This window comes from Sulfitobacter sp. 1A15299 (assembly GCF_043556915.1).
In the GTDB taxonomy this organism is placed as follows: Bacteria; Pseudomonadota; Alphaproteobacteria; order Rhodobacterales; family Rhodobacteraceae; genus Sulfitobacter.
The window spans coordinates 1-112041 of the sequence record NZ_JBIFFJ010000004.1 but is presented as its reverse complement, the minus strand read 5'-3'; the positions used below and the strand labels follow the sequence as shown (position 1 = coordinate 112041).

The following is a 112041-nucleotide window of genomic DNA, read 5'->3' as shown; positions in this document are numbered from 1 at the left end:
TCTCGCCGACCGGCTTTCGATCAACGTGGAGCTTCCCACCGACAGCGCGGTGCAGCAATATGCGCCCGAGAAGAAGCCCGAGCAGATCCGCCGCGCCATGGCGAACGTGCGCATGACCAAGGAGGCGAGCAAAGAGAAATCCTTCTCCGGCAAGCGCCCGCCGCGTTTCGCCCCCGCCGGCCAGTCGACGCAGATGATCATCGGCGCGGACGGGTCGAACGACGCCACCGTGTTGGGGCAATCGACGCGGCTTTATTCCAGCTACAAGCTGAAGCGGGTCTATTACTCCGCCTTCTCGCCGATTCCCGACAGTTCCGCGAAACTGCCGCTGATCCGCCCGCCCCTGCAACGCGAACACCGGCTGTATCAGGCCGATTGGTTGCTGCGGTTCTACGACTTCCAACTCGACGAGATCACCTCGGTCACCCGCGACGGCAACCTCGATCTTGAGGTCGACCCGAAACTCGCCTGGGCGCTGGTGCACCGCGAGCATTTCCCGCTCGACGTCAACCGCGCCAGCCGCGAGATGCTGCTGCGGGTGCCCGGCTTCGGAGTGAAGACCGTCAACCGCATCCTCGCCGCGCGGCGGCATCGCAGCTTGCGCTACGAGGACCTGACCCGCATGGGCGCTTCGATGAAAAAGGCCCGCGCTTTCGTCACCGCCGGGGGCTGGTCGCCGGGGGGGCTCACCGACAGCGCCGACCTGCGCGCGCGTTTCGCGCCGCCGCCCGAGCAATTGACCCTGTTCTGATGCACCGCGTTTCCCTGCCCCCCATCGGCACCGCCAGGGCATGGCGCGAGGCGGCACGCGGCTTTCTCGCCGCCGGTGTTCCGCCCGAGCAGATCCTCTGGGGCGATCATGCCGCTGCCCCCGACCTTTTCGGCGGGGAAGCCGCGCCCACTGCCACGGGCCGCACCGCCGTGCCGCGCAGTTTCGTGTCGATGGCCGAGACGGCGGTCTGGCACAGCGATCCGGAACGCTTCGCGCGGCTTTACGCCTTCCTCTGGCGCGTGAAGGACGCGCCGCATCTGATGTCGGACCGCGGCGATGCCGACCTCGCCGTGTTGCGCGGGATGGAGAAGAACGTCCGCCGCTGCCAGCACAAGATGAAAGCCTTCGTCCGCTTCCGCGAGATCGGCGATCCGAACGCCCCGCGCCGCAGCTTCGCCGCCTGGTTCGAGCCCACGCATCACACGGTGGAGCCGACGGCGGATTTCTTCGTGCGGCGGTTCTCGGACATGGACTGGCGCATCCTGACGCCCGACGTCTCGGCCATCTTCGAGGGCGGCAAGCTCAGCTTTCAAGAGGGTCACGCCAAGCCCGACCTGCCCGAGGACGCGGGCGAGCAACTGTGGATCACCTACTTCCAGAATATCTTCAACCCCGCGCGCCTGATGGTGAAGGCGATGCAGTCGGAGATGCCCAAGAAATACTGGAAGAACATGCCCGAGGCGGCCTTCATCCCCCAGATGATCGCCGAGGCCCCGGCCCGCGCCCGCGCCATGGCCGAGGCAGCGCCGACACTGCCGCCGGTGCGGATGGACCGCGTGCAGGCGCAGCTTTCGGCCTTCAATTCCGCGTGGGAAGGCCCGATGGAAGAATTGCCCGCCGCGATCCGCGCCTGCACCCGCTGCCCGCTGCATTGCCACGCTACCCAAGCCGTGCCGGGCGAAGGGCCGCGAGATGCCGATCTGATGGTGGTGGGCGAACAGCCGGGCGATCAGGAGGATCTGGCGGGCCGCCCCTTCGTCGGGCCGGCAGGCCAGATGTTCGACCGCATCGCCGGGGAAGCGGGGCTGGATCGCGAGGCCGCCTTCGTCACCAATGCGGTCAAACACTTCAAGTTCACCGCCCGCGGCAAGCGCCGCATCCACCAGCGCCCCGAGACGCCGGAGATCGACCAGTGTCGCTGGTGGATGAACGCCGAGGTGACGCAGGTGCAGCCGAAGCTGATCCTCGCCATGGGCGCCACGGCGGCGCAGAGCCTGACCGGCAAGGGCACGGGCATCCTGAAACGGCGCGGCACGATCGAGGCGGGGCCCGAGGGCATCCCGGTGCTGATCACCCTGCACCCCTCCTACCTGCTGCGCGTCCCCAATCCCCGCGTGCGCGAGGAGGCCGAGGCGCAGTTCCGCTCGGACCTCGCAATGGCCGCGCGGATGATGGCAGAGGCGGCTTAATCCTCGGGGTCGATGACCTGCAGGGCACCGTCGGGCAGCGGGCGTTGCAGTTTTGGGAGGTCGGCGGTCTCGGCGCCGAGCCACGCCTGCACCTCGTCGGGCGTGGTCAGGATCACCGGCATGGCCTTGGGGTGCACGGCCGCGACCTCGGCATTGGGCTCGGTGGTCAGAAAGCCATAGAGGTTGTCGGTGGTCTCCCCATCCTTGAGCTTGCGGACGGAGGTCCACTGCGTCCAGACCCCGGCGAAGAAGGCCAGCGGGCGGTCCTCGCCAAGTGCGAACCAGATCGGGCGAGAACGTTCGCCGGGGCGGTTCAGCGGCTCGGAAAAGGCGGTGAAGGGCACGACGCAGCGGTGCTCCGACACCAGCCAGCGCCGCCAATGCGGTGAGGCGATGTTGCGGATGTTGGTCACACCGCGGTCGGTCTTCTTGCCCTTGAGCGCAAAGGCGGGCGACGGCATCCCCCACCGCATCATCTGCAGCACCGGGCCGACCTCGCCATGGCGCACCACCGGGGCGGGATAGTCGGGGTAGATGCCGGGCATCGGGGCGAGGTTTCCGGTCTGGTCCTCAATCCCGTCGAACCAGCCGCGGATCGCGTCCTGCCCCTTGGTGAGGGAGTAAAGATTGCACATTTTCGCCTCCTGTCGCCGCCTTGGGCCCAGTAGATGCGATTTTTCCGCGCCCCGGCAAGGGCTTCGCGGCGCGGCTCAAATCTTTGACAGAACCGCAGTTCGTCGTTTATGAATAGAACAAAATGTGAACATATGGAGTCGTGCATGACAACCGATTCTACATATGGGCAGGTCCTTACCCTGCCGCGACGGCGGCCGTCGACACCCCCCGAGCCGGGGGTTCTGGCCGCATATGCGCCGCTCACGGATGTCTTTCCCGCCCCCTTCGCCACGGCCCCGGCCAGCGCCTTCGTGCTGTCGCTGCTGCCGCGCGGCAAGGGGCCGGTGCTCTGGGTGCAGGACTTCCTGTCGCGGCGCGAGAACGGCGCGCCCTATACCCCGAGCCTCGCGGCTTTCGGGCTGGAGCAGCCGGTGCTTCTGGTCAGTGCCAGCCATCCGCGCGACGTGCTCTGGACGATGGAGGAAGGCGCGGCCTGCGCCGGTCTTTCCGCCGTGGTGGGCGAGGTGCATGGCGGGCCGGAGGTGCTGGATTTCACCGCCACCAAACGGCTCTCGCTGCGGGCCGAGGCTTCGGGCGTGCCGCTCTACCTCATCCGCAGCGGCGATCCCGGCGGGCTGAGCGCCGCTCGGATGCGCTGGCGCATCGCCGCGCTGCCCGCGCAGGCGCATCCGCACGACCCGCAGGCGCCGGGCGCGGCCCGCTGGGATCTGGAGCTGTTTCGCGCGCGCGGCCATGCGCCAGGCCGATGGGTGGCCGATTATGAGCCCGAGAAACGCCACAGCCCCCGCGCCGCGGATCGTCTCCGTCTGGTTCCCCGAGCTGACGATGGAGCGCTGGCGCCGGGTGATCAGCCAATACCGCAGCGTTCCGGGGGATGAGGTGCCGGTGGTCCTGTCGCGCGACGGGACGCACGGTCCGGTGGTCCATGGGCTGAGCGCCGCCGCCCGCGCCCGCGGCATCGAGACGGGCGCACGGGTGGTCGACGTGCAGGCGATCCACCCCGACCTGCATGTCGAGCCCGCCGATCTGGAGGGCGATATTGCCCTGATCAAGCGGCTGGTGCATTGGGCGCGGCGCTGGTGCCCTTGGACCGCGCGGGACGTGGATCATGGCCTGCTCTTGGACGTGACCGGCTGCACGCATCTGTTTGGCGGCGAGGCGGCGATGCTGCGCGACATCCGCAGCCGTTTCGCGTTGCAGGGGCTGACCGCACGCTGCGCCATGGCCCCCACCCCGGGGGCGGCGCAGGCATTGGCGCGTTTCGGCTTGGGCGCGCAGATCTGCGAGGCCGAGGACGTGGGCACCGCCCTCGCCCCCCTGCCCGTCGCCGCCCTGCGGCTGGATGCGCAGACCGCGCGGCTCCTGGACCGGCTCGGCCTCAAGACCATCGGCGCGCTGAGCGATCTGCCCCGCGCCGCGCTGATGCGCCGCTTCGCCAGCCTGAAGCCCGAGCGCAACCCGCTGATCCTGCTCGACAAGGCGCTCGGCAAGGCCGCCGATCCGCTCAACGCCCCGCCCGATCACCGCCATTTCATGGCCCGCAGCCGCCTGCCCGAACCGGTGCTCGACCCCGCCCCGCATCTGCCCGCGCTGGTCGAGGATCTCTGCGCACAACTGGCCCGGGCCGAACTCGGCGCGCGGCGGCTGCGGCTGACCGTCTACCGCATCGACGGCGATTGGCGCGGCCTCGACACTGCCACCGCCCGCGCCAGCCGCGACGCCGCGCATTTGCGCCGGCTCTTCGAAGGCAAGCTCGAAACCATCGACAGCGGCTTTGGCTTTGACCTGCTGACGCTGGAGGCACTGGCGAGCGAACCGCTGCCGCTGATGCAGGACCACCTCGACGGCAAGCGCGACCCCTCGGCCGACGTGGCTGGGCTGCTCGACCGTCTGGTGGCGAAACTGGGCAGCGACAAGGTCAACTGGCCGCAGTGGCGCGAGACCCACAAGCCCGAGGCGGTGGAGGAACGCGCCCCGGCCCTGCAGGCCACCCCCGCCACCGCGCCGGTGCTGCTGCGCGAGCGCCCGCTGCGCCTCTTGACCCCGCCCGAGGAGGTGCGCGTGATCTACGCCGTGCCCGAAGGCCCGCCCTCGCAATTCAACTGGCGCCGCGTCACCTACAAGACCACCCGCCACGCCGGGCCCGAACGCATCGCGCCGGAATGGTGGCGCGACCGCCCCGGCACCCGGCTGCGCGATTACTACAAGGTGGAGGTCGAAGGCGGCCAACGCTTCTGGCTCTACCGCGAGGGGGTGATCCATGACGGCCGGGGCGCCGAGCCGCGCTGGTTCCTGCACGGGATGTTCGCCTGATGCCGCAGCAGGAGGGACATAAGCGCCGCACCCTGGGCGAGGACGGTTTTGCCGCCCCGCCGCGGGCAGCGTATGTGGAGTTCGGGCTGGCCAGTTGCTTTTCCTTCCTGCGCGCCGCCTCGGACGCCGTCGATCTGGTCGAGACCGCGCATCACCACGGCTACGACAGTCTCGGCATCGCGGATCACAACACGCTGGCGGGCGTGGTGCGCCTGCATGTGGAGGCCGAGAAAGCCCATATCCGCCCCCTGATCGGCGCGCGTCTGGTGCTGCTCTGCGGGACCGAGATCCTCGCCTACCCGCAGGACCGCGCCGCCTATGCGCGGCTCTCGACGCTGCTCTCGGCGGGCAAGATGCAATCGGTCGATGGCGAATGGCAGCAGAAGGGCGAGACCCATCTGACGCTGGAGATGCTGGCGCAACATGCCGAAGGGCTGCACCTGATCGTCATGCCGCCCGAGAACCTCGATCTCTTCGCCGCCGGCCTGCCGCGGCTGCAAAAAGCGCTGCCGGAGATGCGCCATATCGGCGCGAGTTTCCTCTACCGGGGCGACGACCGGGCACGGATCAACCGGCTGGATGCGCTGGCCCGCACCCATGGGCTGAAGCTTCTCGCCACCAATGACGTGCTTTACCACGCCCGCCACCGCCGCCCGCTGCAGGACGTGATGGTGGCGATCCGCGAGGGCGTGATCGTACCCAAGGCGGGCTACCTGCTAGCCGCCAATGCCGAACGCCACCTGAAATCCCCCGAGGCGATGATGCGCCTTTTCGCCGACTGGCCCCATGCCATCGCGGAGACCCGCCGCCTTGCCGACCGGATCGACTTCCGCCTCACCGATCTGGCCTATGAATACCCCCATGAAATCGTCCCCGAGGGGAGCAGCCCGATGGAGGAACTCGCCCGCCTCACCTGGGAAGGCGCTGCCCGGCGCTACCCCGAAGGCCTGCCCGAGACGGTGAAAAAGACCATCGAGAAGGAATTCGCCCTGATCGAGACCAAGAAGATCGCGCGTTATTTCCTGACCATCCATGACATCGTCCGCTTCGCCCGCGAGGAGGCGCAGCCGCCGATCCTCTGTCAGGGGCGCGGCTCGGCGGCCAATTCCGCGGTCTGCTTCTGCCTCGGCATCACCTCGGTCGACCCGGCGGTGCACAACCTGCTGTTCGAGCGGTTCCTGTCGGAGGAACGCGACGAGCCGCCCGATATCGACGTCGATTTCGAGCATGAGCGGCGCGAGGAGGTCATCCAGTACATGTACGGCAAATACGGCCGCCACCGCGCCGGGCTTTGCGCCACGGTGATCCACTACCGCCCGCGCTCGGCCATCCGCGAGGTCGGCAAGGCGATGGGGCTCTCGGAAGACGTGACCTCGAAGCTCGCCGGCACCGTCTGGGGCAGTTTCGAGGGTGAGATGGACGACGCCCGCGTGCGCGAGGCCGGGCTGGACCTGTCAGACCCCTATCTGCGCATGGTGCTGAAACTGGCCAGCCAGATGATCGGCATGCCGCGGCACCTTTCACAGCACGTCGGCGGCTTCATCCTGACCGAACGCCCCCTGACCGAGATCGTGCCCATCGGCAACGGCGCCATGCCCGAGCGCAGTTTCATCGAATGGGACAAGGACGACATCGACGCGCTGCAGATCTTCAAGGTCGATATCCTCGCCCTCGGGATGCTCACCTGTATCGCCAAATGTTTTGATCTGATCGAGGCGCATTACGACCGCCCGCTGGAACTGGCCACGGTGCCAGTGGAGGATCACGAGGACGACGCCACCGGGCGGCCCACCTATGACATGCTCTGCCGGGGCGACAGCCTCGGGGTGTTTCAGGTCGAAAGCCGCGCGCAGATGGCGATGCTGCCGAAACTGCGGCCACGGGTCTTCTACGATCTGGTGATCGAGGTCGCCATCGTCCGCCCCGGCCCCATTCAGGGCGACATGGTCCACCCCTATCTGCGCCGCCGTCAGGGGCTCGAAAGCGTCGTCTACCCCGCCCCCGGCCCGGCCTATCCGCAGGACGAGTTGTTCAGCATCCTCAGCCGGACCTTGGGCGTGCCGATCTTTCAGGAACAGGCGATGAAGATCTCCATCGACGCAGCACGGTTTTCGCCCGCCGAGGCCAACGAGCTGCGCAAGGCCATGGCCACCTTCCGCTCGCGCGGGACGATCGAGAAGCTGCAGGACAAGATGGTGGGCCGCATGACCAAGCGCGGCTACGATCCGGTTTTCGCGCAGCGTTGTTTCGACCAGATCAAGGGCTTCGGGGAATACGGCTTCCCCGAAAGCCATGCCGCGAGTTTTGCCAAGCTGGTCTATGTCTCATCCTGGATGAAATGCCACTACCCGGCGGCCTTTGCCTGCGCGCTGCTGAACTCCCAGCCAATGGGGTTCTACGCCCCCGCGCAGATCGTGCGCGACGCCCGTGAGCACCGGGTCGAGGTGCGCGATGTGGACGTGAACCTCTCGGACTGGAACTGCACGCTGGAGCCTTGTGACGACGGTTTCGCCCTGCGCCTTGGCCTGCGCATGGTGGACGGGCTGCAGGAGAAGGCGGGCGCGCGGATCATGGACCGGCGCGAGACGCCTTTTGCGGATGTCGAAGACCTCAAGACCCGCGCGGGGCTGGATGCCAAGGCGATCCGACAACTCGCCGCCGCCGACACGATGCGCAGCATGGGGATCGACCGGCGTCAGGCGCTTTGGCAGGCGCAGGGGCTGCGCGATGCGCCCGCCCTGCCGATCTTCGACCATGTTGAGGCTTCGGCCCGCGGCCCGGAGCCGGAGGTGCATCTGCCGGTGATGCCGAAGGCGGAACAGGTGGTGGCCGACTACCAGACGCTGCGCCTGTCGCTGAAGGCGCATCCGATGTCCTTCTACCGCGCCAGCCTTGCCGCGCAGGGGTTCGCCTCCGCCCGCGATCTTTCGCGCATGGGCCACGGGCGGCGGGTGAAACTCGCCGGGCTGGTGCTGGTGCGCCAGAAACCCGGCAGCGCCAAGGGGGTCTGTTTCATCACGCTGGAGGATGAGTTTGGCGTCGCCAACCTCGTGATCTGGCCCAATATGTTCAAGCTCTACCGCCCCACGATCATGTCGGCGCGGCTTCTGGTCGTGGAAGGGCGCGTGCAGACCGACGGGCGGGTGATCCACGTAGTGGCCGACCGGCTCGAGGACCGCTCGGACCGGCTAGCCGCGCTCTCGGACGCGCCCATGCCCGGCATCACGACGCGGGGCGATCACCCGACCCATCCGCTGCCCGGTCAGGTGGCCATGCATGGCCATCCGCGCGATGCCAAAGTGATCCCCAGATCGCGCGATTTTCATTGACGAATCTTCATGCGTTGCATGAGGTACGATGTACAACTACATGATATAAAACGTGAACTAATAAATAACCGATCCCCTGTTGACCCTATGAACGCCCCTCGCTAGCCTGCCGGAAATCCGTTGGGGTGCCGCAAGGCTGAGAGGTGAAAACCGACCCATCGAACCTGATCCGGGTCGTACCGGCGTAGGGAACGGAAGCAAGCATCAGCCCCATCCGGGCGGTCGTTTACCCCGTATCTCCATGCCCTTGGCCCATCTCACGAATGGGGGGCCGAATGGCGTTTCAAGCACTGACGATTGCGGGCTCCGACAGCGGCGGCGGGGCGGGGATTCAAGCCGATCTCAAGACCTTTAGCGCGCTCGGCGTCTATGGGGCAAGCGTGCTCACTGCCGTGACCGCGCAGAACACCCGCGCCGTCACCGGGGTCGCGATGATCGCCCCTGCGATGATCCGCGCACAGATGACGGCGGTCTTTGACGATCTGGCCATCGGCGCGGTCAAGATCGGCATGTTGGGCGACCCGGCGACGATCTTCGCCGTGGTCGAGGGGCTGGCCGACTGCGCCGCGCCTGTTGTGCTTGACCCGGTGATGGTGGCGAAATCCGGCGATGCGCTGCTCTCTGCCGAAGCGGTCAAAACCCTGCGCGACCGGATGCTGCCCCGCGCCCATGTGCTGACGCCGAACCTGCCCGAGGCCGCACGGCTGCTCGACACAGAAGAAGCCTCCGACGAGGCCACCATGCTCGCACAGGGGCGCGCGCTGCTGTCGTTCGGCCCCCGCGCGGTGCTGATGAAGGGCGGCCATGGCAAGGGCTGCACCTGTGTCGATCTGCTGATTTCCGAGGCCGAGACCCTGCGCCTTTCCGCGCCGCGCCAGCAAACCACGAACACCCATGGCACCGGCTGCACGCTCTCTGCCGCCATTGCCGCCGGGCTGGCGCGAGGCCTGTCTCTGCCGCAGGCGGTGGAGGCCGCCCATCGCTATCTGCAACGCGCCATTGCCGCCGCGGACGCCCTCAACATCGGCCATGGCCACGGGCCGGTGCATCATTTTCACGGCGTTTGGTCCCATGAGTGACGTCACCATCATCGGCGCGGGCGTGGCCGGGCTTTGGGCCGCACGGGCCTGTCTGGCGCAGGGGCTCCGGCCAAGGCTCGTTGACCGCAAAGGCACGCCCGGGCCGCATGGCTGCTCGTGGTGGGCGGGCGGCATGCTCGCGCCCCTTTGCGAAGGCGCGCTGAGCGAGCCTGCGGTAGTGACCCACGGGCGGCGTGCCGCGGCGCTATGGGGGGAGGTCACGGAGGTCACCCATAGGGGCACGCTGGTCCTCGCCCCCGAGCGGGACCGCGCGGAACTGCAACGCTTTGCCGCCCGCACCGAAGGCCACAGCGCCTGCGATGCCGAGGCCGTTGCAGAATGCGAGCCGGACCTCGCCGGGCGTCACCGGCGCGGGTTGTTCTTTGCCGAGGAGGCGCATCTGAACCCGCGCCAAGCGCTGTATGATCTATCTCAAACCCTTATCGCCCAAGGGGTAAAGGTCGAGACCACGGCCCTCGCCCCGAGGCAAATCGCAGGCCCGGTGATCGACTGCCGCGGCATGGTGGCCCGCGACGCTCTGCCCGGACTGCGTGCGGTGCGCGGTGAGATGATCCTGCTCCGCGCTCCTGATGTCACCCTCACCCGCCCGATCCGCCTGCTGCACCCGCGCCACCCGCTTTACGTCGTGCCGCGCGGTGATGGGATCTACATGCTGGGCGCGACCCAGATCGAAAGCGCCAGCCGCAGCGGCATGACCGCCCGCTCGGCGCTGGAACTGCTCTCAGCCGCCTATGCGCTCGACCCGCGATTTGCCGAAGGCGAGATCATCGAGATGGGCGCCGACCTGCGCCCCGCCTTTGCCGACAATCTGCCCGGCATCGTGCAACGCGGCGCGGTGCTGCATCTGAACGGGCTGTTCCGGCACGGCTTTCTCATGGCACCCGCCTTGGCCGAACAGGCGGCGGGCTTTCTGGCAACAGCGACAACGGGGGATTTATTCCGTGAAGATTGAAGTGAACGGCGCGCCGCGTGAGGTCACCGCCGCGCCGCTTGACGCGGCATTGGCAGAGCTTGGCTGGGGCGAGGCGAAGGTCGCCACCGCGCTCAACGGCAGTTTCGTCCCCGCAGGCGCGCGGGGTGAGACCATGCTCCGCGACGGTGACCGGCTCGAAGTGCTCAGCGCCATGCAGGGGGGCTGAGAGATGCGCGATTTCTACGGCACCACCCTGCCCCTACCGCTGATGCTGGGCACCGCGCGCTACCCCTCGCCCGCGGTGATGGAGGCCGCATTTCGTCAAAGCGCCGCGCCGGTCGCCACGGTTTCCCTGCGCCGCGAACAGGGCGCGGGACAGGCGTTTTGGGAGATGGTGCGCGGCTTAGGCGTGCATCTGCTGCCCAATACCGCCGGCTGCCATTCGGCGCGCGAGGCGATCACCACAGCGCAGATGGCACGGGAGTATTTCGGCACCAATTGGATCAAGCTGGAGGTCATCGGCGATGCCGACACCCTGCAACCTGACCCCTTCGGGCTGGTCGAGGCTGCCGAGGCGCTCTGCGCCGACGGCTTCGAGGTCTTCCCCTATACTACCGAGGATCAGGTGCTGGCCGCGCGGCTGGTCGATGCGGGCTGCCGGGTGCTGATGCCTTGGGGCGCGCCGATCGGCTCGGGGCTGGGGCTGAACAACCTGCACGGGCTGCGCAGCCTGCGGGCGGCATTTCCCGATGTGGCCATGGTGATCGACGCGGGCCTCGGCCTGCCCAGCCATGCCGCGCAGGCGTTGGAAATGGGGTTTGATGCGGTACTTTTGAACACCGCCGTGGCCGAGGCCCGCGATCCCGCCGCCATGGCCGAAGCCTTTGCGCTGGCCTGCCGCGCGGGCGCGCTTGCCGCCGCCTCCGGCCCCATGGGCCAGCGTGACATGGCCGTGCCCTCCACCCCCGTCATCGGAAAGGCTTGGCTATGAGCTTGCCGCGTTTCTACCCCGTCTTCGACAGTGCCGCATGGGTCGCGCGGGCCGTGCCCTTGGGCGTGAAGCTGGTGCAACTGCGCATCAAGGACGCGCCGGAAGACCGGTTGCGGGCCGAGATCACAACCGCGCTCGACCTCTGCCGCCGGCACGGCGCGCTGCTGGTGGTGAATGACCACTGGCAACTGGCGATTGAACTGGGGGCCGATTGGCTGCATCTGGGGCAAGAGGATTTGGACAGTGCCGACCTCCCCGCGATCCGCGCCGCCGGGCTGAAACTGGGTCTGTCGACCCATGACCACGCCGAGCTTGACCGCGCGCTGGCCCTCGCCCCCGATTATATCGCCCTCGGCCCCGTCTATCCGACCATCCTGAAAAAGATGAAATGGAGCGAACAGGGCCTCGACCGTTTGACGGAATGGAAGGCGAGGATCGGGGATATCCCGCTTTGCGCCATCGGCGGCATGTCAGTCGCCCGCGCGCCGGGGGCCTTTGCCGCCGGGGCCGATACGGTGGCGGCGGTCACGGATATCACGCTGAACGCAGACCCCGAGGCGCGGATGCGCGAATGGCTCGAGGTGACCGCATGAGCCGCTACGCCCGCCAGACCGTTCTGCCGCAGGTCGGTGCCGCGGGGCAAGCGCGGCTCACGGCGGCGCATGTGCTGGTCGTCGGGGCCGGTGCGCTGGCGGTGCCTGTGCTGCAATATCTCGTCGGGGCCGGTGTCGGACGGATCACATTGCTCGACGGCGATCAGGTGGCCTTGAGCAATCTGCACCGCCAACCGCTCTACCGGATGGACGATATCGGCAGGCCCAAGGTCCGTGCCGCCGCCGAGGCGATGGCGGCGCTGAACCCCGAGGTAACGTTAGACCCGCAAGCCGAATGGCTCACCCCCGCCAATGCGCCCGCGCTGCTGGCGGACTGCGATATCGCGCTCGACTGCGCCGACACTTTCGCCGCCAGCCTGACCCTGTCGGACGAAGCCTGCGCACAGGGCAAACCGCTGATTTCAGCCTCGGCCCTTGGGCTGTCGGGCTATGTCGGTGGTTTCTGCGGGGGTGCCCCCTCGCTCCGCGCTGTTTTCCCCGACCTGCCGCAGACGGCAGCCACCTGTGACACGGCGGGTGTTTTGGGGCCCGTGGTCGGAATGATCGGCGCGGCACAGGCGCAGATGGCGCTCTCGGTCCTGCTGGGTCTCACGCCCTCCCCGCTGGGGCAACTCTTGATCTGGGACGCCGCGCAATGGCGCATGTCGGGCTTTCGGTTCGATACCGCGCCCGAGCCCGCGCGCGCCGCGGGTTTCATCGCCGAATGCCATATCACCCCGCGTGATATGGTCATCGACCTGCGCGCCGAGGCGCCCGTGCCCTTCTCACCCCAAGCGCGCCATGTCCCGCCCGAGGCGCTGCCGAACCTGCCACTGCCGCCCGACACCCCCCGCATCGTGCTCGCCTGCCGCACCGGCCTGCGCGCGCATCACGCCGCCAACACCCTCCGCCCCCGCTGGCCGGGCAAGATCGCCCTGCTGGCCCTGCCCGGCGCCTGACCCTTTCCCCGCACAAACGATAAACTGGAGACCCTTCGTGAAAAACATCCTCGCCCCCCTTGCTCTGACGCTGATCGCGGCCCCCGCCTTGGCCCAAGACAAGATGACCGTCATGCTCGACTGGTTCGTGAACCCCGATCACGGGCCAATCATTCTGGCCCAGGAAAAGGGCTATTTCACCGATGCGGGGCTGGAGGTCGAACTGGTCTCCCCCGCCGACCCGAATGAGCCGCCGCGCATGGTGGCGGCGGGCCGGGTCGATCTGGCGGTCTCCTACCAGCCGGAACTGCATCTCGCCCAGCGCGAGGGCTTGGACCTGCGCCGCGTGGGCACGCTGATTGAGACACCGCTTACCTGCCTCGTCGTCCGCGCCGGTGGGCCGGTGCAAAAGATGGCGGACCTGAAAGGCCGAAAGGTGGGTTTCGCCGTGGCGGGCGTGCAAGAGATGCTGCTGGATGCGATGCTGAACCACAATGGCGTGGACCCTGCCGAGGTCGAGCAAATCAATATTGGCTGGTCGATCTCCCCCGCTCTGATGTCGGGGCAAGTCGACGGGGTGATCGGCGCTTTCCGCAATTTCGAGCTGAACCAGATGGCGATCGAAGGCCATGAGGGCCGCTGCTTTTACCCCGAAGCCGAGGGTGTGCCCGCCTATGACGAGTTGATCTACGTCGCCCATGCCGAAGAGATGGACCGCGACATGATCGCCCGCTTCCTGCGCGCCACCGAACGCGCCGCCGCCGATATCGTGAATGACCCGGCGGCCAGCGGAGAGGTCTTCTTTGCCTCCGACGCCGAGCTGCGCAACGAGTTGAACACCCGCGCATGGGAAGACACATGGCCCCGTTTCGCCACCCGCCCCGCCGCAGTGGACCACGGGCGCTACGACCGGTTCGAGACCTTCATGCAGGAAAGCGGCGTTGTGGAAACCGTGATCCCCGCCGCCGATCTGGTGGTCGACGTTACAGCACAAGCGAAACCATGACGGCACCCGATTATGGCGAAGCCTTTGCCGCTTGGCGCGCTAGTGCCGGAGAAACATGGCGGGCCTATACCCGCCATGACTTTGTCGAACAGCTGGGCGGCGGCAGCCTGCCACAGGCCAGCTATCTGCATTACCTGCGGCAAGACTATGTCTTTCTGATCCACTTCGCCCGCGCTTGGGCGCTTGCCGCCGCCAAGGCGGAAACGCTGGATGAAATGGCCGCCGCGAGTGCCACGGTCCATGCGCTGGTGCATGTGGAGATGCCCCTCCATGTAGAGACCTGTGCAGGCCAAGGCATCGACCGCGCCACGCTTGAGGCCACGGCAGAGGCTACCGGCAACCTTGCTTATACGCGCTATGTTCTGGAAGCGGGCTATTCCGGGGATTTCCTTGACCTGATGGCCGCCCTCGCCCCCTGCGTTCTGGGCTATGGTGAGATCGGCTTGGCCCTGCGGGGCAATGACGGCCCCTATGCCGATTGGTGCGCCGTCTATGGCGGTGAAGAGTACCAAGCGCTGTGCCGCGATGTCGGCGCGCTGATCGACGGCGCGCTGGCGCGACGTCTGGGCGCGGATTGGCACATCCTGCCCCGAGCCAAGACCTTGCAAGAGCGTTTCAACACGGCCACGACGCTTGAAGTTGGCTTTTGGGACATGGCGCTGTCGCCCGCGGCAGCATGACCGCCCCTGCGGTGCATTTATTAGGCGCGCTTCACGGCGCTGCTGGCCCTTTGATCGACCATTTCGATTTCACCCTCAAGGCCGGGCAATGGAACGTCTTGCTCGGCCCTTCGGGTGTTGGGAAAACCTCGCTGTTGCGTCTGCTTGCGGGTTTGCCCACCGCCGCCCGGCTGGAGGGCCGTATTGCTGCCGATGACAATCACCCCCTCGCCCCCCGTGTCGCGATGATGGCGCAGGACGATCAACTGCTGCCTTGGGCAAATGCGGTTGAGAATGTCACCATCCCCGCCCGGCTGCGCGGAGAACGGGCGGACCCTACCCGCGCCGCAGCACTTTTGGCCGAGGTCGGGCTGCGCGCGGAGCTGCGCCGCAAACCTGCCGCGCTTTCCGCCGGTCAGCGCCAGCGCGTCACCCTCGCGCGCACGCTTTACGAAGACCGCCCCGTGGTCCTGCTGGACGAACCTTTCTCGGCCCTCGATGTCCTGACCCGCCTTAAAATGCAGGATTTGGCGGCACGACTGCTTTGCGGGCGAACCGTCGTGCTGATCACCCATGACCCGGCTGAGGCCCTGAGGCTCGCCGATCACGCTTGGATCGTGAGCCGCGATGGGGTGACCCCCTGCCCCCTGCCCAAAACGCCGCCACCGCGCCGGATCGACGCCCCCGAGACACTTGCCGCCCAAGCTGACCTGCTGCGCCACATGGGGCTGGATATGGGGCTGGCCTCCCCCGCGCAGGTCGCCTGATGGTATTGACGCTGCATAAATTAGGGCGCGGCATGGTCTGTTTCGCGCTCGCGCTCGCGATTTGGCAGCTTGTCGTCACCCTCAGCGGCGTGCCGCGTTTCATCCTGCCGGGGCCATGGCTTGTCTTGCAAGCCCTGGCCGGGAATGCCGCGCTGCTATGGCAGAATGCGCTATGGTCGGCGGGCAATCTGGCGCTGGGCTTGAGTTTGGGCATTTTTCTCGGCATCGAGACGGCGCTGTTTCTGACCCTCTCGCGCCGCGCGCGCTGGCTGCTGCGCCCCATGCTGGTGGTGGCTCAGGCTGTGCCTGTCTTCGCCCTCGCCCCGGTCATTACCCTCTGGCTCGGCTACGGGATGCCCTCCAAGATCGCAACCATCGCGCTGGTCACATATTTTCCCATCGCCTCGGCCCTTTTTGACCGGCTGATGGCGCTGCCCACAGGGCTGCGCGATCTGGCGCATCTGTCGGGCGCCAACCGTTGGCGCGAAACCCTGCTGCTGCGCCTGCCCCACGCCCTCCCGGGCCTGATCTCGGGCCTGCGTCTGGCGGTGGTCTACGGGCCCCTCGCCGTGCTGATCGGCGAATGGGTCGGCTCTTCCCGCGGGCTGGGGCACCTGATGCTGATGGCCAACGGCCGCGGCCAAACCGCCCTGATGTTTGCGGCCCTGATCGTCTTGGCGGCGCTGTCGCTGCTGCTTTGGTCCGCGGTCGAAGCGCTCGCCCGCTGGACGGCACGGCGGTATTAGGCCCCTTGGAACCCCAGAACCGCGTGGTGCCCCTATGTGCCACAACTTGAGCGATTGTCTATCACCTTGCAGGAGGTGCACTGCAAACAGCCCGATAAAGCTTTCGACTGCTTAAAGCAGACCTATAGCACCATGTCGAAAGAGCGCTCGTTCCCCCCACCGATCAGACAGCATTCGATGACTGACGGTACAGGCTCGGAGACGTGCCATAAGACTTGCGAAACTCACGGTGAAAATGCGTAGAGTCGGAAAACCCTGCATCGGCGGCAATCTCTGCGATCCGGTCCTTGGTATGCGTCAAACGCCAACGCGCATAGCTAAGCCGCATCGAACGGAAATACCGAGACGGGGATTGCCCCATCGCCTGATTGAACCGCCGATCAAGTTGGCGGGCACTGATCCCCACCTCGGCGGCCAGCAGATCCATCGACGGGGGCATATTGATTTTCTGCTCCATCAATGCAGCACAGCGCCGTACCACCTCATCTTTCACATGATGGGTGCTCTTCGAAAAATGTGCTTGGGGGAAGGTTCCCGCCCGCTGGCCTTGCATCATCACAGCACGGTCCGGTGCCCCAGTGGAGCCTGCGCAGGTGATCCGCGCCTCAGCGTCCAAGAACATCCGGGCACCGCCAAAGTTATCGGCTATGCCAAATGGTTGATCGATGAAACCGACCCCGTCGGCCGCGGGTTCACCATTACCTAAAAGCAACGCCGGGATAGTTGGCCGCCGCGACCTAGGTGGCGGCCATCCATCTGATAGCCGCCGGATGATACATGCCCGTCTGGGATGCTCCGGTCAGTTCAACGACAACTGCGCAACACATTCGGCCCCGCGGCAACGTATCTCTCCCCCTTCTTCGATGCAGAGTTTTCTGATCGCGATATTGCTGCGCAAGAAGTTCACATCCACCGTCTCAATATTGCGCGCGCGCGCTTCGGCCAGACCGCGATGGAATAGCCTTCGACCATAGCCGCGCCCTTGATAGGCGTCCTCAACCGAAAGCCCGATCTCCGCATGGGTGCTGTCGATGCAATGAAGCTCCAATATTGCACGCAGAGCATCATCGCATTCGACTCCGAGGGTCAGGTCGGGGCTTGAGCCCCGAACCACGCGCAGCAATGCATCATCGTTGAGCCGGCCCATGAACCTCAGCTCTCGCGAGGCGGGGCTAAGCCTTTGGTAATGTTCGCAGAGGGTCTGCTTTAAATGCGGAAAGGGAACGGAACGAGGTTCTGGAACGGCGGTGTGCATGATGTCTCCAATCTCAACTCCAAGATGGGAAGCCGCCTCGCCCGGAGAAGATATGGAAAAGGGCAGGAGAAATGCGCTGTTCGCATAGGTTGCCGGAACGCCTGCGTATCCAGCCTGTGGCCCGCGCCGCGCGAATAGCGGGCTGCCGCGCTCGTCATTCTGTTGCCCTTCGGGCAGTTCCGAAAAACCGCAGGCGAGGCGCGCTTCAATTCCGCGATGGGCGTTGCTGGATAGGGAGTGGGCGGCAAATGCCGACATGGGCGCACAAACCCATAAAGGCCGCAGCGCGTCGCCCTCGCGGGACCGCCCTGATATTTGCAGTCGTTTTGATCCAGCGCAAAGACCACGCCACCCCGCCTCTAAACCGGTGCCATGGAACAGATACAGATGCTCGAGGCTCTCGGCCTCTTCGACGCGCGCGTGCCGCGCTATACCTCTTATCCCACCGCGGCGGCCTTCACCCCCGCCGTGGGTGCCGCGCTTCAGCTGTCAGCGCTTAGCGCCTTGGACCCCGGCGCGCCGGTCTCGGTCTATGTCCATGTCCCCTTTTGCGAGCGCTTGTGCTATTTCTGCGCCTGCCACACGCAGGGCACCAAGACGCTCAGCCCCGTCGAGCGCTATATCGAAGCCCTTGAGGCCGAGCTTGAGCTTCTACGCGCCGCGCTGCCGGCGGGCATGCGGATGGGGCGGATGCATTGGGGTGGCGGGACACCGACCATCCTGCCGCCCGCCCTCATCGACCGCCTGAACCGCGCCCTCCATCGGCTCTTCACCCCGACCGAGGATTTCGAGTTCTCTGTCGAGATTGACCCCACCCAGATCGACCCAGCCAAGATTGCGGCCCTTCGCGCCGCGGGTCTGACACGGGCCTCTATCGGCATTCAGGATTTCGACCCTGAGGTGCAGCAGGCCATCGGGCGCCTCCAGTCCTTCGAGGTCACGCGCCGCTGTGTCGACCAGTTGCGCGCCGCGGGGGTCACCTCGCTCAATACTGACTTGGTTTACGGTCTGCCGCATCAGACCATGGCGCGGCTGGAGGATACCATCGAAAACACCCTGTCCCTTGCCCCGGATCGCGTGGCGCTTTTCGGCTATGCGCATGTGCCGTGGGTCGCGAAACGGCAGAAGCTCATCCGCGAGGCGACACTGCCCGACGCGGTCGCACGTTATCATTTTGCCGAAGAGGCCGCGGCACGCTTCGCCGCCGCGGGCATGGAGGCAATCGGCATCGATCATTTCGCCACGCCGCAGGATGGGCTGACCCATGCAAGGGAAAACCGCCGTCTGCGCCGGAATTTCCAGGGCTACACGGATGACAATTGCCAAACCCTGATCGGCCTCGGCGCCTCGTCTATCTCGCGCTTTCCGGGGGGTTACGTTCAGAACGCCCCCGCGACGGCAGCCTACACCGCGCGCATCGCGGCTGGCGACTTGCCCGGCACGCGCGGCTACGCCTTGAACGACGCGGACCGCCTGACCGCGCGGGCGATCGAGTGTCTGATGTGCGACTTTGCCCTCGACCTGAACGCATTGGCAGAAACCTTCGGCGCGCGGGCCTTCGATCTCGCGCCCGAGTTGAAAGCCATCGCGACCCGCTACATGCCCTTCGTGCGCTTGTCCGAAACGCGCCTTGAGATCCTGCCGGAAGGGCGCGCCCTGACCCGCATGATCGCATCCATGCTGGACCGAGAGGTGCCGGAGGGCATGCGCTATTCGCAAGCTTCCTGAGCTTTGACCGGCTCGCCCAAGGCCCGGAGCGGTTCGGGCTCTGCCCAGTTAACGGCAGGCCGAAGGGCGCGCGTCCAACTCGCTGTGGCAGACCGCCGTGACCGATCGGAACAATGCGCGTGCGGGCCGGTTTCTTCCTAGTAATGAAGTGGGGAAAGAAAATGTCTTCATCGAAATCGAAGGACGAAATCTGGGACGAGTGGCGCGATCTGGTGAACATGGCACCGGCGGAACTGGAGGACTGGTTGGAGACCGAGGACTCCAAGTCCGTGGGCGACAGCGGAACCGGTGAAAGCACCGGGCACAAATCCGGCCGCCGGATCGTCAAGATCAAACGCACCAACAAGGACGACCTGACCGACGATCAGTGGGATCACATGGCAACCGTCGTCGGCTATATCAAACGGCACCTCTCCCAAGGCGGGCCGAAGGATGGTGTTGAAGACTCGAAATGGCGCTATTCGCTGATGAATTGGGGCCATGATCCTTTGAAGGGCGATAGCTGACGAACTGCGCCTTGCCCGAGTGATCTGCGAAGAAGCGCAGGCGGCGGCGCCTCTTCGCGGTTTGAGCGTCGATATCTCCGCCCCCCTTATGGCCTGTGATGCGCGCATCGCAGAACTTGCTGCGGGGGTGCAGCAAACCGCCGACCTCTGCCCTCGTCACATACCTTCGCCCCCGCGAGACCAAAGCGGACCGCCGTGTTGGTTCACGAGCCCTCCCGACAGCGAAACCTCATTCTCGACAATGCCGTAGTGTGCTGCCAGAAAGTCACCTAAAGGCAGCCCGGCATATGTTTCGCCGGGAGAACGTTGGCCTTGCGCTTGGAGGAGGAAAAACCATGAATGCGTTGAGACAGACTATTTGCGCGGCATTGGCCCTGGGGCTTGTGGGGGGTGCCGCGAGCGCCGAAACCAGAGTGACCTATAAGTCGGCCAAATCGGGCTCGTCCTACTATCAAATGGGCGTGGAGCTTGCCGAAGCCATGAAAGCGGGCAGCGGCGGCGACATCTCGGTTACCGTGGAAGAGAGCCAAGGGTCGGTTCAGAACGTCATGGAAGTCCGCGCGCGTGGGGCCGACTATGTCTTTACCACCCCGCCCTCCCTCGTTGGTCTGGCCCAGAACGGCAAAGCCATGTTTGAAGGCAAGACCGCACCTGCTTTCGATGAGATTCGCGCGCTTTTCCCGATCCCGTCGCTGACCATGCATTTCGTGATGTCTCAGGACAGCGGCGCCACTGCGCTTGCCGACCTGGAAGGCAAAAGCATCCTGCTGGGCAAAGGGTCTTTCGGCGCGACCGAAGGCGCGAAGTATCTGGATATGTTCGGACTGGCGGACAGTGTCGAGATTGCGGATGCGGAATTGAGCAACGCCGTGGCCGCTTTGAAAAACGGGCAGATTGACGGGTTTGTCACAGCGGGTTCCTTCCCGGCGCCAAATGTCGTCGAAGCCGCCGCTTCCACCCCCGTTACCGTGATCCCGTTGTCGGATGCGCAGATCACCCAATCCAAACGGACCCGCATTGTCATTCCGGCAGGCACCTATGCGGGGCAAGAGCAAGATGTCACCACAACGTCCCTGCCCGTGGTCGCCTTCACGACAACCAAGATGGACGATGAGACGGCCTATCAACTGACGAAAACCTATTGGGAAAACAAAGCCAAGATGGCCGATACTTCGCCGTGGTGGGGCAATGTCACGCCCGAGTTGATGGCCAATATCACCACTGAACTGCACCCCGGCGCGCTGCGCTATTACGAAGAAGCCGGGATCGCGACAGAGACCTCGCAATAACAGGACGCGCGGCGCGGGTTTTCCGCGCCGCGCTTGCCCAGCCAAAGCCGGACCTCCATAGATGACAAACCTCCCCGAAAGCCGATTGGCGGCGAGTTTCTGGATCGCGCTGGCCGTCGCGCTGGTCGCATATCACTTGGCGCTGGTGTTTTCGGGCTTGGTGCCGAACCTCATCAGCAGGCCGCTGCATATGGCCTTTATCCTGCCCTTCGCCTTGGTCTTTGACGCGCAGACGCCGCTGCGGCGGATCACCGGAAGCATATTGGCGGCATTGGGCATCGCCGCAGCGCTTTGGGTGGCAATCAACAGCGATGCGCTTGGCGATCAATACGGGTTCATCGAGAGCAACTTCCAGCTCGCCATGGCGGTGACCCTGCTTTTGGTGGTGCTTGAAACGGCGCGGCGCGTGATCGGCTGGCCCTTGCCACTGGTCGCCGCTCTGGCCCTGCTCTATGGGCTGTTCGGGCAGCACATTCCCGGCGAGTTCGGGCATTCCGGCACGCCAATAGAAAGCTATTTCGGAACACTGACCATCGCTGAGGGCGGCATCTGGGGAACGCTCACCGGTGTCTCGGTCTCTGTCGTGGCGATCTTTGTCATCTTCGGCGCAGTTCTGAACGCCGGTGAAGCGGGGCAAGGCTTCATGAATGTCGCCGCCGCCGCCGCGGGGCGGCTGAAAGGCGGCGCGGCGAAAGTGTCTGTTTTGTCGTCGGCGCTCTTTGGGTCGATCTCTGGCTCAGCCTCCGCCAATGTCGCGTCCACCGGCGCGATCACCCTGCCTGCGATGACCAAACTCGGCTATCCCAAACGCCTCGCCGCCGCGGTCGAGGCCGTGGCCTCCTCAGGGGGGCAAATCATGCCGCCCCTGATGGGCGCAGGCGCTTTCGTGATGGTCGAACTGACCGGCGTACCCTACACCGGCATCATGGCTGCCGCCGCGCTTCCTGCGCTGCTTTACTTCGTGGCGGTCTGGGTTGGCATCAACGCCTACGCGCAGCGCTTCTCCCTCAAAGGTATCGCAGAGGCGGATCGTCCTGCCTTGCGCGACGTCGTGGTCACATCGCTCTTCTTCCTCGTCCCTTTTTCGGTTCTGCTTTGGGGGATGTTCGTCGCGCAGTTCACGCCGGAATATGCGGCGGCTATGGCGATCCTTGCCGCGGCGTTGCTCTTGTTCTTCAACGCGCAGCTCACTTTCGAGCCGCGCCAGATCGCCACGCGACTGGCAAGCGCAGTTCTCAATGCCGCGCGGCAGGTTGCCCTGATCGCCTCTATCATCCTTTGCGCCTCAATCATCATCGGCGTGCTGTCGATCACCGGTCTCGGCGTGAAGATCACCTCTCTCATTTTGGCGGGGTCCGGGGGGCTTCTTTGGCCGTCCCTGCTGCTCACGGCGCTTGCCTGCCTCATCTTGGGCATGGAAGTACCCACCACGGCGGCCTATGTGATCTGCGTCTCCGTCGCCGGGCCTGCGCTCATCGAACTGGGTCTGTCGCCGCTCCAAGCGCATCTCTTCGTCTTTTGGTTCGCGCTTCTGTCGACAATCACGCCCCCGGTCTGCGGCGCTGTTTTTATCGCCGCGGGAATGATTGGTGAGAATTGGCTGAAGGTCGCTCTGACAGCGATGGCGCTCGGCATTGGGCTCTACATCATCCCGCTCGGTATGGTCGCAAACCCGGATATGCTGAGCCTTTCGGACGCCCCACTGGCAGCTCTATTCGCGGCGGGTCGTGTCGCATTGGGGCTGACTCTGCTTTCATCCGGTTTGATCGGAGCACGACGGCCCTTGCCGACGCTCGCGCTCTGCGCAGGTGGGCTGGCTGTGGTGTTTTCTGGTCTGTGGGTTTGATCACGCGGCGTTAGAAACGGGCGATTAGTCATTTTGATAGTTTGCAGCACACCCGCAAACCAACTCGCGTTCGATTGGAGGCATGACCCGCGGCTGAGCTTTTATCCAGCCGCGCCCTGAGCGCGGTAAGTGTTTACGCAAATTGGCGCAGGTTGAGGAATGGCCAAACACGCGGCGCTTTCATCTCGCCCGGCAAGGCGAGCGATTGCGGAGGTCAGGGTTCGCCGTAATCAGCCGGGGTCAGGTAGCTCGATGCCGAACGCAGGCGTTTATGTTTGGTCTCATCAAGCAATTCACTTCACATCCCTCCGTCGATACTCCGTAGGCATTTGATCGAAGACAGCTTTTTTCGCAAAATTCAAACAAGGCGTCACGCAGGTCATCTGAAGCGTCGACATCTGGCAGGAACTGCAGGCCGGCATGAAGGGCTTTACTAAAAACCTAATGTGGAATGCCGATAACGGCTACGTCGAGCGCGGCCGGATGATTTAGCAGCGTATTATGAATTCAGTCCGGACAAGCGTTCACTCCACCCAAAATTACCATGAAAGGCTCGCGACCCGTCAGGTAAAAAGAAAGATAAGAGTACCGATACGGGGCTAAATTTTTCTACAAACACGACAACAAGGTCGCTGCCCCCGTTCCAATCAAATCCAATAGGGATGAATTGGCGGAGGAGGTGGGATTCGAACCCACGGTACGCTCTCACGCACGCCGGTTTTCAAGACCGGTGCATTCGACCACTCTGCCACTCCTCCGCAGCACGCTCCTCCTAGAGCGCCGGGATCGATTCGGCAAACGCACATTTCGCGGCCAGCCCCCGCGCCCCCTTTGGGGAAATTCGCCGATCTGCCCTGCGCGGTCTTTTCAAGCGCCGCCCGGTCGGGTTACTCTGCGCCAAAGCCCCTTTCAGAGGGGCGAAGGGCGTGCCGATCCAACGGCGCGACATTCTCGCGGGACATGGGTCGCGGCGCGCGACGACAGCAGGCAAGGACATCAAGGGCATGAGCAGGGACAATCAACCGTTGCGCATCAAGAAAAGCCGCGCGGCGGGCTTGGGCGTGGGCATTCTGGCAGTTGGGTTGCTGGCCGGTTGCGAGGGCGGTGATTTCAAACTCCCCTTCGGCGCAAACGAAGGCGCCAGCGCGCCGCGCAGCACCTCGACCAAACTGGTGGAGCGCGATGTCGAAGCGCCCGAGGTATTCTCGGCCACGGATGAGGGTCTTTGGGACGGGCGCCCCTCGCTCGGCGGGGTCTGGGTGGCGCATCCGGATGTGACCGAGCCCGAGCGCGTGATCGTGCGCAATGAGGCGAACGGGAAATTCGTTATCGGTGCCCTGTTCCGGCGTGAGCGTGAATTGCCCGGACCCAAACTGCAAATCTCGTCGGATGCCGCCGCCGCGCTTGGCATTCTGGCGGGTGCTCCGGCGCCGCTGAACGTGACCGCCCTGCGCCGCGAAGAAAGCGCCGCCCCGGAAGAGAGCTTTGAGGCCGAAAACAGTGGCAACGCTGCGGCCACTCTCGCCAGCCCCGCCCCCGTGACGGCCACGGCACTGGCGCCAGCTGCAACGGCCAGCACCGCAGCCCCTGCCCCGGCGAGTGCAAAACCGGCGGCCAAACCGCCCGCCCCTGCGGCCCCGAAACCGGCGCGCCCGGCGGCTGGTGCGAAACTGTCCAAACCCTATGTGCAACTGGGCATCTTCAGCGTGGAGGCCAATGCCACCCGCACCGCCAAACAGATGCGCGGCGCGGGCATGGTGCCCACCGTCAAGCAAAGCGCGATCAACAACAAACCCTTCTGGCGCGTGGTGATCGGCCCCGCCACCAGCAAATCCGAACTCGACGCCCTTCTCAAGAAGGTCAAGGCCGAGGGCTTTACCGACGCCTACGCCGTGTCGAACTGACAAACCGGAGGAAATGCTTCCTATGATCCGCCTTTTTGCCGCCGCCGTGGCGCTGGTGCTGACGCTTCAGCCTGCCGCCGCTTTCGATAGCCGCGCCACCGCCGCCTATGTGTTGGACCAGACCACCGGCACCGTGCTGCTGGCCAAGAACGCGGATGAGCCGCTGCCGCCCGCCTCCATGTCCAAGCTGATGACGCTCTACATGGCTTTCGAGGCCGTGGAACGTGGCAAGCAGAACGGCGGGCTCGATCTGGTCGAGAAACTGCCCGTCTCGGAACACGCCATGTCCTACGGCGGCTCGACCATGTTCCTTGACACCACCGATCGCGTGTCGGTCGAAGATCTTATTCGCGGCATCATCGTGCTGTCGGGCAATGACGCCAGCGCCGTGATTGCCGAAGCGCTGAGCCCCGACGGCACGGAATACGGCTTTGCCCGGCTGATGACACAACGCGCGCAGCAGATGGGGATGACCAACTCCACCTTCGCCAATTCCAACGGCTGGCCACAGGCGGGACATCTGATGTCGGTGCGCGATCTGGGGCTGCTGGCCAATCGGATTATCACCGACTATCCGCAGTTCTACCCGCTTTTCGCCGAGCGCGAGTTCGCCTTTGATGGCCGCGCGCCGCAGAACAAGACCAACCGCAACCCGCTTTTGGGGCTTGGCATCGGCGCGGATGGCCTGAAAACTGGCCACACCAATGAGGCGGGCTATGGGTTGGTCGGCTCGGCCAAACAGGGCGACCGCCGGGTGATCTTTGTGCTCTCGGGTCTCGACAGTGCCGCCGCCCGCGCGCAGGAGGCTGAATCGGTGGTCAACTGGGCCTTCCGTCAGTTCACGCAGCGCGATCTGGGCAACGCGGGCACCCGCATCGCCGAAGCCCCTGTGGCCCTTGGCACGACCCAATCGGTCGGGCTTGAGCTGAAAGACGATCTGTCGATGCTGGTGCCCGTCACCGGCGGCGATGAGATCGAGGCCGAGGTGATCTACACCGGCCCGTTCCAAGCGCCGATCAGCAAGGGGGACGAGTTGGGCGAATTGGTGGTCGACCGGGGCGATTTGCCCGCGATGCGCGTGCCGCTGGTGGCCTCCAACTCCATCGCGCCGGGCGGGTTCATGGTCAAGATGACCGCCGCCGCCTTGCATCTGATGAACCGCCTCAACGCCGGGCCGCAGGCGGCGCCCAGCGTGGAAGCGGAAGCTTCGTGACCAGCGCAGAGAAGGCCCGCGCGCCGGGCCTCTTCATCACGTTCGAAGGCATTGACGGATCCGGCAAATCCACCCAAGCGCGGCGTCTGGCGGAGCATCTGACGGCACAGGGCCATGACGTGGTACTGACCCGCGAGCCGGGCGGCAGCCCGGGGGCCGAGGAAATCCGCGCGCTTGTTTTGCAGGGCGATCCCGACCGCTGGTCGGCGCAGACGGAAATCCTGCTTTTCACTGCCGCCCGCCGCGATCATCTGGAACGCACCATTCGCCCCGCGCTCGCTGCCGGAAAGGTCGTGATCTGCGACCGGTTCGCCGACAGCACGCGGATGTATCAGGGCCTGTCGCGCGGCGACCTGCGGCAGATGGTCGACGACCTGCACGCGCTGATGATCGGGGTAGAGCCTGACCTGACCCTCTTGATCGACATGGACCCCGCCCATGGCCTTGAGCGCGCCCTCTCGCGCCAGACGGCGGAGGAACGGTTCGAGGATTTCGGCGTGGAACTTCAAGCCAAGATGCGCGCGGGTTTTTTGAGCCTCGCCGAGGAATTTTGCGACCGCTTCCATGTGATCGACGGGGGCCGCGACATCGACAGCGTGGCCCGCGACGTGACCGCGACCGTCGCCGTGCGTTTGGGCTGACCCACGCGCCCTGACCGCTTCCCTCTGCGGCGAAACATGCTAGACCGAGGCCATGACAGACGACGCCCCCCAGCCAGACCGTGTGGAAGGTGCCCGCCACCCGCGCGACACGCCGAAACTGATCGGCCAAAGCGCCGCCGAGACTGCCTTTCTCGACGCTTTCAACAGCGGCAAATTGCACCACGCGTGGATGCTGACCGGCCCGCGCGGCGTGGGCAAGGCGACGCTGGCTTGGCGCATCGCGCGGTTCCTTTTGGCAACCCCCGACCCGGATGGCGGCATGTTCGACCTGCCCCCGGCCGACACGCTTGAGATCGACCCCGAGCACCCGGTCGCCCGCCGCGTGGCCGCCGGGGCCGAGGCGGGGCTGAAATCCGTCACCCGCACGCTGAACCCCGACACCAAGAAAGTGCGCAAGCAGATCGTCGTCGATGACATCCGCGCGCTGAACGGCTTCTTCCAGATGTCCGCCGCCGATGGGGGCCGCCGCGTTGTCATCATCGACGACGCGGATGAGATGAACCCCAACGCTGCCAACGCGCTGCTGAAGATGCTGGAGGAACCCCCGGAGCGCGCCGTCCTGCTGCTGCTCAGCCACCAACCCTCCAGCCTTTTGCCCACCATCCGCTCGCGCTGCCGCACCCTACGGCTCGGCACGCTCGACGCGGATCAGATGGCCGAGGCGCTGGCCGGCTCGGGTGTGGAGGTTGAAGACGATCCTGCCGCACTGGCCGAGCTTTCCGGCGGGTCGGTCGGCGGGGCGCTGCGCCTGTCGCTGATGGGCGGGGTGAAAACCTATGCCGATCTCGTCGGGCTGATCTCTTCGCTGCCGCAACTCGACCGGGGCCGCGCCATCAAACTGGCCGAAGCCGCAGCACAGCGCGGGGGGGAGGCGAAACTCGACCTGCTCTTTACCCTCTTGGACCTGCTGCTGGTTCGTCTGGCACGTACCGGAGCCACAGGTGCGCCGCCCGCGCAGCCCGCCTGCGCCGATGAGATCGCGGTGCTGCAACGCCTCTCGCCCAGCCCCGCACAGGGGCGCGCATGGGCCGATGCGGCGCAGCAGATATCCGACCGCGCCCGTCACGGGCTGGCGGTGAACCTTGACCCTGCCGCGCTGGTCCTAGATACCCTGCGGCAGATAGGCCAGACGGCGCCAAGATAGCCGAAAGGACAGCATGACCGACACGCCCCAGATCACCGACAGCCATTGCCACCTCGACTTCGAGAGCCTGCAAGAAGACCTGCCCGGCGTCATCGCCCGCGCGGCGGAGGCTGGCGTCACCCGCATGGTCACCATCTGCACCCGGCTAAAGAACGAGCCCAGCGTGCGGGCCATTGCCGAGGCGCATGCGCCGGTGTTCTACGCCGCGGGCACCCATCCGATGTCCGCCGCGGAAGAACCGATGGCTTCGGTCGACGACCTTCTGACCCTCGCTCAGCATCCTAAGATGGTCGGCATCGGTGAGACCGGCCTCGACTACCACTACACCGCCGAGAGTGCCGAGGTGCAAAAGACCTCCCTGCGCATCCATATCGCGGCGGCGCGGGAAAGTGGCTTGCCGCTGATCATCCATGCCCGCGATGCGGATGACGACATGGCCCGCATCCTGCGCGAGGAACATGCGAATGGCGCTTATAGCTGCGTCATGCATTGCTTCTCCTCCTCCGCTGAACTGGCCCGTGCCGCGCTCGATCTGGGGTTCTACCTGTCGATGTCCGGCATCACCGCCTTCCCCAAATCCCAGGCGCTGCGCGATATTTTCGCCGCCGCCCCGCTCGACCGAATTGTGGTGGAAACCGACGCGCCCTATCTCGCCCCGCCGCCGCATCGCGGCAAACCGAATGAGCCTGCCTTCACCGCCCATACCGCCCGCCGCGCGGCAGAGACCTTTGGCCTCGACTACGCCGATTTCGCGGCCTGCACGCAGGAGAATTTTGAACGTCTCTTCGCGAAAGCCGCCGCTTGGGAGCCTGCGCGCTGATGGCCGACCTGCGGGTGACCATATTGGGCTGCGGCTCTTCCGGCGGGGTTCCGCGGATCGGCGGCCACTGGGGCTCTTGCGACCCGAATGAACCCAAGAACACCCGCCGCCGCTGCTCGATCCTTGTGGAGCGGGTGACGGAGGCAGGCACCACCACCGTCTTGATCGACACCTCCCCCGACATGCGCAGCCAACTGTTGGACGCAGGCATCGGGCGGCTCGATGCGGTGATCTATACCCATTCCCACGCGGATCACGTTCACGGGCTGGACGATTTGCGCATGGTGGTGATGAACATGCGCGCGCGGCTGCCGGTCTGGGCCGATGCACCCACGCGGGACGCGCTGATCGAACGGTTTGGCTATGCTTTCGTGCAGCCCGAATGGTCCAGCTACCCGCCCATCCTCGACATGCATGAGATCACCGGCGAGGTCAGCATCGACGGCCCGGGCGGCAGGCTGAAGTTCGCGCCCTTCACCGTCACCCATGGCAATATCGACGCGCTTGGTTTCCGCTTTGACGATATCGTCTATCTGCCCGATGTCTCGGCCATCCCCGAGGCCTGCTGGCCGATGATGGACAACCTGCGCTGCTGGATCGTCGACGCCCTGCGGCGGGAGCCGCATCCGACCCATAGCCATCTGGCGCAGACGCTTGGCTGGATCGACCGGGTGGCGCCGCAGACGGCGGTCCTGACCAATATGCACAACGACCTCGATTATCACACCGTCGCCGCAGAGACGCCGGATCACATTCAACCGGCCTATGACGGGCTGACCCTTCATTTCCCCCTTCCCCATTCAGACTAGGCAGCGCCGGGCGCGGGCCTAAGGGTCGGCGCCCCCGCCGCACCCCCATAAGGCCCCTATCAAGTGCAAACTCTCTTAGACGTCATTCTGCCGGTCTTTCTGGTCATCGGCTTTGGTTATGTTGCGGTCTGGCGCGGGCTCTTCCCCGTGTCTGGCATCGACGGGGTGATGAAATTCACCCAGAATTTCGCCATCCCCTGTCTGCTGTTCCAAGCCATCGCCCGCATTGACTTATCAAGCAGCTATGACCCTCGCCTTTTGGGCAGTTTCTATGGCGGCGCGGCGCTTTGTTTTGCGCTAGGCATTCTTGGCGCACGGCTCTTGTTCCGCCGCGAATGGGAAGACAGCGTGGCGATCGGCTTCTGCTGCCTGTTCTCGAACTCGATCCTTCTGGGCCTGCCAATCACCGAACGCGCCTACGGGCCCGAGGCGCTGGCCGGGAACTATGCGATCCTGTCGTTCCACGCGCCCTTTTGCTACGGCTTGGGCATCACGGTGATGGAATTCGTGCGCAACCGCGGGCAATCGGGCCTTTCGCTGCTGCGCAACGTGAGCCGGGCGATGTTTCGCAACGCGCTGGTTCTGGCGATCCTCGGCGGCTTTGCCGTCAACCTCAGCGGCCTGCCGATCCCCGGTGTGGTGGATGACGCGCTGTCGCTCATCGTCCGCGCCGCCCTGCCCGCCGCGCTCTTTGCGCTAGGCGGCGTGCTGCTGCAATATAAGCCCGAAGGCGACATGAAGGCGATCCTGATGGTCTGCGCCATCGCCCTTCTGGTGCACCCCGCGCTGGTCTGGAGCTTTGGGACCATGCTGTCGCTGCCGCAGGCCGGTTTCCGGTCCGGCGTGCTGACCGCGGCCATGGCACCGGGGTTCAACGCCTATATTTTCGCCAATATGTACGGCCGCGCGCGCCGTGTGGCGGCCAGTTCGGTGCTGATCGCGACGGGCAGTTCGATCCTGACGGTATGGCTTTGGCTCACGGTGCTGGGCTGAAGCGGTCCGTGGGCGAAAAGCCTGCGTTATCAGAGATTTACAAGGGAAAGTGGTGCGGGTGAAGGGACTCGAACCCCCACGCCAAAGGCGCCAGAACCTAAATCTGGTGCGTCTACCAATTCCGCCACACCCGCACTGCACCGACCGGTGCCCGCGCTGATTAGCAAACCCGCGCGGCAGATGCGAGAGCAAAAAAGCACAAGACATTAACCGGATGTTTGCATATGGTTGGTGATACCTGAGGCAGGTACAATAGAAAGAGACGCCCATGAAACCGAATACGGTCGGGTGCGTAGGCGGCAATGATCGCCATGGGGGGCAGTTTTCCCCATTCGCTGCGCTGGACACCGGTCTTGTGCAGGGCGCCCTTATTTTGACGCTGGATGGTGAAATTCCGGTCGAGTATCTCTCGGTCGGGGATCGGGTCATTACGCGTGACAGTGGCTTTGCGAAAATCCTTCATATTCAACGCACAACCCGCAGCGTGCGGCGCATCGCGCTGGCGGCGGGTTCACTGGGCCACACGCGGCCCGAGCGCGACGTTGCGCTCGCCGGGGATCAGATGGTGCTGGTGCGCGATTGGCGCGCGCGGGCGCTTTTCAATTCCGAACGCGCCTTGGTCGCGGCGCGGGCCTTGGTCGACGATGAATTCATCACCGATCTGGGAGAGGAAGAGACAACCCTGATCCAGATATTCTGCGACGGCCCGCATGTGATCTATGCCGATGGGCTGGAGCTTGGCACCGCCGATGCCGCCCGCGCCCGCGGCGCGGTGTTGCACGCGGCCTAAACCTCCAAGTCCCTCAGTACCTGTGGCAACAGGTCGGGCAGGTCTTCGGCAATCAGCCCCGGCCCATGCAGCAGTGCTGCCTCGGCATGTATCCATGCCGCGGTGGCGGCCGCTTCGACAGGCGCGATCCCCCGCGCGAGAAGCCCGGTGATAAGCCCTGCCAAGACATCGCCCGCCCCAGCGGTGGCCAGCCAAGGGGTCGCGCGGTCTTGGGTCGCGCTATGGCGCCGCAGATCCCCCTCGGGCGTGGCGATGATCGTTTTCGGGCCTTTCAACAGGATCACGCAGCCGAACCGTGCGGCGGCCTCTCGCGCGGCCTGCGCCTTGGCCCCCTCCTCATCGGCCTTTGCCGCCTCGGCCAAATCCGGGGCCAGCCGCGCGAACTCCCCCATATGCGGGGTCAAAACGCAGCCGTCGTGCAGGGCGTCGCGTAGGTCGGCATCTTGCGACAGCAGGGTGATCGCATCGGCGTCCAAGACGACAGGCGACGCGGCGAGGGCGGCTCTGACAAGCCCTGCCGCGCACGCGCCAAGGCCCAGAGCGGGCCCGAGGCAGAGCGCATTGATCCGGCTGTCTTCAAGCGCTTCGGACAAGGCCGCGCCATCCGGTATCCGTTGCAGCATGACCGCCGTGAGCTGCATCGCCGCTTCGAGCTGCGCGGCGGGCGGCACGCCCAAGGTCACGGCCCCTGCCCCGATCCGCAGCGCCCCGCGCGCCGCCATACGCGCGGCACCGGTCTGACCCGGCCCGCCGGATAGGACGAGCGCATGGCCGTGGTCATACTTATGCCCCGGCTCTTTGCGCAGCACATCGAGGTTCAGGCTCTCGCGGGTGATCTCGGAAATACGCATGCAAAGGGATTTAGCAACTGCCGCCCAAAGGTACAGCCCGGAGGCGATTCACGAATGCTCATTTATTAGGCGCATTGCGCAAATTCTCAGCGCCTCTTGGCAAATGCATCCGCCGCGCCATGTTACCCCCTGCCCGGCGCTGGACGTTACGCGGGCGGGATGCTCTGTCAAAACCAGAGCATAAATGCGCGGGAATTGTCAGGGGATTACCATGAAAAAGATCGAAGCCATCATCAAGCCGTTCAAACTCGACGAAGTCAAAGAAGCCCTTCAAGATGTGGGCGTTCAAGGCCTCAGCGTGATTGAAGTGAAAGGCTTCGGCCGCCAGAAAGGCCATACCGAGCTCTATCGCGGTGCGGAATATGTGGTAGATTTCCTTCCCAAAGTGAAGGTTGAAGTGGTATTGGATGACGATCAGGTCGATGCCGCTATCGAGGCCATCGTCGACGCCGCCAAGACGGAGAAAATCGGTGACGGCAAAATCTTCGTTTCCCCTGTTGAACAAACAATTCGCATCCGTACCGGTGAATCCGGTTCAGACGCGCTTTGACAACGGCCCTCGGGCCTAGACTACGAATAGACCATAAAGGACCTACACGATGGATACCCAGGAATTCCTGAGCAAAATCAAAGATGAAGGCATCGAATATGTCGACATCCGCTTTACCGACACCCGCGGCGCCTTGCAGCACGTTACCATCGTGAGCGATCTGGTCGACGAAGACTTCCTTGAAGAAGGCTTCATGTTCGACGGCTCCTCCATCGCAGGTTGGAAAAGCATCGAAGCCTCCGACATGAAGCTGATGCCCGATGTCAGCACCGCCTATGTCGACCCCTTCTATGCCGAAACCACGATCTGCCTGCATTGCTCCATCGTCGAGCCCGACACCGGCGAAAGCTATGAGCGTGACCCCCGCGGCACCGCTGAAAAGGCCGAGGCCTATCTGCGGTCTTCGGGCATCGGCGACAACGCCTACTTTGGCCCTGAGGCCGAGTTCTTCCTCTTCGACAACGTCAAGTTCTCGAACGAAGTCAACAAGGTATCCTACGAAGTTGACGCATCCGACGGCTCGTGGAACACCGACACCGACTATGAAATGGGCAATATGGGCCACCGCCCGGGCCTCAAAGGCGGCTACTTCCCGGTGAACCCCGTGGACGAAGCGCAAGACCTGCGCGCCGAGATGCTTTCGACCATGAAGCGCCTTGGCATGAAGGTCGACAAGCACCACCATGAGGTTGCCTCCTGCCAGCACGAGCTGGGCCTGATCTTCGGTGAGCTGACCAAACAGGCGGATGAAATCCAGAAATACAAATACGTGATCCACAACGTGGCCCACGCCTATGGCAAATCGGCGACCTTCATGCCCAAGCCGATCTTTGGCGACAACGGCTCTGGCATGCACGTCAACATGTCGATCTGGAAAGACGGCAAGCCGTTGTTTGCGGGCGATAAATACGCCGATCTTAGCCAAGAAGCGCTGTGGTTCATCGGCGGCATTCTGGCCCACGCCAAATCGCTCAACGCATTCACCAACCCGACGACCAACAGCTACAAGCGTCTGATCCCGGGTTTCGAAGCGCCGGTTCTGCGCGCCTACTCTGCGCGTAACCGTTCGGGCTGCGTGCGTATCCCATGGACCGAAAGCCCCAAGGCCAAGCGCGTCGAGGCCCGTTTCCCCGATCCGGCGGCGAACCCCTATCTGGCGTTCTCGGCGCTTCTGATGGCCGGGCTTGACGGCATCAAGAACAAGATCGACCCGGGCGAGGCGATGGACAAGAACCTCTATGACCTGCCCGCGGAAGAGCTGGCGGACATCCCGACAGTGGCCGGTTCGCTGCGCGAAGCGCTCGACGAGCTGTCCAAGGACATGGACTACCTGCTGGCCGGTGACGTGTTCACCCGCGATCAGATCGAAGGCTACATCGGGCTGAAGATGGAAGAGGTTCTGAAATTCGAACAGACCCCACACCCGATCGAATTCGGCATGTACTACAGCTGCTGATCGGCCATCCGCCCCGCGGGGCGTGAGAGGAAATCGAAAGGGCGCGGCGCATTCCGCGCCCTTTTGCATGGCACCCCCCGGAACGGAGCCAGACTTGCCGCGTTTGCTTGGCAGAGCAGCAAGTAAGGGGTGCGCATGATGGCCAATGATTCAACGGCGTTGACAGATGTTGTTGATGAATTGAAAGACGCCTCCGAAGGGAAAGACACCGTCGACGTTGGCCAGTTGATCGACGCGCTCGACCAGCGCGGCTATGGTCCCGCCCTTGCCGTTTTGCCGTTGATAGAGCTTACCCCCCTTGGCGGCATTCCCGGCTTTCCAACCGCGCTGGCCCTTTTGGTGGGGACCATCGCGCTGCGGATGCTGCTGGGGTATGAGCATTTCTGGGCGCCGGGCTGGCTGCGCAAACGCAGCATGGATTCCGACAAGGTACTGAAGTCTGTCGAATGGCTGCGGCCCGTCTCGCAATGGATCGACGACAAACTCCAAGCTCGGCTCTCGCGTATCGCAGGCCCCGCCGGTCAGAAGGTTGCCTGCGTCGTCATCCTTGCCCTGTGCTTTGCCGTTCCCCCGCTTGAAGTGGTGCCCTTCGCCACCTCCGCGCCGATGATCGTGATATCCATCTTCGGGCTGGCGCTGCTCTATCGTGACGGGCTGCTGATGCTGCTTGGCTTTATCGGCGCCGGGATCGCGGCTTTTGCCGGGGTGTCTTATTTTCTGGGCAGCTGACCGCCCCGCGCCGCACCATTGCCATAAAAGAGCCACAGCGCTTAAGCAATCTTTACCATGACCCTGCGAAGGAAGCGGATAGATGGCGATGTCCACGACGACCTTTAACGAGCGGCTGCACCGCATCGAACAGCGCGCCAAACAGGCGCGCGGCAAGCAGCGCCGTGCCAAGCGCAGCCGGAAAGGGCTGATGTTTCTGGTAACCGTCGGCCTGCTGTTCGGCGGGGCAAGCTTTGCCCAAGACAGCGCCCCGCAGGTCAATCTCTGGGCCGGTACCGCCTTGGAATATATCCGCGCCCTTCTGCCGCGCTAAGGGACAAAGATTTTCCCTTTCCGTCGCCAAGTGAGTTGAACCGTTGCCCATATGGGCTAACCTTTGCTCGGCACACAGACGCAGAGGGTCAATCTCATGTTCAAAACACTTTTCACCACCACCGCGGCCATCTGCACCTTCATGGCCGCGCCCACTCTGGCCGCCCAATGCGGCAACACGGCCAATGGCTTTGACGCGTGGAAAGGTGCCTTCGCCCAAGAGGCCCGCGCCGCAGGCGTCGGCCAGCGCGGTTTGGATGCCTTGGCAAGCGCACGCTACGCCAATGGCACCATCGCCGCCGACCGGAACCAAAAGTCCTTCAAATACTCCCTGTCTAAATTCATGCAGGTGCGCGGCGCGGATACGATCGTGGCCCAAGGCCGCAAGCGCAAAGCGCGCAATGCCGGGCTTTATAACGCGCTTGAGCAGCGCTACGGCGTGCCTGCGGGTGTTTTGCTGGCGATCCACGGGATGGAGACAGGCTTTGGCGGGTTCATGGGCAATAGCGGTGTCGTCTCGGCCATCACCACGCTGGCCTATGACTGCCGCCGCTCAGACTTTTTCGTGCCCCATGCCATCGGCGCGTTGAAACTGGTCGACCGCGGCGCCATCACCTCGAACACCCAAGGGGCCAAACATGGGGAGTTGGGCCATACGCAATTCCTGCCGGGCAATGCGCTGACATATGGCGTAGATGGCAACGGTGACGGCCGGGTGGACTTCTATAACGAAGTCGACGCGCTGGCCTCGACCGCCAATTTCCTGCGCCAGAAAGGCTGGCAGCCGGGGGCGGGCTATCAAGAGGGTCAGCCGAACTTCCGCGTCATTCAGGCGTGGAACGCGGCGGGCGTATACCAAAAGGCAATCGCCATCATGGCGAGCCGCATCGACGGCTAAGACCACACTTAAACTTTGTTAAGCGGCGGCGCGTCCCAATCGGGGCGCGCCGCTTGCTTTTGTGCAAGGGGAACGCCTTTGCGCCCCATTTTACCCCCGCAAGCCAAGGGGTTCCCAGCAATCTTTTACCCCGCCCGGGGAACCGCGCGCGGCGTCAGTCGTTGGACCGTAGATAAGCAAATTGCTGCACACGAATGGAGGGACCCATGCACGGAATTTTCTACCTCATCGGCCTGATCGTGGTCGTTCTCGCGATCCTGAATCTCGTATTTTAAAGGAGGTCACCATGCCCGACAACAACACCACACAGTCTCAAAGCGCCGCCGCCAAAGAGCAGGCTGCCGCTGCGAAAGACAAGGCCGCCGCTGCCGCAAGCAGCGCTGCTGACACCGCCAAGGCACACGCCCGCGACGTGGCTGATACCGTCTCTGCCGAAGCGACAAACTACGCCTACCAGGCGCGCGACACCGCCGCTGACGAGGTGAAAGGCGTGGCCTCCGCACTGCGCACCGCAGCCGATGAGCTGCGCAGCGGCTCCCCGCAGGAACGCAGCTTTAGCCAGTTGGCCGACGGTCTTGCCGATGTCTCTGACACCATGCGCGACAAAGACTTGGGCGAAATGATGAGCGATCTGAACGGTTTCGCCAAGCGTAACCCGCTGGTCTTTCTCGGTGGCGCGGCCCTGTTGGGCTTCGTGGCGACCCGTTTCGCCAAAGCCTCCAGCGATCGGCCACAGGGCGGCTATGCCGGCTCAGGCGTCGAATATGACGATGACGACCGCATTGATCGCCCGATGCCAGGCACGCCGCCCACGGGCGCTGCCAGCACCGTGCCGGGCCGCACCGCCGCTCAGCCGACACAGCCTGCCGCGCCCAACGTCGTAACAGGAGAGAAAGCATGACCACCGAAAGCAATAAATCCGCCGGGAGCCTGCTGACCGAAGCACTCTCCCACGTCAGTTCGCTGATGCGCAAAGAAGTCGATCTGGCCCGCGCTGAAGTGAACGAAAACTTGAAACATGCGGGCGTGGCCATTGGCCTGATCGTCGGCGCCGTGGTTGTGGCCCTGACCGCTCTCAACGTACTGAGCGCCGCTCTGGTTGCTGCCCTGACCGAAGCTGGCATTGCCGCCGGTTGGTCTGCCGTGATCGTCGGCGTTCTGCTGGCCATCGTCGCCTATGTGATGGTCCAGAAAGGCACCAACGATCTGAAGCTTAACAGCCTTGCGCCGACCCGCACCGTTAAAAACGTCAAGCGTGACGCAGAGACCATGAAGGAGGTCTACGATGACAAATGACTCCAGAAACCCCGAAGAAATTGAACGCGAAATCGAACGGGAACGCGCCGGTCTGGCCAATACGCTGGACGATTTGCAAGACCGCTTTTCGGTCGAAGGCATCGCGCGCCAGTTTTCCAATCAGTTCCGCGAACATGGCGGCGACTGGGGGCGCTCCATCTCTGACGCGGCCAAGCGCAACCCGGTTGCGCTGGCGCTGACCGGCGCGGGTCTTGCGTGGATGATGTTCGGCAGCGGCAGCAGCCGCGATCGCCGGGGCTACGAAGGGCTGGACCGCGACCGCGCACATCCCGTGCCGGTGCCGGTCACCGATACTGAAAACCGCCCCGCCCTGCGCGACGCCCGCCGTTCCTCGGCCCCGGCGAGCGCCTATGCGTCCAGCTATGGCTCCGAACGTGGCGCGGGCGACAATGTGCCTGCATGGGCCCGTGATGTGCATCATGACGACGATGACGGTCGCGGCCTTGGTGACCGTGCCCGTTCGGCCGCAAGCAGCGTAAAAGGGGCCGCAGGCTCCGCCGCAAGCGGCGTGTCCGGGGCCGCAGGCTCTGCCGCCGGAAGCGTCAAGGGCGCTGCAAGCTCGGCTGCCGGTCGTGCCCGCTCTGCCGGGTCGTCGGTCGCCAGTGGTGCCCGCTATGCCCGGGACCGCGCGTCCTATGGCACACGCTCTGCCGTCGACAGCATCCGCAGCACCGCCAGCGGCGCCGTCCATAGCGTGCGTGACAGCGCCAATGCCGCCAACGAGCGTGCCCATGCGCTGCGGGACCGTCTGTCGGAAGGCACCGAGAACATGACCGCCGAAGCGCGTGAACGTATCGTGATGGCCCGTGCTCGTGCTGTGGACGCGTGGAATGCCGGTGGCCGCTATGCCCGCCAGGGCGGTGAGCGTGCGGCGGATATGTTCGAAGAGCATCCGATGGTCGCCGGTGCGCTGGCCCTCGCCGTGGGTGCCGCGATCGGTGCCGCCCTGCCCCGCAGCCGCACCGAAGACGCCTATCTGGGCGAGCATAGCGACGCGCTTTTTAACGAGGCCGAGCGTATCTACGCGGAAGAGCGTGACAAGCTCAGCAAGGTTGCTAAGGCAGCGACGGACGAAGCGAGCAAGGTCTTAAAAGAGACCAAGGCCAATGCCGACGCCGCCGCCGACGAAGAGACCGCCGCCGATGCCGCCGTCAAGAAAGCCAAGGAAAGCGGTCAGCGCGTGGCCGATGCCGCCAAGAACGAAGCCGACAAGCAAAAGCTCGGTGACGTGAAGAGCTAAGCCAAGCCTAGGCCCGCTCCCGACCTCGGGGGCGGGCATATTTTACGCCTCAAGTTAAAATTCGAAGGACCAGATATGGCGCGCGGACGGAAAGCGGAAACGCCGATGGAAATACCGGCCCCCGGATGGAAAGATATCCTATTGCGGGTCAAGGATGAGATCGCCGCCGATCACGTGTCGCTTGTCGCCGCCGGTGTCGCTTTTTACGCGCTGCTGGCGATTTTCCCCGCTGTGACCGCCCTGATGGCCCTCGCCGGGCTGGTGATGGAGCCCGCGCAGGTTACCGCGCAACTTGAATCCCTCACGAACCTCATTCCCGAAGAAGCCGCCACGATCATCCTTGACCAAGCGGTCGCCGTGACCGGGTCGGAAGAGACGGGTCTCGGCTGGGCCTTCCTGATTGGTCTGGCACTCGCGCTCTACTCCGCCTCAAAGGGTGTGGGCAGTCTGATGGAGGGGCTGAACGTCGCCTATGACGAAGATGAGACACGCGGTTTCATTCCCAAACTCATCTGGACGCTGGGCCTCACCCTCATGTTGATTGGGGTGCTGCTTTTGGGTCTTTCGGCCACACTGGCCGTCCCTGCCGTGGTCGCCTTCTTCGCCCTGCCGGATTGGTTTGAGACGCTGCTCACCTATGGCAGTTGGGTGCTGCTCGCAGCACTCACCACGCTCGCGCTGGCGGTGCTCTACCGTTATGGCCCCGCCCGCGACGATGCGGAATGGAAATGGCTCACCCCCGGCTCCATCATCGCCTGTATTCTGTGGATCGTAGCCTCCGTCGGCTTCTCGATCTACGTCAGCAATTTCGGCAGCTACAACGAAAGTTTCGGCAGCATGGCCGGGGCGATCATCTTGCTCATGTGGCTGTGGATCTCGGCGTTCATCGTGCTTTTGGGGGCTGAGTTCAACTCCGAGATGGAGGCCCAGACCCGCAAGGACAGCACCACCGGTCCGGACGAGCCGATGGGCCAACGCGACGCGGTCAAAGCCGACAGGCTAGGCCGCGCGAAGGGCAAGTAGGAGAGGTCTCATGGCACCGCGCGCACTTTGGAAAGGTCAACTTCGCCTCTCGCTGGTGTCGATCCCGGTCGAGATATTCTCGGCCACCAAGACCAGTTCCAAAGTCTCCTTCCGGCAAATTCACAAACCCTCGGGCAAGCGGGTGCGCTATGAGAAATCCGTGCCCGGCATCGGTCCGGTCAAGGCTGAGGATATCGTCAAAGGCTATGAGGTCGGCAGCGACGAATATATCCTGCTCGACCCCGATGAGGTGGATGAGATCAAGCTGGAGACGAAAAAAACCTTCGAGTTGGTGCAATTCGTCGATGCCTGCGAAATCTCTCCGCTCTATTTCGACAAACCCTATTACATCACCGCCTCCGACGATCTGGCCCAAGACGCCTACCGCGTGGTGCGCGACGCGCTGCGGCAGGCAGGCAAGGTCGGTCTGGGGCAGGTCACCATGCGGGGCAAGGAATATCTGGCCTGCATCAAACCCTGCGGCGACGGGCTGTTGATGGAGACGCTGCACTATGCCGATGAGCTGCGCGAGGCGGATGAGATTTTCACCGATATCGAGGACGACAAGACCGACAAGGAACTGCTGGAGGTTGCGACCTCGCTGATCGACAAGAAAACCGCGCCCTTCGACGCCTCCGCCTATACCGACAAATACGCCGAAGCGATGCAAAAGCTGTTGGATGCGAAGGTGAAGAACAAAAAGACCCCGCGCGTGCAGACCGGGGATGACAGCGCCGCCGAGGGCGAGAATGTGATCGACCTTATGGGCGCGCTGAAAGAGAGCCTGAAAGAAGCGGGGGGTAGGAAATCCAGCGCCAAGAAAAAGGCGCCGCGTAAGAAGGCCTCGTGATGGCCAAATCCCCCGACAGGCTGGCCAGCTACAACGCCAAACGCGATTTCGAGGCGACAGCCGAGCCGCGCGGCCAGATCGGCAGCGGCGCGGGGCAGAGTTTTGTCGTTCAGAAACACGATGCCACCCGCCTGCACTATGATTTCCGCCTTGAATGGGAAGGGGTGCTGCTGAGTTGGGCCGTGACCAAAGGCCCCTCCCCCGACCCGTCGGAAAAACGCCTTGCCGTGCGGACCGAGGACCACCCGCTCGACTACGGCGGGTTCGAGGGGACGATCCCCAAGGGGCAATATGGCGGCGGTACGGTGATGCTCTGGGACCGGGGCACATGGATGCCGCAAGTCGATGTGGCCAAGGGGCTGAAAGACGGCAAACTCAAGTTCACGCTGCAGGGCCAGCACATGCAGGGCGGTTGGACGCTGGTGCGGATGCGGCGCCGGGAAAAGCGAGAGAACTGGCTGCTGATCAAGGAACGTGACGACTATGCCCGCGATCTGCCCGATGGGCTGACCAAAGGCACCGCCCGGTCGATCACCACGGGCCGCACAATGGCCGAGATCGCCAAGGACGCCCCCGCCAAAAAGGTCGCCGACCCGCGCCCCAAACGCAAAGGCAAGAACCCCGCTTTCGTCAAACCCCAGCTTGCCACCCTCGTCGCCGACGCGCCCGAGGGGGACGGCTGGATGCATGAGACGAAGTTCGACGGCTACCGCTGTCTGGTGTCCCTCGGCAAGGACGGCACGCGGCTATTTACCCGCTCAGGCAAGGATTGGACCGTTAAGTTCGGCGCGCTTGCGGCCGCCTTCGATCCGCTGCCCTGCGACCGGGCGCTGTTGGACGGAGAGGTCATGGCGGCCAAGATCAACGGCTCGGCCTTCTCCTCGTTGCAAAAGGCGCTGAAAGAGGGGCATCCGCTGGTCTTTTACGCCTTCGATCTGCTGTCGCTCGACGGGGAGGATTTTCGCGCCGCGCCGCAGATGGACCGCCGCGCCCGTCTGGCGCAGTTGCTATCCGGCGTGCCCGCAGGCGGGCCGCTGCGGCTGAGCGAGCATGTCGTCGGCCATGGCCCCGAAGTCTTCGACCGCGCCTGCAAAGCCGGGGCCGAGGGGATCATCTCCAAACGCATCGACGCGCCCTATACTGGCAGGCGCAGCAAAAGCTGGCTCAAGGTCAAATGCACCCGGCGGCAGGAATTCGTCATCATTGGCTATTCCCCCTCCGACAAAAAGGGCCGCGCCTTTGCCTCGCTCCTGCTGGGCAGCCATGAGGGCGGCGAATTGCGCTACAAGGGCCGCGTCGGCACGGGGTTTTCCGAGGCGGTGATGGCCGACCTCGCCCGCGCCATGACCGCCCGCAAGACCCCGCCCGCAGCCGATGTGCCTGCGGAGGTGGCGCGCGATGCCAAATGGATCCGCGCCGATCTGGTGGCCGAGGTCGATTTTGCCGAATTTACCGCCGATGGCGTGATCCGCCACGGCAGTTTTCTGGGCCTGCGCGAGGATAAGAACGCGAGCAACGTGACCATGGAGGAACCGCAGGAGGAGCCGGAAATGGGCGACGGCAGCAAGATCGGCGGCGTGCAGATCAGCAACGCCGACCGCAGAGTCTTCCCCGATGCGGGTTGCACCAAAGGCGATGTGGCGCGGCATTACGAACGTGTTGGCGAGCGAATGATCGACCTCATGGGCCACCGCCCGCTGTCGCTCTTCCGCTGCCCCTCGGGGATCGACGGGCAATGTTTCTTTCAGAAGCACGACAGCGGCGGGATGCCCGACGCGCTGTCACGCGTCTCGATCGAGGAAAGCGATGGCGAGGCGGCGGATTACCTCTATGCCACGCGCCCCGACAGCCTGATCGCGGCGGCGCAGATGGGCAGTCTGGAATATCACACCTGGGGCGCGCGGGTAGATCGGTTGGACCGCCCCGACCGGCTGGTTTTCGACCTCGACCCTGATGAAGGGCTGGACTGGGCCGATGTCCGCGCGGCGGCCTTTGAGCTGCGCGATGCGCTGGCGGCCCTCGGCCTGCGATCGGGGGTGATCGTCACCGGCGGCAAGGGCGTGCATGTCTGGCTGGCCCTGCGCCGGACGCGCGGTTGGGAAACGGTCAAACTTTTCGCCAAGACCTTTGCCCATGTCATGGCCGCGCAAGACCCTGACCGCTATATCGCGACCATGTCCAAGGCCAAGCGCAAGGGCCGGATTTTCATCGACTGGCTGCGCAATGAACGCGGCGCCACGGCCATCGCGCCCTATTCCCTGCGCGCGCGTCCCGCTGCGCCGGTCGCCGTGCCGGTGACATGGGAGGAGTTGGAAACGCTCGACAGCGCGAATGGCTTTCACATGGGCGATATGGCCGCGCGGCTAGATCAGCCCTGCCCGGCGCTGGCGGTGCAGGAGGATCTGCAATCGCTGACCGATGGGGTGATCGACAAGTTGCAGGAATGGTCTGAAAGGTGATGCAAGATTGGCCGCGAGGGTGCGCGGCCAATCCGGTTTCCCTGCACCTACTGCCCGAGCGCCTGGCCCAGATCGGCGCCAAGGTCTTCGACATCCTCGATCCCGACCGACAAACGCAGCAGCCCCTCGGGGATCCCGGTATGCGGCTCGATCGTGTGGCGATGCTCGACCAGGCTTTCCACCCCCCCGAGCGAGGTCGCGCGGTGGAACAGCTGCATCCGCCCCGCCGCTTTCAACGCCGCCTCGGCTCCGCCTTTGACGACAAAGGACAACAGCCCGCCATAGCCGCCGCGCATCTGTAGCGCGGCCAGCGCATGGCCGGGATGGTCCGGCAGGCCGGGGTACATCACCTGTTCCACCTGCGGATGATCCGACAGGAACTCGGCCAAGGTCATGGCATTGCGAGACATTTCGCGCATTCTGAGCGGCAGGGTGCGCATCCCACGCGCCAGCAGCCACGCCTCCATCGGGCCAATGACCGCGCCCGCCTCGTTGCGGTCATCGCGGATCATCTGCCAGCGCGGCGTCCCGGCGTCTTTGGTGGCGAGCGATCCGGCCAGAACGTCGGAATGGCCGTTGATCCCCTTGGTCGCCGAATGCATCACGATATCCGCGCCAAGCTCCAACGGCTGGCTCAGCACCGGTGTGGCCGCGGTGCTGTCGACCACCAGCGTCGCGCCCACTTCATGCGCGGCGGCGGCGGCCCCGGCGATATCGGTGATCCGCAGCCATGGGTTCGACGGCGTCTCGATCAGGCACAGATCGGGCTTTTCGGCGCGGCACAGGGCGGCGAAGGCATCCAGATCGCTTGCGTCCACCTCATGCAGCGCGATCTGCCGCCGGGCGCAGAAATCGCGGATCCATTTCGTCGTGCCCCAGTAAATCTGGCTTTGCACCACCACGCTCGCCCCATTGGGAACGGTGCGAAAGACCGCCGCGATGGCCGCCATGCCCGAGGGGAAGATCAGCGTCTCGTCGGCCCCTTCCAGCGCATTCAGCAGACGCTCCGCCACGCGGGTATTTTCGTTATGCGAGCGCAGATAGACGTTGTCGGGATTGACCAGATCGTAATTCTCATCCCGCAGATAGGTGGTGGCGAATTGCACCGGCGGCACCACCCCGCCCGACGCAGGATCGACGGCGCCCGCGGCTTGAGCCGCGATGGTGGCAGGGTGCAGGTTCGGTTTGGGGGGCTGGGCCAAGATATGTCTCCGACAGGGGTTTTGCACAAGTCGTATACAAAGCAACAAGCCCGGGCAAATGCGATCACGCGCAGTGCTTTCGCGTCACGCTTGGGTGAGCGCGCGGCCCCGGCCCTTGATCCGACCGCTACAGATGTCACCTTTAGCCCAAGCAAACTGGAGAGCCTCATGGCCATCGAACGCATCACCTTTCCCGGCTCGGGCGGCACGGAACTCTCCGCCCGGTTGGACATGCCGGAGGGGCCGCATCTGGCGACCGCGCTTTTCGCGCATTGTTTCACCTGCGGCAAAGACAGCCCCGCCGCGCGGCGCATCGCCGGCCGTCTGGCGGCGATGGGGATTGCGGTGCTGCGCTTTGACTTCACCGGACTGGGCCACTCGAAAGGCGCTTTCGAGGAGACGTCGTTCTCGTCCAACGTCGATGATCTGCTCGCCGCTTGCCGCTATCTGTCGGGCCGTGACATGGCCCCCGCGCTTTTGATCGGCCATTCACTGGGCGGCGCGGCGGTTCTGAAAGCCGCTGCACAACTGCCTCATGTCAGCGCCGTCGCCACGCTCGGCGCGCCGTTCGATCCCGCCCATGTGACCCATAACTTCGCCGAAAGCCTGCCCGAGATTTCGGCCAATGGCAGTGCCGAGGTCAATCTCGGCGGACGGCCCTTTACCATTAGCCAGGGGTTTATCGACGATGTGCAGGGCGCCACGCTGGCCCCCGATATCGCCGGGCTGAAAGCCGCCCTGTTGGTGATGCACGCGCCGCGCGATGAGATCGTCAGCATCGACAACGCCGGACAGATTTTCATGGCCGCGAAACACCCCAAAAGCTTTGTCACCCTTGACGATGCCGACCACCTGATCACCCGCCCGCGCGACGCCGAATATGCGGCAGAAATCATCGCCACATGGGCGGATCGCTACATGGCGCTGAAATCCCCCGCCCCGCCCCCCGGCGCGCCCGAAGGCATCGTTCGCGTGACCGAAGCGGATGCCGATGGGTTCTTACAAGACGTGACCGCAGGCCCGCATCACCACGCGCTGGCGGATGAGCCGCGGGCCTATGGCGGCACCAACCGCGGCATGTCGCCCTATGGGTTTCTCTCCGCCGGATTGGGCGCTTGCACCTCGATGACCATCCGCATGTATGCCCGGCGCAAAGGCTGGCCGCTCGACGGCGTGAGCGTGGATGTCTGCCACGACAAGGTGCACGCGCAGGACGCAGGCACCGGGGCGGCGGAGAAGATCGACACATGGCGGCGGCGTATCCGACTAGAGGGGGATTTGACCGAAGAGCAGCGCCAACGGCTCTTGCAGATTGCGGATAAATGCCCCGTGCATCGGACGTTGGAGCGGAGTTCGACGGTGGTGACGGAGCTTCTGTAACGACGGTGACTCTAACACCCTGGCCCGGAATCACGCCGCAGACGCCGGGCCATCGCCTGACCGCCCGCCATATTAAAGGCGTGCCGGTATATCTGGCGCACCTTTGATGCGACCGGGCAGGCGCTGGCCCTCCCCCCTCAGACTTGTTCTTACCCCCAAGTCAGTCTATGCCGCCCTTGACCCATCCCCTGTCCTAAAAAGGTGCGCGCATGATCCCCCGCTATTCCCGTCCCGATATGGTTGCCGTCTGGTCGCCGGAAACGAAATTCCGCATCTGGTTCGAGATCGAGGCCCATGCCTGCGACGCCATGGCCGATCTGGGCACCATCCCGCGCGAGAATGCCGAAGCCGTCTGGAAAGCCAAGGACGTCGAATTTGACGTGGCTCGCATCGACGAGATCGAAGCCGTGACCAAACATGACGTCATCGCCTTCCTCACGCATCTGGCCGAACATGTCGGCAGCGATGAGGCGCGGTTCGTGCATCAGGGGATGACCTCCTCCGACGTGCTCGACACCTGTTTCAACGTGCAACTGACCCGTGCCGCCGACCTGCTGCTCGACGGTATGGACAAGCTGCTTGCCGCGCTGAAGAAACGCGCGCTTGAGCATAAAGACACCGTGCGCGTGGGCCGCAGCCACGGCATCCACGCAGAACCCACCACCATGGGCCTCACCTTTGCCCGTTTCTATGCCGAGATGGACCGCAACCGCGCCCGTCTCGTCGCCGCGCGTGAGGAGATTGCCACCGGCGCGATCTCGGGCGCGGTCGGCACTTTCGCCAATATCGACCCGCGCGTCGAAGAGCATGTCTGTGAGAAACTGGGCCTCAACCCCGAGCCGATTTCGACCCAAGTCATCCCGCGCGACCGTCATGCGATGTTCTTTGCCACGCTCGGCGTCATCGCCAGCAGCATCGAAAACGTCGCCATCGAGATTCGCCACATGCAGCGGACCGAGGTGCTGGAAGGGGCGGAATTCTTCTCCATGGGGCAAAAAGGCTCCTCGGCCATGCCGCATAAGAAGAACCCGGTGCTGACCGAGAACCTGACCGGTCTGGCCCGGCTCGTGCGCATGTCGGTAATCCCGGCGATGGAGAACGTGGCGCTTTGGCATGAGCGCGACATCTCGCATTCCTCCGTCGAGCGCGGCATCGGCCCCGATGCCACCGTGACGCTGGACTTCGCCCTGCACCGTCTGGCGGGCGTCGTCGACAAGATGCTGATCTTCCCCGATAACATGCTGGAAAACATGAACAAATTTCCCGGCCTCGTGATGAGCCAGCGGGTGCTTCTGGCCCTGACCCAAGCGGGCGTCAGCCGCGAAGACGCCTATTCCATGGTGCAGCGCAACGCGCTGAAGGTCTGGGAAGAACGGCTCGATTTCCGCGAATTGCTGCTGGCCGATGAAGAGGTCGTCGCGGCGCTCGGCGAAGAGGGCATCAACGAGAAATTCGACATGGGCTACCACACCAAACATGTCGACACGATCTTCAAGCGCGTCTTCGGCGCGTAAGGCGTTCATCCTATTGCTTTGAGATTGGCGCGGGTGGGTGTACCCTGTCCGCGCCTGTCAAAGGAGCAAACGACATGAAACTCGCACTGACACTCGGCGCCCTCATGGCGCTCACGGCCCCCTCCCTCGCCCTCGCCTCGGGCTGTGTTCATGACAAACAGGTCATGACCTGCGCGGAGGGTATGAAACTCGACATCAAGAGCGGCACCTGCGTACCGGACGCCACCGCCTGAGATTGCCACCGGCGACCAAGTACAATGCACGCGCTGCCCGGGCCTCTGACGGCTGACCCCGGCCTATGGCGCTCGGCACGGCTTGTTGCGCGCGTCGGCGCAGGCTATGTCAGGACAAGTTTAACAGCCTGTCAGAGCCCATGTCGGACCCAGCCCCCCAAGCCAAAAAACCCTATCCCTTCGGTCGCCGGGCCCGGCATTACCTAAGCAACCTGCTGATCGTCGGCATCATCCGCACCGCTTTGGCCCTGCCCTATAAGACGCGGGTCGGCTTTGTCGGCGGATTGGTGCAGCATGTTCTGGCCCCGCTCGCGGGCTACCGCCGCCGTGCGCTGGACAATCTTGAGCATGTCTGGCCCGAGATGCCGCTTGCCCGGCATGAGGAGATTGCCACGCGCTGCCTCAACAATCTCGGGCGGTCTTTTATCGAGAATTACTCCGCCGAGGACTTTCCCAAACGCATGGCCGAGGTGGCCCCACAGGGGCCGGGCATGGCGGCGCTGGCAGAGGCCAACCGCACGGGCCAGCCGGTGATCCTCGTGACCGGGCATTACGGCAATTACGAAGCGGCGCGGGCCTCCCTCGTGGCGCGGGGCTATGACATCGGCGGGCTCTACCGCGAGATGAAAAACCCTTATTTCAACGCGCATTACGTCAAAACGCTCGAAGCTTTCGGCGGGCCGGTGTTCCCCCAAGGGCGGCGCGGCACGGCGGGCTTCGTGCGGCATCTGAAACAGGGCGGTCGGCTGGTGCTGCTGTTCGACCAACATGTCATCCGCGCGCCGATCCTCGATTTCATCGGCAAGCCTGCCCGCACCGCCATCTCGGCGGCGGAACTGGCACTGCGCTATGATGCGCTGCTGATCCCCTTTTACGGCATTCGACAGGACGATGGCGTCAGCTTTGACGTGGTGCTCGAAGCGCCGGTGCCGCATAGCGATCCGATGACCATGACGCAGGCGCTGAACGACAGTCTGACCGCGCAGGTCACCAAGACGCCGGAACAGTGGTTCTGGGTGCACCGCCGCTGGCGGCCCTACGAAACCTGACGGCGCGCCTTACTTGGCTCGCGCGGCGGCGAGGATCGCCCCCGGCCCGCCCTGCGCTTTGCGCTGAACGATGACCACGACGGGCAGATCGCCCTCAGCATCGGCACGCAGTGACAGCGGCGCCGCCCCGTCCCACTCCGTCAAGACCTGCCAGCCCTGCACCACGTTGCTGTGCTCCATGACATGGCCCGCGTTTTCCCCCCGGGTGACCTTGGTCCGCTCCATCGGGGAATAGCGCAGCATGTGGACCTGCATCGGCCCCACGCCTCCGGCCAAAGGGTCTGCCGTGATCTCAACCGCTGCACCGGACCGCGCGACCGTCAGCGCCACCTGCGGCGCGGCCTCTGCATGACGTTCGACCGCGTCCATCAGTTTCATCGGTTTCGCGCCGACGATATCGGTCTGCCCCTGCACGATCAGCTCGGGCGTATAGACGCTGCGCCGCCCGCCGACAGCCGCATAGCCGCGCTGCCGCTCGGCATGGGCCGGATCGCCGAAAGGATCCTCCCAGCCGATGTAATCCCAGTAATCCACATGCAGCGCGAGCGCGATGATATCCTCCCGTTCGGCCAATTCGGCGAGCATCGCATCGGCATCGGGACAAGAGGAACAGCCCTGAGAGGTAAAGAGTTCGACCACCACAGGCTGCTCCTGCTGAGCCTGCAAAGGCGCGGCCAGCAGCGAAAATGCGGCAAGGACGGGAAAAATCAGGGGCTTCATAAAATTCCAGACGGATCAATATCGCGGTGATGGCTTTGGTCTAACGGCTGGGCGCGTGAAATACCAATCAACCTTTGTTGAAACGGCCGTTAGCGCCCACAGCCTGAAATGCGCATGATGCCCCCTTTAAAGTCGGTACACAATGGTATACAAAATCGCGCGAAACCGCTTGATAACAGTTGAACCGCCGCGCCCGTAGTGGCATTGAGACGGAAATCTAGCCACCCATCAGACCCCGAAGGGAGCCCGCCATGACAATCCAAGTCGGTCACGACAGTGCCAAGACACGGAAAACCCTCTCCGTTGGCAGCCAGAACGTCGCCTATTACTCCATCCCCGCCGCCGAAGCGGCTGGTCTGGGCGATTTCTCCAAACTGCCAGCGGCGCTGAAAGTCGTTCTGGAAAACATGCTGCGTTTTGAAGACGGCAAGACCGTCACCCAAGACGACATCAAGGCTTTCGCCGAATGGGCGACCAAGGGCGGCAAGAACCCGCGTGAGATCGCTTACCGCCCGGCCCGCGTGCTGATGCAGGACTTCACCGGCGTGCCGGCGGTGGTCGACCTTGCCGCGATGCGCGACGGTCTGGTGGCGCTTGGTGGCGACGCGGACAAAATCAACCCGCTCAATCCCGTCGACCTCGTGATCGACCACTCGGTCATGATCGACGAGTTTGGCAACCCGCGCGCCTTCCAGATGAACGTGGACCGCGAGTATGAGCGCAATATCGAGCGTTACACCTTCCTCAAGTGGGGTCAGAAGGCGTTCAACAACTTCCGCGTTGTGCCCCCCGGCACCGGCATCTGCCACCAGGTGAACCTTGAGTATCTGTCGCAGACCGTCTGGACCGACAAGGACCAGAACGGCGAGGAAGTGGCCTACCCCGACACGCTGGTCGGCACCGACAGCCACACAACCATGGTCAACGGCGCCGCCGTTCTGGGCTGGGGCGTCGGCGGGATCGAGGCCGAGGCCGCGATGCTGGGCCAGCCGATCTCCATGCTGATCCCCGAGGTCGTGGGCTTTGAGCTGACGGGCCGCATGATGGAAGGCACCACAGGCACCGACCTCGTGCTGAAAGTGGTCGAGATGCTGCGCGAAAAAGGCGTGGTCGGCAAATTCGTGGAATTCTACGGTGACGGCCTTGACCACCTGCCGCTGGCGGACCGTGCGACAATCGCCAACATGGCGCCCGAATACGGTGCCACCTGTGGCTTCTTCCCGATCGACGACGAGACCCTGCGCTATCTGACCAACACCGGCCGCGACAAGGATCGCGTGGCGCTAGTCAAAGCCTATGCGCAGGAAAACGGCATGTGGCGCGATGCGGATTACGCACCGGTTTACACCGACACCCTGTCCCTCGACATGGGCACCATCGTGCCCGCGATCTCGGGCCCCAAGCGTCCGCAGGACTACATCGCACTCGACAAGGCGCACACGGCATTCGCCGAATACGTCAAGGGCATCCGCGAAGGCAAAGACACCTCCGCGAACTCTGAAATCCGTTGGGAAGGCGAAGGCGGCCAGCCCGAGCCGCAGGACATTCCCGGCGACGAGGGCCACCACAACCGTGGCTATGTGATGACCGACGACGGCCATTACCAGCTGCATGACGGCTCCATCGTGATCGCCTCGATCACCTCCTGCACCAACACGTCGAACCCCTATGTGATGATCGGCGCGGGCCTTGTGGCGCGCAAGGCGCGTGAGCTGGGTCTGACCCGCAAGCCTTGGGTCAAGACATCGCTGGCGCCGGGTTCGCAGGTCGTGTCGCATTACCTTGAGGCCGCGGGCCTGCAAGACGATCTCGACGCCATCGGCTTCAACCTCGTCGGTTACGGCTGCACTACCTGCATCGGCAACTCCGGCCCGCTGGAAGCGCCGATCAGCAAGGCGATCAACGACTATGACCTGATCGGCACCTCGGTGCTCTCGGGCAACCGTAACTTCGAGGGCCGCATCAGCCCCGACGTGCGCGCCAACTACCTCGCCTCCCCGCCGCTGGTGGTGGCCTATGCGCTGGTGGGTGACATGAACCACGACCTGACCAACAGCCCGCTGGGTCAGGACAAGAACGGCAATGACGTCTACCTGAAAGACATTTGGCCCTCGACGCAGGAAGTCGCCGAACTGGTCGAACAGACCGTGACGCGCGAAGCCTTCCAAGAGAAATACGCCGATGTCTTCAAAGGCGACGAAAAGTGGCAGGCGGTCGAGACCACCGACAGCAAGACCTACGATTGGCCGCCGCAGTCGACCTACGTGCAAAATCCGCCCTACTTCCAAGGCATGTCGCCTGAGCCGGGCACGATTTCGAACATCGAAGGCGCGAAAGTGCTGGCCGTGCTGGGTGACATGATCACCACCGACCACATCTCGCCCGCCGGGTCGTTCAAGGAAACCACGCCTGCGGGCCAGTATCTGACCGAACGTCAGGTGCCGGTGCGGGAGTTCAACTCCTATGGTTCGCGTCGCGGTAACCACGAAGTCATGATGCGCGGCACCTTCGCCAACATCCGCATCAAGAACGAGATGCTGGATGGCGTCGAAGGTGGCTACACCAAGGGCCCCGATGGCGCGCAGACCTCGATCTTCGATGCCGCCATGGCGCATCAGGAGAACGGCACCCCGCTGGTGATCTTCGGCGGCGAGCAGTACGGCGCGGGCTCCTCGCGCGACTGGGCCGCGAAGGGCACCGCCCTTCTGGGTGTGAAGGCCGTGATCGCCGAAAGCTTTGAGCGTATCCACCGCTCCAACCTCGTTGGCATGGGCGTCATCCCCTTCGAGTTCACCGGCGGCGACACCCGCAAATCGCTGGGACTCACCGGGGATGAGACCGTCTCAATCGAAGGGCTGGACACAATCAAGCCGTTGCAGGAAGTGCCCTGCAAGATCACCATGGCGGATGGCAGCACCAAGGAAATCACCCTCAAGTGCCGCATCGATACCGCGATCGAGATCGAATACATTGAGCACGGCGGCGTGCTGCACTACGTGCTGCGCAATCTGGCGAAATCGGCCTAAACGCCCATCGCCACAGCCAAACAATTCCAAGGAGCGGCCCCCGTGGGCCGCTCCTTTTCTTTGCCCCAACGCCCTAGGCGGGAACCTGCCGCCTCATCACGGGTTGCCTTCGTAAGACGATTGTTTTCGAGGAAGGCACAGCAATGTTAGCAAGTTACGCACTAGGCGCTTTGGGCGCGGTGATCCTTGTTATCGTGCTGCTGGATTTTCTCTATACCGCGATTGGCGCGGCCCCTGTGGCCCCCCTGTCGGAGCGGGTGGCACGGGCGGCTTTTTTCCTTTTCACCAAACTCATGCCAAAGGGAAATGCCCGGCACCGGCTTTCCGGCCCGGTGGTGATGACAGCCATCGCGGTGACTTGGATCGTGCTCGTCTCCCTCGGCTGGACTTTGGTGTTTCAGCTGAGCCGCGATGCCGTGGTCATGTCGGATAGCACAGAGCCTGCGGGTTTTGTCCGCGACTCCGCCTTTGTGGGTCATCTGCTTTCGACCCTCGGCGGCGGGCCGCTGCAGACGCAAAGCCCCTTCTGGATGGTGATGTCCGTGCTCGTCGGGGTCAATGGGATGGTGATCCTCACGCTCTCGGTCAGCTTCGTGCTGTCGACCACCACCACCGTTGCGCAAGCGCGGGGGCTTTTGAGCAAGGCGTCGATGTTCGCGGCGGACAGCGATGAGATGAACACGGTCATCATGCCCGCCCTCGCCGATCTGGTGTCGAACCTCAATGCGATGCAATTCGCGCTCTACTACAGCGCCGAACACCCCGCCCGCCGGGTGCCCGCAGGGATGGTGGAACTGGCCGAGCGGGTGGCCCCCTACCCCGAACAAATGCGCCGCCTGCGCATCGCGCTCGAGCCGCTGCCCGGTTTCACCGCGCCCGAGGGCCGCTTGGACCAGCTGACCAATGCCCAGTTTATCGACCGCCTGCGCGAATGGGCGCGGCCCTATTCGCTCTGACCCCGGGGAACAGAAGACCCAAGCATTCCGTTAATCCCGAAGCACCTCGAGAAAGGAGATACCATGAGCCCGAAAATCACCGTTCTGTTCTACTCCACCTATGGGACAAACCACGCCATCGCAGAGCAAGCCGCCCGCGCCGCCGAAGAGGCAGGCGCCGAGGTGCGCCTGCGTCGCTGCGCCGAGACCGCCCCGCAGGCCGTCGTCGATGGGCAAGACGCGTGGCGCGCGCAGTTGGACAAGATGCAGGACATCCCCGAGGCCAAACCCGAGGACATGGAATGGGCGGATGGCTATTTCATCTCTGCCCCCACCCGCTTTGGCGTCGCCGCCAGCCAGTTCCGCGCCTTCATCGACACGTTGGGGCCGCTCTGGCAGTCGGGGGCGCTTGCCAATAAGGCGATCACGGCGACCACCTCGGCGCAGAACCCGCACGGCGGGCAGGAGACGACGCTTCAGTCGATCTATGTCACTGCGATGCACTGGGGGGCAATCATCGTGCCGCCGGGCTATGCCGAAGGCATCAAATTCGAAGATGGCGGTAACCCCTACGGATACTCCTGCGAACCCGGCCCGCTAAGCGACACGGGCAAGAAATCCGTCACATATCAGGCGAAACGTCTGGTCGAATACGCCGCCAAGATCAGCGGGTGATCGCATCCCGCAGAGCCGGGAGGAACCGCTGTTCGTAATCACTGCCGACCAGCGGCCCGGCAAAACGGAACAATACCGTGCCGTCCCCGTCGACGATGAAAGTCTCTGGCGGGGCGGTCACGCCCCAATCAATCGCCACCCGGCCCTGCGGGTCGAAACCGACCCCGGCAAAGGGGCTTTCTTCATCTCTCAGATAGGCGGTCGCGTTCTTCTCGGTATCCTTGAAATTGACCCCGATGATGTTCATCCCCTCGGCCTGCATCTCAAGCAGTTTGGGGTGTTCCGCGCGGCAGGGCGGGCACCAACTGGCCCAGAAGTTCACCAAGCTCACTTGCCCTGCGCGCAGCATGTCGTCCGTGGCCTGCGGATAGCCGGGCAGCGTGGCCTCGGGCATGGCAGGCGCCTGTTGCCCCACCAGCGTCGAGGGCAGCCCCTCGGGATCGTCGCGGTACATGCCAACGGCGGCCAGTGCGACGAAAGCGGCAAAGATCACCGGCGGCGCGATCATCATGGGCGAGAGTTTAGCCACGGCGTCCGGCCTCCTGCTCTGTCTCTTCCAAGGCCCGGCGCGCTGTGCGGCCACGCCAGAGGGTCAAGCCGATCAGCGCTGCCAGTAGCAGCAGAGACACGGCATAGGCCGAGAGCACCTCGCCCGCGTATTTTCCAAGCTCCGGCATCACGCTCCCCTGTTCATCCGCGCCCTGAGCGCCGCCGTGCGGCGCAGGCGAATTTCGGTGCCCGTGCGATAGACCACCAGCGCCAGAAACAGCAGGCCGAAGCCCAGCATGGCCAGAACCAGCGGATAAAAGAAGACATCCGCCACACTGCGGTTGCCTGTCGCGACGGGGATCGAGGTGCCTTGATGCAACCCTTGGTTCCAGAACTGCACCGCATAGCGCGACAGGACCGCAAAGACCGAGCCGACAAGGCAAAGAACCGAGGTCAGATCGGCGGCGGTGTCGGGGTCTTCGACCGCCTGCCACAGCGCGATGTAGCCGAGGTAGAAAAGGAACAGGATTAGGAAGGACGTGAGCCGCGGATCCCAGGCCCACCATGTGCCCCACATCGGTTGGCCCCAGATCGCCCCCGTCACCAGTGCGATCAGCGTCATCACCAGCCCCACGGGGGCCGCGGCCTTGGCCGCCAATGCGCTGACGTGGTGACGGCGGATCAACCAGATGAGCGAGGCCACCAGCATCATGAACCACGCATTGATCGCCATCAGGGCGGCGGGCACATGCAGGTAGATGATCTTGACCGTGCTGCCCTGCCGCGCGTCATCAGGCGTGCCGAAAAAGCCCCAGAGCAAGCCCACGCTCACAAACGCCGCTGCCAGCACCCAAAGCGCAGGCTGCACGCGCTGCGAAAGCGCAAGAAATTTGACCGGGTTTGCGTATTGCCAAAGGGACATGCCGACTACCTATCGCGCGGTTGGGTGGTGCTCAATGCACGATTTTTCGGGGTCATCGCAACCCCATCCGTAGCACGGCGGCTGCGGCAAATGGCATCAAGGCCACCACGGCCAGCGTCAGCCCCGCCAGCATCAAAAGCGGCGTCGTGACCTCCAAGCCCGCCGCCCCGCGCCGGGCGACCTCGGCCCCGAAAATCAGCGTTGGAATATAGAGCGGCAGCACCAGCAGCGACAGAAGCAGCCCACCGCGTTTGATCCCCACCGTCAGCGCCGCGCCGAACATGCCAATCACCGAGAGCGCAGGCGTGCCGAGCGCCAGCGAGACGAGCAGCCACAGATGCCCCGGCGCGGCGAGTTGCAGCATCACCCCCAAAAAGGGTGCCGCCAGCACCAGCGGCAGCCCCGTGGTCAACCAATGCGCCAAAGCCTTGACCGCCAGCGCCCCTTCCAGCGGCAGCGGGGCGGTCAGCAGCAGCTCCAACGAGCCGTCTTCGAGGTCGAGCGCCAGCAGACGGTCGAGCGACAGAAGACAGGCCAAGAGCGCCCCGAGCCAAAGCACACCGGGCGCAATCGCACGCAGCAGCGTGGCCTCCGGCCCGACGCTGAAGGGCACCAACATTGTCACGATCAGGAAGAACGCCAAGCCAAGGCCAAAGCCCCCGCCTGCCCGCAGCGCCAAGCGCAGGTCTCGTAGCAACAACGCCTTCATAGAAAGGCCGCATCGCTGGCGCCGAGATCGGCATCGGGGGCCGCGCGATAGGCGCCGATGTCGAGCATCCGCGCTTCAACCCCCAGATCGATATGCGTGGCCATGAGGGCCGATCCACCGCTCGCCAAATGCCCGCGCAGGACAGCGCCGAACAGCGCCACCGCATCCGCGTCAAGCGAGACGGTCGGCTCATCCAAGACCCAGATCGGCCGCCCCGTCACCAAGAGCCGCGCCAAACCCAAACGGCGCTTTTGCCCGGCGGAAAGGGTCGCCGCCAAACGGTCCGCCAAAGGGTGCAGCGCATAGCCGTCAAGGGCGGCGGAAATGTCAGTGTTGCCAAAGACCTGCGCCCAAAAGCTCAGGTTCTCGCGTACGGTCAGCATGGATTTCAGCCCATCCGCATGGGCGGCATAGGCGACCCGGTCCTCCGCCCCCTCGATCTGTCCCGCGAGGGGCGCTTGCAGCCCCGCGATACAGCGCAGCAGCGTCGTCTTCCCGGCCCCGTTCGGCCCGCGCAGCACCAAGGCCTCCCCCGCCGCCAATCCGAAGGACAGGCCCGAGAGCACCGGCACCCCGCCGCGTGCGACGCTGAGGTTGCTGACTTGCACTGGCCGCGCCGCTCCGCCCTTAGACCGGCAAGAGGGCCAGCGCGATGCGCCGCCCCTCACTCAGCAGAATGTTGTAGGTGCGGCAAGCGGCGGGAGAGGACATGACCTCGACCCCCAGCCCGGCCTCTTCCAAGGTCTCGCGCAGGTCATCGGGGATATGCGCCACCTCCGCCCCGGTGCCGAGAAAGACGACATCCACCTTTCCCGCCAGCGCCAGCACTGGCGCGGGATCGGCCAGACCGCCCCAGCCGGTGATGCCTTCAGGCCCGATCACCTGCGCGCCCTCGACGACCTCGCCGGCGATGCGAAAAAAGCCGGGGCCGTAGCCGTCGATCGGTTTGGCGTCGGTATAGGTGATCTCGTTCAATCGCATGTCGCGTCCCTCACAGGCTCAGATATTCCACAACGGCAGGCCGAGGATAGCCGATGCGGCGATGACGATATAGGCCACCGCGCGAAAAAGCCGCTCTCGCTTTGGGTCAAATAGCCGCGCCCCGATGATATTGGCGATGACATTCGGCACCCCGGCCAAGAGGCCCAGCCACAACACCGGCCAGACCACCTGCCCCGTGGCCGCCAGCATGGCAAAAAGCATCAGGTCGAGCCCCAGAAGATAGAGCAGGAAATTCGCCCGGATCACCGCAGCGGGCTTCCGGCTCGCCATATAGAGCAGGATCACCGGCGGCCCGGCAATGCCCGCGAAACCGGTCATAAAGCCCCCCAGAGCGCCGGTGGCCGTCACCAGCTTCGCGCCCAGTGGCCCATGATAGCGCCAGCCCGCGAGGAGCAGCACCAGAAGTCCCAGCACCACCCCCGAGACGATCCAGCCGAACCCTTCGGGTGAGACCAACGACAGCCCCCAGAGCCCGAGCGGCATCCCGATCAGCACGCCGAAGAGCAGCCGCCCCACTTCGCGGGGTGTGCCCTCGCGCAGGGCATCGGGGAGATTTGGCAGGGGGCCGATCACCTCGGCCGCGGTGAGAAAGAGTATCGCTTCGACCGGAGACAGGACAGAGGCCGCGACAGGCATGATGATCAGGGCAGAGCCGAACCCGGCAAAGCCGCGCACCAGCCCCGCCACGATCACGGCCAGCGCAAGCCACGCCACCCCGGGGGTGGCCATGGCCTGCGCCAGCAGGTCAGGCATCAATATTGGCGAATTGCGTGCCCGCGCCCGCGTCGGGCTTGGACCAATCGCGCTTGACGCCAAGGTAGAGCACCACGTTCTTGGCCACATAGACCGAAGAATAGGTGCCCACGATCACGCCCCATGTGATGGCAAAGACGAAGGCCCGGATCACGTCGCCGCCCAAGATCAGCAGGGCGATGAGCGCCAGCAAGGTGGTGCCCGAGGTCATCAGCGTACGGCTCAGCGTCTCGTTCACGCTGAGGTTCATGACATCGCGCAGGGGCCGCTTTTTGTATTTGCGCAGGTTCTCCCGCAGGCGGTCAAAGATCACAACGGTGTCGTTGATCGAATAGCCGATGATGGTCAGGATCGCGGCCACGACCGGCAGGTCGAAACGGATTTGGAGGAGCGAGAACAACCCGATGGTCAGCACAACGTCGTGGAACAGCGCCACCACCGCACCGACCGAGAACTGCCATTCGAAGCGCAGCCAGATGTAGATCAGAATCGCCGCCAGCGCCCCGCCCACGGCAAGGAAAGCGGTCTGGATCAGCTCGCCCGAGACTTTGGGGCCCACGGATTCGACGGAGGTGAACTTGATATCGGGGGCGACGCCTTGCAGTGCCGCTTCGATGGTCTCGATCGTGTCGGAGGTCGCCGCCTGCTGCCCTTCTTGAGCCTGCACGCGGATCATCGCCACATGGCGGTCGGCACCGAAACCGGGGTCAAAAACCTCGGAGATGGTCACGTCGCCCAGCTCCAGCGGGGCCAGCGCATCGCGGTAGGCGCCCACATCGACGGCTTGGGTGCTTTCGGTCCGCAGGGTGGTGCCGCCGCGGAAGTCGATGCCGAAGTTCAGCCCCATCACGCCCCAGGCGATCAGGGACAGCACCATCAGCACCACCGAGGCACCGAAGGTGATCTTGGCATAGCCGAAGAAATCGAAGTTCGTATTGTCGGGTACCAGCTTCAGTCGCATGTCAAACCTCGATTGTCTTGGGACGGCGGCGTTCAAACCAGATCACCACCAGCAAGCGGGTGACGAAATAGGCGGTGAAGACCGATGTGACGATGCCCAGCCCCAGCGTCACGGCAAAGCCGCGCACCGGACCAGAGCCGAGAGCGAAGAGGATGACCGCCACGATGAAAGTGGTGATATTGGCATCCAGAATGGCGCTGAGCGCACGTTCATACCCCAGCGAGATCGCTCGCGCGGCCCCCTTGGCATTGCGCTGCTCTTCGCGGATACGCTCGAAAATCAGCACGTTGGCGTCGACCGCCATGCCGACGGTCAGCACGATCCCGGCGATGCCCGGCAGCGTCAGCGTGGCTCCGATCAGGCTCAATAGGCCAAAAATCAGCCCGACGTTGATGATCAGCGCGAGATTGGCGAAGAAGCCGAAAAGCCCGTAGGACGCCCACATGAAGAACAGCACGGCGACGAAGGCGACCACGGTCGCGATCTTGCCCGCGTCGATGCTGTCTTGGCCCAGTTCCGGCCCGATGGTGCGCTCTTCGACAAAGCTAAGCCCCGCAGGCAGGGCGCCGGCGCGCAGCAGAACAGCAAGGTTGGTGCTTTCCTCGACCGTGAAGCGCCCGGTGATGATGCCCGACCCGCCGGGAATATGGCTCTGGATCGTGGGGGCGCTGATGACTTCGTTGTCAAGCACGATGGCAAAGGGCGCGCCGATGTTCTCGGCGGTGTAATCGCCGAACTTGCGCGCACCGGAAGTGTCAAAGCGGAAAGACACGGCAGGCGCGCCGTTCTGGTCAAAGCTTGGCTGCGCGTCGACCAATTGCTCACCGGTGACGACGGGGGCGGTCTCAATCGTGTAGAAGACGCCTTCTTCGTCGGCGGCGGGCAGGATCGCGTTGCCGATGCCGGGGTTGTCGTTCTCGCTCGAGCCGCGATTGACGACCGGGTTGAAGGTCAGCTGCGCCGTGGTGCCGATGATGGCTTTCAACTCAGCCGCCGAGCCGATGCCCGGCACCTGAATCAGGATGCGGTCCGCGCCCTGACGCTGGATCGTCGGCTCACGGGTGCCGACTTCGTCGATGCGGCGCCGCACGATTTCGAGGCTCTGCTGCATGGTGCGTTCGTCGGTCGCCTGTTTCTCGGCATCCGACAGGGTTATGGTGATGACACCATCGGCCCCGCTTACATTGATGTCGCTGCCGCCTGCGCCGGTCACGGTGGTGACGGGCCGGGCCAGATCACGGGTGATCTGCAGCGCCTCGGCCATTTTCGATGGATCGTTCAGACGGACCCGCAACTCCCCCGCTGGCGCTTCTTGGCGGCGCACCGGGGTGAGGCTGCGCAGAGCGTCGCGGACCTCGGGCCATTGGGCTTCCATGCGCGAGGCATAGACATCGGCCAGTTGCACTTCGGCCAGCAGATGCGCACCGCCGCGCAGGTCAAGGCCAAGGTTCACCAGCCCCGAGGGCATCCATTCGGGCCAAAGCGCGCGCTGCGCTTCCAGTTCGGGCGTGCTGCCCTGAACCTCGATGGCCGCGACGGCGTCATTGTGCTTTTCGACAGGAGCGTAAAAGGCATTGGGAAGCGCCAGCCAAAGCCCTGCCAGACAGGTCAGGACAATGACAATCCGCTTCCACAGATCAATCTGTAGCATAGTTCCGCCTTTGGGTTGCGGCCTCGGGGTAGGGTTTATTTCGCCGGTTCGGTCTTGGAGACCACGGTGGCGATGGTGGCCTGCACCACGCGAATTTTCACGCCTTCGGCGATCTCCACCTCAAGCTCGCCATCGTCTTTGACCTTGGAGACCTTGCCGATGATGCCGCCTTGGGTCACGACCTGATCGCCCCGACGCAGACCGGCCACCATGGCCTGATGTTCCTTCGCCTTCTTCTGCTGCGGGCGGATGAGCAGAAAATACATGATCGCGAAGATCAGGATCAGCGGCACGAATTGCTGGATGCCTTCCATGGGGGTCGTCCTTTTCGATGGGTATTGGGCCGCAAAACGGGCCTTGAGAATTTGGCCAGAACCTATGCGCGGTGGCAGCGGGGTGCAAGGTGGAAAGCCGATGCCGCCTGCCCGCCCGCGCGGGGCCAATCGCCGCATGGTTGCGGCCCCTACCCCCGCACCGCACATTAAGGCATAAGGCAGCAAAACCGACTCACCCGATCTTGAGGACAAACCCATGCACGACATCCGCGCCATCCGCGACAATCCCGAAGGTTTCGACGCCGCCCTTGCCCGCCGGGGTGAGGCTCCGATGTCGCAGGCGGTGCTGTCCCTCGATGCCGCGCGCCGCGCCAAGATCGCCGCCGCCGAGACTGCCAAGGCCGAACAGAACAAGGCCAGCAAGGAAGTCGGCGCCGCCAAGGCCAAGGGCGACGAGGCCGAATTCGAGCGTCTGCGCGCGCTGGTCAGCGACAAGAAGGCCGAAGTCGCCGCGATGAACGCCGAGGCGCAGGAGTTGGACGCGAAGCTGACCGACATGCTCGCCCGCATCCCCAACAACCCCGCCGATGACGTGCCGCAAGGCGATGATGAGAACGATAATGTCGAGGTGAAAAGCTGGGGCGAGAAGCCTGCCTTTGATTTCAAGCCGGTCGAGCATTACGAGATCGCGGGCGTCAAACCCGGCATGGACTTCGAGACCGCCGCCAAAACCTCGGGCGCGCGTTTTGTCATGCTGAAAGGTGCCGTGGCGCGGGTGCACCGCGCGCTGGCGCAGTTCATGATCGACACCCATGTCGACGAAAACGGCCTGACGGAGGTGAACTCGCCGGTGCTGGTGCGCGACGAGGCGATGTATGGCACCGACAAACTGCCGAAATTCGGCGAGGACAGCTATCAAACCACGGATGGCTGGTGGCTGGTGCCGACCTCCGAAGTGCCGCTGACCTATTCGGTGGGTGGCGACACGCTGGAGCAAAGCGCCCTGCCGATCCGTCTCACCGCACATACGCTCTGCTTCCGGTCCGAGGCCGGCAGCGCTGGCCGCGACACCGCCGGAATGCTGCGCCAGCACCAGTTCGAGAAGGTCGAGATGGTCTCGATCACCCACCCGGATGAGAGCGACGCCGAGCAGCAGCGCATGGTGGGCTGCGCCGAGGGCATCCTCGAGAAGCTGGGCGTGCCCTACCGCACGGTGATCCTCTGCACCGGCGACATGGGGTTTGGCGCGCGGCGCACCTATGACATCGAGGCTTGGGTGCCGGGGCAGGATTGCTACCGCGAGATCTCTTCGGTCTCGACCACCGGCGATTTTCAGGCGCGGCGCATGAACGCGCGGTTCAAGCCCGAAGGCGGTGGCAAGCCGCAGTTCGTGCATACGCTGAATGGCTCGGGTCTGGCCGTGGGGCGCTGCCTGATCGCAGTGCTGGAAAATGGCCAGCAGGCGGATGGATCGGTGAAACTGCCCGAGGCGCTTGCGCCCTATCTGGGGGGCAAGACGACCCTCACGGCGGAAGGTGTGCTCGCCTAAGGGTGAGCCGCCGCTAGGCCCGATCCGCGCCGAAGGGGTCGGGCCATCGCCTGCCGCCCCGTCACGCCGGAGGGCGGGTCAGATTATCTTGGGCGCACCTTTTGTGCGACCGGGTAGGCGATTTGGTGAGCCGTTGCGCAACTCGGAGAAGTGGCACGCGAGCTGGTCTATAACGTGGCATGGATCAGCGGCTCAATCGCCACCCCACGCACAGGCGCTGGCCCTTGGTTGCCGTGGCGCGCGGGCGCTCTAGGATTAGCTGTACCGCAACAGCTAATCCCGCGAGGCCGCCCTTGCCCAGATCCTCCCGTACCCTGATCGCCGCGCTTGCCCTGCTGCTCAGCATCGCCTTCGCGATCTCGCCCTTTTTAGTGCCCAGCTTCTCGGGCTTTGATCCGAACCAATTCCCCATTCCGCAGGACAACCCGCCCGCGCAGCCGGCGGGCTATGCCTTTTCCATCTGGGGGGTGATTTACCTGTGGCTGATCGCGGGGCTTGGCTATGGCCTGCTGCGCGCGCCGCGGGACGGGCAGTGGCACGATATGCGCGTGCCGCTCTGCCTGTCGCTCGCCGTGGGGACCACATGGCTCGCCGTGGCCACCATGAGCCCGGTCTGGGCCGCGATACTGATCTGGATCATGCTGGTCACCGCCCTCGTCGCCCTGTTCCTCGCCCCGGTCGAAGACCCGCTTTGGGCCGCCGCCCCGGTGGGGCTCTACGCGGGCTGGCTATCTGCCGCTTCCTGCGTGTCGCTGGCGCTGCTGGCGGCGGGATACGGCTATTTGGAAAAGCAGACGGCGGCGGTTGTTTTTGTCGGTTTGGCGATCGTGATCGGCGCCATCGTGCAGACCGCTCTGGGGCGGACACCGACCTATGGCATCGCGGTGATCTGGGGGCTGGTGGGCGTGGTGGTAGCCAATTGGGGCGAGACGCCCTTGGTGGCCTATCTGGCGCTTGGGGGCAGCATCGTCGTGGCGCTGCCCACCCTCAGGGCGTTTCGGCGCGGCTGACCGCGCTCAGTCCTTGCGGCGACCGTCAGTGTGCTTGCGCAGCTTCGACGGCGCCGCTTTCTTGCGGTTCTTATAGGGGTTGGCGTCGGACTGGCCGCGCATCCACAGCCGGATCGGCGTGCCGGGCATGTCGAAATCCAACCGCAACCCGTTGACCAGATAGCGCGTGTAGCTGTCCGGCACCTTGTCGGGGTGGCTGCACATCACCACGAACCCCGGCGGACGGGTCTTGGCTTGGGTCATGTAGCGCAGCTTGATGCGCTTGCCCTGAGGCGCGGGGGGCGGATGCGCCTCCATCATGCCCGAGAGCCAGCGGTTGAGCTGCGCGGTGGTGACCCGGCGGTTCCAGACCTCATAGGCGCGCATGATCGCGGCCTGCAGCCGGTCGAGGCCGCGGCCCGTCTTGGCCGACACGGTGATCAACGGCGCACCGCGCAATTGCGGCAAGAGCCGCTCGAAGCTTTCCTTGAGATCGCGCAGTTTCTCCTGCCGGTTCTCTTCGATGTCCCACTTGTTGACGGCGACGACCACGGCACGGCCCTCACGCTCGGCCAGATCGGCGATGCGCAGGTCTTGCTGCTCGAAGGGGATTTCGGCGTCGAGCAAAAGCACTACGACCTCGGCGAACTTCACCGCGCGCAGACCGTCGCTGACACTGAGTTTCTCTAGCTTTTCCTGAACCTTGGCCTTCTTGCGCATCCCGGCGGTGTCGAAAATGCGCATCGGCACCGGCTCACCATTCGGCCCGGCCCATTCGGTGGTCAGAGAGATCGCATCACGGGTGATCCCGGCCTCTGGCCCGGTCAGCAGACGGTCCTCGCCCAAAATTTGGTTGATCAGCGTCGACTTGCCCGCGTTGGGGCGGCCCACCACGGCGACCTGCAGCGGCTTGGCGCGGGTCGGCATCGGCAGGGATTCGGCTTCGAGATCGGCGTCATCCTCGGGCAGATCCACATCCGTCTCGGGCGCGTCTTGGGTGGCACGTTCGGCATATTCATCGGCCAGCGGCATCAGCGCGGTGTAAAGATCGGTCAGCCCCTCGCCATGTTCGGCGGACATGCGAATGGGCTCGCCCAGACCCAGCGAATAGGCCTCGATCATCCCGGCGTCGGCGGCTTTGCCCTCGCCCTTGTTGCCTGCCAGAATCACATGGGCGGATTTCTTGCGCAGGATCTCGGCAAAGACCATGTCGGAGGGGGTCACGCCGACGCGGGCGTCGATCATGAAGAGACAGACATCGGCCATGTCCACCGCGCGTTCGGTCAGGCGGCGCATCCGGCCTTGCAGGCTGTCATCGGTGACCTCTTCCAGCCCCGCGGTGTCGATCACGGTAAAGCGCAGGTCGGCCAGTTTGGCCGCGCCTTCGCGCAGGTCGCGGGTCACGCCGGGCTGGTCATCGACCAGCGCGAGGCGTTTGCCGACAAGGCGGTTGAACAGCGTGGATTTCCCGACATTGGGACGGCCCACGATGGCAAGGGTAAAGGACATAATTCAGGCTCCGGGCCCCGGTTGGGCCAGTTCAGACACGCGCCTTAGCCTATTTGCGGCCTAACGGAAAGCGTGCAATTGCCCCTTGGTGGAGACGACATAAAGCGTGCCGCCCGCCACGACCGGGGCGGTGGTTGCCCCGCCGGGGATTTGGGTCGTGCCGGTCAGCCCTCCGCTCACAGGGTCAAAGCTACGCAGCACCCCGTCGTTGGAGGCCACGATCACGCGCCCCCCGGCGATGATCGGGCCATAATGGGCCACCACTTCAGATTGCTTCTTGGGCTTGTCCTTGACGAAATTCGGCAGCGGCGTGCCCCAGATGCGGCGGCCTGTGCTGGCGTCGAGCCGGACCAGTTCGTTCAGATCCGTGACCGCAAAGACAGAATCGCCTGCAGGCCAGACCGGGCCAATGGCCCCGTCGCGCGCGACCCACTTACGGTCGCCGCTGTTGACGTCGAGTGCCGCCAGTCGGCCCGAGTGATTGCCCACATAGACGGTCCCGTTCGAGACCACAGGCGCGCTTGTCACATCACCCACAAAGCTCAGCGCGCGGCCCGGACGTTTGCCCAGAACGGAGGTCGACCACCGCTCAAGCCCGCCTTGGCGGAACAGCCCCTGGACCTCGCCCGAGCCGAAGGCGAAGATCGCCAGATCGCTGGTGACGGCGGGCGCAGGCGCGCCCAGCACGTTGCTGAGGCTGGTGACAGCGCCGGTCTGCCACTGGATGCGGCCATTGGTTTTGTCGAGCGCCCAGCCGGTATCGTCGCCCGCCGTGAGATAGACCAGATCGCCCGAGACGGTCGGTGTGCCCGAACCGGTGGCGTCAAGGTCTTGGGTCCAGCGCAGGCCGCCGGTCGTCACGTCAAGCGCGGCCAGAACCCCAAAGCCCACCGAGACATAGAGCGTTTCCCCATCCACGGCGAGGCCGCCACCGGTGGCTTGGCCTTCGCGGTCGGACGCGGGGGTGAGGTCACGGGTCCAGAGCGTTTGGCCCGAGGTCGAGGTCGCGGTGACCTGCGCCCCGGCATCGAGCGTGAAGACACGCCCGCTCGCCACCACCGGATCGGCGGTAATACGTTGTTTGCGGCTGTCGCCCGCGCCGATCTTGGCGCTCCACACCGGCTGCAAAGCCGTGCGCAGCGCGGGATGGCTGATGCGGGTCGCGGCGGTGCCGATGCTATGGGTCCAATTGGCGTTGTTCACCGTGCCGCCCAGAGCGATGGCGCGGCTGGTGTTCGCGGGTACGGGGCCGGTGGCGGCGTCAAAGGCAGGGTCTTGCACGCCGGGGTTTTGCAGCACCGCGCGCACGTCTTCGCGTTTGCCGGGCAGATAGGTCTGCTCATCCGCGCAGGCCGCGAGCAGCAGCGCGGCACCGATGGCCCCCGCCACGCCCAGACCCCGCAGACCCGCTTGCCCGGGTTCGGTTTCGCGATGCTTCGTCATGGACCTGCTCACTTTCTGTCTTTCCTCAACCTTCACGCCCCCGCCGTTTTTGGCAGATGGATATGTGTCAGTCACCCGTTGCTTCGGGGATCTCCAGCGCGGCCTCTGCGGCGGCGCCCTCATCACCCGGTTCTTCACCCAAGGCCACAATCACCTGAAGGGCGCGTTGTTGCAAGTCCGGGGTGGTTTCCGCATCGGAAAGAATGGCTTGGTAACGCGCCACGGCCTTGTCGGTCTCACCCTCTTGGATGTCGATCAGGGCCAGTTGCTCTTCTGCCAACAGGCGCAGCGGGGCACCGGGCTGAGCCAGCGCTTCGAGCGCCTGACGCCGCTCGGCCACGGGCACCGATTGGCCCTGAAGGGTCACGATCTTGAACTGCGCCAATGCCCGGTAGATCGGCGCGAGGTCACCGTCGAGCGCCACGGCATCAAGCTGCTCCACGGCGGCATCCGTCTCACCCGCTTCGGCCAGCGCGTCGGCACGCATGAAGTTCAGCACGGCGCGGGCACCGGGGCCATCAGCCTCGATCGGGGCGAGCGCTTCGGCGCGGTCGTTGCTGGCATCCGCTTCGAGCGCGGCAAGCATCGCATCCCCCAGAGCTTCGGCCTCGGCCCGCTCCTGTGCTTTGCTGTATTCGTTCCATGCCGCCCCGCCGACGATGGCCACCACGGCCAGCACGGCGATCCAACCATAGCGGCGCAGGTAGCCGTATAGCCGGTCGCGGCGGACCTCTTCGTTCACTTCGTCAATAAAACTGTCGGTATCGCTCATCGCGCCCTGCCCCCGGCCTGATTTTGCCCCTCTTACCGCGCGTGGCCAGCCAAGCCAAGACCCAGCGAACCGCAGCGCCTTTTCGCCGAGTGCTTGGCCCGGGGGCGCGTCACGCTAGGTCAGGAACAGAATGCAGCGAAAGGAGACGGATGATGAAAGCGATTGCACTGGCGGCAGGTGTCGTGATGGCGGCCATGCCCGCTTTGGCGCAGGATTTGGTGGCCAAAGTCTCACCCCATGACGTGCCCACGACGATGGACCGGCTGGAAAGCGCGGTTGAGGCAGCGGGGGCCGAGGTCTTTGCCCGGGTCGATCACGCCGCCGGGGCCGAAAAGGCCGAGATGGAATTGCGCCCGACGCAGCTTTTGATCTTTGGCAACCCAAAGCTCGGCACCCCCGCGATGCAGGATGCCCAGACCGCCGGGCTGGACCTGCCGATGCGGGTGCTGGTCTACGCCGATGGCGAGGGTGCGGTGCATGTGACCTATGCCGCGCCTGAAACGCTGGTCACCGCCCACGGCCTGCCCGAAGAAGCGGAATATCTCACCAAGATGACCGAAGCGCTGGACAATCTCACCGCCAAGGCGATCGGGGAGGAGTAACGCCCCCTCCTCGCCCGGCCTTCTAGGGTTTGGGCGGGGTGTTCTGCGCCTTGATCAGGTTTTCCAGATCGGTCAGCCGCGACATGACCTCATCGCGGTAGGTGTTGGTCTGCTCGTTGCTTTCCTCATGATGCGCGTCTTGCATCGAGTTCACGATCAGACCGACCAAAAGGTTCACCACCGCGAAGGTGGTGACCATGATGAAGGGCACGAAGAACATCCACGCATAGGGATAGACCTCCATCACCGGGCGCACGATGCCCATGGACCACGACTCGAGCGTCATGATCTGGAACAGCGAATAGCCCGAACGGCCAAGCGTGCCGAACCATTGCGGGAAATCCGCGCCAAAGAGTTTGGTGGCCATGACGGAGGCGATGTAAAATATCACCCCCATCAGCAAGAAGACCGAGCCCATACCGGGAAGCGCGTTGACCAGCCCCTCGACCACGCGGCGCAGCGAGGGGGCGACGGAGACCACGCGCAGCAGGCGCAGGATACGCAGGGCGCGCAGCACGCTGAGCCCTTGGGTCGCCGGAATCAGCGAGATGGCGACGATGACGAAGTCAAAGATGCTCCAGCCGCGTTTGAAGAATTCCATCCCCCGACCGTAGAGTTTTATCGCGATCTCAATGACAAAGATGCCAAGGCAGATCTTGTCGAGCAGCAGGATCAGCGGCCCCGCCTGCGCCATCACCTCATCCGAGGTTTCCAGCCCCAGGATCACGGCGTTGAACAGAATCACGCCCAGAATGAAGTTCTGAAACGATGCGCGGTCAGCCAGTCGCGCCGCGCGGGCGCGCAGCGACTGGGGCGAGGGAGGGGAGAGATCGGTCATGGCGGTAGATATCGTGTGCCGCCTGGCACAACGCAAGAGCAGATCAGCACCGTTTGCACCATCGGCGGCAATGCCCCGCCAGCCTGCCGAAACAGAAGGCGGGGCCAGCTTCTCCGTCTACTCTTCTTCCGCCTGCTGGCGCTGCCAAAGCTGGGCATAGCGCCCCCCTTGGGCGAGCAGCATCTCATGGCTGCCCTGTTCGATGATCTCGCCCTTTTCCAAAACGACGATGCGGTCGGCCTCGGCGATGGTGGAAAGGCGGTGGGCGATGGTCAGCACCGTGCGCCCTTGGCCCGCGCGGCGCAGGGCGTCTTGGATCTCATGCTCCGTTTCGCTGTCGAGCGCGCTTGTCGCCTCATCCAACAGCAGGATCGGCGGGTCTTTCAGCAGGGTCCGCGCGATGCCGACGCGCTGTTTCTCGCCGCCTGAAAGCTTCAGCCCCCGCTCGCCGACAGTAGTCTCATAGCCCTGCGGCAGCGCCATGATGAAATCGTGGATCTGTGCTGCGCGGGCGGCGTCTTCGACCTCTGCCTGGGTGGCCCCATCGCGGCCATAGGCGATGTTGTAGCCAATGGTGTCGTTAAACAGCACCGTGTCCTGTGGCACCACGCCGATGGCCATATGCAGCGAATGCTGGGTCACGTCGCGCAGGTCTTGCCCGTCGATTTTCAGCGCCCCGCCCGCGACATCATAGAAGCGGAACAACAGCCGCCCGATGGTGGATTTGCCCGAGCCGGTCGAGCCGACGATCGCCACCGTCTCTCCGGGGCGGGCCTCAAGCGAGATGCCTTTGAGGATTTCGCGGTCGGTGTCATAGGCGAAACGCACGTTCTCCAGCGTCACATGGCCGCCCGTCACCTTGAGATCCGGTGCGTTTGGCTTGTCGTCAATCTCAGCCGGTTGTTCGAGCAGGCCGAACATCTGGCCCATGTCCACCAGCGCTTGACGAATCTCACGGTAAACGGTGCCAAGAAAGTTCAGCGGCACGGTCAGTTGGATCATGTAGGAGTTTACCATGACGAAGTCGCCGACGCTCAGCTCGCCGCTTTGCACGCCCATTGCCGCCATGACCATGACCCCCACGAGACCCGCGGTGATGATCAAGGCTTGGCCGAAGTTCAGGAAGGCGAGCGAATAGTTCGTCTTGATCGCCGCGTTCTCATAATCGGCCATCGCGGCGTCATAACGCGCCGCCTCGCGCCCCTCTGCGCCGAAGTATTTCACCGTTTCATAGTTCAGCAGGCTGTCGATCGCCTTTTGGTTCGCGTCGGTGTCGCTGTCGTTCATCTGCCGCCGCAGGCGCACGCGCCATTCGGTGACGGCAAAGGTGAACCAGACATAGAGCGCGATGGTCACCGCCACGACCGCCAGATACCAAATGTCGAAGAGCACGGCGAGGATCACGCCCACGAGGATCAGCTCAAGGATCAGCGGCCCGATCGAGAAGAGCAGGAAGCGCAGCAGAAAGTCGACGCCCTTGACCCCCCGCTCGATGATCCGGCTAAGGCCCCCGGTCTTGCGGGTGATGTGATAGCGCATCGACAGTTTGTGAATGTGCTGGAAGGTCTCAAGCGCCAGCATCCGCAGGGCGCGCTGCCCGACGCGGGCGAAGACCGCGTCGCGCACCTGTTGAAAGCCCACCCCCATCAGCCGCGCCATGCCGTAAGCCACGGTCAGACCAATCGCGCCAAGCGCCAGCATCGGCGCCCCCTCGCCCGCCAGCGCATCCACCGCGTCGCGGTAGAAGAACGGCGTGGCGACGATGATCAGCTTCGACACCAGCAGCGCCAGCATGGCCAGAACCACCCGGCGTTTCACCCATGGCATATCCTTGGGCCAGAGGTAGGGCGCGACTTTGCGCAGCACGAGAAAGCCCGACTGCCGCTCGGCGGCGTCGATCATCTCGGCCTCTGTGGGGATGCGTTCGGGCTTGGGCGTCTTGCGGTCGCGCCGCCGCGCGGCACTCGATTGGTCTGTATCGGCTGGCATGGGAATTCCTGAAGTGATTACAGGCTACATAGGCCCCATGGCCGTGGGTTGCCAGTACCGGGCGGCGCACAGCCGCTCTGCGCACGGCGAATGCCGCCCCGCTTTTGGCCGTTCAAATCACTCCGATGCTGGGTCTTCGGGCAGGTCGAAGACCTGTCCGGGGTAGATCAGATCGGGGTCGCGGATATTGGCGCTATTGGCCTCGAAAACCTTCACATAGAGCAGAGGATCGCCATAACGCGTGCGCGAGATCGCCCAGAGCGTATCGCCTTTTTGCACTGTCACCGCACTGAGCGGTCCGGTCAGCCCCTCGGTGGCGGCGGCCAGCACCTCGGGGGATTCGCGCTTGAAGGGGGTTTCTACCCGGCTGGTCACATCGCCGCCGCGGGAAAGCTCATCCACGCGCAGGGTATAGACGCCCTCGTCGATATTGGGCAGATCGCCCCGCCATCGGCCCTCTTGATCGACCGGCAGGCTGATCACGGCGTTGTTGTTCAGATAGACCCGCACCTCGCGGGTGTCCGGCTGGGCCCGGCCCGCCAGTTGCACATCGCCCTGATCGGAGTAGCCGATGGTGTCGAGCGCCACATTGGTCATCACCTGCGGCGGCGCGGTGTCGAGCCGTTCGACCCCTTCGGCGGTGGATTTCAACACCGGAGCGGGCGCGGGCGGCATTGTCGGGGCGGCTTCGGTGTCGGGCACCTCCGCAAGCGCGGGGGTGGTGGTCTCAGGCGGCGATGAGCTGCGGCCCGCGAGGTTCGGAGCCTCGGTCACGGCGGCGGGCGGTGTTTGTGCGGGGGTGGGATCGCTCTCGGCGGTGCCTGTCTCCGCCAGAGGGGTGGCTTGAGATGGCGCCTCACCGTCCGCATTTGGCGCGGCAGTGTCGCCCCCATCGGTGCCGGTTTTCGCCAACGGCGTCGCTTGAGACGGCGTGGCGCTGATCTCTGCCCCCTGCTCGGCGGCCCCGTCTTGTTCCGACGGCGCGGCGTTCACCTCTTCAGCCGTACCCGTTCCCGCCATCGGTGTGGTTTGGGCCGGTGTTGTGCTGGTGTCTTCCCCCAGCTCGGTGACCCCGTCTTGCTCCACCGTCGCGGCACTCATGTCTTCCGCGCTGCCCGTTCCGGCCATTGGCGTGGCTTGGGACGACGCGGTGTTGCGATCCGCGCGCTGACCGGCGGCAGCGGTTTGATCCAAGGCCGCCGCGTTCTCGTCCTCCGCGGTGCCCGTTCCGGCCATTGGCGTCGCTTGGGAGGGTTGCTCCGACGTTGCGCTCTCCACATCGGCGGTCCCGGTATCCGAAAGCGGCGTGGCCTGAGCGGGGGCGGAGGCAACCTCCTCTGCGGCGATAGCTGGGTCTTGCTCTGTCGATGCGATGCCTTCGTCCCTGTCAGCCTCGGCTTGCGTTGACTGTTCTCGGTCCGCACTGTCGGTCGCCGCGCGCTCCGTCTCGGCTGTGGCCGTTCCTGCCAGAGGGGTCGCCTGCTCCGGCTGCGCAGCGGCTGGCTCTGGACCCGTTGCTGCCGCTTCAGCGTCGTTTGCTGGTGTCGGCGTCGGCTCTTCCGTGGTGGCCTCAGAGGTTTCAGGCGCCGCCGCCGCGACTGGCTGTGTGGCCCCCTCCTCAACCGACGCAACCGGGCTTTCCTCCGGCGCGATATCCGCCTCCGCCAACTGCACCGGCGCTGCGGTCGGGGTGAGGATGATCTCCTCTTCCGACGCAAGCTCCGCCGCGCCGTCCTGCCCCAAAAGCGTCAGCACATGACCCTTGCCATCGGGCGGGATCATGGCGAGGGTCGCGAATTTTCCGGCCCCATCGGCGGTGGCGCGGGCCACCTCCTCGCCATCTTTCAACACGGCGACGGTGCTGCCGGGGGCCGCGCGGCCTGCGATCACCGTCATGCCGTCGCTTTCGCGGCGCACTTCGTCAAAAGCAGGGGCCTGCGGTGCCGCCTCAGGCTCTGTCGCCGCCTCTCCCTCAGGGCCGACGGAGACGCCCTTCACCGCATCTGGCACCAGCGTGGCATTCTCAGGGGTGGCATCGCGTTCGGGAAGCACGGCCACCGTCTCAGAGGCTGCCTCATCCGGCGCGCCGCGCTTGCTGCCGATCCAAGCGCCAAGCGCCAGCACCGCCGCCGCAAAGGCGCCCGCCGCCATCGCCCCCATGCCGCCAAGCCGGCCAAATCCCTTGAACATTCTCAACTTCCCCTGTGGTTGAGCCTTTTTAGCAAGCAGGCTAACAGGGGTCAAAAGCGCAGACGATCCGCGCCGAATTTTCCTAATCATCAGGACGCTTTACCATGCAACATTCTGTCTGTGTCTATTGCGGCTCCCGCCCCGGCGACGACGAAGCCTTCACCCAAGACGCCGAAACATTGGGCCGCGGTCTGGCCGAGGCCGGGCTGCGGCTGGTCTATGGCGCGGGGGATGTCGGGCTGATGGGCAGCGTCGCCCGCGCCGCCCAAACGGCGGGCGGCGATACCTTCGGCGTGATCCCCGCGCATCTTGTCGCATGGGAAGTCGGCAAGACCGACCTGACCCGCTACATCGTGACCGAAACGATGCATGAGCGCAAAAAGGTGATGTTCATGAACTGCGATGCCGTGGCGGTTCTGCCCGGCGGCGCGGGGTCGTTGGATGAGCTTTTCGAGGTTCTGACCTGGCGCCAGCTGGGCCTGCATGAAAAGCCTATTTTCCTTGTGAACACAAACGGATACTGGGATCCCTTCATGTCACTGATGAACCATGTGGTGGCGCATGGCTTTGCCGATGCGACGCTGCTGGATTACGTCACCGTGGTGCCTGATGCCGATGCCGCCCTCAGCGCCCTGCGCCGCGCCTTGTCCTGACGGAAGGTGCTGACGGAATAGACCGCCAGCGCGCACCAGATCAGCACGAAAGCCTGCACATGCCAGCCCGTGAAGGGCTCGCGAAACAGGACCACGGCGCAGAAGAACTGCAAGGTCGGGTTGATGTAGCTTAGCAATCCGGCCGTCGCCATCGACAGCCGCCGCGCCGCATAGCTGAACAGGATCAGCGGCGTTGCGGTGATCGGTCCGGCGAGGATCAGCAGCACCGTATCGCGAGGGGAGGCCCCGAAGGCCCCCGCCCCATTGTCACCCGTTTGCCACAGCACGAGCACCGCAAGGGGCGACAACAGCAGCACCTCAGCGGTGACGGAGACGACCGGCCCCACCGCCAGCCGCTTCTTCGCCAGCCCGTAAAGGCCAAAAGACGCCGCCAGCGCCATCGCCAGCCAAGGCGCAGTGCCCAAGCCATAGGTGAGCAGCGAGACCGCGACCGTCACCAACCCCACCGCGCAAAGCTGCACGGGGCTCAGTCGTTCGGCATAGACCAAGCGGCCCAGTAGCACGGAGACCAGCGGAAAGATGTAATAGCCCAAGGCCGCCTCCGTTGCCTGCCCACTCTGAACCGCCCAGATGAAAAGATACCAGTTCGTCGCGATCATCACTGCTGCGAAAGCGAGCAGGCAGAAGGCGCGCGGTCCTGCCATCGCGTCGAGGATGGCGCGCAGGCGGCGCTGCGCCGCCAACACGATCACGAAGAACACCAGCGACCAGAGGGTGCGATGGGCCAGCACCTCGGCGGCGGGCACATGCGACAGCAATTTGTAGAAGATAGACGACAGCCCCCATATGCAGCAGGCCGCAATCACGGCGGCGAAACCCTTGGTGGTGTCGGTCATGGAATATCCTTGGCGCGGTAGACTGCTTTCTTGTGAAGGCAATTAATTCCCGCGCCAAGGGGAAAGTCAGGCTTGGGCCAGTTCCCCGGCCACAATCTTTTCGATCTCGTCGATGGGGTGGTTGGTCAGGGTTTTGGGGATTTCCCCTATCACCTTGCTCTGCACCTCTTTGTGGAGGTCATCGCGCAGGTCGCCCAACACTGCCGGAGGGGCCACCAAAACGAGCCGATCAAAGCGGCCTTTGTGAGCCAGCTTGTATAGGATGTCTGACAAGTCCTTGGCAAAACGCTCTTTTTCCAGCTCGTGCCAGTCTGTGTCGTCAAAGGCGGAGCGGTGCCCGCTTGGACCATCGCTCATCCGCCCGGGGCGGTTGGCGGCTTGCTCCCGCGCCGGTGGGTTCTCCTGCTCTTCCTTGCGCACGACCTGAAGATAGGGGTCTTCGCCGTCCGTGTGGTTTTGCAGGAAAAGGGCCTTTTCGCCATCCGCGATCAGCACCCATGTGTCTTGGCTGAGTTTGGTCATGAAGGCTCTCCGTGGTTGCGTTTCTCTTCGCCGGTGACGCGGGTCACGCCATCTTCGCCCTTCTCGGCGCGGCGCATGGCGTCTTGGGTGCCAACGTCCTTTTGCAGATCGCCCCCGGCGCGGCCGCCCTGATCGGGTGTGTCGGTGTCAGAGAGGAACTTTTCCGTCTCCTTCTCGCCGTCGTTAGATCGCTTCCGCTCGGCCATGTTGTCCTCCTTTTTTGACGTGAAGTCTCAGGAGAAAAACCTTTGCGAAGGGTCTTGGGTTCCAACGGAAAAAACCCCGCAGCAGGCTGCGGGGTTTCTGTCTTGTGCGGGCTGCCCGCACCCTCACAGGCGCGAGGCGACGTTCTCCCAGTTCACCCAGCCTGCGGCGCAGCCGCGGGCGTCGGTGACTGGGAGTGCGACGAACGCTTCAAAAGCAATCCTTGCGCGAACACGTCGCCGCTTGATTACAGGCGCGAGGCGAGGTTGTCCCAGTTCACCCAGCCTGCGACGCAGCCGCAGGCGTCGGTGACTGGGAGTGTGACGAACGCTTCAAAAGCAATCCTTGCGCGAACACGTCGCCGCTTGATTACATGCGCGAGGCGACGTTGTCCCAGTTCACAAGGTTGTCGAGGAAGTTCGACAGGTAGTCGGGGCGCGCGTTGCGGAAGTCGATGTAGTAGGAGTGCTCCCACACGTCACAGCCGAGCAGCGCGGTTTGGTCAAAGCAAAGCGGGTTCACGCCGTTCTCGGTCTTGGTGACCTTCAGGCTGCCGTCTTTGTCTTTCACCAGCCACGCCCAGCCGGAACCGAACTGGCCTGCGCCTGCGGCCTTGAACTCGTCCTTGAACTTGTCGACGGAGCCAAAGCTCTCGGTGATCGCCTTTTCCAGCTCACCGGGCATCTTGTTGTCTTCGGGGCTCATCATTTCCCAGAACTGGTTGTGATTCCACAGCTGGGAGATGTTGTTGAAGATGCCGGACTGGGCCACGGCGTTCGGGTCGTAGGTGCCCTTGATGATCTCTTCGAGGGTCTTGCCCTCCCACTCGGTGCCCTCAATCGCCTTGTTGCCGTTGGTCACATAGGCGTTGTGGTGCTTGTCGTGGTGGTATTCCAGCGTTTCCTTGGACATGCCTTTGGATGCAAGCGCGTCGTGGGCATAGGGGAGATCGGGAAGTTCAAAAGCCATTTCTGGGCCTCCTCGTTTGGAAATTTCGCTGTGGCCACTTGATGGGGATCAAGCGGCAACGTCAAGGTCAACGTCTGCAAATCACATCCGTTCCGAGTGAAATAGTCAGTTTTTCTCCCGACTTAGGTTGTTCGGAAATGGCCGACCGCGCTGCCGGGCTGGGCGGCTACGCAAAGTTGGTCAAACATATACTGCGCGACGGAGCGAAAGCAGATCACTTCGAAGGTGCCATCGTCACGCAGCCAGAAGGCGGCGGGCACCTGCCCCATCCGCGTGCGGCGGAACATGCCGGGGGTGAATTGATCGGGGGCGAGGTCGACGGGGGCGAGCTTGGCCAGCACCTCTCGCGCATGCGGGCCTTCGACATGAAACGCCGCCCGCGCGCCAGAGACATCCATGGCGGTGGTATGGGTATCCTCGAAGGCCGCGTTCAGCCGCGCCAGCACCTCGGGCACCTGCGGGTGAGGGCAAAAGAGCAGCAATTCGTCGGGCGACATCCAAGCCACCCCGGCTTCCCCGGCGAAGCGGCACTGCCCCCGCTCGGGGCGCTCTACCCCGGTGAGTTTCTTGATCACCTTGCGCAGATAGGGCGCATCAAGGTCGCCGCGAATGGCAATCATGCCCGAGGGTGACACTTCGGAAATCATAGCGATACCAGCGTCATAGCGGGCGTTCTTCAATGCGCTTACGGGTTCAGACATTCTGTTTCTCCCCCTTGGGATCATAAAACACCGGATCGACGATCCGCGCCTCATAGGTCTTGCCATCGGTACCGGGAAAGGTCAGCACCTCGCCCATCCGGTCCGGTCCGTGCAGCACCAGTCCCATGGCGATGCCCCGGTCCAGCGTCGGCGAGTGATAGGAGGAGGTCACCCGCCCCTGCACCACCTTCTGGCCGTTCTCATTCTCCCCTTCGCCAAGCGCATAGGCCCCATCCGGCAGGGTGCTGCCATCTGTCGTCTCAAGGCCCACGAGTTTCCAGCGGGTGGGAGCCTGCATATGGCTGCGCTCTTGCGCGCGTTTGCCAAGATAGTCGTCCTTCTTTTTCGAGATCGCCCAGTTCAGGCCAAGGTCTTGGGGGATCACCGTGCCGTCGGTCTCATCCCCGATCATGATGAAGCCCTTTTCGGCGCGCAGGATGTGCAGACATTCCGTGCCATAGGGCATCACACCCAGATCATGCCCGGCGATCAGCAGCGCGTCCCAGAAGGCCTGCCCCTGCCCGGCTTCGACCGCGATCTCATAGCTCAGCTCACCCGAGAAAGAGATGCGGAAGACGCGGACCTTGAAGCCGCCCAATGTGCCCTCGGTCCACTCCATGAAGCCAAGCGCCTCGCGGCTGAGGTCCATCCCGCCGAGTTTCTCCAGACATTTGCGCGCATTGGGGCCGACCACGGCCACTTGCGCGTAATGTTCGGTGGCGTTGACCACATGCACTTTCCAGTCCCACCACTCGGTCTGGAGCCATTCCTCCATATGGGCATGGATGCTGTCCGCGCCGCCGGTGGTCGTGTGGCAGAGGAAGGTCTGCTCATCCAGACGCGCCACCACACCATCGTCGATCAGGAAACCGTTTTCGTTGCACATCAGCCCATAGCGGCATTTGCCGGGTTTCAGCGTCGACATCATATTGGTGTACATCATGTCGAGGAACCGCGCCGCATCCGGGCCGCGCACGATCAGCTTGCCCAGGGTCGAGGCATCCAGCAGGCCGAGGTTCTGGCGCGTGTTCGTCACCTCGCGCATCACGGCGTCATGGATGCTTTCGCCGTCTCGCGCATAGGCATAGGGCCGCCGCCATTGGCCGACCGGCTCCCAGACCGCGCCGTTGGCCGCGTGCCAGTCATGCAGAGGGGTGCGACGGATCGGCTGGAAAGTATCGCCCCGCGCCGCCCCCGCAATCGCGCCCATCGAAATTGGGTGGTACGGCGGGCGGAAAGTGGTGGTGCCGACGCTGGGGATCTCCGCATCCAGCGCCCCGGCGAGCGTGGCCAGCCCGTTGATATTGCTCAGCTTCCCCTGATCCGTCGCCATGCCGAGCGTGGTATAGCGTTTGGCGTGTTCGACAGAAACAAAGCCCTCTTGCGCCGCCAGCCGCACGTCCGAGACCTTCACGTCGTTCTGGTAGTCGAGAAACGTCTTCTCGCGCAGTTTGACGCTGGCGCCCTGCGGCATCTGCCAGACCGGCATCATCGGCGCTTCCTCGCGCCGGGCCGCCGTTGGCGCGGTCAGGTCGCGCGGCAATTTGAAGCCGAGCGATGTCGCCACCCCATCGGCAGCAGCATGGGCGTCATGCAACACGTCGTCGAGGGCAAAGACCCCGGCCGCCGCCCCCGCGGGCGTCACGAAACCATGGCCGTCCGCCCCGGTGGGCGGGTGGTCCTGATCGGGGCGGAAACAGGCTTTCGCCCCGTCCCACGTCAGCTTGCCGCCGCAATGGGACCACAGATGCACCACGGGCGACCATCCGCCCGACATCGCCACCGCATCGCAGGCGATCTCTTCCAAGACGGCCCCTTCGCCTGCCTGCGAACAGACGGCCACACCGGTCACCCGCTTGCCCCCCTGAACCGAGGAGACCGCATGGCCCATCACCACCCGAATGCCAAGCGCGCGGGCCTGAGCGACCAATTCACTGTCTTGCGGCAAGACGCGGGCATCCAGCACGGCGGGCACCTCTAGCCCCGCCTGTTTCAACGCAATCGCCGTGAGATAGGCGTTGTCGTTATTTGTCACCACCACGGTACGATCGCCCGGTGAGACCCCGTAATTCGCCACATAGTCGCGCATGGCCGAGGCCAGCATCACGCCCGGTACGTCATTGCCCGCAAAGCTGAGCGGCCGCTCGATCGCGCCGGTCGCGGTGATCACATGGGCCGCCCGCACGCGCCAAAGCCGATGGCGCGGACCTGCGCTCTCGGGGGCATGATCCCGCAGCCGTTCATAGCCCAGCACGTAGCCGTGATCGTAAACCCCTGCCCCCATGGTTCGGTCACGCAGCTCCACATTCTCCAGCCCGCGCAGCCGGTCGAGGGTTTGCGCGATCCAGTCCGCCACCGGCGCACCGTCGACTGTGCCACCGTCAACCGGCGCCCGCCCGCCCCAATGGGCCGACTGCTCCATCACGATGACACGCGCGCCGCTTCGGCCCGCCGCTAAAGCGGCCTGAAGCCCCGCGACACCGCCACCAACGACCAGCACGTCGCAGAAGGCGTGGAAATGTTCATAGGTGTCGGCATCCGCTGCCTTCGGCGCTTTGCCCAGACCGGCAGAATGGCGGATGATCGGCTCATAGAGATGCTTCCACAGCGGGCGCGGATGCATGAACATCTTGTAATAAAAACCCGCGGGCAGAAAACGGCTGAGGTGTTTGTTGATCGCGCCCACGTCGAACTCAAGGCTCGGCCAGTGGTTCTGGCTTTCCGCCGCAAGCCCTTCGTAAAGCTCGGTCGTGGTGACGCGGGCATTGGGCTCGAACCGCCCCTCTTGGCCGAGACCGACCAGACCGTTGGGCTCTTCCGGGCCGGAGGTCACGATGCCGCGCGGACGGTGGTATTTGAACGAACGCCCGACCAGCACCTGATCATTGGCCAAAAGCGCCGAGGCCAGCGTGTCCCCCTCATAGCCGCGCATCTGCTTGCCGTTGAAGGTAAAGCTCAGCGGTTTGCTTTTGTTCAGCAGGCGGCCGCCTGTGGCCAGTCTTGTGCTCATCGTGGAAAACCTTGGGGGCTGAGGATGGGGGTAAATGCCGGGGCGGGACGATCAGGGGCGGGGCTAGCTGGCGCGCTGCCACTGCCACTCGGGATGGCGTTTGCGGATCGCCTCAAGAATGTGATCCGGCGGGGCGAGGGTCTGCGCGGGATAGCTGCCAAAGACTTGGAGCGTGGCGGTATCGCGGGCCATATGGAACCACTTGCCGCAGCCATAGACATGCCGCCACCGTTCAAGATGCACGCCCTTGGGGTTCTCACGCATGAAGAGATAGCGCTCGAAATCCTCTTCGGACCCGCCGGGGCCAATGCGTTTCAAATGCGCCTCCCCGCCGCCGTGAAACTCTGTCTCTTCGGCAGTGACATGGCAGCATGGACAGGTAAGGATCAACATGGGCAGGCTCCTGCGCGGGGAGAGAACGGCAAAACGCCGCCCCGGCGCAAAAGCGCGGAGCGGCGTAGATCGTGCAAGGGCAACGCAAAGCGCGTGGCCGTGGTTAGTTTACTCGGTCGGGGTTGCGGCCTCGTCCACGGCATCCGCCGTGCCTTCGGCTGCGCCTTCGATGGCATCGCCTGTGCTTTCGGCTGCGCCTTCGATGTTGACGTTGACGTCATTCGCGCCGTCGATGTCGCCACCTGCAAAGAGGAAGTAGGCCAGCAGGGCCACGACAACCACAACCGCGCCGACGATAAAGGCAAGGCCGCTGTTACCGCCACGATCCGTCGTGGTCGTGGTCGTGGTGGTATTGGTGTGATCGACGTGATCGGTGCGGTTGTGATCCGGGGTTGCCATTGTTCAGCTCCGTTATTTCCAATGTCTGAACGGGCAACTCCGGCGCGGGCGAATTCGTTCCGCGCAATACAACGAGGCAGCGACTTGTGGCCGATCCGCAACATCAATGGGCCACCCCGGCGGCTACGGATTCGTCGATGAAGCGGCCTTCGGCGAACCGCTCCAGCCCGAAGGCATCGGTTAGCGGCGAATGTCCCTTGGCCATCAATTCGGCGAAGCCCCAGCCCGAGCCGGGGATCGCCTTGAAGCCGCCCGTGCCCCAGCCACCATTGATAAAAACCCCCTCCACCGGGGTTTTGCTAAGGATCGGAGAGCGGTCGCCGGTGACATCCACGATGCCGCCCCATTGCCGCAGCATCTTGAGCCGTGAGATCATCGGAAAGGTTTCGACCAGCGCGCGCACCGTCTCTTCGATATGGTGAAAGCTGCCGCGTTGGGTGTAATTGTTATGCCCGTCCGTGCCCCCGCCGATGACCATCTCGCCCTTGTCGGACTGGCTCATATAGCCGTGCACCGTATTGGCCATGACGACGACATCCATGCAGGGTTTGACCGGCTCCGAGACCAGCGCCTGCAAGGCCACGCTTTCGATCGGCAGACGAAAGCCCGCCATATTCGCCAGCTGCCCCGAATGCCCCGCCACGACGATGCCCAGCTTGTCGCAGTCGATATCGCCGCGGGTGGTGCTGACGCCGGTGACCTTGCCGCCCGTCTGGCCTACGCCGGTAACCTCGCATTTCTGGATGATGTCCATGCCCATATCCGAGCAAGCCCGCGCATAGCCCCAAGCCACCGCATCGTGCCGCGCGGTGCCGCCGCGGGCTTGCCAAAGCCCCCCCAGCACCGGGTAGCGCGGCCCGTCGATGTTGATGATCGGCACCAGTTGTTTGACCCGGTCCGGGCCGATGAACTCGGTCTGCACGCCTTGCAGGGCGTTGGCATGGGCCGTGCGTTTGTAGCCGCGCACCTCATGTTCGGTCTGCGCCAGCATGATGACGCCACGGGGGCTGAACATGACGTTGTAGTTCAGGTCTTGGCTCATCGTCTCGTAAAGACTGCGCGCTTTCTCGTAGATCGCAGCCGAGGGGTCTTGCAGGTAGTTCGAGCGGATGATCGTCGTGTTGCGCCCGGTGTTGCCGCCGCCGAGCCAGCCTTTCTCCAGCACCGCGACATTGGTGATGCCGAAATTCTTGCCCAGATAATAGGCCGTCGCCAGCCCATGGCCGCCCGCGCCCACGATGATCACGTCATAGCGCTTTTTCGGCTGCGCATCGCGCCATGCGCGGGTCCATCCCGTATGATGGCGCATCGCCTCTCGGGCCACTGCGAAAACGGAGTATTTCTTCATCACGTCACTTCCCGGCAAGGATTCGGGCCGCGCGGGCGGCTGTGCTCAGTTCTGAGCCTAGGCGCAGATGTGCGAAATGACCACCACGGCATTTGGACGCGGTTTTGCGACATGCGGCGCGATTGGTGAAAAATGCCGCAGGGCACGCGGCATTTGCGGGCTTTTGTCGGGGCCGGTCAAAGGTTAGGTAGAGGCCATGATATTCTGGTTTCTCTCTGGCGCGATGGCGCTTGTCGTGGGCGGTCTTTTGGCGCGGGCCGCTTGGCGCGGCGCGGATACGCCCCTGCCCGCTCAGGCGGACTATGATCTCAAGGTGTACCGCGACCAATTGGATGAGGTTGAGCGCGATGTGGCGCGCGGGATCGTCCCCGAGGCCGACGCCGCCCGCATCCGGACCGAGATTTCGCGCCGGATCCTCGCTGCCGATGCCGCCCGCGACGGTGGCCCGCAAAACGCCACCCGCCCCGCGCCCGCGGTGCTGATCGCCGGGGTCGTGGCCTTGGGCGCCGGGTCATTGGCGCTCTATTGGCATCTGGGCCAGCCCGGCTATGGCGATCTTGCCCTCGCTGACCGCATCGCCTTTGCCGAGGATATGCGCCGCAACCGTCCCAGCCAGCAAAGCGCGGTGGACAGCCTGCCCCCCAGCCCTACCACCGACGGGCTGAGCGCCGATTACCTCGCCCTGATGCAGCAGCTGCGTGCCACGGTCAAAGACCGGCCCGAAGACCTGCAAGGGCAAACCCTTCTGGCGCAGAACGAAGCCCGCATCGGCAATTTCGCCGCCGCCGCCGACGCGCAGGCCGATGTGTTGCGTCTCAAAGGGGCTGACCGCACGGCCAGGGACATCGCCGATTATGCCGAACTCTTGGTGCTGGCAGCGGGCGGTTATGTCTCTCCCGAGGCGGAAACCGCCCTGCGCGAAGTGTTGAACCGCGATGAGCAGGATGGCCGAGCGCGCTATTACCTCGGCCTGATGATGGTGCAGACCGGACGGCCCGATGTGGGCTTTCGGATCTGGGATGCACTGCTGCGGCGCGGGCCCGCCGATGCCCCGTGGATCGAGCCGATCCGCGCGCAAATCGCCCAAGTGGCCGCCCTAGCCGGGGTGAATTACGAGATGCCGCAGATTGGCAGCGGCGCGCCCGCACGCGGCCCTTCGGCCGAAGACATCGAAGCCGCCTCGGAGATGAGCGCGGATGACCGGATGGAGATGATCGGCGGCATGGTTGCGGGCCTGTCGGACCGTCTGGCCAGCGAAGGCGGCCCGCCGCAGGACTGGGCGCGGTTGATCACCTCGCTGGGGGTCTTGGGCGATACCGATCAGGCCCGGGCGGTCTATGACAATGCGCTTGAGGTCTTCTCGGGCGATAATGCGGCGCTGGACATGATCCGCAGCGCCGGGGAACGTGCAGGGGTGGCAGGATGATTTACGACGAAACCGCAGATTTCATCGCCGCCCTGCCCCCGATGCAGGCCCTGATCGGGCTGGACTTGGGCGAGAAAACCATCGGCGTGGCGGTGAGCGACAGTTTCCAATCCGTCGCCACCCCGCTGGAAACCGTGCGCCGCAAGAAGTTCGGCGTCGATGCCGCCCGCCTGACCGAGATCATCGCGGAGCGTCGCATCGGCGGGCTGGTTCTGGGGCTGCCGCGCAATATGGATGGCACCGAGGGGCCGCGCTGCCAGTCGACCCGCGCCTTTGCGCGCAACTTCGACCGGCTCAGCCCGCTGCCGATCACCTATTGGGACGAACGCCTGTCGACCGTGGCCGCCGAACGCGCGCTGCTCGAGGCCGATACCACACGCAAACGCCGCGCCGAGGTGATCGACCATGTGGCGGCGGGCTATATCCTTCAGGGGCTTCTGGATCGTTTGCAGGTGATGCGCCGTGACTAAGAAAAGGGTCTGGCAACGTGATGAGGTCGAAAGCCCCTGCATCAACGTCTGCGTGGTGCATCCCGAAAGCCGTCTTTGCACCGGCTGTCTGCGGTCGATCGACGAGATTGGCCGCTGGTCCGCAATGAGCGCCGAGGAACGCCGCGCCATCATGGCGGAACTGCCCGCACGCCAAAGCGCCCATGCGAAACGGCGCGGGGGCCGCGCGGCAAAGTTGGCCCGACGACGCGACTAGCGCGGCCTCAGGCGCCGCGGCGCTGGACGATCTGGTTCAGGAAAATAAGAGCCGCTTCGCCATTGGTCGCATCCTGATGCCCCATCGGGGCCGCGTTGTAGTTGGCGGCAGGCACAGAGGCACGGGCGAAGGTCAGGCAGGTCTCACGAGTGAACATCCCATCGAAACGAAACGCCCGGCGGCCCCGGCGCGCAGGTCTCCAATAGGCGAGGTCGCTGCCCTGCCCTTTGAGGATGATCGCTTTGGTCCCGCTTCGGCGCATCTCGTCACGTCCCTTGGTTCGGATGATTCTGCGTTTGTTAAGGCATTTAGCCCGTAGTTTGTGTCGAGATTACGGCAATTTAGTGAACATTGTCCGAAATTGGGCAAAAAGAGCCGCATTCCGGCAGGAGTAAGGTCAAAAACGGGACGCCTCAGCTCCAAAGCGCCTTTCTCAGCATGTTCAGCGCCACCAGCACGAGGAAGACGGCAAAGACCCTCCGCAGCGGCTTGGGGTCCATCGCATGGGCCAGCCGCACGCCCCAAGGCGCGGTTATCACTGTCATCGCCACGACGATCCCAAAGGCCGCAAGGTTGACCGCGCCAAGGGTCAGCGGCGGGCGGTTCTGGCCGATGTCGACAAAGAGAAAGGCAATCACCGAAGGCACAGCGATCAAAAGGCCAAAGCCCGCCGCCGTGGCCACGGCCTTGTGAATCGGTCGCCCGTGCAATGTCATCAGCGGTACGCCAAAGCTGCCGCCGCCGATCCCCATGAGCACCGACAGAAAGCCCACCATCGGCGACAGGAGCGCGCGTTTAAGGCCGCGCGGCATGGTCTCCCCCAAACGCCACTCGCTGCGCCCGAAGCCGAGGTAGAGGCCCACGCAAAGCGCCAGCCCGCCAAAGATCACCTGTAGTGTTTGTGTCCGCAGTTGCGACACCAGCAACACGCCCAGAATGGCCCCCAGCATGATCCCCGGCGCCCAAGTGCGCAGAATTTCCCAATCCACCGCGCCCTTTTTGTTATGGGCATGAACCGAACGCGCAGAAGTGACGATGATCGTCGCCAAAGAGGTCGCAAGGCAAATCTGCATCAACTGCGGCCCGCCATAGCCCAGCGATTGCAGCACATAAAAGAACGCCGGGACCAAGACGATCCCCCCGCCGACGCCCAAAAGCCCCGCCAGAATTCCGGCAAAACCGCCGATCAGGGCGAGCAGCACCAGCATCGGCAATAGATCGTTCAATTCTGGCATGAGCCCCTCCCCGGCTGTCTTTGGCTCTATCAAGCCGTTTCGCGCAGAGGGTTCAAGGCAATAACGCCGGGGTTGCACTTTGGCCAAGGCCGGTTAGGTTGCCCGCAACCGTGGGCCCCAAGCGCACCGACCGTTTGCCGCCTGCCCCATATGGCCCCGGCCATTCCATCCGAAAGGACATCTCGTGCTACGTTCAGCGCTCATTCTCGGGTTGCTGGGGCTGGTCGGCCCCTTCGCCATCGACATGTATCTGCCTGCCATGCCCGCCATCGCCGCCAGCTATGGCGCCTCTGAGACAGCAGTTCAGGGGACAATCACCGCCTATTTCATCGCCTTCGGACTGGGGCAGCTTTTCTACGGCCCTTGGGCCGATCAGGCGGGGCGCAAGCTGCCGATCATGGTCGGGCTCGCGCTGTTTCTGATCGCCTCTTTCGGGGCGGCCTTCGCCCCGTCGATGGCGGCGCTGACCGGCTGGCGCGCGCTGCAAGGGCTGGGTGGCGCGGTGCTGATGGTGGTGCCCCGCGCGATCATCCGCGACCAATATACCGGGACACAAGCGACCCGCCTGATGGCGATGTTGATGCTGGTGATCTCGATCTCGCCGATGCTGGCCCCGCTGGCGGGCAGCGCGGTTCTGGCCTTGGCAGATTGGCGCGCGATTTTCATAGCCCTCGGCGTGCTGGCGGTTGCCGCGTTGGCCCTTACCGCATTCGTCCAGCCCGAAACGCTGCCCGTCAAACGCCGCGTTCGGATCAATCCGCGCAGCCTCTGGCGCGGGGCGAAAGTGCTGCTGAACGATCCGATCTTCATGGGGCTGACCTTTATCGGCGGCTTCGCCATGGGGTCTTTCTTTGTCTTCATCGCCTTCGCGCCCTTTGTCTATACCGGGCAATACGGGCTGGGGCCGACCGGGTTCTCGCTGGCTTTCGCGGTCAATGCGGTTGGCTTTTTCTCGGCTTCGCAACTGGCGGGATGGCTGGGGGAACGCTGGGGCATGCGCAGCCTCGTGCGGCGCGGGGTGGCGGGCTTTGTCTTCTTCTCCGCCGCAATCTTTATCATCGCGCTCACAACCGATCCGGGCCTCTATCTGGTAATGGCGGGGCTGTTCTGCGCCAATGCCTGCCTTGGCGTGGTGGTGCCGACGGTGATGGTCGTGGCGCTGGACGACCACGGCGATATCGCGGGACTGGCCTCGTCCTTGGGCGGCACCCTGCAGATGGTGGCCGGGGGCCTTTCCATCGCGCTGGCCGGGCCGTTTTTCGACGGCAGCGTCACGCCCATGCTGGGGGCCATCGCGGCCTGCGGTCTGGTGGCGGCCCTGCTCACATTGGCCCTGCTGCGGCCCCGCCCAGTGGCAGAGCCCAGCGTCTGACCCTAGCCCGCCGCGGCCACATCCTGCGCCGCGGCGACTTCGGCCAAAGCAGCCTCGACCAGTTCCGGGCCCGCGCCGGGCTTATGTGCCCCTTCGGAGAGGATACGCCGCCACAGCCGCGCACCGGGCCGCCCGGCGAAAAGCCCCAGCATATGCCGGGTGATCTGCCCGAGCCGCCCTCCGCCTGCCAAATGCGCCTCGATATAGGGCAACATCCCCTGCACCGCCGCCTCTGCACTGCTGTCGCTGCCCTGCCCATAGATGCGCCGGTCTGCCGTGGCGAGGATATCCGCAGGCGCGTGATAGGCGCTGCGCCCCACCATAACGCCATCGAGCCCCGCATCGAGAAAGGCTTCGGCCTGATCGAGTGAGGTGATCCCACCATTGACCGAGATATGCAGGTTCGGGAACAGCCCCTTCATCCGATGGACGAGGTCATAATCCAGCGGCGGAATATCGCGGTTTTCCTTGGGGCTTAGCCCCTGCAACCACGCCTTGCGCGCATGGATCGTCACCCGGGTGCAGCCCGCCGCCACGATCCGCGACAGGAACTCGGGCAGGATCTCTTCGGGGTTCTGATCGTCCACCCCGATGCGGCATTTCACCGTCACCTCGACATCGCAGGCCGCGCGCATCGCGTCGACGCATTCGGCCACCAGCCCCGGCTGCTGCATCAAGACGGCCCCGAACGCGCCCGACTGCACCCGGTCAGAGGGGCAGCCGCAGTTAAGGTTGATCTCATCATAGCCCGCCGCGGCCCCCAACCGCGCCGCCTGCGCCAACTCCTGCGGGTCGGACCCGCCCAATTGCAATGCAACGGGATGTTCGGCGGGGTCGTGATCCAGCAGATGCAGCGCGCCGCCGCGCACCAAGGCGGGGGCGGTGACCATCTCGGTATAAAGCAGGGTCTCGCGGCTGAGCAGCCGGTGGAGGTAGCGGCAGTGGCGGTCGGTCCAGTCCATCATCGGTGCCACGGAAAGCCGCGAGGCTTTTTTTCCATTAAATTTCATACACTTAATCGCCACATACACAGACAGCCAGCTATCGGGATTTCTCTTGATACCAGGGGATTTTCCCCGGTTTCCATCGGTTTTCCAAGGCAGCTTGCTACCGAGTAGCAACATCTATCCCGCTAATAATTTCCAAGCCAGAGCTCCGCCGGGGTCAGGCGAACCACCTGATTCTCGCTGCGCCCCGTCTTACCCCATTCGGACGGTTTCCGGCCAGATCGAAGTAACACCACGTTCTCGACGATCAACAAGAAAGGACGGTCATGTCTCACAGGACCCAAGTTAGCTCTAAGAATCTACTTCAGGAAATCTCGCGTGACCGCGCAGCGGGTTCTCCATTTGCCTTCCGCGCAGGACTGCCCGCCCAGCCGCGACCTACCGAAAGTTCCGGCAGCAGCGAAATAGCCTCTTCGCGTCAGCCGAAACAGTCCAAACGGACGCAGAATTCGACCAGAGCCGATACCTTTCCCACAGTAGAAGACTGTTCGAACGAACCCTTCATTTCCGCACGCACTCCGAAAGACGGCTTACCGAGATACTGCGCGCAAATCCGTCGCAGGACCGACGGTGGCTCAATCAATACAAGCAAGACGTTCTCAAGTCTCAAGGACGCCAAGAATTGGCGAGATGACACCTTGGCCCAGATACAACTGGGTTTACTTGCTCCCAAGCAAGGAGAAGGCTCTAAAACGGCACCGCGTGTTTGCGATTTAATACAAAAAAGGAAGGACAAGGGACGGAGCGTCGAGAAAACCGCAACCCAAAATCTCGAATTTTGGATCAATCACCCACGCTGTCAGGTGCCAGCCTCGGCCATAGACTTGAAGTGGTTTCAAAACGCGGCAGAAGACCTGCTCAAGTTGGAAATGACGCCGCAAACCGCGGCGACCTACATGACGATGCTCGCTTCCTCTTTGAAGTGGGCAGCTGAACGCGATGAGGATGTTCCATACGATGTCATAGTTCGCGCCATGAAAGTACTGTGGCACGATGAAATTTTGGCACGGTCCGAAGAGCGTGAACGGCGCCCCACTCTCGATGAGCTCGACCTGATCTTTCGCGCAGTGCTCGCGAACAAAAGGCAAAAGATCCCCGTTATCACGATAAGTGTATTCGCCATCTTCTCGTGTCGCCGGCTCAGTGAAATCTGTCGTCTCCGCTGGAGTGACCTAAACGTGACTGATCGAAAGATTTTGGTTCGGGAGATGAAGCACCCCCGCAAAAAGAGAACCAATGACGTTTGGGTGAAGCTCACCCCTCAGGCCATGAAGATCATCCTTTCCATGCCCAAGACCTCAGAGTTTATTTTCCCGTACAATCCGCGCTCGGTGGGCACCGCTTTTCGACGCCACCGGCAGCGCGTCAAGATTGACGATTTGCGTTTTCACGATCTTCGGCACGAAGGTATCAGCCGGCTGTTCGAGAAGGGAAAGCGTGACCATTTCGTTATGAAGACCTCAGGGCATCAGTCTCGGAGCTGCTTGGATCGGTATGTGAACGTGGAAAAGAAGGGCGATAAATTTAAGAACTGGCACTGGCTTGACTGGGTTCTGGAATACCTGGCCAGCACATGATCACCTGCCGAGTCCGCGACTATTTTTTTGGCGACACGGCTACCCCGGATCGTGCCTCAGGTCTGTCGCGAAATTCTTGGGCGGCTTGCTCTGAGCAGATCGAGGTTCGGCCCCTAAGGCATCGATTTCCGATCACCGTCTCAACACGACCACACTCTTCATGCATAGCAGACTTCCGCAAAGTAATTTTTCCGCTTCCTGCAGTTCGATCTCAATTCCTCCTTAGCAACCATCTGGAGGTAAAGATGACCACACTTGATATGCTCCTGGCCCATTTCGGCGGCACACCTGTAATTCCTCTTGAGGTGGCAGCTCAATACTGGGGCTACGAGGCAGACACATTGGCCAGGAAAGCCGATAGCGGGGAGGTCCGAGTACCCTATTTTCGGCTCGACGAACGTCAGAAGGCAGCTCGTCTCATGATGCTTAAAGACATCGCCACTATCATCGAGGAGCGCCATCGTGCAGCGCGCGCAAACTTTGAAAAAAAATGGCAAGACGATGATGGAGAAGACGGCTGACATGCTACGCGTACAGAGGAAGCTAAAGCGAACAAGTGAAAAGGCGATGCGATCAAGGAAGAATGTGCAGGTCATTCTTCTGGATCTCGACCCCCAAGGACCTGTAGCTGACTGGGCGAGGCTGCAAGAGCTTGAAGATCCTATCGTATTACAGGCCATGCCGGAAAATCTCTCTGCTTATCTTTCCCAAGCGGAAGATGAAGGCGCGGATTACGTGTTCTTGATACGCCTCCTCATGCTGGGGGCACGATCGATACCGCGATCCGCGCCGCTGATCTGGTGGTCATTCCTATTCGCCCCGGCCCCTTCGATATCAATGCCGTGGCCGGGACAGTTGAGATCATGCAGCAAACCGGACGCCCCGGTTTTTTTGTGTTGAGCCAAGTGGCCGCTGTCGGCCCTGAGGGCGACGATACGGCAGCTGTCCTTCAGGATCTCTACCCGGATGTACCAGTGGCAAACGCGCGACTTGACCAACGCAAGGCGTTTATGCAGGCTCTGATCTCCAGACAGGCGATCACTGAGTTTGATCGGCCGAGCTCGAAGACAGTTGGGGTGATTAAGGCTCTTTTTCGAGAAGTCAGAAGTCGATTGTGACCTCATCTTGCGGCGTCAGCAAAATACCACACCTTCTATTTGTAAATATGACAAGGAAGATAAAGTGTCAGAACAGCCGCAAACAACCATGCCGTCTAACGTTTCAGCTTCAGCCAGAAACTACGCTCGGGAAGAAGATGCTCGCGCCATAGGGTCGAGCACCTTGGCGCTGATCCAGTATTTCGGTCAGCACATGAATCTCCATACTCTGGATGGCGTGACACTGGCTTACGACTACGACGAAGCGCTGAAGGAATTGGATCGGGGAGTTGAGGTCTCGACTGAACTGTCGGCCAGCAAGGAATGGGGTATTGGCATTGCGATGACTCCGGCTGTTCTCCGAGATGGCGCCGTTAAGTCACATATTTTGTTCAATGCTGTCTTTTTGGAAGGTCTCATGGAGGCGCCCGACAGCGATGCCTGCCAAGAAGCTGTACACACCATCGCCCACGAGTGTGCACATGTCGAACTCAATGCCATCAAAGATCGGCAGTTTCCGGGTGTGGTCCTCCGTTACCAGGCAAAGACCTGGTATGAGGCACTCCGCATGGAGGTTATTGAAGCCTCATGGGATGAGTATGCTGCATGCCGTATATCTGCAGACTTTGGTAAAAACCCCTTCGAAAACTATACGGAAGTATTCCTAAGCGCTCTTGCAGAAGCAGGACCAAATGTTCGGAAGGCGATCCTGAAGTGTCGACAGGACGCCGACTACAACGAGCTCATGATCGAAGCTCAGCGCAACATAGGCAACCTTGTAAAGTATGCCTCTTACGTGCTGGGCACTGCCGACGGTCTCAGCAAAGATGTTGATACCGATTTTAAGGAGATATCGGAGGCTCTCAAGGGGCACTGGTTCTCACCTTTCTTCTTTCGCCTACGCGACGCGCATCGGGCCCTTTGGCAGCGCTTTGGGGAGTGGGAAAGTCTGATGGAGTTCGAAACGATCGCAGATATCTGGCTCGAAATGCTTGCAGACCGCGGTATGGAAGTCACTCCGCAAGAAGATGGCACGATGTATGTGAGCCTCCCTTTTCGCGTGAATACCAGCGCCTTTCAGGACATGATGCGAGGGGTCCATCAGGCAACTAAAGGGCTCCAAGGTTGGCAGCTGCCAACGACCAAAACAGTTGATGATGGATAGGAGGTTGAAGTGGGCGTCGCAGAGCGTTTTCAAAAATTTCACAACAACATTTTATTAACCGAAAAGCAGCTGCAAGACGGATCAGATCGGCGCCAGAGCGTGGTTAGAGTCTTAAACAAGCACTATCTCGGGACTTCATCTGGAACGGATAACTCTCTTTTCGTCGGTTCTCGCGGAAAATTCACAAGTATTGGGCCGCCTCGTGATGTCGACGTCCTTTATGCCATGCCTTACTCGGTCTATGAGCGGTTTGAAGGACGTACGGGAAACAAGCAGTCAGCGCTTCTTCAGGAGGTCAAGAATGTCCTTCAAGCTGCGTATGCAACGACCTCCTACATCAAAGGCGATGGACCTGTCGTGAAGGTCCCATTTACGAGCTTCAACGTGGAACTCATTCCCGCCTTCAAACTCGATAGCGGACGCTATTGGGTCTGCTCAACGAAGGGAGGCGGCTCTTACGAGACTGCCGATTATATCGCCGAGCATAATGCGGTAAAGGAAAGCAACGACGATACAAAGGGGCAAACGCGCGAACTCGTGCGGATGATGAAGAAGTGGCAAGAGTATTGCGCAGTGCCAATCAAGTCCTTCTGGATTGAACTCGTCGCTATCGAGTTTCTCAGAGGGTGGGAACATAAAGGAAAGACCCGCCTCTATCACGACTTCATGGTTCGAGATTTCCTTGCGTACCTCAAAGGCAAACGCTTTGGATTTCTAATCGCACCTGGCACAGGCGAACTCATGAGCCTTGGTGATGCTTGGTACACGAAGGCTGAAAGCGCTCATGGACGCGCTGTGAAAGCCTGTTTGCTCGAAGGTTCAGACGTAGGTGCGGCTGGAGACGAGTGGCAGAAGATATTTGGCACTGCGAACATGCCGAGGATCCCATGACAGATCAGCGCGTTCAGGAACTCATTAGAGAGTGTAAGCGACAGGAAGAATCCTGCGCGTACACGGCCGTTGGTCTCTACATTTGGGAGAAGTGGTCCCGTGGATGGAACACTGTCTTCATAGTCGCCCCGATAATCCTCGGAGGTGTCGCCTCCAGCGAGCTTATTGCGAATATCCCAAGTTCTTGGACCTCTTACGTTGCAGCTGGCTTCGCCTTGTTGGCGGGTTTTTTCCCGGCCATCTACAAGGCCCTTGGAATGGATATGCGTGTGGGTGAGATTGGAGCTTCCGCTACTGAATTCACAAACTTGCGCGATCGGTTTCGACAGATGGCCGCAATCCACACGCAGACAAGCTTCGAAGAGTTCCAACCTGCTTTTGAGCAGCTGATGGATCGGATGGACGCCGCCAGGTCATCCTCCCCCACCTTGCCGGAGTGGTGCTTCAAGGAAGCGCAAAAGAAGCTCGACAGTGGTGACTACGACTTCGCCGTGGATGACGAAAAAGCCAAAGCATGATGGTAGATCGAATTGGCCACTGCCAACCTTCTTTCAGTCAGCATACGGAGTCGACGCTCATGGGATACCTGAGTGAGTGGTAGCAGATTCTTTGAAAAAATATTTGAAATTGACAGAATATACCTAAATGAGTATAAAGAGTAAGGAGGTAGCGTTGAAGCCATGCCGATGGGTAGGGAGCGCACAAAAGGACATTCAGAGTTTCCCGACCCAGGTTAAGAAGGATATCGGAACCGCTTTGATGTTTGCACAAGCTGGCAGCAAAGCTGGAAGTGCCAAACCATTCAAGGGTGTTGGCGCCGGCGTCGTGGAGATCGTAGATGATCATGATGGCGACACCTACCGATGCGTGTACCTCCTTCGCCTAAAGGGGATCGTGTATGTCTTGCACGCGTTCCAGAAAAAATCGAAGACCGGCATTAAGACGCCACCCAAAGATATTGAAATGATCAAATCTCGGATCAAGCTTGCCGAGGCTGACTACAAAAAGAGGCCATTGTCATGACTGAAGAAATCACAGACGGCTCCGGGAATGTATTCGCCGACCTTGGGCTCGAGAATGCTGAGGAGTTGAGCCTGAAAGCCGCGCTCGCGATTCAAGTCGCATCAATCATCAAGCATCGCCACCTTACACAGTCCGACGCTGGACAGCTTCTGGGTATTCCTCAGTCGCATGTCTCCAAAATCATGAACGGGAAGCTCGAAGGCATCACTTCGGACAGAATTCTCAGAATGCTGCTCAAGCTTGGGCGCGACATCGATATCGTGATTAAGAAAAAAGGCTCGAATGACAACCAAGGCCGCCTCTCGATCGCAACATCGAAAAAGCGCGTTCCGGTAGCAGCTTAACTAAGTCGAATGATAAGAGGAAGAACTGGTGTTGGCAGCTGCCAATACCAATCTGAAGATATGAGCTACTCCTGTTGAGCTCACTTCTGAAAGAACGAATTTGAAACCTGGCTTAAAGTTCATTGCGATAGCTTAGCGTGCGGGTTCCGTGCGTGTTGTGTGCGGGGACGCCCACAAACCTGCGTGGCATGTTATTCCTATCAGCAACATGGAGTGATCTGATGGACACGATGGCACAAGACGCCGAGTATATCGCCAACCAATGCAAGTATATCCGCAAAATGCTGGGACTGACTCAAGAGAACCTTGCGGATGCTTCCGGCTTGCATGTCCGCACGATTCAAAAGGTGGAAAGTGGTAGATATGCGACCGAGGTGCAAACCTTGCGCAGCCTTGCACGTGGTTTTGGCGTAGAAGTCACGGTCTTCTCTAAGCCGACACCGGAGCAGGAGAAGCGCCAACAAGAAGAGATCGAGCGCGCAATGAAGAAAACTGTGCTCGTGCCCACCTCCCCTATCAAGAAGCCTAATGACTTTTATTCCCGCAACCAAGAATGGCATGGCCTTCTGATTAATTCCGACGCAGTAGAGGCCGACGATGCTCTCGAGCTTACTGCTGCAATCTCAGACTGGATGACCGATCTTGATGGGATCTGGGACATTAGCACAGCGAGCCAGAAGCTCGCGTATTCAGCCGAGATCGCTGAGCTTTGCCGTGAGTTGGAGGGCCTCGGGTATCTCGCCCACTTCGGTCATTTTCGGCAGCAACATGTGCATGACAAGGAAATGGTCTTGAGTGTGGGAATGATGACCTTCCTTCCCAAGTCCGGCAATGATGGTGATCGATACGGCATTGTCACGCTGGACGACCAGTGGGAGATTCCGGAGCAAGATCGCCAAAAGATCTGATCTTTTGAGGCCAGACACGCTGATCAAGATCATGATCAGCGTGTCTGGTCAAAGGTGACATCACCTCAATCGGACCCGATCACCCGGCACGAACTACCTGCGGACCGCCGGGCCAGCGCTTCAGGTTCGAAATCCATCTGCCTGTATTCAAGCATTCTGGAAACCATTCCACCAGCCGGGGCAGTGACACTACGCGGTGCTGGCGAAGGATTTCCATTCCCTGTTCCATCACATCATCGACCGGACCTGTGAACGACCCTTCGTCAAAGAACCGTTGCTGATCAATGAACATTACTTCGCGGTCTGGATCATCACGGAGAGGCGATTTACCTTCTTGGATTTTCCAGAGCGGGCAGTAGTCGCGTGAGAAGATAATTTTCGAGCCATCTTCTTCGACCCAGAAACCATAAGGCATCCAGAACCGTAGCGGAATGAAAACACTTCCAGCCTGATAGGCCGGCATTTCTCGAGAGACAAAGCTATAGATGTTATGATCCATCATGGCTCTACTTCGGCTATTGGGCCCCTCGCCTCTCTCAACGACAAGCGCACGTTGGTCGTTGTATCCTGAAGCTTTAATCCGGCAGGGCGACCCTACAGCATGACGCCCACGATCAGCGAAATCTGCGTCAAACATGGCCTCACGCACTGCGAGGGACATTGCCGGGTCTGGGCTTCCGTCAAAAAACCGAGCTCGGATCAATGCATCCAGAAGATCGCCGGCTCGAAGCCCTGTGATTTTATAGAGATTTGATACGATGGAAGCTCGAACGTCGGTGGTTGCTGATGCCACAAGGTGACCCTTAGCTTGGAGGGCCTGCATATGATGCACATCGCGATGGCCTGTTGCGCGCGCAAGAGCAGCTTGGCACGCGCTGAGTGAGCCTGCTTTATCCAGCTTGGAGATCGATTGGGATGCACGCTTGAAAGCGTGCGGTTCGGTAGTGAAGATAAGCATGGTTTAACCTTAGATCTGATGCCGTATTGGGTGCCCACTGTGCCGACGGCATTGCGTCGAAGGTTTTGAGTTTAGGGTCAGCAAGTCTTGCGTCCTAAGAGTGTGCACGAATGCTTCTCCACTGTGGGCGGAACGGATCACCAGAGCCGTTACAAACGGATATGGTGCGGATGTTCTCCTTTGCCAAGGTATCCTTGGTAAATTAAATTTTTCAGGATCTGAAATTTGGCACCAATTCCTCAAAGCTACCGAGGATTGAAGGCCCCGGGGCCCAGATTCAGCGCGAGGAGCGGATGCTCACTCGGGACAGATCGGGGACCCAGTGCTTTTAGCGCCTACTGTTGGCAGCTGCCAACAGCTCTTCAGCGAGCTTCGCTTTTAACCCGCCTCAGCGCCACGCCTGATCCGCTGTCCGCCAAGCTCTGCGGGCCTCATATCGTCCATATGATCCCGCACGCCGGCAAGCTCGCAGATGCGACGGTGCATCTTGTCCAAGGGGCTTTTCTCCGCCATCTTCTCGAGGCTCGGGAAGGTTCTGTAGGATGCCATGATCAGCGTCCCGTCAGCTTCCATCTTCTCGAAGGCGAGCACATAGCGCCGGGCGGGCTTCACGCGCTCAGATACGTTCTTGTAGAGCCGAAGCGTGGCAGTCGGAGAGTTATCACCGAAGCGGCCTTCCGTACGCTTCGAGGCCCACGCGAGCAATTCGCCGGTAAACTCGAAAGGCTCGCGCCCCTTGGCAGTAGTGAGAGCGGTAACTTCCGCTGTTTGTCCGATATCTTGGGTGTGCATGATCAATTAATCCCCGATTTCAATCACCAGCGAAAAATATGGGCCTGTGTTCTGTCTACTTACAGTTTAACCCGAACATCGACTTCGAGTTGATCTGGATGTACCCCCATATGCTCAGAGAGCATCATTTTGATCTGATCCATGATACCCATGGTCCTTTCACCTTCCTCAGCTGCAGGGTGTGGCGATGTCGTAGGTTGCTCCCCTGTTACAGCTCCACCAACCATCTCCGACAATGACCTTACTTCAGACCAAAGGGCCTTGTCCTTAAAGCCCGACCCCACAAACCTGCGCCCTTCTTCAAGCTCAGGGCTGAGCCACATTGGCAGTTCTTCCTGGTCTGTGCCCTTGCGAACGTCGAAATTGGCATCAAATGCGTGCTTCAAGGTTTCCGCATCGAACATCGCAATGAATGCCTCTGCCTCGTTTTCCAGAGCGGGACAGGCATAGATTACCCGGTCGCTGTCGCTAAGCACCTTATAGGTCCCGTCAGAATTGCGAGTAAATGAGATGCGGCCCTGGGTGTAGGTGGTGATCTTAACGGCACAGGTCAGCTTTCCGTGCTCGTTTGAGATTTCCAGCCTCGAGAGCTTAGGAACCCCTGATCCCGAAGATACATCCTCAACAGTGTATCCTTTTTCCCTTAGGGCTCGGGCGGCCGCCTCCCTCAGCTTTACGTTATACTCTGTTTTACTCAAATCCCATTCCTCCAAAAAATTGACGGTGTGCAAGGGTTAAATGCCTTAAACCTCAGAGGATGTCAAGGTAAAAAGTTTTACCCTACTTTTTGCTCTCTCTAATGGGTCTGAATCAGTTGGGTTGTTAAGGAGCAAAACCTAAACCAGGTCTCTTGGCGCAGTCGGTACCATGGGCTCTAAACAGGTCGCCGTATGTCGCTTAACAGGCGCAAAAGTAGCCGACCTTTGACTTGCAGCGCTTAGAGGAAGGCTCGCGTTGCAAGTGGAGCCTTCAGACTATGTCACCACAATCATCAGTGGCAAATCTTCGAATTACGATGCAGAAGCTGGTATGCCTGCTGGCACTTAGATTTCTCTGATAACCCTGTTACTCAGCTCGAGCAGTCATCAATCGACATGCAAGCTCGCGGTCACCCCAACGGGCTGCAAACGCATCATCTGTTGAAAACCAACCGCCATCGTCACCCTGCCCGTGGTTTGCTCCCATACAGGAGCATTGGCACTCATGACCTGTTGCATTCATACAGGCGGGCGCACAGATCTCCTGCTCTCGATAAGGTTGGATGACATAGATACGTCCCCAACGGCGCAGGCTTCGGTTTACAAGGTCATTGAACCAAGCTTTGGGCACTTCCCAGCATGCCAGGCTCGCATTCCAGTTGGGGCGAAGTCGACGGCCGTCTCGAAGCCAAGCGTAGTTGTCTTCAGCATAGGGCAACCTCACCCTCACCTGCTCACCCTTCCCATCACGGCGAAGGGCCACCGGAATGCTCCTTTGGTTCCAGACTTCCTTCAGGCGGTGGGGCACATGCATCGACATCCATCATGTCTAACTTTCTCAAGGTTTGGCGTACAAGATGATTGATGTTGGCAGCTGCCAACATCTGTCGAACCCCAGATCACTCTGTCTGTCTTTCGTTGCCCGCGTCTCCGCAATCTATGCTACGGTCTGCGTCAGACCCTCTCCGTAAAAATGAGAGTGCTCTCTGAAGGAGGAATTAATGGATAGCATCTCATCAATCTTGCTTGTTGAAATCTCGCTGATTTTCATCAGCTCAGGGATCATCGTGGCGAGCTTGCTCGCTCTATGGCTCACGCGAGAGAAGCCAAAAAAAATAATCGACGTCGATGCAGCGGTTCGAAATGCCCCGTACCACTTACTCGAAGAAGCCGGGATCCCTATCGCTCGCATTAAGTGTTGAGAGGGTGACAGCAGCGTATGCCAAAGGAAACGGGCAAAGCGACTGAAAGTGCTTAGCGACTTGCTGTACTTTGTGGTGCGAGAGGTTCAACTCTGCAACAAATGACATCTGAAGTTCGAGAGGGACTTCAGAGAAGAAGGAAAAAGCGGGGCCCATTGCAGACTGAGCGGCGCTAAAATCCGAGATTGCGCAGCCGAGCTGGGATGCAGAAAGGTTTGCACTGTAGGGAGCATTCACAGTTGCGAGGACCTTGGATGCGGCGAGCATCGTCTTTTATCTCCTTGCCCGTTATTAGCGGCGTGCTGGATCGTCGGCATCTATATTGATGTAGCGTCTGCGGCCCCCGTACGCAAAGGGGGGCAGGTCACATCATGTACGCGATGAGATGCCAGCGAAACGCCAACTATGTATAGCACAGGCTGGCTGCCAACGGATGCCTTTATCTCCCAGGAGGAGGCTCGAGGTGCAATGTCCACTCTGAGCCCTCATTGACCACGTAGAACTTGAAGCTTTCGCAATTATAGCATGGCGTTTGCACAGGCCAGAGCTCGAAGTCGCCACCAATAATAGTTGCCAGCGCATCCATTACATACGCTGGCAACCAAATCTTCAGCTTGCGTCTTTGAGCTCAGCGTATTCGCCGCGCACCTTGACGGTTACGGTTACGTCCTCATTGTCGCGGTTCCGCCAGAACCAACCGTGTTCGCCAGCGAAGGACGCATTGATCTCACCTTCAGCACCAGTAGAGCCGCGGCCCTTTTCATAGGTCTCTGATTGGCCAGAACCATGGCCGTGCAGGTCGAAGTTCACCCGACCGCCTTCGACCAGCATAACGAACTCAGCCACTTGCCCCTCTTCCATGACAAGTTTCCATTCTGCGGTATCACCTGGTGCAAGAGTGAACGTGATCTCGTCACGCCATTCCTCTACTGGCTCGGCTGTCACTTCCTGGGCATAGGCTGCGCCGACAAAGATGCCGAGGAAGTCATTCAACAGGCTCGACTCTTGCTGGCCGCGCAGCGCTTCTTGCTGGGCTTCCAACTCCATGAGGCGATCGGCCTCGGCCTCTGCGGCAAGCTGCGCTTTGATCTCACCCATCTCCGAAAGGCCAAGCACGCCACCGATCCCGGTCGGGTCGATGTCATATTCGGCCGGTAGCACAACGGTCACGAGGATAGCGACTGCGCTGGCTGCGGCAATTGCTGTGGAGCGGAGCAGTTGGCGGGAGGAGGGAAGCTCGTCGGGGCTTGGTTTCTCTGCATTGAACATATTGGTCTCCTAATCTTCAGGTTGCTACGAAGTAGCCAGTGATTTGCAAGCCCATCAGGATGAACCCCATGGACATCATAACGACGTTGGCGGTGTAAGCTTGGCGGAAGAAGTTGGATGACTTTCGCCAAAACCCCATGACGATAAGGATGACGCCGAGCGCCATCAATTGGCCCAGTTCGACGCCAACGTTGAACGCCAGAAGGTTGGCCAGAAGGCCATCCGAAGCGATATCGTAGTCGAGGATCTTGGTCGCGAGGCCGGTCCCGTGGAAAAAGCCGAAGATCAGTGTTGCAGCCTTTGTATTAGGCTGCACACCGAACCAGCGTTGATAGGCCCCAAGGTTGTCGAGCGCCTTATAGACCACTGAAAGGCCAATGATTGCGTCAACGATATAGGCGTTGACGCCCCAGCCGAACCAGACCCCCGCCAGCATCGTGGTCGAATGCCCCACGGCGAAAATACTGACGTAAATGCCGACGTCTTTCATTTTGTAGAGGAAGAAGACGACACCCAGCAGGAACAGGATATGGTCGTAACCCGTCACCATGTGTTTGGCGCCGAGATACATAAAGGGAATGATGTTCACCCCCCATATCTCTTGGATATACCCCGCGTCACCGGGGGTGACATTATGAGCCAAGGCATGGCCTGCGCTCAGGATGAGCAAAGTGATCGTGATGAGGGACAAGATCGCGACCCGGCGTGTGCCAAGATCGGTCCAGCCCCGTTGGACTGTGTTCATGAAGTGAACTCCGCAAATAAGGTTGTGATCGGAATGAGAGTGCCGACATGGCACTGGGGATCACGCGCGCGGAGGTCTTTCGATCGAATACACCCTTGAGGTATTTGCCGAAGCGGCACTTAGGCGCCACGCAGCCCGGACAACCTCAACAGGCCGGATATTCGGCTCATGAGCCAGCACCACGGCTTGGCTATGGTCATGGTCCGCACTGTCGTGACTATGGCCGTGCATGGCCCATGCGAGGTCTTCTTCCAAACCATGAGAATGCCCATGATCTAAGACCATCTGCTCATGTTCTTGGAGAACATCCAGCACAGCAGGGACATGCGAAGACGTCGGCACGACGGACCAGAGCAGCACGGCCACGCAGAGAAGCATCGCGAAAGCGGCTTGTCCGGTTGTCCGCAAAAACTGCATTCGTGCTATCTGCCTCTTGCCTATCATTCTGGGTGGCTTCGCCATCTTGCTCTATCCCCCCGAGGGGGATACGGTCTTAGTATGTCTGACATACACACTCATGCAAGTCATCCTGCCCTCATTGCCCGGCTGAAACGTGCCGATGGGCACCTGCGAGCGGTTATCGCAATGTTAGAGGAAGGCAAGCCCTGCGTTGATGTTGCGCAGCAGCTTCAAGCTGTCGAGAAGGCGGTGACCAACGCGAAGCGAATTCTAATCCACGATCACATCGATCATTGTCTTGAAGTCGACGGCTCCGCCAGCGACCGCGCCGAGCTCAAAACCATCACCCGCTATCTTTGAGAGATATATGCTGGCTGTTCTTTTGGATCGCACTTACCGGCATCTCTTTCTGGCCCAAGTCGTAGCACTTCTTGGGACCGGATTGGCGACGATGGCGCTTGGCCTTTTGGCCTACGACCTGTCCGGAGACCAGGCCGCGATGGTGCTCGGCACCATTTTTACCATCAAAATGGTGGCATATGTCGGCATTGCTCCGATCGCTGGTGCCTTTACCGACCGTGTGCCGCGCCGCGCGATGTTGGTCTCGCTGGACCTTCTGCGCGCGGCAGTGGCGCTGGCTCTGCCTTTCGTAACCGAGGTCTGGCAGGTCTATGTCCTAATCTTCCTGCTCCAATCGGCCTCTGCCGCCTTCACGCCAACATTTCAAGCGACTATCCCGGACGTTCTTCCGGAAGAAGATCGCTATACCCGCGCGCTATCGCTCTCAAGGCTGGCCTATGATCTGGAGAACATTATCTCGCCCGCGCTGGCCGCCGTGCTGCTGGCGGTGATGAGCTACAACGCTCTGTTTTTGGGAACGGTCGCAGGCTTCGTGGCCTCGGCCCTGCTGGTGATCTCGGTCATCTTGCCCAGTCCCAAGGCCGCAGAGCCACGCAGGGTGTATGACCGCACCACAAGAGGCATTCGCATCTACCTCGCTACACCGCGCCTACGTGGCCTGCTGGGCCTCAGCTTGGCCGTGTCGAGCGCGGGGGCCATGGTTCTGGTCAACACGGTCGTTCTGGTGCGTGGGCAGCTCGGGCTGGACGATACTGCCTTGGCTTGGAGCATGTTCGCTTTCGGGGCGGGCAGCATGATCTCGGCACTTGCCCTGCCGAAGCTGCTGGACAGATTCCCCGACAGGCCAGTGATGCTGACAGGCGCTTGGCTCATGGTCGCGGCGCTGTTCACCATTGCGGTCTTGGTCATATCTATAGGATTAAGTTGGCCATTGCTGTTAGCTGTCTGGCTGGTGATCGGTTTGGGTAACTCAGCCGTATTAACCCCATCTGGCCGTCTTCTGCGCCGCTCCGCTCATCCCGAAGACCGGCCAGCAATTTTCGCAGCGCAATTCGCGCTTTCCCACGCCTGCTGGCTCCTCACCTATCCTCTCGCAGGCTGGCTGATGACCACATACGGGACAGTGCCCACACTTCTGGTCTTGGCCATCGTTGCGACTGTCGGCATTGGCATGGCGCTGCGGTTCTGGCCTGCTGGTATGTCGAACAATCTGACGCATAGCCACCCAGACCTGCCTGCGAGCCACCCTCATCTTCAGGGAAAGCGAAGCAAAGTTCACCACCACGAATTCATTATCGACGACCTTCATCCCCATTGGCCAAATCTCAGCTGATATGCTCGCGCTATCCGACTGCTTCTTTGCCGGCCTTTTCGGAGGTCTGGCAGGCCTGACTGACACTCTGCGCGGCCTCTCTCCCGTATCGCAACGATGGGTAATTTGTTCGGTTTGAGGATCCACTGGGGCCGAGCCCAATACCTCAGACACATAACATGTCAGCTCTGGTTTCCGGTAACTGGAAGCAGGCCTTACGGAGAAGTCCATACCGCAATGAAAACTGACTTCACCTCACGTTTGTCTTGATTGCTTGATAAGCTCCTTTCAAAAGCATCAAGAAGGACAAACTTCATGCGGCAACAGGGTTTTGCAATACTCCTTTTTTTGGGGGCCATGGCACTCTCGGCGACAAACTCGATTGCCAAGAGTTGGGAACACGCCATTGCGGACGTTGAGGCCATGTCAGACCGGTTCTGGGAAATCTCACGTGAGAAAGGCTTTACCGAATTTCTCGGTACCGCCTTCAACGAGGTCGATGTCGAGATGCACCTCTGTGCGATCCTCGGCCGCATGGTCGGTCATGCGGATGCCATTACACACCTCGAGCCACCGCAGCCCAAGCCTGATGCGTCAGGCCGAGAATTTGCCATCGCTGCCACATCGCTCGGAAACTGGGTTATCGCTGCACGCTACCACTCCGACATCGACGTCGATACGCGGAGACGGATTTGGAACCTTGATTGTGTTGGGAGACACAACATCCCAACAACATTGTATGTCGCGGTCACGCGCGGTCATGAGGTTAACTTCGACCCAGAACGGCGCGCTATCATGATTCATGGCGACATCACTCCTGGCTTCTCCGACTCCGTGGCGAGCGCCATCATGGAAAATCCGGAGGCAAAAGTTATCTCGCTCGGTTCTGGCGGCGGTGCGGTCTATGAGGCTCTTCGAGCAGGGCGTCTGATCCGTGATGCGGGCCTGGAAACTGAGGTCGTCAACGGATGTTACTCAGCCTGTCCACTGGCCGTCGCAGGTGGCACGGTGCGCTTCATGTGGTGGCCTTTCGAGGAACTGGGCTTACATCAGGTCTCCGCCTACGGCGTGGCCCTACCGCCCGCGGCGCCGGTATACCAAGACATTTTTGACTACCTTGTCGAGATGGGTGTCGATGCTTCGACAGTTCTTAAGATGATGTTCAGCGCGACGCCGCAAGAAATGTTCCTCGTTCCAGAGCAAGCGCGATGCGACACCCGCCTCATCACCAATCACCAGCGCGGCTGTCTTTCTCGCTAAACCTTACGGCCCTGAGCGCAGGCCCTCCCTCATGCATTGATTCGCTTTTTTCATGCCCTCAGTAGAAAGATTGGGTGACAGTCGCAATACCTTCGCGAATTTTCCGGAAAAAAGCTGGCCCTGAAAAAAGAGCGCAAAATCGGACCTCTGGCAGCCCATCAGGATGCTTGTCCAAAACCCCCGAAACAGCCCAAAAAAACCGAACATGGAGCCAGAAGAAATTTCAGGGACCGTGTTCTCCGCAATATATGCTCTAAAAGCCCCCCAGAAACCTCCATATAGGTGCCTATCCCGATATTTACGCGTCGTCCGAGCTCCAAAATTCGATGGCCATAGCCAGTCATAGCAATAGATATAGGTAGCAACTGTCACGGAATACGCCGAGTTGATCCGCCCACTGCTGCTCGCCGCAGCAGAACTCACATCTCAATAACTCCGAGACAGCAACCACAGTGTTTTTCGGGGAAAGAGACGCGATCTTTTTTGCCCGCACGTCTGCGTGCCTGGGTCATGATCGACCCTGCCAATGATCCGGCGTCCGTTCGATGAGGACCATACTGTCGCTCGTCGCCCCAAGCAGGAACTCGGGTTGCTGGTCGTCGGGTAGCAATTCCCGAGCATGTCGGTCAACAAAGTCCCGGTCTTGGCGGCAAAACCGGACCGCGTCCGGCTATCTCGTTCCGCTGCGAAAGCGATATTGAGCGCGCTTGAGATCCCGCCCACGGCCTCGGCCTTGGCACATCTTGTGCCTCGGCCGGGGCGCCAGTAGGTTTTAACGTCAACCACCGAAGCGCCGGTTGACGATGCGCTCTGCAGCAAAGCGATGCTGCAATACTTGCAGCATTTCGCAAAGGATGCGCAGATTGCCGAGACATTGGGCGATCTGCTCACCGCGCGGGGTCAGAACCCGCTCGTTTACGACGGTGCCGATCGCGCCCTCTTCTGGATCGTTGCGGCCGTGAAAGACCGGTACAATCTCCTGGGTTTCTTGATCAAGCTCGCAGTCGAGGATCGACATTACGAGATCGAGTTCTGCGGACCCATTCTGGCAAAGCAGTCTCTCTTCGGAAATGCTGTCCATGGCTCTTCGGATCGCGTTCTGCCTTTCGCTTGTCCCTGCAATCTCCGCCGACGTTGCCGCGCCGCTGACATTTTTGATCTTTTCAAGCGATCGCGCGCAGAGTTCTTCGAGGGGCATCGTGTGGAAAATGTTCTTCATGACCAACTCCGGTCTCGCCGTGGCGGAATGCCAGGGCTTCAAGACGCCGGCCAAATGGCCGGCGGAGGTGTCATGCTGCCGAGAGATCGAAAATCTCGCGCTGAACGACATTGCAGTCCGGATGCTCGTCGGCGATCGCGACGAGAAGATCAAAGAGACGGTCCGCCTTGAGGCAAATCTCCTCAACACGCAAATCCAGAATATCAAGCGCGATGAAGCGCGCGGTTTCCTCGCGCTCCGGATCGCCGACGAAATCAAGCATGATTAGGCGGTGAAGCCATACAAGTTCATGTTAGAGCGCCTTAGAAAAAACAGTGGCTTTTTCAATATTCACGAAAAGCCGCAGACAGCGGCGATGCGCCCCCGGTCCGCCGAGCAATGCAGCAGCGTTCAGCATCGCTTCACCGTGTCTATGGAAGAAACTATTGGTGAGCTCGAGCGCGGGGTCATCGCTCGCACTGCGGACGAGAACTGATTGAATTGTCAAAAAATACCTCCAAGTTACGACGCCATTCGCGGCGATCAAGGCCCCTGGGAAAGCCCTCTTTTCGATTCCCAAGGAGTAGATTCGCCGACGTTCCCATAGCAGCAGTTTCATGGCCGGCGCCTTTTCTATCTATTTCAGGCACTGCATTCCTGCCTGCCGCGCTCTCGCAAGAAGGAGCGCGGCAGGCAGGAATGTTGCCACGCCTTGTCTTAATCTCATTGTCGCGAAGGCAGGCGACTTCGACAGGCAAGATCAGCAGCCGAGAATCATGCTTGAATGCGGCGTCAATTCATCCCGTGCTGATCTCATAGACTTCTTCTCACCGCCCGGTTTCTCGCCTTGCGCTTGTCGGTTGAAATTCCTGCCTGCGTCGCGATGGTCGCTCGCGACTCTTGCCAGATCGCCTGACCCGCCGCCCCATCACACTCGGCGCGATAGTTCTCGGTCGACTTTCGGTCGGCATGCCCAAGGTGCGTGGCTATGATATCAGCGGCGTGAGCCGGATCATAACGTCGCATGTAATCTGCGGCCAGAGTCCTCAGGTCGTGGGACGGCACTCCGATCGCAGCCTTGGTCAACTCGGTTGGAAGGTTGCGATGGAGCGCCGTGCCATCGTGCGACAGCCAGTTCCGCCCGATGAGTTCGTTGTAGCGAATGTGTACAAGGCGATCGGGACGGCCGCCGAGAATCCACTCATCGAGGATGTCGCAGATCTCTGGCCACATCCCACCTGTTTCCGTCGCGCCTCCTGTCTTTTCTTGCTCCCACTCGGCGCGCCAGGTCCCATCGATGTCACGGATGAGTTCTTCGCCGAACCGCCACGATACGACATCGCCTTTGCGCGGCGGCTTGTTGAGAATGACAGCGCAGACGACCGCCTGCTGCATGCAGCGGCGGCGGGCGGCGCTGTGTGCCGGTAGATCTTGAGCGCGTGTTCTGAGTTCACCAATCCTGTCCGCCACATGGGCATATCCTCCTCGCTCCAACAGATCGGAGAGCCGCTCATACTTGTTCTTTTCATCAAGCGCGGCTTGATCCCGCAGGTCTCGCCAGATGACCCGCATGGCGGTCAAGCTCTCTTCCGCCACGCCACCCCTGACGCCCAGAGCAATCAGACCATAGATGTAATTTGCGGCCGTCACAGCCTTCACGCGTAGGCTTTCGTCGGCATGGAATAGAAACGCGTCCGCCAACTCGCAGGCTGAGATGAATCCGTGCGTGTCCGAAGCCAAGCCCTCAGTGACAACCGCGGCGCACCGGTCAATGTTGGCGAAGTAGCGCTCCCGTGTGCTAACCAATATTGGCGCAGCATCGAGTTTCGGTTTCATCTGCCGCCAGGATGCGGGCCAGTTTGCTCCGAAGGGCTCAACCGGCTTCGGGGCCGCCTTCGCCGGCGGTTTCTTCCGTCGGGCATACCATTCGTCGCTGACGAGCTTCGCCGGCGCGGTGGATACGTGCGGAGCATATGCCGCCATAGTGCGCATTAGACACCGAAACGTCGACTCCGATGCGGCGGCCGCGCGGTAAGCTTCCGCGGGAGGCATCGACAGGTTACCCTTGCCCGCACGGACCGCAGACCAGAACCGACCCATGACATGCGCCGCGCCTGGCGCGAGATCCTGCGCGTCGTCTGTCATCGCCGACCGCACGGCTGCCGGCGCATCTTTGAGAACCATAGAGAGATCGGTCTTCATATCATGTCCTCCGTTGCATGCGCGCAAAGATATCGGGGTGCCGCGCGAGCAAAGACTCGCGCACGGCCACGGCCGCCGCCTCACCGCTGTCCTTGCCGTAGTGGCGCCGCGCGACTTGTTCGGTGTTGGCGAGAACGGAAGCCACACCTGCGAAATCGCCTGGTCTGACGGCCAACATTAGCGTCGCAAGCGCGTGGCGGCATTGATGTGGCGTCAGGCCGAGGCCGAGCTGTCGGTCCCCGAGATCCCAGAGCTCCATGATCGACGCGACGGACATGCACCCGGTCGGCAAATTCAGTGCCGATTTGCGCAATCGTGGGCCGGCAGCGCCCGGGAAGAGATAGGGCGACGACTTGATGCAACGTATCTTCATGAGTTCCGGACGGTAAACCTGGTCCCAGTCCCAGAGAATGCGGGCGTCCTCGCCGTACACGTTGACGATCACGGTCTGGCCATTCTTGACCTCTCCGCCCGAAAACCGGATCTCGGCATGCTCCCTCTCCACGATCCAGGTGAGATTTCGAGGGCATCCGCGCGTCGCCTTGCGGCGGATCATGAACAGGTTGGCGGGCCGCAGCGCCCGGCTGACCTGTACGGCATAGCTGGCCGCACAAGCGGAGAGCCGCAACCCGCGCTCCGTTGCGAAGCCGGTCGTCGCTGTATTTAAAGCCTCGGTGGCGATGGCGCCAAGGCGGGCCGGAGCGTTCACGAATGCAGCCGCAAGATGCGGCGACTTGCGCAGCCGGTCGCAGATTGCCTCCGCGTCGGCGGTCATCTCTGTTGGCGAAAGGACGTAGTCAGAATAAAACATGCTGACGAGTTTGAGCCGGGCCAAGATCTCGGGATCACGCAGTCCATGGCGCGCGACCGTTGTGAGATTGGTAAAGCGTGACCAAAGCGTCGAACTTTCGTCGGCATCCTTGAGCGTCACGGCCGCTGCGCTTCGGGCGATTTGCGCATCGCAGGCCGCCTCCAGTGCATCAGTTGTGAAGAGATCGCGCAGTGTTGCAAGACCAGCGAACCCGGCGTCAGGCGGGTAGCTTTCGCGCAGCAGCCAGGTTGTCGCTTGCCGATAGCCGGCGAGTGCGGAATCGATGTTTGTCGGGGGGCGCTTCTGCTTACCGACGCGCTGGGCAATCTCCTTATCGATTTCGACCGCTGGGCGACCGAGGCGCAGCTGCTCTCTTGCCCAGGTTTTCAGATCGGCAGGTTGGCGCAGGGTCTGGCGAAACACCTCCTCGGCATCTGCCTGAAATGACGCTGGCAAAGATTGCCAAAGGATTCGACGGGCCCGGTCTGACGCAACCGGCACGACAAAGTCCTGACGCGGCAGCAGATCCGCAAGCGCCGGCCAGCGGTTATGGCCGCGCCGGAGCTCGCCAACGCGTTGCGCAAAATTTCTGAGCGACTTGCGACCCTCCGGCGTCGCATCACGCCAAAGCCGGTCGAATTCGGCCTGAGTGAGACCAGACAGGCCGACCTGCGCCCGCGCCCTGACCAGCAGAAATGGTCGATGTGTGTTCGTGGTAAAGAGAGCCCCGCGATCGACGAAGCCTTCGTTGTCGACAATGAACCCGATCGCCCGGTCGTAACTGGCGCGGATGGTCGCGTCCTGGGTCTGCTGCCCGCGGGCCGCGAGAAACCGTTTCAGGGCACTGCGAACACGCGAATTGCCCCGGTTGCGGGCAGTTTCGAGGTACTTCGACCGCGAAACCGCGCCGTAGGGCGACATGGCGATGACCTTTTCGAAATAGGCGAGGTCGGCCGGGATCAGATCCACTTCCTCATCGGTCATGTCGAGCCGTGCGGCAACCTTTTCGATCTCGTAGATCGTATCTCGGCTTACGCAAGTTTGCTTCGCCCATTCCAGAAAGTCGGCGAACGTCGCGCTCGCGGTATTGGTCAGTGTTATGTCGTGCTTCATTTCTTCGATCTCCAGATTCGGGACCCGGCGGGCCGCCTTCATGACAAAAGGCGGCTGGCGGGTGCCGATGCGCGGACCGGGATTGGTCCTTTCAGGAGATCGCGCCTGGCGGGGCGTTTCGCACAGTCCGTCGTGATTTTCCCGCGTTTCGCAGGGTCGCCCCCAAACATCACGCCGATTTATGTTTGGGGACGGATGTGCAACAGGCGAAGCAATCCCGCCTGTGTCGGGATGAGCCCTACCCCATCCGTGCGAAAGATTGGCGAGGTCACGTCCACCATCCGATAGGCAATTCGACCCCCCGGAGCTTCAACCAATCCGTCACGTCATGGGGGTTGCAGCGCACCGTTTCGAATACGTTACGCGTCGGCAGCCCGTCAGCGATCCATCGCTCGACAGTGCGCACACTGACCCGGAGCGCCGCGGCGATCGTCTTCTTGCAGATCAAGTCATCCTGATAGCGCGGAAACCGCGCACGTTTCGGCATGGGTCCGTCCTCACAGGCCCACACATCCGGCCACGCCAAGCGATAGACCCTGCCGATGCGGATCGCATCAATTTCTCCCGTCCGGATTTTGCGCCGGACTGTATCTGGGCGCAGACCGAAGTGTCTGGCCACATCCTCGACTGAAAGCATATTTTCCTCCTCAGGTTATTGCTGAGAAGTAATTAGTCCCCGGGTGCGCGATGCTGAAATGCGGGAACGCTACGAACAAAGGTGCCATGTCTCAATTTGGAATCTTAATTGAGGCGCGGCACAATTGCCGATGCGCCATCAATCACGCAGTCGTGATTGTGTGAGTTTCTTCACGACAGCTTCTGCGCCCATTTCCTCTGAAATGGAGGATGCAGATGAAACATAAAAAACAACCTGGAATAGCGCTCCGGGTCCCACGGTGGTCGACACCTGTCGAGGCAAGAGCGCAGCTTGATCAGGAAATCAATCGGTTTGTGAAAGCGGCAGCAGACGGGACCGCAGAGCCGGACGCCGCACTTGCAATGCGGGTCACGGCCGGCCTCGGCAAAACCGCGACGGCGCTGCGCGCCATCGCGCGCTACGGCAAGGAGCTTTTGGCCCAAGGCCATGTACTAATCTACGTCCCAACGCTCGACCTCGCTACACGCGCCCATGCCGACTTCAGCGCCCTTGCGCCCGGGTTGCCCTCTCGAGTGATCCGGGGGCGCGACGCTCAGCGCCCCGACGACCTTGAGAAGAAGATGTGCGAGCGTGCCGAGATCGCGAAGGAAATTTCTGCATTTGTGCCGTCTGTGACCCGTGTGCTCTGCCGCGGTCTGGACCCGGACGGGAACTTCGTTCAGTCGCCTTGCGCTTTAGGATGCCCGTACCTCGAACAAAAGGATGTCCAAGGGACCCACATCACCTTCCTGTCGCACGCTTATTTGACAGTTGATCCACCGATCGACCGGGACTACCGCGTCGTCCTCCGAGTGATCGACGAGAAAGTCTGGCCTACATTGGCCCGCACTTCGCAGCTCGCAATTGACGATTTCATGCGCGCGCCCGCGAAATCCTATCCGGAAAACCTTCATGGCGCTCTTTCTCGTGCCAAGGCTGCAATTGTGGACGGACTACAACGCAACCTGCCGCTTCACGACCACCTTAGGAGCTCAGGGATCGATACAATGGAGTTGCAAAGTCTCTCGCAAGCGGAGAGCCAGGCGCGGTGCTCCCTCGAACTCGGCCCCTGGCAATCCACCGAAGCGGTCGAGTTTCGCTTGGGGACATTCGACAAAAAGTCCTTCATTAATTCGCAAAAACAGCAGCGAATTTTCAAACGCCTTGCTGAGAAGGAGGCAGGCCATTGTGTCGGCCTCAAGTTGCGCGACCTGACGACAGAACGAGGATCCCAGCGTGTAATACAGTCAGCGAGCATTGCTGAAATCGATCGAGATGCTCCAGTTCTTTTTCTTGATGCCGATGCCGATCCCGATATTACCGAACGCATCGCGCACTCTGCGGCGTTCGTCTCGATTCAGTCGCCGCCTGTTGCCGACATCGTGCAAGTCTCTGATCTGACCCTGTCAAACAGCTGGCTGTTACATCCGGAAAAAGGGGCTGATAGGCGAGCGGCGGTTCTCAATATCCTCGAGTGTGAAATCGATAGGGCCGGGGGTGACGGCGTGCTTGTCGTTGCGACAAAATCGGTTCTTGCGGCATTGCACGGTGACCTCGGCCAGCCGGTCTTGAAGGACGACGACGGGGGCCTCAGGCAGCCGCTTTTGGGCGCAGTGCCACGCTGGTTTGGGCCAAAGAACCAAGGCGTCAACGACTTCGAGGGATTTGCGAGCATTGTTATCATTGGACGCCTTCAGTTGGCTCCTGCTGACATTGAGGCGTCGGCGCGGGCAGTGTACTCGCAAGATACGCTACCTGTAATGCCGCATGCAGGTCCTCTACCGAAAGCCAGCTCACAAGCGCTTATGTCGGACGGCTCGCTTCGGGAAGCGGTGGTGCGAGCGCATCCGGACTCGCGCGCACAGACAATACTCGCTCAGTCTCGCGAATGCGCCACGCTCCAAGCGATAGCCCGGCTCCGGCTTGTCTCGCCGGCCCGCCCCAAACGGGTCGTAATCCTGAGCAATATGCCACTACCAGATTTTCCTATCACGCGCCTGTCAACGCTCTCCGCGCTTGAACGGGGTCTGGAGCATGAACCGGACTGGCAAGGGTTTGTCCGGATCGAGAATGCTTTGCGCGCCGCCATGGGAAGACCTGTTCGTGGAACCCGGCTTTCGGCGGCTGGCCTTACAGCGGACCTGCCGCGGGACTTCGAATCCGAGGACAGCGCCAAGCGTTTCCGGCGGGGGCGGCCGACATCGAGCTTGGTTTCGCTCTGCCAGCGCGTCGCGGCCGCGAATGCCTGGAAGATGACGCCTCTCATGCTGAAGAGGCCTGCCGGGGGCAAGCCCGTACCCGCGATCATTCTCGACGATCTCGGCGCGCCGCTCGCGATGGCCAGAAGCCTGTGGCCAGATCTAACGCCGGAAATTGCTTGAACTGGTAGAAATTTCTTCTGGTCATGGCAATTGAGCCAATCTTCTTCATAGCAGCCATGACTGCCACTTTCACAAACCCACTTTCGCAAAAGCTTTGCGAAACCACCCGAGGAAAAAACATGACCGAGAAGAGAACCGGCCGTCCCCCGAAATACACCGAAGCACAGGTGCTGAAAGGCATCGAATTGGTCGAGCAAACCAGCGGAGCGCCGACCGGAGATACCGTCAAGAAAGCGATGTGCGGCCAACTGGGGGTGGCAGTCGGGATCAATGCGCAGAGCCTCGACAACGAAGTAAAACGTCTTCTCGAAGAGCGGGAACGCCAACGCCGGGAACGGCTGATCGCGGCGCTGCCCGACGGAAGTCGCGCCGCAGTCAATGAGATCGGAGCCGCGGTCGAGGCCGCGGTGCTTGTCCATTTGGGACAAGAACTGGAAGGCCTTAGGACGACCGCCGCAGCAACCGTGGCGGCCCAAAATGTCGATCTCGCCAACCAGCGCGCCCAAATCCGCGACCTCCTCTCCGAGATAGATCATCTGGCAGCGGAGCTCGATGACCTGGGTCACGCGAAGCTCGAAGGAGAGGAACGGTTGAATAAGGCACACGCTGAGAATGCTGCGCTGAAAGCGATCATGCCCCATAGCGTGGTGTAACTCGCGGCTGGCCGGGCGCTTTCGACGGCCGAGCTGATCAGTCCGTCTGAGT

113 protein-coding genes, 2 tRNA genes and 1 riboswitch (1 of these 116 only partly in view) are annotated in these 112041 nt (G+C 62.5%); of the genes, 69 read left to right on the top strand and 46 right to left on the bottom strand.

The features are described from left to right. Positions 1-751 carry the 3' portion of a putative DNA modification/repair radical SAM protein gene (locus ACGYK7_RS07830; RefSeq protein WP_394400679.1) on the top strand. Its footprint begins 485 nt before the window's first position, so 751 of the gene's 1236 nt are visible here — the last part of the coding sequence; its start codon lies off the left edge, out of view; it ends in the stop codon at positions 749-751. After that, entirely contained in the window at positions 751-2181 is a 1431-nt protein-coding gene (locus tag ACGYK7_RS07825; protein ID WP_394400677.1) for a UdgX family uracil-DNA binding protein, read from the top strand. Before ACGYK7_RS07830 ends, ACGYK7_RS07825 begins: the two co-directional genes overlap by 1 nt. Here ACGYK7_RS07825 and ACGYK7_RS07820 read toward each other — a convergent pair. After that, positions 2178-2816: an SOS response-associated peptidase gene (locus ACGYK7_RS07820; protein WP_394400674.1), complete on the bottom strand. Its 639-nt coding sequence runs from the start codon at positions 2814-2816 to the stop codon at positions 2178-2180. The two genes, ACGYK7_RS07825 and ACGYK7_RS07820, sit on opposite strands and share 4 nt — an antisense overlap. Before the next feature lie 144 nt (positions 2817-2960). Here ACGYK7_RS07820 and ACGYK7_RS07815 point away from each other — a divergent pair, with 144 nt between their 5' ends. The 13 genes from ACGYK7_RS07815 to ACGYK7_RS07755 all read left to right on the top strand — a co-directional run bounded on the left by ACGYK7_RS07815 (position 2961) and on the right by ACGYK7_RS07755 (position 16172). Then, positions 2961-3695: an ImuA family protein gene (locus ACGYK7_RS07815; RefSeq protein WP_394400671.1), complete on the top strand. Its 735-nt coding sequence runs from the start codon at positions 2961-2963 to the stop codon at positions 3693-3695. After that, positions 3643-5130 (top strand): Y-family DNA polymerase, encoded by a 1488-nt coding sequence (locus ACGYK7_RS07810; protein WP_394400890.1) that lies wholly within the window; start codon positions 3643-3645, stop codon positions 5128-5130. Before ACGYK7_RS07815 ends, ACGYK7_RS07810 begins: the two co-directional genes overlap by 53 nt. Continuing rightward, a complete protein-coding gene (locus ACGYK7_RS07805; protein WP_394400668.1) occupies positions 5130-8459 on the top strand; it encodes an error-prone DNA polymerase in 3330 nt (1109 codons plus the stop codon). The genes ACGYK7_RS07810 and ACGYK7_RS07805 overlap by 1 nt, the downstream gene beginning before the upstream one ends. 111 nt (positions 8460-8570) lie before the next feature. Then, a riboswitch (TPP riboswitch) is annotated at positions 8571-8667 on the top strand. A gap of 67 nt (positions 8668-8734) precedes the next feature. After that, the gene (gene thiD / locus ACGYK7_RS07800; RefSeq protein ID WP_394400665.1) at positions 8735-9538 is read left to right on the top strand and encodes a bifunctional hydroxymethylpyrimidine kinase/phosphomethylpyrimidine kinase; all 804 of its coding nucleotides are present in this window, start codon (positions 8735-8737) and stop codon (positions 9536-9538) included. Next, positions 9531-10511, top strand: coding sequence for an FAD-dependent oxidoreductase (locus tag ACGYK7_RS07795; protein ID WP_394400662.1), 981 nt, complete (start codon positions 9531-9533; stop codon positions 10509-10511). The genes thiD and ACGYK7_RS07795 overlap by 8 nt, the downstream gene beginning before the upstream one ends. Continuing rightward, positions 10501-10698 (top strand): sulfur carrier protein ThiS, encoded by a 198-nt coding sequence (gene thiS, locus ACGYK7_RS07790; RefSeq protein WP_394400660.1) that lies wholly within the window; start codon positions 10501-10503, stop codon positions 10696-10698. The genes ACGYK7_RS07795 and thiS overlap by 11 nt, the downstream gene beginning before the upstream one ends. A 3-nt stretch (positions 10699-10701) precedes the next feature. Further along, positions 10702-11463, top strand: a complete 762-nt coding sequence (locus tag ACGYK7_RS07785) for a thiazole synthase (protein ID WP_394400657.1) — start codon at positions 10702-10704, stop codon at positions 11461-11463. Then, the gene (locus tag ACGYK7_RS07780; protein WP_394400656.1) at positions 11460-12056 is read left to right on the top strand and encodes a thiamine phosphate synthase; all 597 of its coding nucleotides are present in this window, start codon (positions 11460-11462) and stop codon (positions 12054-12056) included. The genes ACGYK7_RS07785 and ACGYK7_RS07780 overlap by 4 nt, the downstream gene beginning before the upstream one ends. Next, on the top strand, positions 12053-13015 hold the full coding sequence (locus tag ACGYK7_RS07775; protein WP_394400654.1) for a ThiF family adenylyltransferase: 963 nt from the start codon (positions 12053-12055) through the stop codon (positions 13013-13015). Before ACGYK7_RS07780 ends, ACGYK7_RS07775 begins: the two co-directional genes overlap by 4 nt. Positions 13016-13052: 37 nt before the next feature. Beyond that, complete coding sequence (locus tag ACGYK7_RS07770; RefSeq protein ID WP_394400651.1) at positions 13053-14000, top strand: ABC transporter substrate-binding protein; 948 nt, start codon at positions 13053-13055, stop codon at positions 13998-14000. Continuing rightward, positions 13997-14680 (top strand): TenA family protein, encoded by a 684-nt coding sequence (locus tag ACGYK7_RS07765; RefSeq protein ID WP_394400648.1) that lies wholly within the window; start codon positions 13997-13999, stop codon positions 14678-14680. Before ACGYK7_RS07770 ends, ACGYK7_RS07765 begins: the two co-directional genes overlap by 4 nt. Further along, entirely contained in the window at positions 14677-15426 is a 750-nt protein-coding gene (locus ACGYK7_RS07760; RefSeq protein WP_394400646.1) for an ABC transporter ATP-binding protein, read from the top strand. Before ACGYK7_RS07765 ends, ACGYK7_RS07760 begins: the two co-directional genes overlap by 4 nt. After that, positions 15426-16172 carry an ABC transporter permease gene (locus ACGYK7_RS07755; protein ID WP_394400643.1) on the top strand — a complete coding sequence of 249 codons (747 nt, stop codon included), beginning with the start codon at positions 15426-15428 and terminating at the stop codon, positions 16170-16172. The genes ACGYK7_RS07760 and ACGYK7_RS07755 overlap by 1 nt, the downstream gene beginning before the upstream one ends. A 163-nt stretch (positions 16173-16335) precedes the next feature. Here the strand turns inward: ACGYK7_RS07755 and ACGYK7_RS07750 are convergent, their stop codons facing one another. Then, positions 16336-16884, bottom strand: a complete 549-nt coding sequence (locus ACGYK7_RS07750) for a helix-turn-helix domain-containing protein (RefSeq protein ID WP_394400640.1) — start codon at positions 16882-16884, stop codon at positions 16336-16338. 87 nt (positions 16885-16971) lie between these two features. Further along, a complete protein-coding gene (locus tag ACGYK7_RS07745; RefSeq protein WP_394400638.1) occupies positions 16972-17685 on the bottom strand; it encodes a GNAT family N-acetyltransferase in 714 nt (237 codons plus the stop codon). A 114-nt stretch (positions 17686-17799) separates the two neighbouring features. On the opposite strand from ACGYK7_RS07745, the gene hemN reads away from it, so the two are divergent. From hemN to ACGYK7_RS07725, 4 genes are all read left to right on the top strand, one after another. Then, complete coding sequence (gene hemN / locus ACGYK7_RS07740) at positions 17800-19155, top strand: oxygen-independent coproporphyrinogen III oxidase (protein WP_394400635.1); 1356 nt, start codon at positions 17800-17802, stop codon at positions 19153-19155. 161 nt (positions 19156-19316) lie between these two features. After that, complete coding sequence (locus ACGYK7_RS07735) at positions 19317-19661, top strand: DUF3140 domain-containing protein (protein ID WP_394400632.1); 345 nt, start codon at positions 19317-19319, stop codon at positions 19659-19661. Positions 19662-19996: 335 nt separating this feature from the next. Then, positions 19997-20950, top strand: a complete 954-nt coding sequence (locus ACGYK7_RS07730; protein WP_394400630.1) for a TAXI family TRAP transporter solute-binding subunit — start codon at positions 19997-19999, stop codon at positions 20948-20950. A 61-nt stretch (positions 20951-21011) separates the two neighbouring features. Next, positions 21012-22796: a TRAP transporter permease gene (locus ACGYK7_RS07725; protein ID WP_394400628.1), complete on the top strand. Its 1785-nt coding sequence runs from the start codon at positions 21012-21014 to the stop codon at positions 22794-22796. 668 nt (positions 22797-23464) lie between these two features. Here the strand turns inward: ACGYK7_RS07725 and ACGYK7_RS07720 are convergent. Continuing rightward, positions 23465-23554 (bottom strand) — tRNA-Ser (locus ACGYK7_RS07720). Between the two features lie 168 nt (positions 23555-23722). Between ACGYK7_RS07720 and ACGYK7_RS07715 the strand changes: the two genes are divergently transcribed. The 7 genes from ACGYK7_RS07715 (at position 23723) to ACGYK7_RS07685 (ending at position 30341) form a co-directional block, all read left to right on the top strand. Then, the gene (locus tag ACGYK7_RS07715; protein WP_394400625.1) at positions 23723-24700 is read left to right on the top strand and encodes an SPOR domain-containing protein; all 978 of its coding nucleotides are present in this window, start codon (positions 23723-23725) and stop codon (positions 24698-24700) included. 22 nt (positions 24701-24722) lie between these two features. Next, entirely contained in the window at positions 24723-25913 is a 1191-nt protein-coding gene (locus ACGYK7_RS07710; RefSeq protein ID WP_394400623.1) for a D-alanyl-D-alanine carboxypeptidase family protein, read from the top strand. Further along, positions 25910-26554: a dTMP kinase gene (gene tmk / locus ACGYK7_RS07705; RefSeq protein WP_394400621.1), complete on the top strand. Its 645-nt coding sequence runs from the start codon at positions 25910-25912 to the stop codon at positions 26552-26554. Before ACGYK7_RS07710 ends, tmk begins: the two co-directional genes overlap by 4 nt. A 52-nt stretch (positions 26555-26606) precedes the next feature. Continuing rightward, positions 26607-27719 carry a DNA polymerase III subunit delta' gene (locus ACGYK7_RS07700; protein ID WP_394400618.1) on the top strand — a complete coding sequence of 371 codons (1113 nt, stop codon included), beginning with the start codon at positions 26607-26609 and terminating at the stop codon, positions 27717-27719. Between the two features lie 13 nt (positions 27720-27732). Continuing rightward, a complete protein-coding gene (locus tag ACGYK7_RS07695) occupies positions 27733-28539 on the top strand; it encodes a TatD family hydrolase (RefSeq protein ID WP_394400615.1) in 807 nt (268 codons plus the stop codon). Further along, positions 28539-29348: an MBL fold metallo-hydrolase gene (locus ACGYK7_RS07690; RefSeq protein ID WP_394400612.1), complete on the top strand. Its 810-nt coding sequence runs from the start codon at positions 28539-28541 to the stop codon at positions 29346-29348. The genes ACGYK7_RS07695 and ACGYK7_RS07690 overlap by 1 nt, the downstream gene beginning before the upstream one ends. Before the next feature lie 63 nt (positions 29349-29411). Further along, positions 29412-30341 carry an AEC family transporter gene (locus ACGYK7_RS07685; RefSeq protein ID WP_394400609.1) on the top strand — a complete coding sequence of 310 codons (930 nt, stop codon included), beginning with the start codon at positions 29412-29414 and terminating at the stop codon, positions 30339-30341. A 50-nt stretch (positions 30342-30391) separates the two neighbouring features. Here the strand turns inward: ACGYK7_RS07685 and ACGYK7_RS07680 are convergent. After that, positions 30392-30475: transfer RNA gene (locus ACGYK7_RS07680), tRNA-Leu, on the bottom strand. Between the two features lie 134 nt (positions 30476-30609). Here ACGYK7_RS07680 and ACGYK7_RS07675 point away from each other — a divergent pair. Further along, entirely contained in the window at positions 30610-31131 is a 522-nt protein-coding gene (locus ACGYK7_RS07675; protein ID WP_394400606.1) for a Hint domain-containing protein, read from the top strand. Here the strand turns inward: ACGYK7_RS07675 and ACGYK7_RS07670 are convergent. Next, a complete protein-coding gene (locus ACGYK7_RS07670; protein WP_394400604.1) occupies positions 31128-31982 on the bottom strand; it encodes an NAD(P)H-hydrate dehydratase in 855 nt (284 codons plus the stop codon). The genes ACGYK7_RS07675 and ACGYK7_RS07670 overlap by 4 nt on opposite strands. 211 nt (positions 31983-32193) lie before the next feature. On the opposite strand from ACGYK7_RS07670, the gene ACGYK7_RS07665 reads away from it, so the two are divergent. The 11 genes from ACGYK7_RS07665 (at position 32194) to ligD (ending at position 42816) form a co-directional block, all read left to right on the top strand. Beyond that, positions 32194-32532, top strand: a complete 339-nt coding sequence (locus ACGYK7_RS07665) for a P-II family nitrogen regulator (protein ID WP_067266338.1) — start codon at positions 32194-32196, stop codon at positions 32530-32532. A gap of 49 nt (positions 32533-32581) precedes the next feature. Continuing rightward, positions 32582-33988: a type I glutamate--ammonia ligase gene (gene glnA, locus ACGYK7_RS07660; protein WP_394400602.1), complete on the top strand. Its 1407-nt coding sequence runs from the start codon at positions 32582-32584 to the stop codon at positions 33986-33988. Positions 33989-34126: 138 nt separating this feature from the next. Beyond that, entirely contained in the window at positions 34127-34717 is a 591-nt protein-coding gene (locus ACGYK7_RS07655; RefSeq protein ID WP_394400599.1) for an exopolysaccharide biosynthesis protein, read from the top strand. Between the two features lie 82 nt (positions 34718-34799). Beyond that, positions 34800-35030 (top strand): hypothetical protein, encoded by a 231-nt coding sequence (locus tag ACGYK7_RS07650; RefSeq protein WP_394400596.1) that lies wholly within the window; start codon positions 34800-34802, stop codon positions 35028-35030. A 96-nt stretch (positions 35031-35126) separates the two neighbouring features. After that, complete coding sequence (locus ACGYK7_RS07645) at positions 35127-35927, top strand: lytic transglycosylase domain-containing protein (protein WP_394400593.1); 801 nt, start codon at positions 35127-35129, stop codon at positions 35925-35927. Between the two features lie 286 nt (positions 35928-36213). Continuing rightward, positions 36214-36828, top strand: a complete 615-nt coding sequence (locus ACGYK7_RS07640) for a hypothetical protein (protein ID WP_394400590.1) — start codon at positions 36214-36216, stop codon at positions 36826-36828. Continuing rightward, a complete protein-coding gene (locus ACGYK7_RS07635; RefSeq protein ID WP_394400587.1) occupies positions 36825-37223 on the top strand; it encodes a phage holin family protein in 399 nt (132 codons plus the stop codon). Before ACGYK7_RS07640 ends, ACGYK7_RS07635 begins: the two co-directional genes overlap by 4 nt. Continuing rightward, the gene (locus ACGYK7_RS07630; protein ID WP_394400584.1) at positions 37213-38484 is read left to right on the top strand and encodes a DUF3618 domain-containing protein; all 1272 of its coding nucleotides are present in this window, start codon (positions 37213-37215) and stop codon (positions 38482-38484) included. Before ACGYK7_RS07635 ends, ACGYK7_RS07630 begins: the two co-directional genes overlap by 11 nt. Positions 38485-38559: 75 nt before the next feature. Then, complete coding sequence (locus ACGYK7_RS07625; protein WP_394400581.1) at positions 38560-39507, top strand: YihY/virulence factor BrkB family protein; 948 nt, start codon at positions 38560-38562, stop codon at positions 39505-39507. A 10-nt stretch (positions 39508-39517) separates the two neighbouring features. Then, positions 39518-40357 (top strand): Ku protein, encoded by an 840-nt coding sequence (locus tag ACGYK7_RS07620; protein WP_394400578.1) that lies wholly within the window; start codon positions 39518-39520, stop codon positions 40355-40357. Then, positions 40357-42816 (top strand): DNA ligase D, encoded by a 2460-nt coding sequence (gene ligD / locus ACGYK7_RS07615; RefSeq protein ID WP_394400576.1) that lies wholly within the window; start codon positions 40357-40359, stop codon positions 42814-42816. The genes ACGYK7_RS07620 and ligD overlap by 1 nt, the downstream gene beginning before the upstream one ends. Before the next feature lie 47 nt (positions 42817-42863). On the opposite strand, the gene ACGYK7_RS07610 is transcribed toward ligD, so the two are convergent. Next, positions 42864-44018, bottom strand: coding sequence for a trans-sulfuration enzyme family protein (locus ACGYK7_RS07610; RefSeq protein WP_394400573.1), 1155 nt, complete (start codon positions 44016-44018; stop codon positions 42864-42866). 168 nt (positions 44019-44186) lie between these two features. Between ACGYK7_RS07610 and ACGYK7_RS07605 the strand changes: the two genes are divergently transcribed. The 4 genes from ACGYK7_RS07605 (at position 44187) to ACGYK7_RS07590 (ending at position 48194) form a co-directional block, all read left to right on the top strand. Continuing rightward, positions 44187-45398, top strand: coding sequence for an alpha/beta fold hydrolase (locus ACGYK7_RS07605; protein WP_394400570.1), 1212 nt, complete (start codon positions 44187-44189; stop codon positions 45396-45398). 209 nt (positions 45399-45607) lie between these two features. Continuing rightward, entirely contained in the window at positions 45608-46912 is a 1305-nt protein-coding gene (gene purB / locus ACGYK7_RS07600) for an adenylosuccinate lyase (RefSeq protein ID WP_394400567.1), read from the top strand. A 74-nt stretch (positions 46913-46986) separates the two neighbouring features. Beyond that, entirely contained in the window at positions 46987-47145 is a 159-nt protein-coding gene (locus tag ACGYK7_RS07595; protein WP_394400565.1) for a hypothetical protein, read from the top strand. 140 nt (positions 47146-47285) lie between these two features. Further along, positions 47286-48194, top strand: coding sequence for a lysophospholipid acyltransferase family protein (locus ACGYK7_RS07590; protein WP_394400562.1), 909 nt, complete (start codon positions 47286-47288; stop codon positions 48192-48194). A gap of 9 nt (positions 48195-48203) precedes the next feature. Here the strand turns inward: ACGYK7_RS07590 and ACGYK7_RS07585 are convergent, their stop codons facing one another. Beyond that, positions 48204-48914, bottom strand: a complete 711-nt coding sequence (locus ACGYK7_RS07585; RefSeq protein ID WP_394400559.1) for a DUF1223 domain-containing protein — start codon at positions 48912-48914, stop codon at positions 48204-48206. 251 nt (positions 48915-49165) lie between these two features. Here ACGYK7_RS07585 and acnA point away from each other — a divergent pair, with 251 nt between their 5' ends. The 3 genes from acnA (at position 49166) to ACGYK7_RS07570 (ending at position 53550) form a co-directional block, all read left to right on the top strand. Then, positions 49166-51940, top strand: a complete 2775-nt coding sequence (gene acnA / locus ACGYK7_RS07580) for an aconitate hydratase AcnA (protein ID WP_394400556.1) — start codon at positions 49166-49168, stop codon at positions 51938-51940. Positions 51941-52083: 143 nt separating this feature from the next. Beyond that, on the top strand, positions 52084-52896 hold the full coding sequence (locus tag ACGYK7_RS07575) for a hypothetical protein (protein ID WP_394400554.1): 813 nt from the start codon (positions 52084-52086) through the stop codon (positions 52894-52896). A 63-nt stretch (positions 52897-52959) separates the two neighbouring features. Next, entirely contained in the window at positions 52960-53550 is a 591-nt protein-coding gene (locus tag ACGYK7_RS07570) for an NAD(P)H-dependent oxidoreductase (RefSeq protein WP_394400552.1), read from the top strand. Here ACGYK7_RS07570 and ACGYK7_RS07565 read toward each other — a convergent pair. Genes ACGYK7_RS07565 through yajC form a run of 10 tightly spaced genes read right to left on the bottom strand, consistent with a single transcriptional unit; the run spans position 53540 to position 60351 of the window. Beyond that, the gene (locus ACGYK7_RS07565; protein ID WP_394400887.1) at positions 53540-54058 is read right to left on the bottom strand and encodes a DsbE family thiol:disulfide interchange protein; all 519 of its coding nucleotides are present in this window, start codon (positions 54056-54058) and stop codon (positions 53540-53542) included. The genes ACGYK7_RS07570 and ACGYK7_RS07565 overlap by 11 nt on opposite strands. A gap of 13 nt (positions 54059-54071) precedes the next feature. Beyond that, a complete protein-coding gene (ccmD, locus tag ACGYK7_RS07560; protein ID WP_394400550.1) occupies positions 54072-54227 on the bottom strand; it encodes a heme exporter protein CcmD in 156 nt (51 codons plus the stop codon). After that, entirely contained in the window at positions 54227-54961 is a 735-nt protein-coding gene (gene ccmC / locus ACGYK7_RS07555; RefSeq protein ID WP_067266389.1) for a heme ABC transporter permease CcmC, read from the bottom strand. The genes ccmD and ccmC overlap by 1 nt, the downstream gene beginning before the upstream one ends. A 52-nt stretch (positions 54962-55013) precedes the next feature. Further along, a complete protein-coding gene (ccmB, locus tag ACGYK7_RS07550) occupies positions 55014-55670 on the bottom strand; it encodes a heme exporter protein CcmB (protein WP_394400547.1) in 657 nt (218 codons plus the stop codon). After that, positions 55667-56278: a heme ABC exporter ATP-binding protein CcmA gene (gene ccmA, locus ACGYK7_RS07545; protein ID WP_394400544.1), complete on the bottom strand. Its 612-nt coding sequence runs from the start codon at positions 56276-56278 to the stop codon at positions 55667-55669. Before ccmA ends, ccmB begins: the two co-directional genes overlap by 4 nt. Before the next feature lie 19 nt (positions 56279-56297). Continuing rightward, positions 56298-56651, bottom strand: coding sequence for an Mth938-like domain-containing protein (locus ACGYK7_RS07540; protein ID WP_394400541.1), 354 nt, complete (start codon positions 56649-56651; stop codon positions 56298-56300). Positions 56652-56669: 18 nt separating this feature from the next. After that, positions 56670-57425, bottom strand: coding sequence for a sulfite exporter TauE/SafE family protein (locus tag ACGYK7_RS07535; RefSeq protein ID WP_394400538.1), 756 nt, complete (start codon positions 57423-57425; stop codon positions 56670-56672). After that, positions 57418-58386 carry a protein translocase subunit SecF gene (gene secF, locus ACGYK7_RS07530; RefSeq protein WP_394400536.1) on the bottom strand — a complete coding sequence of 323 codons (969 nt, stop codon included), beginning with the start codon at positions 58384-58386 and terminating at the stop codon, positions 57418-57420. Before secF ends, ACGYK7_RS07535 begins: the two co-directional genes overlap by 8 nt. Position 58387: 1 nt before the next feature. Further along, entirely contained in the window at positions 58388-60037 is a 1650-nt protein-coding gene (gene secD, locus ACGYK7_RS07525) for a protein translocase subunit SecD (RefSeq protein ID WP_394400533.1), read from the bottom strand. 35 nt (positions 60038-60072) lie between these two features. Further along, positions 60073-60351: a preprotein translocase subunit YajC gene (gene yajC, locus ACGYK7_RS07520; RefSeq protein WP_067627241.1), complete on the bottom strand. Its 279-nt coding sequence runs from the start codon at positions 60349-60351 to the stop codon at positions 60073-60075. A 217-nt stretch (positions 60352-60568) separates the two neighbouring features. On the opposite strand from yajC, the gene serS reads away from it, so the two are divergent. Both serS and ACGYK7_RS07510 read left to right on the top strand, forming a co-directional pair. After that, positions 60569-61861, top strand: a complete 1293-nt coding sequence (gene serS / locus ACGYK7_RS07515) for a serine--tRNA ligase (RefSeq protein WP_394400531.1) — start codon at positions 60569-60571, stop codon at positions 61859-61861. Between the two features lie 293 nt (positions 61862-62154). Further along, complete coding sequence (locus tag ACGYK7_RS07510; RefSeq protein WP_394400529.1) at positions 62155-62871, top strand: hypothetical protein; 717 nt, start codon at positions 62155-62157, stop codon at positions 62869-62871. A 6-nt stretch (positions 62872-62877) separates the two neighbouring features. Here the strand turns inward: ACGYK7_RS07510 and der are convergent, their stop codons facing one another. The 3 genes from der to ACGYK7_RS07495 form a co-directional block, all read right to left on the bottom strand. Next, complete coding sequence (der, locus tag ACGYK7_RS07505; RefSeq protein ID WP_394400526.1) at positions 62878-64359, bottom strand: ribosome biogenesis GTPase Der; 1482 nt, start codon at positions 64357-64359, stop codon at positions 62878-62880. A gap of 60 nt (positions 64360-64419) precedes the next feature. Further along, positions 64420-65802, bottom strand: coding sequence for a PQQ-binding-like beta-propeller repeat protein (locus ACGYK7_RS07500; RefSeq protein WP_394400523.1), 1383 nt, complete (start codon positions 65800-65802; stop codon positions 64420-64422). Positions 65803-65869: 67 nt separating this feature from the next. Continuing rightward, positions 65870-66574 (bottom strand): tetratricopeptide repeat protein, encoded by a 705-nt coding sequence (locus tag ACGYK7_RS07495; protein WP_394400520.1) that lies wholly within the window; start codon positions 66572-66574, stop codon positions 65870-65872. 152 nt (positions 66575-66726) lie between these two features. Here ACGYK7_RS07495 and ACGYK7_RS07490 point away from each other — a divergent pair, with 152 nt between their 5' ends. Then, positions 66727-67176 (top strand): DUF302 domain-containing protein, encoded by a 450-nt coding sequence (locus tag ACGYK7_RS07490; RefSeq protein ID WP_394400517.1) that lies wholly within the window; start codon positions 66727-66729, stop codon positions 67174-67176. Between the two features lie 22 nt (positions 67177-67198). On the opposite strand, the gene ACGYK7_RS07485 is transcribed toward ACGYK7_RS07490, so the two are convergent. The 3 genes from ACGYK7_RS07485 to ACGYK7_RS07475 all read right to left on the bottom strand — a co-directional run bounded on the left by ACGYK7_RS07485 (position 67199) and on the right by ACGYK7_RS07475 (position 72193). After that, positions 67199-68014: an ion transporter gene (locus tag ACGYK7_RS07485; protein ID WP_394400515.1), complete on the bottom strand. Its 816-nt coding sequence runs from the start codon at positions 68012-68014 to the stop codon at positions 67199-67201. Between the two features lie 117 nt (positions 68015-68131). Next, positions 68132-70003, bottom strand: coding sequence for an ABCB family ABC transporter ATP-binding protein/permease (locus ACGYK7_RS07480; RefSeq protein WP_394400512.1), 1872 nt, complete (start codon positions 70001-70003; stop codon positions 68132-68134). 117 nt (positions 70004-70120) lie between these two features. Next, complete coding sequence (locus ACGYK7_RS07475) at positions 70121-72193, bottom strand: LysM peptidoglycan-binding domain-containing protein (RefSeq protein WP_394400509.1); 2073 nt, start codon at positions 72191-72193, stop codon at positions 70121-70123. Positions 72194-72297: 104 nt separating this feature from the next. Here ACGYK7_RS07475 and ACGYK7_RS07470 point away from each other — a divergent pair, with 104 nt between their 5' ends. Next, positions 72298-72846 (top strand): TIGR00730 family Rossman fold protein, encoded by a 549-nt coding sequence (locus tag ACGYK7_RS07470; RefSeq protein WP_067266428.1) that lies wholly within the window; start codon positions 72298-72300, stop codon positions 72844-72846. Here the strand turns inward: ACGYK7_RS07470 and rarD are convergent. From rarD to ACGYK7_RS07425, 9 genes are all read right to left on the bottom strand, one after another. Continuing rightward, positions 72783-73703 carry an EamA family transporter RarD gene (rarD, locus tag ACGYK7_RS07465; protein WP_394400507.1) on the bottom strand — a complete coding sequence of 307 codons (921 nt, stop codon included), beginning with the start codon at positions 73701-73703 and terminating at the stop codon, positions 72783-72785. The two genes, ACGYK7_RS07470 and rarD, sit on opposite strands and share 64 nt — an antisense overlap. A gap of 66 nt (positions 73704-73769) precedes the next feature. Further along, positions 73770-74225, bottom strand: a complete 456-nt coding sequence (locus ACGYK7_RS07460) for a host attachment family protein (protein WP_394400505.1) — start codon at positions 74223-74225, stop codon at positions 73770-73772. Then, positions 74222-74431 carry a hypothetical protein gene (locus ACGYK7_RS07455; RefSeq protein ID WP_394400502.1) on the bottom strand — a complete coding sequence of 70 codons (210 nt, stop codon included), beginning with the start codon at positions 74429-74431 and terminating at the stop codon, positions 74222-74224. Before ACGYK7_RS07455 ends, ACGYK7_RS07460 begins: the two co-directional genes overlap by 4 nt. Before the next feature lie 367 nt (positions 74432-74798). Continuing rightward, on the bottom strand, positions 74799-75398 hold the full coding sequence (locus ACGYK7_RS07450; RefSeq protein WP_271689654.1) for a superoxide dismutase: 600 nt from the start codon (positions 75396-75398) through the stop codon (positions 74799-74801). Positions 75399-75520: 122 nt separating this feature from the next. Next, a complete protein-coding gene (locus ACGYK7_RS07445; RefSeq protein ID WP_394400499.1) occupies positions 75521-76099 on the bottom strand; it encodes a sarcosine oxidase subunit gamma in 579 nt (192 codons plus the stop codon). Further along, positions 76092-79109: a sarcosine oxidase subunit alpha family protein gene (locus ACGYK7_RS07440; protein WP_394400496.1), complete on the bottom strand. Its 3018-nt coding sequence runs from the start codon at positions 79107-79109 to the stop codon at positions 76092-76094. Before ACGYK7_RS07440 ends, ACGYK7_RS07445 begins: the two co-directional genes overlap by 8 nt. Positions 79110-79172: 63 nt before the next feature. Then, the gene (locus ACGYK7_RS07435) at positions 79173-79502 is read right to left on the bottom strand and encodes a sarcosine oxidase subunit delta (RefSeq protein ID WP_394400493.1); all 330 of its coding nucleotides are present in this window, start codon (positions 79500-79502) and stop codon (positions 79173-79175) included. Positions 79503-79610: 108 nt separating this feature from the next. Beyond that, positions 79611-79901, bottom strand: a complete 291-nt coding sequence (locus tag ACGYK7_RS07430; RefSeq protein ID WP_394400490.1) for a hypothetical protein — start codon at positions 79899-79901, stop codon at positions 79611-79613. A 103-nt stretch (positions 79902-80004) separates the two neighbouring features. Continuing rightward, on the bottom strand, positions 80005-81249 hold the full coding sequence (locus ACGYK7_RS07425; RefSeq protein ID WP_394400884.1) for a sarcosine oxidase subunit beta family protein: 1245 nt from the start codon (positions 81247-81249) through the stop codon (positions 80005-80007). A 196-nt stretch (positions 81250-81445) separates the two neighbouring features. On the opposite strand from ACGYK7_RS07425, the gene ccmI reads away from it, so the two are divergent. Genes ccmI through ACGYK7_RS07410 form a run of 3 tightly spaced genes read left to right on the top strand, consistent with a single transcriptional unit; the run spans position 81446 to position 83380 of the window. Beyond that, complete coding sequence (ccmI, locus tag ACGYK7_RS07420) at positions 81446-82675, top strand: c-type cytochrome biogenesis protein CcmI (RefSeq protein WP_394400487.1); 1230 nt, start codon at positions 81446-81448, stop codon at positions 82673-82675. Next, positions 82672-83145 carry a Holliday junction resolvase RuvX gene (gene ruvX, locus ACGYK7_RS07415; protein WP_067264722.1) on the top strand — a complete coding sequence of 158 codons (474 nt, stop codon included), beginning with the start codon at positions 82672-82674 and terminating at the stop codon, positions 83143-83145. The genes ccmI and ruvX overlap by 4 nt, the downstream gene beginning before the upstream one ends. Next, positions 83138-83380 (top strand): DUF1289 domain-containing protein, encoded by a 243-nt coding sequence (locus tag ACGYK7_RS07410; protein WP_394400484.1) that lies wholly within the window; start codon positions 83138-83140, stop codon positions 83378-83380. Before ruvX ends, ACGYK7_RS07410 begins: the two co-directional genes overlap by 8 nt. Positions 83381-83387: 7 nt before the next feature. Here the strand turns inward: ACGYK7_RS07410 and ACGYK7_RS07405 are convergent, their stop codons facing one another. Then, positions 83388-83642, bottom strand: a complete 255-nt coding sequence (locus tag ACGYK7_RS07405; protein ID WP_394400481.1) for a hypothetical protein — start codon at positions 83640-83642, stop codon at positions 83388-83390. 151 nt (positions 83643-83793) lie between these two features. Then, positions 83794-84615 (bottom strand): sulfite exporter TauE/SafE family protein, encoded by an 822-nt coding sequence (locus ACGYK7_RS07400; RefSeq protein WP_394400479.1) that lies wholly within the window; start codon positions 84613-84615, stop codon positions 83794-83796. 184 nt (positions 84616-84799) lie between these two features. Here ACGYK7_RS07400 and ACGYK7_RS07395 point away from each other — a divergent pair, with 184 nt between their 5' ends. After that, positions 84800-85987, top strand: coding sequence for a multidrug effflux MFS transporter (locus tag ACGYK7_RS07395; RefSeq protein ID WP_394400476.1), 1188 nt, complete (start codon positions 84800-84802; stop codon positions 85985-85987). A gap of 2 nt (positions 85988-85989) precedes the next feature. On the opposite strand, the gene dusA is transcribed toward ACGYK7_RS07395, so the two are convergent. Continuing rightward, on the bottom strand, positions 85990-86997 hold the full coding sequence (gene dusA, locus ACGYK7_RS07390) for a tRNA dihydrouridine(20/20a) synthase DusA (protein WP_394400473.1): 1008 nt from the start codon (positions 86995-86997) through the stop codon (positions 85990-85992). 263 nt (positions 86998-87260) lie between these two features. Here dusA and ACGYK7_RS07385 point away from each other — a divergent pair, with 263 nt between their 5' ends. From ACGYK7_RS07385 to ACGYK7_RS07345, 9 genes are all read left to right on the top strand, one after another. Next, positions 87261-88571, top strand: coding sequence for a site-specific integrase (locus tag ACGYK7_RS07385; protein WP_394400471.1), 1311 nt, complete (start codon positions 87261-87263; stop codon positions 88569-88571). 245 nt (positions 88572-88816) lie between these two features. After that, positions 88817-89092 carry a pyocin activator PrtN family protein gene (locus ACGYK7_RS07380; RefSeq protein WP_394400468.1) on the top strand — a complete coding sequence of 92 codons (276 nt, stop codon included), beginning with the start codon at positions 88817-88819 and terminating at the stop codon, positions 89090-89092. After that, the gene (locus ACGYK7_RS07375) at positions 89073-89471 is read left to right on the top strand and encodes a hypothetical protein (RefSeq protein WP_394400466.1); all 399 of its coding nucleotides are present in this window, start codon (positions 89073-89075) and stop codon (positions 89469-89471) included. The genes ACGYK7_RS07380 and ACGYK7_RS07375 overlap by 20 nt, the downstream gene beginning before the upstream one ends. A gap of 282 nt (positions 89472-89753) precedes the next feature. Beyond that, on the top strand, positions 89754-90833 hold the full coding sequence (locus ACGYK7_RS07370) for a hypothetical protein (protein WP_394400464.1): 1080 nt from the start codon (positions 89754-89756) through the stop codon (positions 90831-90833). A gap of 9 nt (positions 90834-90842) precedes the next feature. Next, positions 90843-91724, top strand: a complete 882-nt coding sequence (locus ACGYK7_RS07365) for a hypothetical protein (protein WP_394400461.1) — start codon at positions 90843-90845, stop codon at positions 91722-91724. Continuing rightward, positions 91721-92242, top strand: a complete 522-nt coding sequence (locus ACGYK7_RS07360; protein WP_394400458.1) for an SLATT domain-containing protein — start codon at positions 91721-91723, stop codon at positions 92240-92242. Before ACGYK7_RS07365 ends, ACGYK7_RS07360 begins: the two co-directional genes overlap by 4 nt. A gap of 127 nt (positions 92243-92369) precedes the next feature. Then, positions 92370-92747, top strand: a complete 378-nt coding sequence (locus ACGYK7_RS07355) for a type II toxin-antitoxin system RelE/ParE family toxin (protein WP_394400455.1) — start codon at positions 92370-92372, stop codon at positions 92745-92747. Continuing rightward, positions 92744-93091, top strand: coding sequence for a helix-turn-helix domain-containing protein (locus tag ACGYK7_RS07350; RefSeq protein ID WP_394400452.1), 348 nt, complete (start codon positions 92744-92746; stop codon positions 93089-93091). The genes ACGYK7_RS07355 and ACGYK7_RS07350 overlap by 4 nt, the downstream gene beginning before the upstream one ends. Positions 93092-93312: 221 nt before the next feature. Then, positions 93313-93999, top strand: a complete 687-nt coding sequence (locus tag ACGYK7_RS07345; protein WP_394400449.1) for a helix-turn-helix domain-containing protein — start codon at positions 93313-93315, stop codon at positions 93997-93999. A gap of 79 nt (positions 94000-94078) precedes the next feature. On the opposite strand, the gene ACGYK7_RS07340 is transcribed toward ACGYK7_RS07345, so the two are convergent. The 3 genes from ACGYK7_RS07340 to ACGYK7_RS07330 all read right to left on the bottom strand — a co-directional run bounded on the left by ACGYK7_RS07340 (position 94079) and on the right by ACGYK7_RS07330 (position 96480). Further along, on the bottom strand, positions 94079-94957 hold the full coding sequence (locus tag ACGYK7_RS07340) for a hypothetical protein (RefSeq protein WP_394400447.1): 879 nt from the start codon (positions 94955-94957) through the stop codon (positions 94079-94081). A 378-nt stretch (positions 94958-95335) separates the two neighbouring features. Beyond that, the gene (locus ACGYK7_RS07335) at positions 95336-95749 is read right to left on the bottom strand and encodes a hypothetical protein (RefSeq protein WP_394400445.1); all 414 of its coding nucleotides are present in this window, start codon (positions 95747-95749) and stop codon (positions 95336-95338) included. Between the two features lie 59 nt (positions 95750-95808). Then, positions 95809-96480, bottom strand: coding sequence for a hypothetical protein (locus tag ACGYK7_RS07330; protein ID WP_394400444.1), 672 nt, complete (start codon positions 96478-96480; stop codon positions 95809-95811). Between the two features lie 968 nt (positions 96481-97448). Here ACGYK7_RS07330 and ACGYK7_RS07325 point away from each other — a divergent pair. After that, on the top strand, positions 97449-97649 hold the full coding sequence (locus ACGYK7_RS07325; protein ID WP_394400442.1) for a hypothetical protein: 201 nt from the start codon (positions 97449-97451) through the stop codon (positions 97647-97649). Between the two features lie 609 nt (positions 97650-98258). Here ACGYK7_RS07325 and ACGYK7_RS07320 read toward each other — a convergent pair. Both ACGYK7_RS07320 and ACGYK7_RS07315 read right to left on the bottom strand, forming a co-directional pair. Continuing rightward, positions 98259-98918 carry a transmembrane anchor protein gene (locus tag ACGYK7_RS07320; RefSeq protein ID WP_394400440.1) on the bottom strand — a complete coding sequence of 220 codons (660 nt, stop codon included), beginning with the start codon at positions 98916-98918 and terminating at the stop codon, positions 98259-98261. A gap of 16 nt (positions 98919-98934) precedes the next feature. Continuing rightward, positions 98935-99663 carry a HupE/UreJ family protein gene (locus ACGYK7_RS07315; protein ID WP_394400438.1) on the bottom strand — a complete coding sequence of 243 codons (729 nt, stop codon included), beginning with the start codon at positions 99661-99663 and terminating at the stop codon, positions 98935-98937. A gap of 498 nt (positions 99664-100161) precedes the next feature. Between ACGYK7_RS07315 and ACGYK7_RS07310 the strand changes: the two genes are divergently transcribed. The 3 genes from ACGYK7_RS07310 to ACGYK7_RS07300 all read left to right on the top strand — a co-directional run bounded on the left by ACGYK7_RS07310 (position 100162) and on the right by ACGYK7_RS07300 (position 102994). Then, positions 100162-100422 carry a metal-sensing transcriptional repressor gene (locus ACGYK7_RS07310; RefSeq protein WP_394400436.1) on the top strand — a complete coding sequence of 87 codons (261 nt, stop codon included), beginning with the start codon at positions 100162-100164 and terminating at the stop codon, positions 100420-100422. A gap of 7 nt (positions 100423-100429) precedes the next feature. Next, a complete protein-coding gene (locus ACGYK7_RS07305) occupies positions 100430-101755 on the top strand; it encodes an MFS transporter (RefSeq protein ID WP_394400434.1) in 1326 nt (441 codons plus the stop codon). Positions 101756-102004: 249 nt separating this feature from the next. Then, the gene (locus ACGYK7_RS07300; RefSeq protein WP_394400433.1) at positions 102005-102994 is read left to right on the top strand and encodes a hypothetical protein; all 990 of its coding nucleotides are present in this window, start codon (positions 102005-102007) and stop codon (positions 102992-102994) included. Between the two features lie 778 nt (positions 102995-103772). Here ACGYK7_RS07300 and ACGYK7_RS07295 read toward each other — a convergent pair. Beyond that, positions 103773-104213, bottom strand: a complete 441-nt coding sequence (locus ACGYK7_RS07295) for a hypothetical protein (RefSeq protein ID WP_394400431.1) — start codon at positions 104211-104213, stop codon at positions 103773-103775. Between ACGYK7_RS07295 and ACGYK7_RS07290 the strand changes: the two genes are divergently transcribed. Then, entirely contained in the window at positions 104212-104481 is a 270-nt protein-coding gene (locus tag ACGYK7_RS07290) for a hypothetical protein (protein WP_394400429.1), read from the top strand. The genes ACGYK7_RS07295 and ACGYK7_RS07290 overlap by 2 nt on opposite strands. Before the next feature lie 24 nt (positions 104482-104505). Here the strand turns inward: ACGYK7_RS07290 and ACGYK7_RS07285 are convergent, their stop codons facing one another. From ACGYK7_RS07285 to ACGYK7_RS07270, 4 genes are all read right to left on the bottom strand, one after another. Further along, positions 104506-104811 carry a hypothetical protein gene (locus ACGYK7_RS07285; protein WP_394400427.1) on the bottom strand — a complete coding sequence of 102 codons (306 nt, stop codon included), beginning with the start codon at positions 104809-104811 and terminating at the stop codon, positions 104506-104508. Positions 104812-105005: 194 nt separating this feature from the next. Then, positions 105006-106394, bottom strand: coding sequence for a hypothetical protein (locus tag ACGYK7_RS07280; protein WP_394400425.1), 1389 nt, complete (start codon positions 106392-106394; stop codon positions 105006-105008). A gap of 1 nt (position 106395) precedes the next feature. After that, a complete protein-coding gene (locus ACGYK7_RS07275) occupies positions 106396-108360 on the bottom strand; it encodes a site-specific integrase (RefSeq protein ID WP_394400423.1) in 1965 nt (654 codons plus the stop codon). A gap of 226 nt (positions 108361-108586) precedes the next feature. Next, the gene (locus ACGYK7_RS07270; RefSeq protein WP_394400421.1) at positions 108587-108955 is read right to left on the bottom strand and encodes a helix-turn-helix domain-containing protein; all 369 of its coding nucleotides are present in this window, start codon (positions 108953-108955) and stop codon (positions 108587-108589) included. 215 nt (positions 108956-109170) lie between these two features. Between ACGYK7_RS07270 and ACGYK7_RS07265 the strand changes: the two genes are divergently transcribed. Both ACGYK7_RS07265 and ACGYK7_RS07260 read left to right on the top strand, forming a co-directional pair. Next, complete coding sequence (locus ACGYK7_RS07265; protein ID WP_394400419.1) at positions 109171-111336, top strand: DEAD/DEAH box helicase family protein; 2166 nt, start codon at positions 109171-109173, stop codon at positions 111334-111336. 119 nt (positions 111337-111455) lie between these two features. After that, entirely contained in the window at positions 111456-111989 is a 534-nt protein-coding gene (locus ACGYK7_RS07260; protein WP_394400418.1) for a hypothetical protein, read from the top strand. The last annotated feature ends 52 nt before the right edge of the window (positions 111990-112041 follow it).

Bases quoted from the DNA above. Each gene is read 5' to 3' on its own strand.
- ACGYK7_RS07825 (WP_394400677.1), top strand. From the start codon at position 751: ATGCACCGCGTTTCCCTGCCCCCCATCGGCACCGCCAGGGCATGGCGC.
- ACGYK7_RS07820 (WP_394400674.1), bottom strand. From the start codon at position 2,816: ATGTGCAATCTTTACTCCCTCACCAAGGGGCAGGACGCGATCCGCGGC.
- ACGYK7_RS07815 (WP_394400671.1), top strand. From the start codon at position 2,961: ATGACAACCGATTCTACATATGGGCAGGTCCTTACCCTGCCGCGACGG.
- ACGYK7_RS07810 (WP_394400890.1), top strand. From the start codon at position 3,643: ATGGAGCGCTGGCGCCGGGTGATCAGCCAATACCGCAGCGTTCCGGGG.
- ACGYK7_RS07805 (WP_394400668.1), top strand. From the start codon at position 5,130: ATGCCGCAGCAGGAGGGACATAAGCGCCGCACCCTGGGCGAGGACGGT.
- thiD (WP_394400665.1), top strand. From the start codon at position 8,735: ATGGCGTTTCAAGCACTGACGATTGCGGGCTCCGACAGCGGCGGCGGG.
- ACGYK7_RS07795 (WP_394400662.1), top strand. From the start codon at position 9,531: ATGAGTGACGTCACCATCATCGGCGCGGGCGTGGCCGGGCTTTGGGCC.
- ACGYK7_RS07785 (WP_394400657.1), top strand. From the start codon at position 10,702: ATGCGCGATTTCTACGGCACCACCCTGCCCCTACCGCTGATGCTGGGC.
- ACGYK7_RS07780 (WP_394400656.1), top strand. From the start codon at position 11,460: ATGAGCTTGCCGCGTTTCTACCCCGTCTTCGACAGTGCCGCATGGGTC.
- ACGYK7_RS07775 (WP_394400654.1), top strand. From the start codon at position 12,053: ATGAGCCGCTACGCCCGCCAGACCGTTCTGCCGCAGGTCGGTGCCGCG.
- ACGYK7_RS07765 (WP_394400648.1), top strand. From the start codon at position 13,997: ATGACGGCACCCGATTATGGCGAAGCCTTTGCCGCTTGGCGCGCTAGT.
- ACGYK7_RS07760 (WP_394400646.1), top strand. From the start codon at position 14,677: ATGACCGCCCCTGCGGTGCATTTATTAGGCGCGCTTCACGGCGCTGCT.
- ACGYK7_RS07755 (WP_394400643.1), top strand. From the start codon at position 15,426: ATGGTATTGACGCTGCATAAATTAGGGCGCGGCATGGTCTGTTTCGCG.
- ACGYK7_RS07745 (WP_394400638.1), bottom strand. From the start codon at position 17,685: ATGTCGGCATTTGCCGCCCACTCCCTATCCAGCAACGCCCATCGCGGA.
- hemN (WP_394400635.1), top strand. From the start codon at position 17,800: ATGGAACAGATACAGATGCTCGAGGCTCTCGGCCTCTTCGACGCGCGC.
- ACGYK7_RS07735 (WP_394400632.1), top strand. From the start codon at position 19,317: ATGTCTTCATCGAAATCGAAGGACGAAATCTGGGACGAGTGGCGCGAT.
- ACGYK7_RS07730 (WP_394400630.1), top strand. From the start codon at position 19,997: ATGAATGCGTTGAGACAGACTATTTGCGCGGCATTGGCCCTGGGGCTT.
- ACGYK7_RS07725 (WP_394400628.1), top strand. From the start codon at position 21,012: ATGACAAACCTCCCCGAAAGCCGATTGGCGGCGAGTTTCTGGATCGCG.
- ACGYK7_RS07710 (WP_394400623.1), top strand. From the start codon at position 24,723: ATGATCCGCCTTTTTGCCGCCGCCGTGGCGCTGGTGCTGACGCTTCAG.
- ACGYK7_RS07700 (WP_394400618.1), top strand. From the start codon at position 26,607: ATGACAGACGACGCCCCCCAGCCAGACCGTGTGGAAGGTGCCCGCCAC.
- ACGYK7_RS07695 (WP_394400615.1), top strand. From the start codon at position 27,733: ATGACCGACACGCCCCAGATCACCGACAGCCATTGCCACCTCGACTTC.
- ACGYK7_RS07690 (WP_394400612.1), top strand. From the start codon at position 28,539: ATGGCCGACCTGCGGGTGACCATATTGGGCTGCGGCTCTTCCGGCGGG.
- ACGYK7_RS07675 (WP_394400606.1), top strand. From the start codon at position 30,610: ATGAAACCGAATACGGTCGGGTGCGTAGGCGGCAATGATCGCCATGGG.
- ACGYK7_RS07670 (WP_394400604.1), bottom strand. From the start codon at position 31,982: ATGCGTATTTCCGAGATCACCCGCGAGAGCCTGAACCTCGATGTGCTG.
- ACGYK7_RS07665 (WP_067266338.1), top strand. From the start codon at position 32,194: ATGAAAAAGATCGAAGCCATCATCAAGCCGTTCAAACTCGACGAAGTC.
- glnA (WP_394400602.1), top strand. From the start codon at position 32,582: ATGGATACCCAGGAATTCCTGAGCAAAATCAAAGATGAAGGCATCGAA.
- ACGYK7_RS07655 (WP_394400599.1), top strand. From the start codon at position 34,127: ATGGCCAATGATTCAACGGCGTTGACAGATGTTGTTGATGAATTGAAA.
- ACGYK7_RS07650 (WP_394400596.1), top strand. From the start codon at position 34,800: ATGGCGATGTCCACGACGACCTTTAACGAGCGGCTGCACCGCATCGAA.
- ACGYK7_RS07645 (WP_394400593.1), top strand. From the start codon at position 35,127: ATGTTCAAAACACTTTTCACCACCACCGCGGCCATCTGCACCTTCATG.
- ACGYK7_RS07640 (WP_394400590.1), top strand. From the start codon at position 36,214: ATGCCCGACAACAACACCACACAGTCTCAAAGCGCCGCCGCCAAAGAG.
- ACGYK7_RS07635 (WP_394400587.1), top strand. From the start codon at position 36,825: ATGACCACCGAAAGCAATAAATCCGCCGGGAGCCTGCTGACCGAAGCA.
- ACGYK7_RS07630 (WP_394400584.1), top strand. From the start codon at position 37,213: ATGACAAATGACTCCAGAAACCCCGAAGAAATTGAACGCGAAATCGAA.
- ACGYK7_RS07625 (WP_394400581.1), top strand. From the start codon at position 38,560: ATGGCGCGCGGACGGAAAGCGGAAACGCCGATGGAAATACCGGCCCCC.
- ACGYK7_RS07620 (WP_394400578.1), top strand. From the start codon at position 39,518: ATGGCACCGCGCGCACTTTGGAAAGGTCAACTTCGCCTCTCGCTGGTG.
- ligD (WP_394400576.1), top strand. From the start codon at position 40,357: ATGGCCAAATCCCCCGACAGGCTGGCCAGCTACAACGCCAAACGCGAT.
- ACGYK7_RS07605 (WP_394400570.1), top strand. From the start codon at position 44,187: ATGGCCATCGAACGCATCACCTTTCCCGGCTCGGGCGGCACGGAACTC.
- purB (WP_394400567.1), top strand. From the start codon at position 45,608: ATGATCCCCCGCTATTCCCGTCCCGATATGGTTGCCGTCTGGTCGCCG.
- ACGYK7_RS07595 (WP_394400565.1), top strand. From the start codon at position 46,987: ATGAAACTCGCACTGACACTCGGCGCCCTCATGGCGCTCACGGCCCCC.
- ACGYK7_RS07590 (WP_394400562.1), top strand. From the start codon at position 47,286: ATGTCGGACCCAGCCCCCCAAGCCAAAAAACCCTATCCCTTCGGTCGC.
- ACGYK7_RS07585 (WP_394400559.1), bottom strand. From the start codon at position 48,914: ATGAAGCCCCTGATTTTTCCCGTCCTTGCCGCATTTTCGCTGCTGGCC.
- acnA (WP_394400556.1), top strand. From the start codon at position 49,166: ATGACAATCCAAGTCGGTCACGACAGTGCCAAGACACGGAAAACCCTC.
- ACGYK7_RS07575 (WP_394400554.1), top strand. From the start codon at position 52,084: ATGTTAGCAAGTTACGCACTAGGCGCTTTGGGCGCGGTGATCCTTGTT.
- ACGYK7_RS07570 (WP_394400552.1), top strand. From the start codon at position 52,960: ATGAGCCCGAAAATCACCGTTCTGTTCTACTCCACCTATGGGACAAAC.
- ACGYK7_RS07565 (WP_394400887.1), bottom strand. From the start codon at position 54,058: ATGATCGCGCCGCCGGTGATCTTTGCCGCTTTCGTCGCACTGGCCGCC.
- ccmD (WP_394400550.1), bottom strand. From the start codon at position 54,227: ATGCCGGAGCTTGGAAAATACGCGGGCGAGGTGCTCTCGGCCTATGCC.
- ccmC (WP_067266389.1), bottom strand. From the start codon at position 54,961: ATGTCCCTTTGGCAATACGCAAACCCGGTCAAATTTCTTGCGCTTTCG.
- ccmB (WP_394400547.1), bottom strand. From the start codon at position 55,670: ATGAAGGCGTTGTTGCTACGAGACCTGCGCTTGGCGCTGCGGGCAGGC.
- ACGYK7_RS07540 (WP_394400541.1), bottom strand. From the start codon at position 56,651: ATGCGATTGAACGAGATCACCTATACCGACGCCAAACCGATCGACGGC.
- ACGYK7_RS07535 (WP_394400538.1), bottom strand. From the start codon at position 57,425: ATGCCTGACCTGCTGGCGCAGGCCATGGCCACCCCCGGGGTGGCGTGG.
- secF (WP_394400536.1), bottom strand. From the start codon at position 58,386: ATGCGACTGAAGCTGGTACCCGACAATACGAACTTCGATTTCTTCGGC.
- secD (WP_394400533.1), bottom strand. From the start codon at position 60,037: ATGCTACAGATTGATCTGTGGAAGCGGATTGTCATTGTCCTGACCTGT.
- yajC (WP_067627241.1), bottom strand. From the start codon at position 60,351: ATGGAAGGCATCCAGCAATTCGTGCCGCTGATCCTGATCTTCGCGATC.
- serS (WP_394400531.1), top strand. From the start codon at position 60,569: ATGCACGACATCCGCGCCATCCGCGACAATCCCGAAGGTTTCGACGCC.
- der (WP_394400526.1), bottom strand. From the start codon at position 64,359: ATGTCCTTTACCCTTGCCATCGTGGGCCGTCCCAATGTCGGGAAATCC.
- ACGYK7_RS07500 (WP_394400523.1), bottom strand. From the start codon at position 65,802: ATGACGAAGCATCGCGAAACCGAACCCGGGCAAGCGGGTCTGCGGGGT.
- ACGYK7_RS07495 (WP_394400520.1), bottom strand. From the start codon at position 66,574: ATGAGCGATACCGACAGTTTTATTGACGAAGTGAACGAAGAGGTCCGC.
- ACGYK7_RS07490 (WP_394400517.1), top strand. From the start codon at position 66,727: ATGAAAGCGATTGCACTGGCGGCAGGTGTCGTGATGGCGGCCATGCCC.
- ACGYK7_RS07485 (WP_394400515.1), bottom strand. From the start codon at position 68,014: ATGACCGATCTCTCCCCTCCCTCGCCCCAGTCGCTGCGCGCCCGCGCG.
- ACGYK7_RS07480 (WP_394400512.1), bottom strand. From the start codon at position 70,003: ATGCCAGCCGATACAGACCAATCGAGTGCCGCGCGGCGGCGCGACCGC.
- ACGYK7_RS07475 (WP_394400509.1), bottom strand. From the start codon at position 72,193: ATGTTCAAGGGATTTGGCCGGCTTGGCGGCATGGGGGCGATGGCGGCG.
- ACGYK7_RS07470 (WP_067266428.1), top strand. From the start codon at position 72,298: ATGCAACATTCTGTCTGTGTCTATTGCGGCTCCCGCCCCGGCGACGAC.
- rarD (WP_394400507.1), bottom strand. From the start codon at position 73,703: ATGACCGACACCACCAAGGGTTTCGCCGCCGTGATTGCGGCCTGCTGC.
- ACGYK7_RS07460 (WP_394400505.1), bottom strand. From the start codon at position 74,225: ATGACCAAACTCAGCCAAGACACATGGGTGCTGATCGCGGATGGCGAA.
- ACGYK7_RS07455 (WP_394400502.1), bottom strand. From the start codon at position 74,431: ATGGCCGAGCGGAAGCGATCTAACGACGGCGAGAAGGAGACGGAAAAG.
- ACGYK7_RS07450 (WP_271689654.1), bottom strand. From the start codon at position 75,398: ATGGCTTTTGAACTTCCCGATCTCCCCTATGCCCACGACGCGCTTGCA.
- ACGYK7_RS07445 (WP_394400499.1), bottom strand. From the start codon at position 76,099: ATGTCTGAACCCGTAAGCGCATTGAAGAACGCCCGCTATGACGCTGGT.
- ACGYK7_RS07440 (WP_394400496.1), bottom strand. From the start codon at position 79,109: ATGAGCACAAGACTGGCCACAGGCGGCCGCCTGCTGAACAAAAGCAAA.
- ACGYK7_RS07435 (WP_394400493.1), bottom strand. From the start codon at position 79,502: ATGTTGATCCTTACCTGTCCATGCTGCCATGTCACTGCCGAAGAGACA.
- ACGYK7_RS07430 (WP_394400490.1), bottom strand. From the start codon at position 79,901: ATGGCAACCCCGGATCACAACCGCACCGATCACGTCGATCACACCAAT.
- ACGYK7_RS07425 (WP_394400884.1), bottom strand. From the start codon at position 81,249: ATGAAGAAATACTCCGTTTTCGCAGTGGCCCGAGAGGCGATGCGCCAT.
- ccmI (WP_394400487.1), top strand. From the start codon at position 81,446: ATGATATTCTGGTTTCTCTCTGGCGCGATGGCGCTTGTCGTGGGCGGT.
- ruvX (WP_067264722.1), top strand. From the start codon at position 82,672: ATGATTTACGACGAAACCGCAGATTTCATCGCCGCCCTGCCCCCGATG.
- ACGYK7_RS07405 (WP_394400481.1), bottom strand. From the start codon at position 83,642: ATGCGCCGAAGCGGGACCAAAGCGATCATCCTCAAAGGGCAGGGCAGC.
- ACGYK7_RS07400 (WP_394400479.1), bottom strand. From the start codon at position 84,615: ATGCCAGAATTGAACGATCTATTGCCGATGCTGGTGCTGCTCGCCCTG.
- dusA (WP_394400473.1), bottom strand. From the start codon at position 86,997: ATGAAATTTAATGGAAAAAAAGCCTCGCGGCTTTCCGTGGCACCGATG.
- ACGYK7_RS07385 (WP_394400471.1), top strand. From the start codon at position 87,261: ATGTCTCACAGGACCCAAGTTAGCTCTAAGAATCTACTTCAGGAAATC.
- ACGYK7_RS07380 (WP_394400468.1), top strand. From the start codon at position 88,817: ATGACCACACTTGATATGCTCCTGGCCCATTTCGGCGGCACACCTGTA.
- ACGYK7_RS07375 (WP_394400466.1), top strand. From the start codon at position 89,073: ATGATGGAGAAGACGGCTGACATGCTACGCGTACAGAGGAAGCTAAAG.
- ACGYK7_RS07360 (WP_394400458.1), top strand. From the start codon at position 91,721: ATGACAGATCAGCGCGTTCAGGAACTCATTAGAGAGTGTAAGCGACAG.
- ACGYK7_RS07355 (WP_394400455.1), top strand. From the start codon at position 92,370: ATGAGTATAAAGAGTAAGGAGGTAGCGTTGAAGCCATGCCGATGGGTA.
- ACGYK7_RS07350 (WP_394400452.1), top strand. From the start codon at position 92,744: ATGACTGAAGAAATCACAGACGGCTCCGGGAATGTATTCGCCGACCTT.
- ACGYK7_RS07345 (WP_394400449.1), top strand. From the start codon at position 93,313: ATGGACACGATGGCACAAGACGCCGAGTATATCGCCAACCAATGCAAG.
- ACGYK7_RS07340 (WP_394400447.1), bottom strand. From the start codon at position 94,957: ATGCTTATCTTCACTACCGAACCGCACGCTTTCAAGCGTGCATCCCAA.
- ACGYK7_RS07335 (WP_394400445.1), bottom strand. From the start codon at position 95,749: ATGCACACCCAAGATATCGGACAAACAGCGGAAGTTACCGCTCTCACT.
- ACGYK7_RS07325 (WP_394400442.1), top strand. From the start codon at position 97,449: ATGGATAGCATCTCATCAATCTTGCTTGTTGAAATCTCGCTGATTTTC.
- ACGYK7_RS07320 (WP_394400440.1), bottom strand. From the start codon at position 98,918: ATGTTCAATGCAGAGAAACCAAGCCCCGACGAGCTTCCCTCCTCCCGC.
- ACGYK7_RS07315 (WP_394400438.1), bottom strand. From the start codon at position 99,663: ATGAACACAGTCCAACGGGGCTGGACCGATCTTGGCACACGCCGGGTC.
- ACGYK7_RS07310 (WP_394400436.1), top strand. From the start codon at position 100,162: ATGTCTGACATACACACTCATGCAAGTCATCCTGCCCTCATTGCCCGG.
- ACGYK7_RS07305 (WP_394400434.1), top strand. From the start codon at position 100,430: ATGCTGGCTGTTCTTTTGGATCGCACTTACCGGCATCTCTTTCTGGCC.
- ACGYK7_RS07290 (WP_394400429.1), top strand. From the start codon at position 104,212: ATGACCAACTCCGGTCTCGCCGTGGCGGAATGCCAGGGCTTCAAGACG.
- ACGYK7_RS07295 (WP_394400431.1), bottom strand. From the start codon at position 104,213: ATGAAGAACATTTTCCACACGATGCCCCTCGAAGAACTCTGCGCGCGA.
- ACGYK7_RS07285 (WP_394400427.1), bottom strand. From the start codon at position 104,811: ATGAAACTGCTGCTATGGGAACGTCGGCGAATCTACTCCTTGGGAATC.
- ACGYK7_RS07280 (WP_394400425.1), bottom strand. From the start codon at position 106,394: ATGAAGACCGATCTCTCTATGGTTCTCAAAGATGCGCCGGCAGCCGTG.
- ACGYK7_RS07275 (WP_394400423.1), bottom strand. From the start codon at position 108,360: ATGAAGGCGGCCCGCCGGGTCCCGAATCTGGAGATCGAAGAAATGAAG.
- ACGYK7_RS07270 (WP_394400421.1), bottom strand. From the start codon at position 108,955: ATGCTTTCAGTCGAGGATGTGGCCAGACACTTCGGTCTGCGCCCAGAT.
- ACGYK7_RS07265 (WP_394400419.1), top strand. From the start codon at position 109,171: ATGAAACATAAAAAACAACCTGGAATAGCGCTCCGGGTCCCACGGTGG.
- ACGYK7_RS07260 (WP_394400418.1), top strand. From the start codon at position 111,456: ATGACCGAGAAGAGAACCGGCCGTCCCCCGAAATACACCGAAGCACAG.